Genomic DNA, 111,808 nt, shown 5'->3' with positions numbered 1-111,808 from the left:
TCTCGACGACGCGAACGTCGACGCCCTTCTGTTCCAAGCGCTGCCACGGGAGCGTCCCGGCTGGGTGCTCGAGGTCGGTTCTTACGACGGTATCGCCGGGCTCCCAGTCGATGGCGTTCGCGACGGCGTTGATGCCCGCGGTCGTGCTCTCGGTGAGCGCTATCTCGTCGTCGTCCGCGCCGACGAAGGTGGCGACGCGCTTCCTCACTCGGTCGTATGCGTCGAACGCCACCTCGTAGGGGTCGTTTCGAGTGCTCGTCTCGTACTCGTGTGACCGCAGGAACTCGTCAGCAGCTTCGACGACGTACCGCGGGCTCGGGCCGTGAGCACCGAAATTCAGGTAGACGTCTTCGTGCAGTGCGGGCGTGTCGGCGCGAAGTTCTCTGGGATTCATCTCGTTCTCGGTGAGTTAGTCACGATACTGGGCGATCAGGTCGCGGAGTGTCTGTTCGTTCTGGCCGCCTCGGAGCTGTTTCACCGGTTGCCCGTCGACGAACAGGACGAACGTGGGCGTGCTCTGGGCACCGAACTCGATGGCAGTTTCGAGGTTCGATTCGATGTCGATCGTCAGGATCGTCGCGTCTGTATCTCGTGCGAGTTCTTCGAGAACCGGCTTCATTCGTTTGCAGGTGCCACACCACTCCGTGTAGAATTCAACGAGCGCGACGTGATTGCCTTCGACGACAGTTGTGATGTCGTCGTCACCGAGCGAAACTACGCTGTCCGTCTCCGCGATCTGTGTTGCCATTACCGGTCTCTACGCACCGGATGTTTAATAGTCTTGGGACATCTGCACAATACAATCTAGCGCGGTCAATCCCCCGTCGACATCGAGCGAGAGAGCGAAGCGAATCGGACATCGCCCGCTAGTGTGACTCCCCGGTAGTATGCTCACGGCCGATTACGCCTGCAAGCCCCAGGAGGTGGCCCAGCCCGTACTGGATATCCGAATTCCGTAATCCACGAAGCAGGCCAACGGCCCCGACCTGCTCTGGCGACTTCTGCCCCGCCTCACCGACACTCTCTAGCAGTGTTTCGGTGCCATCAGGAATGTCATCGTCGGACGCCGTCTGCGCGATTTCACCGAGCGCGGCGCCGGTACCAGCTAGTGACGTGATATCGCGTCATCGGGCGCGCTCTCACCCAGCGAGAGTACATCCAGTGGTTCGTTGACGGCGTCCAAGTGGTCCATGAACTCGGCAACCGCCGCGGGGTTCTGTTCGATTGCAGACTCAAGGTCGGTTCGGATACCTGTTCCTTGGGCATAGTCAGAGCAGCCCTCGCGCAGTGGGCCATCGTTCGAGTGGCGTCCATCCGCGTTAGCAGCCTCATCAGTTAATTCACGCGTGTGTTCCGATCACGGAGCGAAGCGGCGCTTCGTCCTGCAGTTCGACAAGTCGTTCCACCGGCTGTCCGTCAGCGAACAGGACGGGCGTCGGAACGCCCCGAACAATGTACTCGGCGGCCAGTTGCTGGCTCGCGTCGGTATCGATTTTCGCACGGTTGCGCCGGTCTCGACCGCGGTCGTTTCGACGATTGGTTCGAGCATCTGGCACGGGCCACACCAATCGGCGTAGAAGTCGGCCATCACGAGGTCGTACTCAGTGGCGGTTTTGGATAGCTCGGCGCCGCCGTTGATATGGATCGGCTCGGATAGACTCTTCGAGGCGCGCTCCTCAGCACCGCCCGATTCAGCCTGATTCGAAGCTCCGACGACGTCTGTCGTCGGAACTCCTCGCTATCTTCAGCCATTAGGTGTCCGTTTGAACCGCGCCGCCCGATGTAAATTTCACAGCTCTCACAATACCGTCCGGGAGAGATCTGAGCGAACAGGGTTCAGGAACAGGACTGCAGCGACTGCTTCTCTCGGTCGTCCGAGTCCTGGCTATATCGATCTTCGAACTCCTGAATAAGCTGTCCGATGGCCGCATACCAGTCGTTGAGCGATCGCTGCATGTCGTGAGCAACTTCCTTCGGTGTCCGCGGACGATACACGTAGTAGTACCCGCCGTGCTCGTAGTTCACTTGTTCCTGTGCAACAACGTCGACCTCGAGAAGCCGAGAAATCGAGCGATACGCTGTCGATCGCTCACAATCCAGTCGGTCTGCGACGTCGTCGACGGTGAGTCCCCCCTCTGCCTGTTGTAGCAGCTGAAAGACCATCTGATCCCGCTCGTTGAGGCCGTGAATGCAACCCAGGAGGTCGAGACACCCCAGGTCGCGCTCGAGGTCCTCACGCACTGAAGTGGCCACCATGTCGGAGAATAAGATGGCAGAGAAGATTAAAGCTGTTCCCGAATAGCACAATACTACGTTGGCCGAGGGGCACTAGAGCGATTCTATTCCCATATACTGCACTCTCGCTGGAAAAGGCCCGAATTGAATTTGTCCTAAAGACCCAAGATGATACACGAATGGCGCACCCAATTGACCCGAGCCAGATCGATCCGGAAGGCATCGGCGAAGAACGGGCAACCCTGGAGATGAGCCATGAAGAGTAGTTCAGACACCCGATCGGATTGTGAGCTGAGGTTTGGCCGTCTCTTCGGCAAGCGTTTTTTGAACAGAGCCGAAGACCCGCTCTCGCACTGACGGTTCGGTCTCGCCGAGAACAACAAAGTCGAAGTCGGAAACCCGCGAGAGGACTACATCAAGCCGCTCACCTTTAAACGATTGTTCCCACTCGATTCGGTCGGGATCGATACCGAGTTCCGTAAGTCGATCTGCGAGGCCGCGGAGCATATACGCTGTTGCATCATACAGACGTTCATTGTCGTTCGTTGCGGCGTGAAAGAGAAGGAGTTCGATATCACTATCGGCAAACAGGGCCCCGAGAGTGGTGACAATCCGATCGAGATCTGCATTCGGTTTCACCAGAACAAGTCCACGTCTCGTCTCAGATGGGGGCGACGTTGTCCCCGGCAGGAGAATTGATTCACACTCGTACTTGTTCGCGGCCCCATCGATTGATTGGTTCGTATCATTTGTAAACACCAATCGGGTCTGCACTGTAACGCCCTCATCGGTAAGGCGGCTTGCCACTGCCTTAAGTCGCTGTTGAGCTTCCTCCTCGAACTGATTACGGATTTGGCTGGGGGCTGATTGATCCGGAATTGGCCAGTATCCGAGAAGGACAACCTCTGATGACTGAACGATCTGAGTGTCTATATCAGACCGGGATGTCGAATCGGACACATCAATCGGAATCAAGATCCTGGTAAGCGCTTCCGGCATAACGTACGAAGATACGCCCCCCAGCGCATATTTGTTTTTTCCCTGTCACCTCAGTGAGTTCAGTGGGTACATCATGTGGATATTCGTGCAACTGGACAGACCCGACCACGGGTCACTAGCCACGCATCAAATTCAGTACCTCATCGACCACATCAGGTTCGACAGCGACGACGTAGCTGCTCCCCGGTGTCAGGGTCGTGTCAGCACGAGCGATTCGCTCACCGTTCTCGTCGGACACGACGAGGGTCCCCTCGGGAAAGCGTACGTCCGAGAGTGCCTTCCCGGCGGCCGGAGCGCCGTCAGCAACTCGAATAAGCATGATATCGAGGGTGCCCGTCACGTCGGCAAGCGTTTGGACATCGCTACCCAGGATCTCGTTGGCCGCCACTCTCGAGCCGGCCCGTTCGGGAAAGACCACCGCGTCGACGAAGCGGGTGTAGGCCTCACCGGCTGTGCGGTCGATGCGGGCGACCGTTCGGATGTCGGGTGTCAACTCTGCAGCAGCTAAACAGACTGCGAGATTTAGCCCTGTTTCGCCCGTGAGCGCGGCAATTACGTCCGCTCGCTCAAGGCCTGCCTGTTCGATGATCTCCGGATTCGTCGCGTCACCCTGGATAACAGTCGCTATCCATTGATCGGCGATATCCGAGACAATCCGATCATCGCGTTCGATAATCGTCACATCGTGGCCGCGGTCAGCGAGTATCTCGGCTGTTTGGAAACCGACGCGTCCACCGCCAGCGATGATAATGTCGAGGTCACTAGTCATGGTTAGTCTTCAGCTTCAGGTGTTATTTCAGTGGCGGCAGCCGCCTGTTCGCGGTCCGATTGCTCTCTCACACGTTTAAGCGCGAAATACACGAGGGCTCCGAGCAGAATCCACGCCATGCTGAGTGCCAACGCCAATGGATCTGTTCGGAGCAGGTACTCCACGAGCACCCCTGTTAGAAGCAGATTGAGCGCAATACCAATCAGTGGCGGAGCCGGGTAGAACGGCATCTCGTACGGCCGGTTCATGTTCGGACGCTCCCTTCGGAGTCTGATGACGGCGACGTTGACGATAATGAACGACAGCAGGAAAAACAGGCTCGACATGTTGCCAGCACTTTGTGTCGGCAGTGCCACTGACCCGAGCATCACGACTGCGCTGGCGAGGATTGCGACGAACGGCGTCCCGTAGCGGTGGTGAATCTGGCCGATCGACGGGAGCAACTGTCCTTCACGTCCCATCGAGAACGCCACGCGTGACGACGCGATGACGACTGCGTTGAGGGCGGTGAGTGTCGAGAACACGGCCCCGAAAACAATGAGTGCACCACCGTTCTGGATAATCGGTAATCCGGTCGGCATGAACGATGTGGCTGCCGTGGCGATGCCCGCCTCGCCGGCGTCGGCGAGTCCTTGAGCCCCGAGCGTGCCGACGGCGACGGTCACAACTGCCAGATAGACGACAACCGTAACGGCGAGACTGATGAATATCGCCTTGGGGATGTTTTCACGCGGGTTCTGTACCTCCTCGGTGACGGTGGTGATGAGGTCGTACCCCTCGAAGGCGATGAAGGTTAGCCCCATCGCCGGCAGAACCGCGGCCGCCCCGCTGCTCTGTGGAAACAGCGGCTGGAATTCGGCCCCGGAGAACATCGGAGATGCGAGTCCGAACGCGACGAACACCACCAGAATGGAGACTTTGATGATGGTGAAAATCGTCTCGACACTGCCGCTGGCGGCCGTCGAGACGGCGTTGAGCGCCACCAAACCGAGTACCGCCACGAACGCCAGCAGGAAGGCCAGCGGGAGCGCCGCGTCGATGACTGGAACCGCGACAGCACCCACTTGATCCGGTGGCGGGACCACACCGTAGACGTGCAGCAATTCGAGAAAGTTCGGTGCAAAACCCAGCGCATACAGCGCCCCCGCAATCATGTAGGCAAACCAGAGCATCCAGCCCATGATGAACGAGGCGAAGTCGTCGAATATCTCTCGCACGAAGGCGTATCCACCGCCGCTTTTCGGAATCGAGGCGGCAAGTTCCGCATACGAGAGTCCTGTGAACGCTGTTACGACGCCATTCAACGCAAAGACAAGAATCGCTGCCGGACCAGCGATTTCGGCAGCCAGTCCTGTCAGCACAAAGATACCGGCCCCGATCATCGCTCCCATCCCAATCATCGTCGCGTCAAGTAACCCGAGTTCAGCCTCGGGTGATCGAGTCTGGCTCTTACTCATTGCGTCCTGTTTTTATTCGGCGTGCCATCCATCGTACGCCGTATGCACTCTTTTCGGTCCATTTGATTACCGGGGTAAGTTCTTCTATTGTAAGAACGGTAATTGGATTTCTTAAAGGCTTATGATAGCCTGTCCCCCGGCACGACAGGTCGTGTTCCCGGTCCATTAGAACCGCCGGGGCATTGAAGATGACGCGTTTTAAACAATCCCTCAATGACCCGAACAAAGCGATTCGTCATCGCCGGTGGCGGCCGTGTCGGGAAACAGACCGCCGAGAATCTCGCGGATCAGGGTCACGACGTACTGCTAATCGAGTCTGACGAGGAGCGCGTTGAGGCGTTGTCCGACGCGTACATCGGCCCTGTCATCCACGGCGACGCCACGCGCCCGTCGATTCTAAAACAGGCTGGCCTAGCTGAGGCCGACGCTATCGCTGCACTCACTGACGAACCAGGCACGAACCTCGCAATCTGTATGGAGGCCCAACAGTACGTTCCGTCGATTCGGACCATTGCAAGGGCAGAGACGGGGACGGAGCAGGAGTACGACGAGGTGGTGGATGCGACGCTGCTACCCGAGTATCTCGGTGGCGATCATGCGGCAGATATACTGACCGGCGAGGATATTCGGACGCTTGTCTATCCGACTGCCGATCTCGATATCATCGAGGTGAGCGTCTCCCCGTCGGCCCCTGTTGCGGGGCGTCGGCTCGATGAAATCGCTCTTCCGTCCGGAAGCCTGCTGATCTCGACGGCGGACCGAACGGAACTCGCAGGATCTGATACGGTTCTGGAACCCGACGAGCGCTATATCCTCGCCGTCGAGACCGACGTGGTCGATGAGGTCCTGAATCTCATGCGTGGATAACACTATCGAGATCAAAACGAAGTACAACCACGAGTGATTGGGATTCTATATATGATCGATAGGCGACTTCTGTGTGGCTCAGCCATCGCATAGCTGGTCGACCGGGAAAGCGGAATATTTTCCCGAGAGAACAGGTCGTATTGTAGCCCAGCAAACATTCTACCCCGGTGCGGGAAGTGTCGGCGCGAACTCCGGGGTTCTCGCTGCCGCCGACTGTCACGCCGGCATGAACAGCATTGGCGCTTCCATCCCGCCGACAAAGCAGCGCTCATCCAGGGCGGGATTCCAGGCCCGTGGCTGTACTTCCTCGCCGAAATTACCTCGGCCGTCGTGCTAGTCGGTATCGCCGTCCTCTTTGTGCCGGTCTTCGGGGCTGAGCGACTCGCCAGTACTGACTCTCGACACCAGCATACTCGGACTCGACGACGAGGAGTCACAACCACCCGAGGCGTCAGGCGGAGAGTCGGATATCGGGCCGAAACAGCAGGAATGAACCTCAGTCAGCGGGAACGAGCACAGGAACATGAGGTAACGGATAGAGCCCTTATCCAGCGCCGAAAGAACTTGTGAGACTTGTTCGTGTAACCTACTGAAAAAGAGTTAATTCACAGTCATTGGAAGGGCCCACATGGACATCCGACGGAATCTCTACATCGCTGCGTTCGTTGGTGCATCGTTATCATACATTTTCAACGTTCTCGCGTTCACTGGTGCATTCGATGTATTCCGTTGGTTCGTATTCGCTGTCGTTTTTCTCGGGTTTACTTATGGGTTCGAGCGGTTCATTGGATGGCAGACTGGATAGAAGAAGTATTGATTGATTCGAGTTGTCATTCCATGCTGTACACAGCCTCTGTATCGGGTCCACTGTTGCTAACGGACATGGAGTTGCCCCTGAGAAGGGGCCCGACTAGGGGACGTATTCGACCCCAATGAGGACCTGGGTCGGAGTAATATCAGCCAGCAGCGTGCGACGAAATAGGACAAAATTCGGAACCACGGTAAACATGCGATAGGTGGATACACTTCGGGCCTACCAATCACGTTTACCCGAGAAGCACTAGTCCAGCGGCAACGAGTACTGCCGCGGTTAATACCACTGAGATCAACAAACTGACCCATCCAGGTTCACCGTCTTCGGTCCATCCGCTGTAGAACACAGGCCTGTTCTGAATGAGATTGTACCCGAAAGCGAAAAGCAGCCCCCCTCCCCATGCAACAATGACTGTCAACAGCCCATCCAAAGCGACAGTTCCCACGATCATTTGGCTGAATCCGATAAGCAAAGCAATCACACCGCTGAACTGCGCATGTGTAAGACGCCGCAGGCCTGGAACGGGGGCTGATAGGTGTGGTGGATCGGTATCAACGCTCATACATCTCAGTTCGTGAAAGAGCAAGATAATAATTCGGGGGCGGTGAATACGTTCTAATATTTCAAAGTGGTCTGGCCAGACCGCCTCAGGGGCCGCTAAACAGCCGCCTTCCCACCCTCAGCACGTCGATACCAGACAGTAACGGCGGTGCCGTCTGATCGTGTCGAGACATGCAACGATATCAGCAAGCGCTGGACACGTCACCAAACAATCGCCGTACAGGTACCGGACGAGACTGGTTCCGCCGATGCCGGAGAGGGCAGCAGCCGACCGCCCGTGGAGCAGCTGTTGGCGGGTCGCAGCTGCCGACTCGCAGTCTATTTCGATTTCGGCAAGTTGGTTATCGATGCTGTCGAGACGAACCGAGTCGGTTGTTCGACGTGCGTTCGCACCAAGTGCGCTCCCGCGGCGTTCGCAGTCGTCGAGTGTGTTTCGTACCGACTGTAACGACTCGCGCTCGCGTTCGAGTGCCGGGAGCAGCGTCTCGCGTTCGTCGCGTGCCCCCTCGCTCGCGGTCAGCAGCGCCTCGTGCAACCGCGGTGTCAACCGCGTTCCCGTGGCGATCTGGGTGCCGAGTTCCGTCCCGAACTCCATCGACATATTCGCTTCCAGCGAGTCGTCGTACTCAGCTTCGAAGTGGGGCACAGCCATTATTGTCTCCTGATAGGCCTCCCGGACGGCACGCAGGCTGGTATCTGGTTTCGACTGCCGGGTACCGAGCGCTGACATCCCGCCCGCTGACGTATCGACGGTAGCTGCGGATTGTCCCGTCGGTTCAATAGACACGAGACGGGTCCGAAAGCGTCTGAAGGCCATCAATTCTGCCTCGATGCAGTCTATTTCTTTCTGAACGACAGCGAGTGCTTGCTCGATGCGCGGCTGGCTTGTTTCGGTGTCAGACACGGGATGTTCGGTTGGGCTATCGGCTGTCGTCGTATAGGCGTTTTATATGTTCGATATATACTCGTCTATTCTGCTCCGTTGGAATGCCTGATAAAACAGAAGCAACGGTATGGCAGGAGAAAGTATAATTTGGGTTGTATTTTCAGCACCCAAGTACGACAGGTGTTTTGTAATCACGGGTAGTCCCCTGGCCGGGAGCGCGATCAATGCGACGTTGTTCTCGTCGGGGCATTTCGCCGAGGGACTGCTCAGTGACGATCTGCTCCCGGTCAGACCGGGAACGCGGACGGTGACGGCATCCCCCAACAGGCGGTCCTGTTGCTCGGTGGCATCACTGCGGGATTCACGTGGTACGGAAGCCTCGGGGCCATCACCTCGTTCTATCGTTAGGTCTTATCGCCGCCAATCCGATCAATGTACTCCTGATTAGGCAGGGTGTGAAGGAGGGAATGATGACCCCCCGTGACAGAGCCTCGAACTCCTGATCGACGATAGGTGGAGGGCCCCACGACACCTCTCCCGGCGCTTGTTCGGATGCAAGACTCGCGCGCTCCATCTTGCATAGCCCTCGAATAATATATCGAACCTGTCAGACGTATGTCCACAGGACGTGGCGACAGCGCTCTGATTCCTTCACCGGTGACGGACTCGTCGAAGAGCGCCTGGCGTCGCTCTCCCGGAGATGCGTCTTTGGGGCTGATCGCTCCCGGGCTGACCCACGTGAATTGTCGAGCGTGTCTCTTCACACCAATCAGCAGGCTGGCTCAAATACGTTTTTGACCGTTCTGAAACCATTTATCGCCGAGGATGGTACCGCCACACGTGCAATGACCATAACACGCCGGCATCTCGTGAAGGTATTCGGCAGCAGTAGTGTTGGACTTGCGTCAGCCGGGTGTCTCGCTCCCGAGGGGGCTGGTTCAAACGAGACGACGACCGGCACGGAGACGCCGACTGCGACCGCTGGCTGGGCCACCGAGATTCCGGAGACGCCCCCGAACGTGTCCTGTTCGGCCGTTTCCCGACCGATGGCCGAGCCGGTTGATCGTGACGGAGCGCTTGCACCCCGTGAGTATCCCGGGCGACCGCCATCGGAACCCGCTGGCGAGGCTGCGTTGGAGTACGTCACCACGTTTGAACTGGCCTACAGGCAGAACGCTGAGATGATAGCAAACACCGACATAACGACTGACGGCGAACGCGACAGCTATCTGACCCGGTTCGACATCTCTGTCCAAGATTCGTGGGTCACCGCGGGCCCGGCTAATTCGGCCGTCGTCCGACTGCAGTACATCGGTTCCGGGACGATTCACCCTGGTATGGAATTCGATTACAGCACTCAGTACGTCACGTACTACGTTGATTCGACACGGGTCGTCCGGGCAAGAACGACGCGGCACGATTTCGATGGAGCCGACGCGTTGGACCCCAATCCCTGGGCAGACGGGAGTCCAGTGGCCTGTTTCGAAGAGTGATATCCACCTTAGCGTTCGCGCTGGGGCGACCCATATCTCAGAGGCGGTATCTTGCCGGTTTACAACATGACCTGTTCTCGTGGGGCGAATACCCTACTCTCTGAGTGAGCAAGTGCGTCGATAGCTGTGCCACACAGCGGCTACTCCTCTCCTCCTGGGGTTATCTTCTGACGCAGGTTCTCCGCTCCGTTACAATCCGCGTTGCCCCTAATTCACACGACGGATAAATAACCACATGGCTACTATTGATATTGGCAAGGACGTGTATAGAGCGCTCCAAATTCCCGGGCGAGAGCAGCAGGCAATGAAACAAGAATGCCGCGAGTAGGAATTTGAGCGGGTCCCTGCCAGAGGGTGCCTGTGAGACTGCCCGTCAACGACCGGTGTTGTGAGATTCAGCAATACATTCGTGTCAACAACGGTATCGGCGTGCTCCGGCATCGTCACGTTCGCGATACGTCCGAATCAGACGAAGGAGTGCCCGTCCATTCGGAGACCTCACGGTCATAGAAGGCATCATCACCCGGGAGGTCGTCCTCGAGTTCGGGTATGTGGGGCGTCGAATAAGTTGATTCCCGGAGAAGTTTCAATCGCATCGCCTCCTCGCAGCCGAGGATCGCTTCGATGGTGTCGTAGTCAATGCGGTCGTCGTAGTAGGTATCGGTGAGCCGACGACGAAACTCCTCGTCGTTTGCGGGGTCTTCGAGGGCATCTTTCAGTGCATCGATGAGGAACAGGGATCGCAAGACATCGAGGATCTTGACGACGCTGTCGGCACGCTCGACGAGGATGATGGCAGATAGACACCACCTGTGGCTGTGTCTGGAAACTTTATCGATGGCGACTGGATGACTAGATCGAATTTCGTCGATAATTCGTACCGATTTCAGACACCTACCAATAGTCAGTCACTCCGGGTAATTTCCGCGCTCAGTCGGTGTACCAGTAGGCCCAGAGGATCAACACGCCCTGAATCGGCAACCGGGTCCAGCGGGCCAGCGATGAGGGATCGCCGCCACCGGGCGCACCCTCGATGGTGACCATCGACACAGCCATATAGATGTTCGCGGGAAAGATCGCAACGAGCAACGCGATTGTCGCCCATGCGGCGTATGAGCGCGTTCGTGGCACCAACAGGCCGAGCCCGACGACGATTTCGGCGACGCCAGACAGATACACCAGCGCGAGCGGTGCGGGCAAGGTCGGCGGCACGATCTGGACGTACAGGTCCGGCACGACGAAATGCAAGCTCCCCGCAACGACGTATAGGAGCGCCATCACGTAGCACAACGGCTGTTTGAACTGCTTCAAGCCAACACGCATCTGTCATCGGGTACGGCCACCAGCAAAAAGCAAGTTGGGGTACGGCCTCCAGTTGGAGCTACAGACCAGTCACGACCGTCGGCACAGGAGCTTTTTCGCAGTCGATCCAAGCCCCGTTGTGGAATACGTCAACACAAATCGGGCACAGGTCCCGGCACTCGGGCTGGGAACCTATCGCCTGCGTGGCCGGACCTGTACTGAGACGGTTTCTCAGGGTCTGGAGATTGGCTATCGCCACATCGATACGGCCGAGTACTACGAGAACCAGACTGCGATCGGGCAGGCACTCGCAGACACGGCTGTCAGTAGAGACGACCTGTTCATTACGACCAAGGTCTGGCGGACAAACCTCGACTACGAGGAGACCAAGCGGGTCGCCAGAGAGAGTCGCCAAAAGCTTGGCCTCGAGGCGATCGATTTGTTGCTAATCCACTGGCCGAGTCGATCCGTCCCGATTGAGGAAACCATCGAGGCAATGAACGAACTCCAGGCTGCTGGAGAAGTTCGACATATCGGAGTAAGCAACTTCTCGGTAGACCAGCTTGCAAACGCACGTGAAGCCTCTGAGACACCGATCTGTACGAATCAGGTCGAGTACAACCCCTACACTGACCAGGCAGATCTTCTGGAGTACTGCATCGATCACGATATCATGCTGACGGCCTACAGTCCGCTGGCGAAAGGGCGCGTCAATGACGACGACACATTGGCGACGATTGGTGACCGGTACGGGAAATCGCCAGCACAGGTGACGCTCCGCTGGCTCATCCAGCAGCAACAGGTCGCCGCAATTCCGAAAGCGTCGAGCCGCCCCCATCTACAAGCCAACCTCTCGATCTTCGATTTCGAATTGACCGACGAGGAGATGACACGGATATTCGATCAGCAGGGCGGGTTGATAGAACGGGTTCGGTCGATGTTGGGACTGTAACTAGTGACCAAGCCCCGAACTCTGGCTCAGGCGTTGTCCCGTACGTTTGCGTTTGTGAGTCATCATTCTGTCTGATTCCCGAAGTGTTGGGAGACTCATATGGATTTAATACACCTCGGGGATGATTCCGCATTATGGTCGCTCAATCGACACAACGCCAGGACTCGTTTATTACGCTCCCATCGCATCCAGTCGGGTACCTCGCAATCGTGGCCACTCTTACCACTGCTGGCATCCACTTACTGCTCGGGCCACGTGTCATGGGCTTCAGTCAGACACTAGGGACCCTGTTTATTCTGAATGGCCTTGGGTTTCTTGGCGGGGTCCTCCTGTACAGTAGCCGATACTGGCGACCTGAGCTGTTTCTTGTCGCTGCGGGATACGCCATTGTCACTATTCTCGCGCTGTTTGTGTTCCAAGGTTTCAGCTTTGACGCGTTCTATATGCGGGGGAACCTGAACCCGCTGGCCGTCGCAGCGAAGGTAGCTGAGGCTATCCTCGCACTCTGTACCATCTACTTATACAGAATATCTGCTCCGTGAGCAGGCTACATCGATCATTCATCGAGAACCGCCACGGGAGGGTGAACAGTCCAACGACACACTGGTTATCTCAAGGAAATCAAAACGGTGTGCCAGGTCGGGATTACGGAGAAGCAAGGAGAAAGCCCCGCGCTTCAGGGCGGGGATGAATCCGACATCTCGGAGTTAAACCTCGCTCGTAGCTACGACTGGATATTCCACGCGAAAATGCAATCCGAGCAATTATGTAATTCAAAATATTATGCTTACGTGTGTCGAATCAGGTTGTCACCCGGACACTGAAAGCGAGTATCACCAATCACTCGCAAGTCCACGATGACCTCGATTCGCATGGCTTCGCCGCCAGCAAGCTATGGAACATCGGGCGGTGGACAATTTCTCGTGTGTGGGATGCTATCGGCCACATTCCAGACGCCGACGAACTCTGTTCGTATCTCAAGAATTACGAACGCTATGCGGACTTGCATTCTCAGTCCAGTCAACGAGTTCTCCAAGAACTCGGTGAAGCGTTCGTCTCGTGGTACAAGCAGGGCGATTCCGGCGCAAATCCGCCTGGCTACCGCAAGGGCGGTGACGAACACCCGCGCTCAACCGTGACGTGGAAGAATCAGGGCTTCAAACTGGATACCGAATACAACCGTGTTCGTCTCTCAAAGGGAACGAATATGAAGAAGTCTCGGTACGCCGCAGACTACATCCTTTGCGATTTCACGGTTCAGGCAGATAACCAGACGCTCGACGGTGTTGAGAGCGTCCAGACGGTGCGTGCTGTCTGGACTGGTGAGAAATGGGAACTGCATTTCGTCTGTGAGATGCAGATTGACACGCCCGAAACCCCAGGTGAGAAAACTGCTGGTGTTGACCTTGGTATTTGCAATACTGCGGCTGTCTCTGTCGGTGACAAAACGCTGCTGTATCCGGGCAACGCGCTGAATGAAGATGCTCACTACTTCCGTCACGAAGAATACGCTACGGAAGGTGAGAACGGCCCGAGCAACGAGGCACAGCGACTTCGGCAAAAGAAGGCACGACGACAAGAACATTTCCTGCACGCACTGTCGAAGGACATCGTAGAGCAGTGTGCAATTCACGATGTCGGAACGATAGCTGTTGGTCACCCAAAGAAAGTCCGTGATGGTTCTGATTGGGGCCGCCACGGTAACAAACGGCTACACGGTTGGGCGTTTGAAACTCTCCTGAGCCACATTGAGTATAAAGCAGAGGAACGCGGCATCGACGTAGAGCGGGTTCCCGAGGGCGCATTGAAGACCTCGAAAACGTGCTGTGAGTGTGGCACAGAAGCAGATTCTAACCGCGTTGAGCGCGGGTTGTACGTGTGTGAGAACTGTGAATTAGTCGCTAACAGCGACCTGAACGCGGCGGAGAATATGCGAGCCACGGTAACTCCGAATCCCGCTCGGGATAGGAGTAACGGCTGTTTGGCACAGCCATCGGTGCGCTTGTTCGATAAATCGACGGGGAGAGTAGCCCCACAAGAACAGGTTGTCCCGTAGACCACAATATCCCAACGGCAGTCGGGAATCCTCGCCCTTCAGGGCGGGGAGGATGTCAAGCTGTCGCGGTTGCCGTCGGTTCGTCTTCGTCCTGGAGCGTCTCGAGGAACGCTTCAGCGTCGAGCGCGGCCATGCTTCCGGTACCGGCGGACGTGATCGCTTGCCGGTAGCGGGGGTCGGCGACGTCGCCAGCAGCGAACACTCCATCGACAGCCGTCTGGGCTGTGGGCCGACCAGCAGCATCGGTCTGCGTGAAGATATAGCCACTCTCGTCCCGTTCCACGCCAGTGCCATCGAGGAACTGCGTGTTCGGCGTGTGGCCGACAGCGTAGAACACACCCCCGACCTCGACGGTCTCCCGGTCGACGTCGATCCCGGACTCGCCCTTCTCTTTGGGATACCCTTCAGGATGAAAGACGAGCGTGGCACCGGTAACGCCCTCCGTCTGCGAGCCGTGGATGGCTTCGAGTTCCGTGTTCCAGCGGAACTGGATGTCCTCGTGTTCGCGAGCACGATCAGCCATGATCTCGGACGCACGCAGCTCCTCGCGGCGGTGGACGACGGTCACTGAGTCGGCGAACTTCGCGAGGAACAGCGCTTCCTCCATCGCGCTGTCGCCGCCACCGACGACCAGGATGTCGTCGCCGCGGTGGAACGCGCCGTCACAGGTCGCACACGTCGACAGCCCGTGACCCATCAGTTCCTCCTCGTTCTCGGCGCCGACCCAGCGTGCGCTCGCACCGGTCGCGACGATCATCGACCGTGTGTAGATCGTGTCGCCAGTGGACAGCGATAGCTCTAGCGGCTGCTCGTCCAGAACCGCGTCCTCAATGCGACCGTGTTGGAACTGCGCGCCGAACTGCTTGGCCTGCTCCTTCCCGCGCTGGACGAGGTCCATGCCGCCGACACCATCGGGGAAGCCGAGGTAGTTCTCGACATCGGTCGTCAGCGTGAGCTGGCCGCCCGGCTCGTCGCCCTCGAGGACGAAGGGGTCGAGATCGGCCCGAGCAGCGTAGACCGCCGCCGAGAGACCGGCAACACCTGAACCAGCGATGACGAGATCGTGGATGTCCTCAGTCATTTATTCGGTGTAGGTCTCGATGAGCGCGCGGAGTTGGTCTTCCCCCTGGAGACCGACGATTTCCTCGACCTGTTCGCCGTCGGCGAACAGGATCAGCGTGGGAACACCCTGAACGCCGTAGGCAGCAGCGAGCTGCTGGTTGGCATCGACGTCGACTTTCGCCACAGTCGCGCTGGTCTCGGCAGCCAGCGTCTCGACGATTGGTTCGAGCATCTGGCAGGGACCACACCAGTCGGCGTAGAAGTCCGTGAGGACGACGTCGTATTCTGCGACGACGTCATTGAGCTGGGACTGCCCGTCAACGTGGAGCGGTTCGTTCGTGGTCGCGGTACCAGCGTCGGATGCAATATCAGTTGCCATCACCAGTATGTATGCACCAGCGCTAATTAAGGGTTTTGGGTAATATGTACAATACTACCCAAGAACGGCTGTCGATGGAAATATCGGTCAGAACTCTATACTGCGCGAAATTTAGCTCCTCGAGGAGAGTAGCTGAAGCCGACGTTTAGAGAAGAGAGTAAGTCAGCTTTCGGCGGCCGGGGCCGCAGTTTCGGATTGTTCGTACTTGGTTTCGAACTCCTGGATGAGCTGCCCCATCTTCGCGTACCAGTCGTTGAGCAGGCGCTGCATGTCATCGGCTATCTTGGAGGGATCCGTTGGTGAGTAGACGTGGTAGTAGCCACCCTGGTCGTAGTTGATCTGGTTTTTCTCGATGAAACCGGTCTGCAGCAACCGCTGGATGGCACGGTAGGCGGTCGAGCGCTCACGGTCGACTGCGTCGGCGATCTCGTCGACAGTCAGTGGTTCTTCGGCCTCGACGAGCGCCTGGAAGCACTCCCTGTCGAGTTCTTTGAGCCCGTGGAAGCACTCCAGCAGCCCCTCGCATTCCATGTCCCGGCGGAGTTGTTCAGACATCGAATCTGGCATCGGTATCAACGCTATGTAGGTCTCAGGCGATTAAAAGACTTTTGCGCATTTCGCACAATTTCGCGATGAGCCAAAGAGAGAGGAATATCCCGTGAACAGCTACTCGTCACTCTAGAAACCTCAACAGCGTAGACGCCCAAATCAGCCCGAATGGGCAGCGGGTTGGCGCAAAAGCAGATTAGTCTGTAACTGTAGTCCGCTGCCGACGCGTCTCACGAAGCGACGAAATCGACGTGTAGAGGATCGCGAAGGCGACGACGACAGCCGCGCCGATGACGAGCACTAACCCGAGCAGTTCGAGAGTCGGGCTTCCGATATAGGAACCGATCTCGCCGACACCAACCGCGATGGCACCGATCAAGAGCATCCCGCCGAAGTAGATCTTGATGCCGTCAGCGTCGACGACGGCAGTCGCGGCAGAGCCGATACGCGCACCGAGTGCGCTCCCGAACAGCAGCGGAACGACGATACCGAGGTTCACGCCGCCGCCCTGTCCGTAGAGGTAACTTCCCAGACCGCCGGAGAAGACGATCTCGAACAGGTCGGTGCCAACGGCGACGGGCACAGGGACACCGATCGCGTAGATCATCGCCGGCATCCGGATGAAACCGCCACCGACGCCGAGGAAGCCGGACAGAAGACCGGTCGCGAAGGCGACGGCCGTGATGACCCACACGGAGACACGAACGTCGCCGCGGAGCGTCACCATCGGCGGGATCCGAACGGTCTGCTGAATCGTCTTGGCGATTTCGGGGATCTCGTATTCGTCGAGGTCCTTGTCAGTTGCCTCGTGATCGATTCCACCGCCGCCGTCACTGTTCAAAGCGTCACGGGTCACCATCGCTCCGACACCGCCGAGCAGGAGCACGTAGGCGACACTGATGATGCCGCCAGCAAGTCCCAGCGACTCGAGGTAGTAGACGCTGGCACGCCCAGCTTCGATTCCGATCGTCGTCCCGGTGATCATGATGGCGCCGAGCTTGTAGTCGACCTGCCCGAGGTCATGGTGCTTCAGGGTCGCGATGACAGCCGTTCCGAAGACGAATGCCATCCCGCTCCCGACCGCGACGGGTGCCGGGTAGTCCAGCATTAGCAGGGCAGGGGTAACGAGGAACGACCCGCCCATGCCGAAGAACCCGAACAGGACCCCGACGACGAGGCCGAACCCAACGAACAGCGCCAGCATCTCGGGACTGGTCCCCAAGATCCCGAGCCCGTCAAGGAGACTATCGAGCATTTGCTTCACCTCCGACCAAGAGCTTCATGAGATAGGGCCCGAAGAGCCGTTCGAGGCCACCATAGCCCACGTACAGCACGATCGCTTCCAGTAGAATCGTGCCGATAAGCAAGGCTGTCTCCGGGTCCCACGTGGGAATCTCTAGTCCTGCCATCGGTTCACCCTCTGACGTTCGAATGCGGAAATTCGCTGCTTGTACATTTCTGCTCAATACCCCCTACCTGCTTCGTACCTATAACGGTTTTGGGATTACCATACAATACTATATTCCGGTAACCTCGACCAGGGTATCGATAACTTACAGGAAACATATCGACGCTGGCAGCTTCAGAAACCAGTCAGTGTACGTCCGATTACCGACTGTCCCTGCAAAATCAGACAAAACTCTGTTGTCAACGCTCGACAAACGTGTCGATATGAGGGCCCTCTGCGCGACCGACCTGTCGGCTGCAAGTGAGGCTGCAATAGAGAACGAAACCTGTCTCAAGTGCCTAGGCCGTATCGGCATCGATACGATCCATCTCGTGACAGTCGTTCCGGCGAACGTCCACTCCGGAATGCCCGGCGTGAATTTTGAGGAGCGACGCCAACAGGGGCTAGACCAGTATCAGACGGTAATAGAAGCTGCAGGGTTCGATGTCGAGACGCACGTCGTCCGGGGAACCCCCTATCGACGTATCAACGGTATCGCTGAGACCGTCCACGCCGATGTATCGGTTGTCGGCTCACGGGGTCAGAGCCCGCTGGAGAATCGCATCATCGGCTCAACCGCACGCAACCTCGCGCGGACTACTGTCGTTCCGCTATTGGTCAACCGCGTCGAGCGGGCGACCGACGACCCCGACGTTCTCCGGGAGCACCTCTTTCAGCGTATTCTCTTCGCGACGGACTTTTCTGAGAACGCCGACCGAGCATTCGACGCCTTCTCGTACCTCCGTCACGCGACCGAAGAGGCAACTCTCGTTCACGTTCGGTCGCCGAAAGACGAAGGCGTCGACGGCGACATCAGCCCACAGGAGAAGCTGGCTGAGCACGCGAGCACGCTGGAAAACTGGGGTATCGAGACACGGACCGAGGTCCGGCACGGCGATCCCGCCGACGAAATCCTCGCCGTCGAAGCGGAGGTAACGCCGTCGACGATCCTCGTCGGGTCGAAGGGACGAAGCCGTATCCGGCGGCTCCTGTTAGGGAGTGTCTCCGAGGAAGTCGTCGCACAGGCGACGGGGAACGTCTTCCTCGTTCCGCCGCCCCGGGCAGTCTGAGGGAATCGACGATCAGCACCACGGCCGCCACACTGGCGTGAAGCGTCAAAAAGCAGACAGCAAACAGTACAGCGTTCCCTCGTCGCCGCCTACAAGAGGAGGAACGCAACGCCGTACGCGAGCGCGAACGAGAGGACAAACGACCCGACCCACGCTCCCACCGTCAGAAGAATCTTCTGTGCGTCGATCGCTTCCCGGCCGCCGACCGCGGCGCCGCTCCCGATGATGGCGCTGACGACGATCTCGTTGAACGAGACCGGGACGCCCAGCAACACCGCCAGCTGTGCAATCAGGAACGACGGCACGAGCGCCGAGATGGAGCGCCGCGGCCCGAGCGACGAGTAATCCTGTGCGAGCGACTTGATCATCCGCGGTGCGCCCGTCCACGAGCCAACGAGCATCCCCAAACCGCCTCCGACGAGCACGGCGAACGTCGAAACCATCCCTATTTCGTCGAGCAGCGGCAGCAACGGCCCGACGGCGAGCCCGACCTGACTCCCGCCCGCGGAGAACGCCACGAGCGATCCGAGCGCCAGTAGCACCCGACGCAAGCCGCCGCGTTCGTCGCGGCTGATGTCCCACCAGACAACGGCCGCGACGGCCAGCGCCGCGATGCCGGTAATCCCGACCGCCGACGCGAGTCCGTCGACTGCCAGCACCCGCTGTCCGAGACCGCGAACGGTTCCTGCCGCACTCCCCTCACCCAGGAAGCTGAACTGAACGTTCACGAGGACGGCCCCGACGAGCCCGGCAAGGATGGGTATACTGTACCGCTCGGGGACGTCGGGACGCGGGAGGAGGCTCGCGATGCCGAATGCGATACCACCGCCGACGAACGGCGTCAGTACCCAGACGGCGGCGATCTGCTGGTACTTCGACCAGACCGGAATCCCGCCGAGGGCGAGGCCGACGCCGATTACAGCACCGGTCACGGTGAACGCAGTCGCAATCGGATAACCGGTCGTGATGCCGACCGCCATCAGCCCCGCGCCCAACACGAGCACGAGGATGACCCCGGCGACCGGGAGATTGATGCCGCCGACGAGGCCGCTGCCGATGGCTTCCGAGACGTTGCCGCCCTGGGTAACGGCACCGGCGTAGCCGAAGATGCCGACGAGGAACGCGGCCCGCATTGTCCCGATAGCGTTCGCACCGACCGCAGGGGCGTACGGCGTCGCGCCGCTTGACCCGGCACCGATGACCCATGCCATGAACAGGCTGGCGAGCGCTGCACCGGCGAAGAGGGCGATGAGAGCGGGGTCCATGTGTGAGTTAGTCTGCGCCCGTCGCGGCGGTGTCACGCGCCTGGTTGTGGCTCCGCCAGTAGCCCTGAGCGTACGCGCCGACGAACATTCCGGCGAGCGCCCAGAGGATGGTGACGTTGCCGACGCCGAGACTCGCGTACGCCGCGCCCGGGCAGATGCCGGAGAGTCCCCAACCGACGCCGAAGACGGCGCCGCCGACGAGGACGTTCCGGTCGAACGGCTTCAGCCGGCGCTCGTAGGGGTTGCCCGTGAGGGGTGCAGTGTCCCGAATCCGCGGCAACAGGGCGAATGCGATCCCGGAGACGATTGCGGCCCCGAACATCACGAACGGGAGGCCGAGGTCGTCGAACTGGAGGAAGTTCAGCACGACCTCCGGTCGCGCCATATGGCTGAACCCGAGCCCGAACCCGAAGATCAGGCCGCCGACGAAGATCAGCGGCTTGAACAGCGGATGTCTGTCCGCCATTACGGGCTCACCCCCAGCGCGGCCACGATCTGGGCCGTCCCGATCGCCACGGTCAGGAACGTCAGCACGCCGACCAGCGACGTTTTCGACGCCGAGCCGACGCCACAGACGCCGTGGCCTGACGTACAGCCCTTTCCGATCCGGGTCCCGATGCCGACCAAGATGCCACCGAGGAACAACCGCCACGGCTGGACATCGGTCATCCAGAGCGTCACACCGGCGACCTCGTACAGCTGGCCGGTCGTTCCAGGTTCGTACAGCGGGCTCGTGACCAGACCGGACTGGAACGTCGCCGCGAACGCCAGTCCACCCAGGATGATGCCGGCCGTGAACACGACGCGCCAGTCGCGCGAGCCGACGTACTGCTGGAACCGCGACTGGTCGGAGACGTACGACAGCGTCGACTCCAGAAACGTGCTCGCGCCGGCTGGGATCCCCGTTCCGAGGTAGATGACGACAGTCCCGAGCCCCACGAGCAGTCCGCCGACGGCGTACCTGCTGATCCCGTTCGGGAACAGCTCGGCAACCGTCTGGAGCAGTACTGGGTCAGTGACCATTGGCGTGGTTAGTCACCCGCGAGCGAGTCCTGGCTAGCTGCGCAGTTGTTTGGCCCGAGTTCCAGCGTGAACGCTTCTTCGTCGTCGACGGCGTTCTGCCCGAGGTTCGTCGCGATGATCTCCTCGTGGTTGGCCGGCCGCGGCGGCATGTCCGACAGGATCAGCTCGACGAAATCGTCCTCGTCCATCGTGAGCGCGTCCATCTCCTCGACGAGCTCGCCGATAGGCGCAGTGTATGTGCCGTCCTCGGCAGGTTCAGCTGCGTCGCTGAAGTGCGCGCCACCGACCAGCGTGTCCTCGGGAAGGGTCAGCACGCGCTCCTGAAGGGACTCGTAGAGCATACGTGCGGCATCCGGCGCACCCTCGTCGCCCTCTTCGAGGTCGGGGCGGGCGACGCTCTCGATAAACAGCCCGTCGCCGGTCGCGAGCAGGCTACCGTCGACGAGATAGGAGGTCATTCCGGTTGTGTGGCCGGGCGTAGAGACGGTTTCGATAGTTGCGTCGCCGACAGCGAACGTGTCGCCGTCTTCGGCCGTGGTCAACTCGTCCGCGTAGGTGACGCCCCGGTCGACGGCCGCCTCGGGAATCACGCCCTCGACGCCCTCGTCGTCGAGAGCGCGCACGCCCGAGATGTGGTCGGCGTGGATGTGCGTATCCAGCGCGTACTGCAGGTCGACGCCGAGGTCCGCGGCGTCATCGAGATAGCGGTCGGTAAACGCCCGCAACGGGTCGATGAGAGCGGCTTCGCCGTCGTCGTAGAGCAGATAGCCGAGACAGCCCGAAGAGGGCCGCTGGTACTGCAACAGCGTGCCGGCGCCGTCATAGCGCTCGACCTCGACGGCCTCGTAGATGCTCGCCCAGCCGTTCATGCCGTCCTCGAGGTGATTGACGTCGTAGCCGCGCTCCGCGAGCGTGCCCGCGACGTACTCGCTGGCACCGCCTTTCGCACACAGGACAGTCACTTCGCGGTCATCGGGGATCCGCTCGAGGACGCCTTCGTCGATGTCGTCCTCGAGGAACTCGAAGTACGGGATGTTGATCGACATGACGTTGTCGCCGTCGATGCGCCACTCGTCGTAGTCCGATTGCATACGCGCGTCGAGGAGCGTGACGTCCTCGCCGGCGTCGATACGGTCTTTCAGCGATTCCGGATCGACGGAGTCCACGTCGACGTCCGGAGTCGGAAAGTCATCGGCGTTCATGTTGTGCAGTCGCTTCTACCGGATGGACGTACAAAAGCATTTGCATAGTAATCCCCAAAGCAAACAATACTGTCGGGGAAATTGATTGGGCCAAACCGGCATTAAACCCACTAGCCACCCGTATTAGTGGTTTTGAGTGCATATGAGCTATGGAAAGTAGTTTGGAGTGTGTACAAGAATCGACAATCTTTTAGTTGGGCAGAGGGTATTGTGCGGTAGCTCCAATACAACTCAACGGAGCAGATAACCAATGAACGCTGAATTTGACATCGCGGAGACGCTCGACGTGAAAGGCGCATCGTGTCCCATGCCAGTGGTGAAGACGAAAGGCGCGATCGACGACCTCGCCGAGGGAGACGTCCTCGAAGTGCTGGCGACGGACTCCGGAAGCATGAGTGACATCGACGGGTGGGCTGGCGGCACCGAGGGCGTCGAGCTCGTCGAGCAGGAGGAGGGCGACGACGTGTACAAACACTACGTCCGCAAGACAGAGTAACGATGAGCACGGACACTCCCGACGCCCCATCCGACGACGCGCCCTCGCGTGCGGAGCTGGCCGCCCGCGTCGACGAACTGGAAGACGCACTCTCCGAGGCCACGAGCGAGGACGACACGAAGAAGATGAGCATCATCGCGACGAAGGGGACGTTGGACATGGCGTACCCGCCGCTCATCCTCGCCAGCACCGCCGCTGCGTTCGGGTACGAGGTGACCGTCTTCCACACGTTCTGGGGGCTGGATATTCTCCACGAGGAGCGCTCGAAAAACCTCAAACTGAGCTCCGTCGGCAACCCGAACATGCCCGTACCGAACGCCATCGCGGCGCTCCCGGGCATGGATCGCATGACGACGAAGATGATGGAAAAGAAAATCGCGGACAACGACACCGCCACCATCGAGGAGCTGCTGGAGACGAGCCTCGACATGGGCGTGGAGTTCCAGGCCTGCCAGATGACCATCGACCTGATGGACTACGACGAGGCTGACTTCTACGACGGGGTCACCACCGGCGTCGGCGCGGCGACCGCGCTGCAGGACATGGCCGACGCCGACATCCAGCTCCTGGTTTGAACGGTCAATCGCGTCCAAAGTAGTTGTGGCGGGCAGCTATTCTGTTTCTCTTTCAGCGCGCTCACGGCCGACTGCGCCGGCAAGCGCCAGCAAGTAACCGAGCCCGTATTGGACGTCCGGGTCGCGCAGCCCGCGAAGCAGACCAACGGGACCGACCGGCTCGGCCGGTTCGCGCTCCGCTTCACCGAGGCCCGCCAGTAGCGTCTCCATACCGTCGCGGGTGTCGTCGTCCGCAGCCGTCTGTGCGACTTCGCCGAGCGCGGCACCGGTGCCTGCGAGCGAGGTGACCATCTCGTCGTCGAGCGCAGCGGTTGCCAGCGATCCGACTTCAGCGAGCTCGGCTAGTTCGTCGAGCGTGCCGCTTCGCTGGAGCACGAGCAGGGTTTCGAGCGCGTCCTGCAACTCGTCGCCGTTCTCACCGACGGTCTCGGCCAGGGCGACGGTCTCGTCGGTCGCAAGCCCGTCTGCAGACTCGGCAAGGGTCGAGCCGGTGGCCGAGAGCTCACGCACCATCTCATCGGAGAGCGCACTCTCGCCGAGCGAGAGCACGTCCAGCAGCTCGTTGACGGCGTCGAGGTGTTCGACGAACTCCGCGACGGCCTCGGGGTTCTGCTGGATTGCCGCTTCGAGGTCGGTCTGCTCGGAGACCTGTTCCCCGGACATGGTCAGAGCAACCCCCGTGCGGTGAGCCAGTAGGACTCGTTGTACGCCAGCTTCGACCAGTGGAGTTTCTCAGAGGGCGGCGCTGGCGACGGCTGGTTCTCGTAGTCGAACTCGACGAACGACGCCGCGTCCATCCCCGTCTCGATGAAACACAGCGTCTTCCCGTCGTAGGTCGCTGTCGCCGGACGACCGCGGATTTGACTGGCGAGGCGCTGGCCGACGACACCGGCCTGATAGTGGGCGACGCTGCCCGCGTTCGGGACGCCGGTATCGGCGGTGTCGCCGAGCGCGTAGACGTTATCGGCGGCCTCGGCTTCGAGCGTGTGCTTGTCGACGTCGACCCAGCCATTGTCGCCGAGCCCCGCCTCTTCGATGAGGTCGATACCGCCGTGGGGCGGAATCGTCACGAGGAGGTCGTAGTCGAGGTCGGTCCCCTCCATCGAGGTGAGCGTCTCCGAATCCGGGTCGACTTCCTCGGCGTTGAAGAACGTCTCGACCTCGATGCCGCGTTCGTCCATAATCGGTCGGGCCCATTCGGCGATGTGAGGGTTGCCGTGGACGCGCTGGATGGGGTACGTGTAGGTGATGTCGACGTCCTCGCGGAGCCCGCGCTCGCGGAACCAGTCGTCGGCCATGAAGACGAATTCGAGTGGTGCCGCCGGGCACATATGCGGTGAGCCGATGACGCTCAACACGAGGTGCCCCTCGGTGAACTCCAGCAGTTCGTCACGGAGGGCGGTCGAGCCCGATTCGCTGTAGTAGTCGTGCCCGCCTTCCGCGAGGCCGGGGATCTGTTCGGGCTCTAGCGTGGACCCGGTCGCCAACACGAGGTAATCGTAGCTGACTGACGGAGCGGTGCCGTTGAACCGCAGTCGCTGGGCTTCGGTGTCGATTGCGGTCACGCGGTCGATTCGAAGGTCGACGGCGTCGTCGACGAGCTCGTCGAGCGGTCGCCGACCGTCTGCCGGTTCGCGTTGTCCGAACGGCACGTACAGCCAGACCGGCTTGTACACGTGGTCGGGCCCGTCGTTGATCAGCGTGATTCGGACGTCGCCGGCGTCGAGTTCGGCGTCCAGTCGGTCGGCGAGGTCGTTCGCGAGGACGGTCCCACCGGTCCCGCCACCGACGATGACGACGTGCTCGGTCATGATTTCTCCACGTAGAACGCGTTGTGGTCGTCGAGTTCCTCGACAGCGAGCAGTTCGTTGCCGGCCTCTTCGGCCCACTCCGGAACGTCCGTGAGCGACTGTTCAGCGTCGCTCAGGAGCCGAACCACGTCACCGGATTCGACATCCCGGATCGTTCCGATGAGGTCCATCAGCGGACCAGGACAGGCTGCGCCTCGAGCGTCAACGGTTTCGTCGGGTTCGATGTCAGTCATGGGAATCTCACAGAAGATAGTTGGGACTCACCCGTATTAGTATTGCACGATGATTCCAAGATCGTGAAAACAGGTGAATTCGGCGCAGTGGTGCGAGAGTATCGCGCGTACAGCGAGTACAGAACCGCTGGGAGCCCGACGCGATATCTACCGGGTGAACACGAGCGCGTAGTGGTACGGCGGCAGTTCGACCTGCCGATCAAGCGTGAGTTCCGACGCCGAGAGCACCGCATCCTCGGTTGCCGCTGGCGTCATCCGAAGCGTCGTCGGTGGCCCCCGCGGTTCGTCGGCTACAGTCGTGGTCTCGCGGGGGCGGTCGTGCCAGTTCACGACGAGTAGGCTCCCGCCTGGCTCAATCGCGCGAAAGGCCTGCCGAATAAAGCCGGACTGATCGTCGACACCGTGCAACGTGTTTGCCACCACGAGCGTGTCGACGCGGGCAGGGAGCGCCGATGGTAGGTTCCGGGCATCGCCGTGGATCGGAACGACGTTCTCGATCCCCTGTTGGTCGGCGCGGTGTTCGAGTTCGTCGAGGAGATCCGCATCCAGATCGAGCGCGTACACCGGCCTGGGTTCGGCGATTCGGGCGGACGGGAGCGCAAAGTACCCGCTGCCACAGCCGACCTCGGCGACCGACTCGCCGGATTCAACACCAAGTGTCCGGAGCGTCGCGCCGGGCGTTGGCCAGAGTTTGCTCCACCAGTCCCAGTCGGGCTGGCCGGTGTTCCGGAACCGGTCCATTCCTATCGGGAACCCGACGTGTCGATACCCAGTAGCCGGTACAAGAGACAAACCCGGACGAGGCCGGTTACAAGGAGGACGACACCCAGCAGTGTCGCGACGGCACCGATTGTGGTCCCGAGACCCAGCAGACCACCGAGCGTCGCCAGTCCAACGACTGCCAGCCCGAGGCCAACAGCTATTCGAGTCAGTCTATCCGATGGCCCAATATTGTTCTCCATATCCATAAGTACGCAATACAGACACCTAAGTCTTACTCGATGGACGGTGACCACCGGAGCGGTCGCGCCAGGAAAACCACGCCTCGGCGGACTGTTACGGTGCTGTCTGTGACGCCCACACTGCCGGCAGTCTCGTGTAGACGGCTGCATTGTCGACGAGCACATCGACCGGGACGTACTCGTCGGGGGCGTGGACGGTATCGGTCCCGAACGCAAACTCGACGGTCGGGATGCCCGCGTTCCGGAGCGTCTTGGCATCGCCGCCGCCCGTGGCACTCCGTCGGAAGACGCGTTCACCTGTGACGTCCGCTGCCGTCGACGTGACAGCTTCGACGAGCGGGCTGTCGGCCCCCTCAGCGGTCCCGACGCTCCAGGCGACGTCGGTGATCGTAATCCCCTCGCAGTCGGCGACACAGGACCGGATCTCCGAGAGCACGTCGGGCGTCTCAACCCCGGCGGTCAGTCGGATGTCGATTTCGGCGCGGGCGGACTGCGGGACGCTGTTTATCGCATCGCCGCCTTCGAGAACGCCGAGGTTGATAGAGGGGTACCGGAACAGATCACGAGCGACATCCTCGCCCAGTGACGGGGCGTAGTATGCGACCGACTCGTCGATAATCGGCTCCACGTCGGGATCTATCTCGAGTCGCCTGGAGCCAAAGCGGTCCCGCAGCGTCTCGACAGCATCGTAGAGTCGGTCGACCGCGTTGATGCCCAGCATCGGCCGGGAACCGTGGGCCCCCTCACCGCTCGCTTCGAGTGTCAACCAGATGCTGCCCCGGTCAGCAACGGTGACGGAGTGACGGCCCGACTCGCAGGTCGGCTCGCCGATTACGCACGCGTCGGCGTCGAGCTGTTCCGCCTCAAGCAGCGCAGTCAGGCCGGCGTCCCCGCCCACTTCCTCGTCACTCACGAAGGCAAACAGGAGCGTGACAGGCGGCTCAGCGTCGGCGGCGGCGAAAGCCTGGATAGCGAGCAGCATCGACGCCACGGCACCTTTCATATCGGTCGCGCCGCGACCGTACACGCGGTCGTCGACGCGCTCGCCGAGCGGATCGTGAGTCCACGCGTCGGCCTCGAAGGGAACCGTATCAAGGTGTCCGTTGTACAGCAGCGTTCGGTCCGACTCACCGCGAATCCCAACGAGAAGGTTCGGCTTCGCCGGGTCGACTGCGAACCGCTCGACATCGACCGGAAGCGGGTCGAGGACTCCCTCGATTTCGGTCACAATCTCACGCGTATCCCCGGGCGGGTTCGACGTGTCGATCGCCAGGAGATCGAGGGCGAGTGTGATCAGTTCCTCACGGTAATCTCGAACGAAGGCGGGGGGAGTAGCGTTGCTCATGCGTGGTCACTGCCGTCGACGATGTTTGCTGCCGTCAAGACCATTTTCGGGTGATCGACGATCAACGACATATCGGCCATATCTCGTAATTGGATCAGTACACGCAAAAGCATTTCGCGGAGAATACAATACTGTGGGCTATTGATCGACAGGACGCGAGCGCTAAACGTCGTACACGAACGTCCGGAAGGTGCCAAATGAACCGCTACGAGTTCCTTAGCTTGTGAGAGGGGGTTGGTTCCCGTTTCGCCCAGGATAAGCTTGCTACCCGCCCGAATCAAGCATACTCTTCGATTACGGAACGCAGTTGCGCTTCGTCCTGCATCCCGACGAGTCGCTCGACCGGCTCCCCGTCAGCGAACAGGAGCAGCGTCGGAACCCCCCGGACGCCGTACTCCGCGGCGAGTTGCTGGTTCGCGTCGACATCGACTTTTGCCACTGTCGCAGCGGTTTCAGCGGCGGTCGTTTCGACGACGGGTTCGAGCATCTGGCATGGCCCACACCAGTCTGCGTAGAAATCGACCAGAAGGACATCGTGCTCGGCGGCTGTGTCGGTCAGCTCTGGCTTGCCATCGACCGAAATCGGCTCGGAAGCACGCGCTGGTTCTGATCCATCGTTACTTCCCGCTTCGCCTGTGTTACGGAGCTCATTCAGTTTTTTGCGTCTGATCTCCTCTAGTTCGTCGTCAGTCATCGCTCTCTTGTTCAAGCCGGACGGACTTAATTATTTTGTACATATAATACAATACTGTCTCGCGCGGAAAGTTGTTTATGAGTGGACCGTTGACAGCCGAGAATTCTCGTTTTCAGCGTTACTGCCACGCCGCCCGAAACGTGTAACGAGGCAGCCCAAAGTCGCATATTAGCCCCTGTGAAGATATTTCCTGGCGTGAATGGCTTCGGCAGGTGTCCGTGTTCGATGCACGTGACAGTGCCCGCTGTCGACATCGTTGACTGGCCACTGAAGAACCACTCTGACCACGAGAGCCTACGCAATCGGTCGAGTGTCGGTTGCTGCTACGGCCGTAGTACCAGTGAACAGCGAGCCTTCCGGCTGGATAGGTGACCAGAGGCCCCTCTGACCACACGACAGTGTATCCGAAGAGCCTTTGTTCTGTAGGCACAATACAATACACGAATGGTACTCCCCATCGACCCAAGTCAGATCGACCCTGATGACATCGGCGAACAACAGACGACGCTCGAAATGAGTCACGAAGACGCAATAGAACACGTCCGAGACGTGTTCACTGACGCCGGATTCGGTGTCCCCGTCGAGTTCTCGCCCTCCGAAATGCTCAACGAGAAGGTCGACGCGGGTCGTGACCCCTACTACGTGCTGGGGGCCTGCAACCCCGAAGTCGCTGACCGCGCTCTCGATGCGACAGACAACAAAATCGGGGCGCTCATGGCCTGTAACGTCGTCATCTGGGAAGAAGAACCCGGCCGACAGCGCGTCTATCACGTCTCGATTATGCGTATCGCCCGCCTCGTCGGGATGGCACCCGACAACGAGGAGATGGGGGACATCGTCGCCGACACCGGCGAAATCGTCGACGAGGCGTTCCGGAACCTCTAACATGGGGTATCACACGTTTGACGCCGGCCGAGCCGACAAGCTCGAAGACGCACAGCAACGGTACCGCTCCCTCTCCGCGGAAGAGCTCCGCTGGGCGCTATCACCCGACAGTGACGAGACGGTCGCGGACCTCGGGAGCGGGACCGGGTTCTACACCGACGACATCGCACCGGACGTTGATCACGTGTACGCCGTCGATATCCAGGACGCGATGCACGACTACTACCGAGAGAAAGGCGTCCCTGACAACGTCGACCTCGTGACGAGCGGGGTCGACGACCTCCCGTTCGATACCAGCAGTCTCGACGGGGTGTTCTCGACGATGACCTACCACGAGTTCGCTAGCGACGGGGCGCTGAACGAGGTCGCACGAGTGCTCAAGTCAGGCGGGACGTTCGCCATCGCCGATTGGGCGGCTTCCGGCAGTGGTAGCAACGGCCCGCCCGTCGACGAACGGTTTTCCGCTGGCGAGGCCACGGACGCGCTCCGCCAGCACGGTTTCACGATCGAGTTCGAGGCGGTGCGACCGGAGACGTTCCTGCTCGTTGCGAGTGCCGGGTGAGAGCGTCGCTGCCCACACTAGTTTTCCACGGCTGTCCGCGACCATCGTTAACAGCATCGCCTTCAGTCTTGTTCTCGGGCAATCTAGCCATATATACGGACGTATTTCCCTATTATATCTACATATAGAGCGACTATATACTTATATTTGATTAGTATATAAATACATAGTGTTTCAGTATATTTAATCCCCATGTAATATTTTCAATAGGGCCACATACACTCAGAAATGGGCTTTTTTGCACCCTTTCTGTTCTCGGAGCGCGTCACGGGAGTTCTGTCAGGCCTGCTCCGGGTGACCCTTCGTGTACCGCTGGACCGCGATGTCGGTCACCGCTGTACCTCCCTGATGACGACCTCCTGAATGCCGTCGCGGAGTGTCGTCCGTTCGAGCTGTCGGAGTTCCTCGGCGCTCGCATCGACTGTCGCAACGTGGTTCCCCGCGAGTTCGCCGGCCTGACTCTTGAAACAGGTCGGTCCGCAGGGGAGCAGTATTTCCGCGTCGTTTCGATAGCCCGGATAGAGCAAGAGGTCGCCACGCGACGGGTACGTCGTGTGGTTCTCTCGGGGAAGTTCCGGAAGGTCGACCTCGTCGATGTTGATCCACGTTGCGATGCCGCTCCAGCGGACGTGCATCAACTCCGAGCGCAGCGGCAGCATTTCCCTGAGGGCTGCGACGGTTTCGGGGGCTCGCTGTTCGTGTAGCTCAGCTGTAAGCGTCGTCTCGTCGGTCTGAATCTCTATCATTCGTACGTGTGGTGTTGCTCAGTGTTCGATGCAAGCAGTGCGAGACACTCCGCGAGGACCCGCGTCGCCACGGCACAGTCCGACCAGTCTGCCCATTCCTTGGGTGAGTGAGAATAGCCGCCCGTAGACGGCGCGAACAACAACGCTGCGTCGGTCACATTGGCGACCTGCATCGTGTCGTGGCCCGCGCCGGAGTGGAGCGTGAGCGTCTCGACTCCGTGCCGGGAGGCCGCTGTCTCCACGGTGTCCCGAACGCGCTCTGAGAGTCGTGTCGGCGGGATTTCGTACGGGATGTCGAGCGACGTTTCGACGCCGTGCTCGTGTTCCAGATCGTCCAGGGACGTCTCGACAGCTCGGACCTGACGGTCGATCTCCAATTGGTCGACGGACCGGAGGTCGAGACGCATCGATACGTTCCCCGGAACGACGTTGACGACGTTCGGTTCGGGGTTGAGGCGGCCGACCGTACCGACCGCCGTTCCCGTCCCCGTGGTGGCGATTTCGGTCGCCGTCTCCTCGACATTGAGGACGAACTCGCTCGCCGCAACCAACGCGTCCCGACGCGCGTGCATCCCCGTCGTCCCGGAGTGGGCGGCCCGCCCGTCTATACTGACGTGTCCCCGCGTCGTACCAGTGATGTCGGTAACGATACCCAGGGGAACGCCCGCCTCTTCGAGGTGCCCACCCTGTTCGATGTGGAGCTCGAGCCAGGCGTGCCACTCGCTCGCGTCGAGACGGCCGGTTCCGCGGAAACCGGCTTCCTCCAGCGCTGTGCCCAGAGAGACGCGGCCGTCGGAGAGGTCTAGAGCGTCCTCGACCGACAACTCCCCGGCGGCGACCGAGGAGCCGAGGACGCCGTCGGCAAACCGCGTCCCCTCTTCGCCGGTGAACGAGACGACCTCCAGCGGCCGCTCGACGGCGACGCCGCTGTCTCGAACGGCTCGGACCGCTTCGAGCGCGGCGTAGACTCCGAGGAGTCCGTCGAAGATGCCGCCTCTGGGGACAGAGTCAAGGTGGCTTCCCGCCACGACCGGTGCGGCATTCGGGTCACCCGCAGACGGGGTCCACCGGCCGGCGATGTTCCCGACAGCGTCGACCCGAACGTCGAGCCCGACCGATTCCATCCGTTCGACGAGGTACTCTCTCGCCCGCACGTTGGCATCGTCCGCCGGAAGTGCGGTCCGGCCGAGCCCGGTTTCGGCGTCGACGCTGCCGAAGTCGCCGGTCCGTTCGATATCCGTCCGGAGCGAATCGGCGTCGATGTCAATGGTGGCGTCCACTATACCATCCCTCCCTGCGGATCCCATGTCGGAACGTCGCGGGCGAGGAACTCCCCGCACGGGTCCCCGATGACACCGTCGTCGTCGGCGACGCGGTGCCCCCTGAGGTAGGTTTCGAGGACTTTCCCGGTGACTTCCCGGCCCTCGTATATCGAGTAATCGGCGATAGAAGCGTTCTCCGCCGCCGAGATCTCGTATGACGCTGTCGGGTCGAACACGACGAAGTCGGCGTCGGCCCCCACAGCCAGCCGGCCCTTCTGTGGGAGACCGAACGTCTCGGCGGGGTTTCTGGACAGGACCCGGACGAGGAAGGAGTAGGGGAGTCCGCGCCGGTTGACCGCCTCGTCGTGAAACACCGGGAGCGCCGTCTGGAGGCTGTTGACGCCGAACGGACAGTCCCACCAGTTCTCGACGGCCTTCTCCGCCCGCGTCGACGCGACGTGGTCCGTGGACACGACATCGAGCGCGCCGCTCCGAAGCGATTCGAACATCGCTTCGACGTCGTCCTCGCCCCGAAGTGGAGGCGACTGGAGCGCGAGCGTTCCCTGCTTTTCGTACGCATCCGCGGTGAGCGTCGTGAAGTGTGGACACGTTTCCCCGCGAACGCGCGTTCCGTCCTCGCGTGCCGCCGCGAGTTCCTCCACGGCGGCCTGTGAGGTGGTGTGGATGCCGTAGTACTTGCAGTCGGTCTCGGTCGCCAGCGACACGGCGTCCGACAGCGCCATCGCTTCCGCGTAGTCCGGACGCGCGCCAGGGTAGTCCGTCGGGTGGCCGCGCCCGGCGCGACGCCGCTGTTCGGTCAACGCCTGACACACCGAATCGTCTTCGGTATGCAGGACCGCAACCGCGTCGAGGTCCGCAAGGCGTTCGAAGGCGAGCCGGAGGAACCCGTTGGAGACACCAACATCATACACGGTGAAGAACTTGAACGACGGGACGCCTGCCTCCACGACCGCTTCGAACTCGTCGAAGACAGAGCGGTCCTCGGCGGTCACCGTCGCGTGGAGCCCGTAGTCGACGTACGCTTCTGACGCACTATCCCGCTGGCGGTCGATAGCGTCCAGAAGCGATCCGCTCTCGGCCCACACCGAGCCGGTCGCGTCGCGTTCACGCTCGCCGGTCCACGTTTGCCACGCGAAGTTGATGACGGTGGTGACGCCACCACGGGCCGCCGCCGCCGTCCCGGTCTCATAGGTGTCGATAGAATTGAATCCGTTTATGTGGACGTGTGGGTCGACGACTCCCGGCAGGACCATGTTCCCCGACACATCCAGCGTGTGGTCCGCGTCGGGAAGGTGACGCTCGTCACCGACGGCGACGATAGTCCCGTCCTCGACGGCGAATCCCGTGTCGAGGGTTCCCTGCGCCGTGGCGAGGGTTCCTCCGACGACACGGAGGTCAGCTGCCATCGGAACCACCCGCGATAGGTGCCTGCTCACGGAGTCGGTCGAATCCGTCTGCTCCGTCTTCGTATGCGATACACCGTACGTCTCGGTCGTGTACGTCGTACTGTTCTGGATGTCTCATTGCACAGTCTTCGGTCGCGTGTGGACAGCGCGGGTGGAGCCGACAGCCCGACGGTAGGTTTCGCGCACCCGGAACTTCGCCGTCCAGCCCCTCGCTGTCCGGTTTGAGCGCCTCCTCTTGCCGGGACGTGACGGGGATAGACGACAGTAGCGACCGCGTGTAGGGATGCCGGGGGTTCTCGAAGAGCCGGTCGGTCGGCCCCTGCTCCTGTATCTCACCGAGGTACATGACGGCCGTTTCGTCCGCGAAGTTCCGCACGAGCGAAAGGTCGTGCGTGATAAAGAGGTACGTGAGGTCGAATTCCGCCTGGATGTCCTCCAGCAACGAGATTATTTTCGCCTGCACGCTCACGTCAAGCGCGCTGGTCGGTTCATCCAGCAATAGCAGGGACGGTTCGACAGCCAGTGCGCGAGCGATGTTCACGCGCTGTTTCTGGCCGCCGCTCAGTTCGTGTGGGTACTTGTACAGGTATTCGTCGTTGAGCCCGACCCGCTCCAGCATCTGCCTGACTCGTTCCTCGCGTTCCGAGCGAGGAACCCCGGTCGCTTTCAGCGGGACCAGGAGTGACTTCCGGATGGTCCGGCGCGGGTTCAGACAGGACGTCGGGTCCTGGAAGACCAGTTGTATCTCCGAGCGCATCTCGGCCAGTTGCTGTCGAATCGGGTTGGTGATATCCTGGCCGTTGAACCGGATGAGCCCCGCGGTCGTCTCGTGGATGTCGATGATGGTCTTTGCGACTGTGGACTTCCCGCTCCCGGATTCCCCAATCAGGGCGAGCGTCTCGCCTTCGTCGATGCTGAAAGAGACACCGTCGACCGCTTTCGCCGGCGGGTCAGACGAGAACAGCCCTTCGGCCGGGAAGTGTTTTTTTAAGTCTTGGACTTCGAGTACGGGGCCACTCATCGGTGTCCCTCCGCCGGCGTCCGCTCCGGCTCCGAGAGCCGCCGTTTCGTCTCTTCGAGCGTCGGCACCGGGCCCGCGTCCCCTTCAGCGTGACGTACACAGGCGGACCGGGCCGCATCGCCAAACGACACTGCCGGCGGTTCGCTGGACCGACAGCTGTCGTCGGCGTACGGACAGCGCGGGTGGAACCGACACCCGAGCGGCGGGTCCGTGTACTCCGGGACTGACCCGCCGATGCCACCAGCCATCGACTCGCCGGACAGGCGAGGGATAGACGCGATCAACCCCTGCGTGTACGGATGGCGTGGCGTATCGAATATCGCTGCCGTCGGTGCGGTTTCCGCGATGCGACCGCCGTACATAATGTAGACCCGGTCGCTCAACTGTCGAGCGACCCCGAGGTTGTGCGTAATCATCAGGATACTCATGTCCCGTTCTTCGATGAGATCTTCGAGCAACGAGAGGATTTCGTCGTGGACAGTCACGTCAAGCGCGGACCCCGGCTCATCAGCGATGAGCAAATCAGGTTCGTTCAGGAGCGCCTGCGCGATGATCGCTCGCTGTCGCATTCCGCCGGAGAGCTCCGATGGATAGCTGTCCATTACGGACTCCGGGTCGGGCATCCGGACCTCTTTGAGGAGTTCTAGCACGCGCTCGCGGGCGGCTGATCGGTCTCCCGACGAGAGTCGACGTCGGAGGTACCCGACGATGCCAGTATCTCCATGCCCGCCGAACTGTGCAGTGTCGGTGAGTTGCTCGCCGATAGTGAACACGGGGTTCAGGCTCGACAGCGGGTTCTGGAATATCACGCTAATTCGGTCCCCGTTCAGTGCCCGGCGTTCGTCGTCCGGGAGGTCACGGAGATCCTGTCCGTCGAACTCGACAGTTCCGGAAACGCGTGCTGGCGGCTCGTCGAGCAGGCCAGTGATAGCCTTAGTCGTCACGGATTTGCCACACCCGGTCTCGCCGGCGATGGTAACGACCTCGCCGTGTTCGACCGTCAGGTCGACGCCGTCGACGACGGCCGCGTAGCCGTCGAAGCCCTCGAAGCCGACAGAGAGGTCCTGAACTGAGAGCAGTGGAGCATCGTCGCTCATTGCTCTACCTCCACGTCGAAGAGGTCACGCAGGCCATCCCCGAGCATGTTGAACCCCATCACGAGGACGAAGATAGCGAACCCCGGGAAAATGCTGATCCACCACTCGGCAGGCAGATACTGGGTGCCGTTCGCGACCATCGTTCCGAGCCCCGGTCTGGGGGGCTGGACGCCGAGGCCGATGAACGACAGCGACGCACCAGTCAGGACTACGATTCCAGCGTCGAGCGTCGCTTTGACCAACAGCGGCGAGAGGCAGTTCGGCAGCAGCTCCCGGAAGAGGATGTGCGTCGTGCTCGCACCCGCAAGTTCCGCCGCCTGCACGTACTCCTCGTCCGACAGACTCCCGGCCAGTCCGCGGGCCAGCCGTGCGTACCACGTCCACCAGAGCGACGCGATAGCAAACATCGCGATCTCGAGGGTTGGTTCGAAGGCTGACGCGATAGCAAGTGCCAATACGAGCGGCGGGAGCGCGAGGAACGTGTCCGTAATCCGCATGATGATCGTATCGACCCAGCCGCCGGCGTAGCCGGCAACCAGCCCCAGCATCACGCCAACTGGGACGCCGAGCCCAAGCACTACAGCGACCAGCAGTAGTGCGATGCGGTAGCCGAAGATGACGCGGGTGAGGATGTCCCGCCCCGCGCTATCGGTCCCGAAGGGATGGTTGAGAGACGGCGGCTGATAGGCGTTCGCGAAGTCCGTGAACGACCCTACTTGCTCCGGGTACGGGGCGATATAGGGCGCGAACACGGCCAGGAGTGCGATAGCGACAACTATCATAAGTCCGACGACGCTCATCGGTTGGTTTGCGAACCGGCGGTACGAGCGATACCATAGCTCGCGGCGTGCCGGCGAGACGATACCGTCGAGTCTGGACGTATCGAACGAGAGGGTTTCGATGCTCATGCGCTTTCACCTGCCAGACCGATCCGCGGGTCGATGTAGCTCGTCAGCAGGTCGATGACGAAGTTCACCACCACGAACACGACGCCGACAAGCATCGTGACGCCGACGACGGCGTTTACGTCGGAGGTCAGGACGGACTGGACGCCGTACTTTGCGAGGCCGGGCCAGGAGTAGACGATCTCGATTATGAACGCGCCGCTGAGCAGCCACGCGTACTGGAGGCCGAGGATGGTCAGCGTCGGGACGAACGCGTTCTTCAGCGTGTACTTGTCGGTGACCAGCCACGTCGGCAGGCCGTAGCCGCGCATCGCCTCGATGTAGTCCTGGCCCTCGATGTCTATCATGCTCGAACGCGTGATACGGATGACCTGCCCCATCCCGCTAAACGACAGCGCGAGCGCCGGCAACAGGATATGCGTCCAAGCGTCGACGTGTGCCGCAATCGACCCCGACAGGAGCGTATCGACGAGCATGAATCCCGTCGTTCGGACCACTTCACCGCTGTGCGCCGAGGAGAGCCGTCCCGTGATAGGAAACCAGTTGAGGAAGTAGCCGAACACGAGCTGGAAGACGATGCCGATGAAGAAGCTCGGGACGCTCACCGTCGAGAAGGCGAAGAGCCGAGTCGCGTTGTCGAGTACCCCGCCGTGGTGTTTCGCGGCGACGATGCCGAGTGGAATGCCGAACACCACCATGAACGTGAACGCGAGCGTGATGAGTTCGAGCGTCGCGGGGAACTTCGTCAGCAGGTCGTACGCGACGGCGTTTTTCGTCTGTAGGCTCCGTCCCAGGTCACCGACGAAGAGCCGACGCATGTATTCGACGTACTGGACCGGGAGCGGCTGGTCGAGCCCCATCTCGGCGGCGAGCTCCGCCACTTGCTCCTCGCTGGCCATCGCTCCGAGCGCCATCCGCGCCGGGTTCCCCGGCAGAACCCGGGAGATGACGAAGATGAGGACCGACAGCCCGAGCAGGCTGACGGCCATCCCCGAGAGCCGACGCAGTAGCTGTCCTATGCGCGCCATTACACTCGGTGGAGGTCACGGAACGTGTACTCGAAGCCCTGCGCTGGCCGAAGCGTGAGCCCCTCGACGTCGTTCTGGAAGCCGATAGTCTTCACCGTGTGATACAGGTGCATGTCACAGTACAGGTCCGCGAGCTTGCTCTGCAGTTGCTTGTATATCTCCACGCGGGCCTGTCGGTCGGGGGTCTGTCGCGCCTCGTCGATGAGGCCATCTACCTCCGCGTTGTCGAGGTGTTCCATGCTCATCCACGTGTTTGCTGCCTCGGAGTGGAACTGGTTGTAGAACATCGAGTCCGGCGACGGGTACGTCGGGACGTAGAACACTTGACTCGTGTGTGGCGTGTCCTCGACCGTGGTCGCCATCTCAGTGATGGTCCCCCAGGTCTGGGGGTTCAATTCGACGTTGATTCCGATGTCCGCCATGTTGTCCTTGAACAACAGGCCGATGCGCTCCTGGAAGGAGTACGAGGAGGTGAACGTGTTCGTGATGGTGAGTTCCCCCTCGGAGTAACCGGCGTCAGCGAGTATCTGTCGCGCTCGCTCGGGATCGTATGACGGCTGGGGCACGTCGCTGTTGTGTGCGCCCCACGTCGGCGGGAGCGGCCCCTGTGCCTTCTTCATGTCCGGGCGTATCTCGTTGACGACCTGTTCGTAGTCGAAGCCCCAGGCCATCGCTTCACGAACGGCGGGATCGTCCGTCGGCGGCTTCTGGGTGTTGATTTTGTTGTACAGCAGCCCGAACGTCGGTATCTTCTCGACCCGCGCGTCCTCCATCTGGTCGATGGCACTGTAGGTCTGGGAGTTCTGGTACTGCCCGGTCATGTCCAGCTCCCCGTTTTTCATCAGCGTCTGGACGGTCGAGTTCTCGGTGATAATGCGCACCTCGACGGTGTCGAACGCGCCGTCGGGGAACTCCTTGAAGTAGTCGTCGTACTTGGCGAACGTAATCGAATTGCCCCGGGAGAAGTCAGCCAGCTGGTAGGCACCTGAGCCGGCGTCGTTGTTGTTGATGTACCCCTGTCCGTAGTCGCCGCGTTCACCGTACTCACCGTCTTCGAGATTGTCCATGATGGCGTCCCTGTCCACGACGAATACGAGGACCATGATGGGGAGAAACGGCGCGTACGAGCGGTTGAGCTCGAATGACACCGTCTGCTCGTCCTCGACCACGATGTTCTCCTTGTCGAGGACGCCGCTCAGCAGCGACGCGTACCCCTGGTTGAGGTCGAGGAACCGCTCGGTCGTGAACTTCACGTCCTCGGCGGTTACCGAGTTCCCACTGTGGAAGGTCACGTCGTCACGCAGGGTGAACGTGTACGTCTTGCTGTCCGAGGACACCGACCAGTCCGACGCGAGATGCGGCTGAATCTCCCCCTCGCTGTCGGGGAACACGAGCGGGTCGTAGAGGTTCACCAGCGCCATCGCCTGCACGTAGTCGGTCCCCTTCGCGGGGTCTATCGTCCCGAGGCGTTGGGAGATGTTCGCCGTGAGCGTCGAGCCGCCGGTGCTGTCCGTCTGTGACCCGCTCTCCCCGGTTGACGTGCCACCGGAACTCGACCCTGACCCCCCCGAACAGCCGGCCAGGCCGGCAGCACCAGCCGAGCCGAGCGCGGCGAGGAACTGCCGGCGGGACCCCGCCGACGTGAAGTCGGACGCGGTTATTTTGCCACGAATCGGGTCGCTCCCACCGTTGCCGTCAGTCATTTGTGCGCTCCTTGGGACCGGAGACGACATTCGACACCGTACAGTACTGGCTGAGTATTCTGGGCGTTCACTCTCATTTTCGCGTCAGCAGAGTAGATTCACCAGCTATTGATAAGCGTTTCCCTACATACGTCATTATCGCTGCAATGCGAAATAGGTCCGTGTAGACCTTAATCACAGTGGGTATACCTTAAATTCCCGAGACGAAAGATACCGATTCAAGATGTTCGAACACCACCTCTCCCACAATCGTTTCGCCCCCGTCCACTATTTACCGAATACAGTGCTGGAAAGCACTAGTATATCTAATATATGAATATGTATGCACTGTTTTCCGGACTATTGTTCAACATATGCGAACATATAAGTCGCTCTGGTGAGACGGTGGTAATATGTCTTCCACCGGTGGTGACGACGGACCTCGAACGTTACAGACCGTCTCTCTGTCTGCCCAAGTGCTGGCGACGCTCAAAGAAATGGACGGGGCTGGTGTCACGGAACTCGCGACGGAACTCGATCTCTCGAAGAGCACTGCTCACATTCATCTGACGACGCTGGTGGAGAACGGGCTCGTCGTGAAGCGTGACGGCAGGTACGAGCTCGCACTCAAACTGTTTGCGTTCGGGGAGTACGTCCGAAGCCGGAACCCACTGTACCGCCAAGGGAAGCCCCAGGTCGACGAACTCGCCGACGATACGGGGCAGTACGTCCACATCGTCACCGAAGAGAACGGACGCGCTATCAATCTGTATCAGGTGAAAGGCGACACCAGTGTGAGCGGCGAATACCAGACAACGAAGCCCCAGCAGCGGGACCACCTGCACTACACCGCCTCCGGAAAAGCGATTCTCGCGTACCTTCCCGAGCAACGCGTCGACGAAATCATCGACCGGCATGGCTTGCCGGAGCGAACGGCGAAGACGGTAACCGACCCAGAGGCGCTGTTCGAAGAACTGGCAGCGATCCGCCAACGCGGGTACGCGTACAACGACGAGGAAGAAATCGAAGGGTTCCGTGCCATAGCGGCACCGATTCAGACACCCGGCGGGGACGTGCTGGGGTCGCTGAGCGTCTCGGGTCCTGCAAGCGTTCTGCAGGGGGACCGTTTCGAAGAAACCCTCCCGAAACAGGTCGTTAATTCCGCGAACATTATTGAAGTCAACATCAACATGAGCAACCGGTCATGAATCCGACACCCCTGTTCGAGCATCTTGAACGCCAATCCACACACTGCACGGACTGGTTTCAGCGCAGTTGGGCTGGTCTTCTCGGCGTGACACATGCACCCACTAACATATGTACATTTGTTATATTAAGATGGCGACGACAAGCCCTCTGCCCACGGGCTTAGGGCGGCATTTCCCATGAGAGGATACGTACTTGGATGTATTATCTTATAATTCCAAATTTGGATTTTTACTCTCAAATTATGGCCCTATATATTGATATTGACGGATTTTATTACTCAGATATCCCTTTTCACACACGTATTTAGCCCTTATACTAACATACCTTCGCCATATATGTTCAAACAATCAGAAAATGTTCAGCTTGCGAACAGCCGCCGCTCTGCGCGCTCGTGTTCGGCGGCCAATACGTCTATCAGGGGAGCAAACGGAGTCATCTCGTCTATTCCTCGGTCCGCGCTGTCGTCGACTGCGGCTGTCATCACCGGCTGTAGGTCATCCAGTATTCGCTGGGCATCTGTGTGGCCGAGCGAGAGGAGCCGCTGGGCCGCACCCAGCAGTCCGGTGACGAAGCCGTGACAGCACAGCAGGCAGGCCTCGCGGACGGGGACGCCAGCCAGTCCGGTCGCAACGCCGAGCACCACGGCGTAGTTGCCGGGCGCTTCGTCGGCGTCGACGCGCTCGGCGTAGCGGTCCAGCAGCGCCTCCTCACGCAGTTCCGTCTGGAGCGAGAGCAGTCGGTCCCCGGACTGCTGGGCGCTCTCGCGAAACTCCGCGGCCAGCGTCACGGCCGAAAGCCGCCGGTCGGCCCGACAGACCGCATCGAGATCACCCTCGGTCGCGGCGGCGTGTGCGGCCCGGAGTGCGACGAGTTCGGCGGGACCGACTTGCCGGCGGAGGTACGTCGACAGGAGCGCTTCGAGCTCCGCCGCGTCCTCGACCCGGTCGTCCTGAATGAACTGCTCCAGCCCGTAAGAGACGGTGTAGGTCCCGACGGGGAGGAACGAATCAGCGAGCCGGAACGATTCAAGCGCTGCGGCGTCGCTCATTGGTCACCCCCATCGATAGTACGGACGCCGTGGTCGTGGGCGTGGCCTGCGCCGCCGTGGCTGTGGCCGTCGTCGTGCATGCCGGTACCGTCGCCGTGGGTATGATCGGCCCCGTCATCGTCGAACGTCGTCGGCGGAACGTGCTCGTACCGTGTCGGCACGTCTGCCGGGAGCAGGTCGGCGACCGTATCTTCCATCCGTTCCTTCGAGTCGGTCACGGGGAACAGGGCCTCTCGCTCGCGGACCGCGAGGTTCCAGTGTTTGTTCCCGACTGCGTGACCGAGTTCCAGCGCCGCGGTCGGTGAAACATCGGCGTCGGCGAAATCGAGCACGAGGGCCTCGATTGCGGCGAGTTCGACGACGACGAGGGTGCCGTCTTCGGCTGCCAGCACGTCACCGTCCGCGAGGTCGCGGGCAACCACGATACCGAGGTCCCGGCCGTCTGTCGTCTCGGTTCGGACCCGCGAGCGTTGGCGTTCGGTGTCCGAGAGCACGACCGTAGCGTGGTCCGACGTATCGGCGGCCTCGGCGATGGCATCGTCGTCGCGGTGGCCGAGGTAGGTGTTTGCGACCAACATCAGTACTTCCTCCCGGACGGCGCGGGCGCGTCCACCAACTCCTGTCTGGCGTGGTCCCAGGCCGCGTGGAGCGTCGCCTGGACGGTCTCGGCCCGGTCGCCGAGGGCGCGGACCGCAACACCGGCCCCGCTTGGGAGCGCTGTCGCACCGGCCCGGGCTTCGCCGTCGGTAACGGCTGCATGTAACGCGTCGCTCAGTTCGGATTCGTCGTGGTCCGGCGCGAGGACGAACGTCGTCCCGTAGACGGTAAACTCGCCGAGAACGCCGGGTGCTGTGGGGTCCCCGTCCGCAGGCGTCAGGTGCGTCGCGTCCTCGAACAGGAGGCCATCAGGCCCGCTCCCGCGCACGCGGGAGAGGTACCGTTCGAACGCGAACCGTTCACCCCGGGCGAGGCGACCCGGGACGACCACGTCGCTGACCACGGCGGTCGCGCCGGGGGCTAGATCGACCGTCAGTTCCTGCAGGTATCGGGCATCGGCGTGGAGTATCGTCGGTTCGGGCACGTAATCCAGGTGGCCGCCGGCGCCGACGCTGAGGGTCGTGTCGGCGGCGGCGTAGTTGCACGTCATCGTCTGGACCTTCGTCGAACTCTGTGTCGAGACGTGCGCGACGGCCTCGTCCCCGACGGTTATCGACACGTCGTGGCGGTCGCCCTGGGCGACGCCGCCGGTCGGTGACTGGACGAAGACGGTGTCGGCGTCGGGGTGAGGGTCGTGTCCCAGCGTCCCCGAGATGTGGAACGGGACCGTGGCGTAGTCATGAACCAGGGTCGTTCCCTCAGCCGTCCGCTCGAAGCTCAGTTCGAGTACCCCGTCTTTCCCCGGTGACCCCACGGCGGCCTGTGGCACGGCCTCGGTCGCATACCCCTCGAACGCCGGATGGGGCGCGTCGGCGGCCATCAGGCGAACAGCACCCCCTCCCGGACGTGTGACAGCACCTCGTCGACGTTCGTCTCGTCCTTGCAGTTGGTGAACACGACCGGCCCGTCCCGGACCTCGTCGGCATCCCGTTCCATCACGTCGAGGTCGACGCCGACGTGGGGCGCGAGGTCGGTCTTGTTGACGACGAGCAGGTCACAGTCGACGACCCCCGGCCCGCGCTTGCGGGGGATGTCTTCCCCCTCGGCGACCGAGATGACGTACAGCGAGTAGTCGGCGAGTTCGGGGTTGAAAGTCGCCGCGAGGTTGTCGCCGCCGCTCTCGACCAGCACCAGGTCAAGTTCCGGGTGGTCAGCCAGGAACGAGTCGATCTGCTGGAGGTTCATCGACGGGTCCTCGCGGATGCCCGTATGCGGGCACGCGCCTGTTTCGACGCCGGCGACGAGATCCTCCGGGACGACCCCCGCGAAGCGTTCGCGCAGCACGTCCGCATCCTCCTGGGTGAGGATGTCGTTGGCGATGACGCCCACGTCCAGGCCCTGTTCGCGCAGCTTCGGGACGAGCGCGGTCAGCAGCGAGGTCTTTCCGGAGCCGACCGGGCCGCCGATACCGACCGTCGCCACGTCGCGGTGTGTGAGGCTCATTCGTCTGTCCCCGCCGAGTCTCCGCCATCAGTCGCCGCCTCTGCCTCTTCCACATCATCGTCGGCTGACCCGACGCTGTCGGACCGGATCGGGTCGTGAACAGTGACCAGTTTCGTCCCGTCAGGGAAGACGGGTTCGACCTGAATCATGTCGATCATCTCCGGGACGCCGTCCATCACGTCCTCGCGGCCGAGCAGTTTCGACGCGCCGGAGCGGATTTCGGCGACCGACTGGCCGTCCCGTCCGCGCTCGATGCACCAGTCGCTGATGTAGGCGACGGCTTCGGGGTGGTTCAGCGGGACGCCGCGTTCCTTGCGGCGTCGCGCGACCTCTGCGGCGGTGAAGACCGTGAGTCGTTCCTGTTCTTTGGCTGTGAGTTTCATAGCATGTACCGCTGTGCGAGTGGGAGTTCGGAAGACGGTTCGCAGGTGACGTGGTCGCCGTCGACCCAGACCTCGAAAGTCTCCGGATCGACCTCGATGTCGTCGGGGCAATAGTCGTTGTGCACCATGTCGTCCTTGCCGGGCGTGCGCGCGCCCTCGATGGGAACGACGCGGGAATCGAGGCCGTACTCCTCGCCGACGTCGGCCTCGGCGGCCGCCGGGGAGACGAACGACAGCGATAGGGCGTGTTTGGCCTTGCCGACCGCACCGGCGCGTTCGCGCTGGAGAATCGGCTCGCAGGTCATCAGCGACCCGTTGGCCTCGCCCATCTCCGAGTGGACCGGGAAGCCGCCCTTGAACGTCATCGCCGGCTTGACGCCGAAAAAGGCGGGATCCCAGAGGCAGATGTCGGCCAGTTTCCCGGGCTCCAGCGTCCCGACGTGGTCCTCGATGCCGGCGCTAATAGCGGGGTTGACCGTGTACTTCGCAATGTAGCGCTTGATGCGGTGGTTGTCCGCGCCGGTCCCCTCGTCCTCGGGGAGCGGGCCGCGCTGGGACTTCATCTTCGAGGCCGTCTGCCACGTCCGCGGGATGACTTCGGCCATCCGGCCCATCGCCTGCGAGTCGGAGGTCATCATCGAGATGGCCCCCATGTCGTGGAGCACGTCCTCGGCGGCGATGGTTTCCGCACGAACGCGGGACTCGGCGAAGGCCACGTCTTCCGGCACGTCGGGGTTGAGGTGGTGACACACCATCACCATGTCCAGATGCTCGTCGAACGTGTTGTCGGTGTAGGGCATCGAGGGATTCGTCGACGACGGCAGCATGTTCGGCTCGCCGACCATCTCCATGATGTCCGGCGCGTGGCCCCCACCCGCGCCCTCGATGTGGAACAGGTGCATGGTCCGACCGTCCACGGCACCGAAGGTGTTCTCCAGGAACCCCGCCTCGTTCAGCGTGTCGGTGTGCATGCACACCTGGACGTCTTCGTCCTCGGCGACTTCGAGGCAGGTATCGATCGTTTCGGGCGTCGACCCCCAGTCTTCGTGGAGTTTCAGCCCGCAGGCACCGGCCTCGACCTGCTCGCGGAGCGGGCCGGGGTCGGAGGCGTTGCCCTTCCCGTAGAAGCCAACGTTGACCGGCCACTCTTCGGCGGCCTGCAGGAAGCGTTTGACGTTCTCCGGGCCGGTCGTACACGTGGTCGCACCGCCGCCGTACCCGCCGCCGAACAGCGTCGTAATCCCGCCCGAGAGCGCGTGTTCGTGGAGCTGTGCGGAGTTGAAGTGGACGTGGATGTCGAGGCCGCCGGCGGTCGCAATCTTCCCCTCGGCCGGATAGACGTCCGTCGACGGGCCGACGACCATGTCGACGCCGTCCATCGTATCGGGGTTGCCGGCCTTGCCGATGCCGGCGATTTCGCCGTTCCGAATGCCGATGTCGGCGGCGACGATGCCGAGAACGGGGTCGATTATCGTCGCGTTCGTCAGCACCCAGTCGAGCGCGCCCTCCGCCTGCGTGACGCCGGGAGCCATTCCCAGGCCGTCGCGGAGCGTCTTGCCGCCGCCGAACACCGCTTCATCGCCGTGGGTCCGCAGATCCTCCTCAACCTCGGCGAACAGTTCCGTGTCGCCCAGCCGGATTTTGTCGCCTGCCGTCGGCCCATACAGTTCGGCGTAGTTCTCGCGGTCGATATCGCGTGTCATCGTTCGGACTCCGCGTCGCCGCCGTCGGTTTCGGCCCCGGTGTCCCGGAACCCGGCCGACCGCATGCGCTCGACCGCCTCGCTCGTGTCGCCGTCGACGCTCCCGTTGACCAGCCCGTTCATCCCGTGAGCGCGGCGCTTGCCGCCGATTTCGACGAGTTCGACCGTCTGCTCGTCGCCGGGCTCGAACCGGACGGCCGTCCCGGCGGGGATGTTCAGCCGCATCCCCATGGCCGCCTCGCGGTCGAACTCCAGGGCCGCGTTGGCCTCGAAGAAGTGGAAGTGCGACCCGACCTGCGAGGGTCTGTCGCCGGTGTTGCCGACCGTCACTTCGGTCGTCTCGCGACCCTCGTTCAGTGTTACAGTTCCCTCACCCGTGATGACCTCACCGGGCACAAGTCCGTTGCTCATCGCGCCACCGTCCCGAGTATTTCTGACTGTTCGTCTATCATCTGCCCCTCTCTTTGAATACACATACTAAAATGGTTGCTCTCTGCGCAAGTGACGCCTCTATATCGAGAGATGGATTAAATGCTAAAGTTTCGGCCGTAAATGAAGGGTTCCGACTCCGGAATTGTCTCCGTCTGCGGGGGAAACGTGACTCACGTCCAGTCTGCCGGCGGTCCCGGCGACCGATGGCGCTTCCGGCGCGGGCGAGAATTTGACGGCCGATTCGCGGGCTCAGCGCCCGGATTTGACTGACGGCTGACAGACGGGTCACGCTGTCGGGAAAACGCCACCGGTATCCCCGTTTTGTCGCATTGACCGGTGGCACCGCAGAATTGATGAAAAGTTCAAATTCTTCGGCCAATCCTAGTGGTTTCGATGACTATTCGTCATATCCTTTGATAACCTTATACTCTCCAGTCTATGTGGAGGAGAATATAAGATAAGAGTGGTAAACCTTATTTTCCCCCTCCCGGACGGCAACACTGTGAGCGAAATCATGGACGAACGTTCGGATATCACGAGTAAAGAACGAGAGATGACCAACGATGCTGTGGAAGACGGTAGCAACGCCGAACTGGAACTGGCGGTGGTAGCATGACCCGGTCGTCCGTCAGCCGCCGACAGTTCCTCGGTGCGAGCGGGGCCGCACTCGTCACCGGCCTCGCCGGCTGTTCCGCCGGCGAAGGCGGGACCTCGACGGATACCGCGAGCAGCGCCGATACCATCAAAATCGGCGTCCTGGAGGACCAGTCGGGGAACTTCGCCCTCGTCGGCGATCCGAAGGCCAAGGCGTCGATGCTCGCCATCGAGGAAATCAACGCCAACGGCGGTATCGACGGCAAGCAGATAGAGACGTTCCAGCGCGACCCCCAGTCGGACAACCAGCGCTACCAGGAGCTCACCCGCACGGCAATAAACGAGGAGAACGTCGACGCGCTGTGGGCCGGCTACTCCTCGGCGACCCGGGAGGCCATCCGGCCGATAATCGACCGCAACGAACAGCTGTACTTCTACACCACCCAGTACGAGGGCGGCGTCTGCGACGAGTTCACCTTCGCGGTCGGCCCGACCGCGCGCCAGCAACTCGGCATCGTCCTCCCGTACCTGGTCGAGGAGTTCGGCCCGGACATCTACACCATCGCGGCCGACTACAACTTCGGGCAACTGTCGGCCGACTGGGTGAAGGTGCTGGCGAACGAGAACGACGCGAACGTCCTCGGCGAGGAGTTCATCCCGCTGAGCGAGTCCTCCTTCGGGTCGACCATCAACCGGATTCAGGAAGCCGACCCGGACTTCGTGATGTCGATGCTCGTTGGCGCGAACCACACGTCGTTCTACGAGCAGAAGGCCTCGGCCGGGCTCGACATTCCTATCGGCACCTCGACGGCGATGGCACAGGGGTACGAGCACCGACGGCTCGACGCCCCGGCGATGGCCAACATCTACGCCGGCGTCAACTACATGGAAGAAGTGCCGACCGACAGCAACACGAGAGACGGCGGCTTCGTCGACCGGTACTTCGAGATGTACCCCGACGCGCCGTACCTCAACGAAGAGGCCGAGACCAACTACTTCTCGACGTACATGTACAAGAAGGCCGTCGAGCAGGCCGGCACCACCGAACAACCGGAGGTCATCGACGCCCTGGAATCGGGGATCGAACTCGGCACCGAGGAGGCACCTGAAGCACCGGAGGGCGAGACGATCCGTCTCGACGGTGCGACCCACCACGTCGACCACCACATGTGGATCATGCGTGCCGACGAGGAACACAACGTCGAAGCCGTCGAGAACCGCCAGATACCCGAAACGTTCCTCTCGGAGACGGCCGGCTGTAACCTCCCCGAGAACCCGGAACAGACCCAGTACACCCCGGTCGACTACTACGAGGAGGCCGAATAGGGATGGTAAACGGCATCAACCTCGCGTTACAGTTCCTCGATAGCTTCGCGTTCATCGTGCTCGCCGCGGCGGGGTTGGCCATCATCTTCGGGATCATGGGCGTCATCAACCTGGCACACGGGGAGTTCATCCTCATCGGTGCCTACACCGCGACGCTGGCAGTGACGCAATTCGGCCTCCCGCTCGTCGTGGCGATGGTCGCCGGCGGCCTGGTCACCGGCCTATTCGGGATTCTGACCGAGCGGGTCATCATCTCCGGGGCGTGGCCCAACTGGGTCAGCCAGCGGACCCTCGGCCGTGACATCATCGAGCCGCTGTACGACCGGCTGGCCGACTCGATGGTCGCCACGTTCGGGCTCAGCCTGATACTGACCCAGGGGACCCGAATCGCCTACGGCAACTCCATCGACGGCCTCTCGACGCCCTTTGGCCCCATCGAGTACGGTGCGTTCTCCTACTCGACGTACCGAATCGTCCTCGCCGGCGTCAGCATCGGGCTGCTCGTCGCCACCTACTACCTGTTCACCCGGACCGACTTCGGGATGCGCGCCCGGGCGACGATACAGGATAAGGAGACCGCACAGGCGATGGGCGTCAACACCGAGCGCATGTACATGCTGACGTTCGGCATCGGGTCGGCACTGGCGGGACTGACGGGCGCGCTCTTCGCGCCGGTCGTCACGATGCGGCCGACGCTCGGGGACCAGTTCCTCGTCGAGTCGTTCGTCGCCGTCGTGGTCGGGGGCCCGAGCGTCGTCCTCGGGACCGCGCTGTCGGGGGGCGTCCTCGGGGCGATACTGGCCGTGTTCTCGAACCTCTACGGGACGTTCATCGGCCGCATCGCGTTGCTCGTGGCCGCGCTCGTCGCGCTGCGGTTCCTCCCCGACGGCATCACCGGGTTCATCGAACAGCTACAGAAACGCAGACAGGAGAGCGAATAAATGTCGACAGACAGTGCACACGGCGAGGCGAACAGTTCGCTCCCGAGTCGGCTCCGCAGTCGGTTCGAGGGGCCGAACACCATCGGCGACTCGCGGGGGTTCTGGGTCGGCTTCCTCGTCGCCGTCGCGGCGCTTGCGGTCTACCCGCTGTTCGGCGACGGGTCCCAGCTGTCGCTGTTCATGGTACTGGCCCTGCTGGGGCTCTCGCTGTCGGTCGTCTGGGGCTACTCGGGCGTGCTGAGCTTCGGCCAGGTCGTCTTCTTCGGCATCGGGGCCTACACGTTCGGCGTCGTCTCGATCAACTTCGCGACCCCGGGCGGTATCACGGCTGCTGTCATCGCCGGCATCGTCGGCGGTGGCGTCAGCGCGGCGATACTGGGCTACTTCATGTTCTACGGCGGGGTGCGCGACGTCTACGTGACCATCATCACGCTCGTCTCGACAATCGTGCTGCACACGTTCATGGCCCAGACCGCCGGGTCCGAGTGGGCCATCGGCGAGGCGGCGCTGGGCGGCTTCAACGGGATGCCGGACATCCCCCTGTTGACCCTCGGCGTCGGCGGGGCGTCCTACCAGTTCATCTACAACCCGTTCCCGATGCGGATAATCGGCATCGGGGCGGTCGAGATCAGCCCGTTCTACTACCTCGTGCTGGCGTTGCTGGTCGGGGCGTACCTCGGGCTGCGCGCCCTGGTCAACTCGGACTACGGCCGCGTGATGGTCGCCGTCCGCGAGGACGAGGACCGAACCGAGATGTTCGGCTACAACGTGACCCGCGTCAAGTTCGTCGTGTTCACGCTCGGGGGCGCGCTGGCGGGCCTCTCCGGCGTGCTGTACGCCGCACGGAACGTCTACATCGATCCGACCGTGTTCTCGCTGCTGTTCGCGACGCTGCCGGTCATCTGGGTGAGCCTCGGCGGCCGAAAGAGCCTGCTCGGGGCTGTCGTCGCCACGCTGGGCGTCGAATACCTCCGCATCTCGATGGCCGGAGAGCTGGCGCTGGTCCTGCTGGGGTCCCTGTTGCTGGTGACGATTCTGGTGCTCCCCGGCGGGTTCGTCCCGTGGGTCCACCAGCAGATCGTCGAAGCCCGGCTCGGTCCGGGCGAGGCCGGCGGGGCTGACGCACCCGACGCGTCGAGTGAGGTGAGTGACTAATGAGTGATACTGAAACCGAATCCGACATCGATTCGCTCGGACCGAACGTCCGACAGACCGCCGCGGAACTGGCAACGGGCGACAGGACGGAGACGCTGCTGCAGACCGACGGGCTCGTGAAGCAGTTCGGCGGGTTCACCGCCACGGACGACGTGGATTTCTCCGTCGCCGAGGGGGAGCTACGTTGTCTCATCGGTCCCAACGGCGCTGGCAAGTCGACACTGCTGAACCTGATTACCGGGTCCTACGAGGCGACCGATGGCAGTATCTACTACAACGGCCACGACATCACCGATCTCGACCCACACGAGCGGGTCTCACGCGGGATCAGTATGAAATTCCAGGTCCCGTCCGTCTACGGTGACCTGAGCGTCAGAGAGAACGTCAGGCTTCCCGTTCAGCAGTTCGCCGACGGGGAGGAGCGACGGCGGCTGGTCGCCGAGGCCATCGAGGCCGCGGGGCTCACCGGTTACGAGGACGTCGATGCCGGCCAACTCTCGCACGGTCAGCAACAGCAACTGGAGATCGGGATGGCCGCCGCGCTCGAACCCGACCTCCTCCTGTTGGACGAGCCGGTCGCCGGCCTCGACGTGGCCGAGCGCGAAGCCATCGCTGAGCGGATCACCCGGCTCAACGAGGAGCAAGGCATCGCCTTCGTCGTCATCGAACACGACACCGACTTCGTCGCGAACATCGCCGAAGAAGTGACTGTGCTGCACAACGGCAAGGTGTTCCGTGAAGGGCCAATCGAGGAGATAGAGTCGGACCCCGAGGTCCAGCGGATATATCTGGGGGGTGAGTCGTGATGCTCGAACTCGATGGTGTCACCGCCGCCTACGACACGACACCGATACTGCGGGACGTGGATCTCTCCGTCGAGGAGGGGGAAATCGTCGGCGTGATGGGGAAAAACGGCGTCGGCAAGACGACGCTCCTGAAGACGGTGATGGGGCTGTTAGAGCCCAGCGAGGGGTCCATCAGCTACGACGGCACCGACGTGACCCACGCGAGCGCCGACGAGCGCGCACGGGCCGGGATCGGCTACATCCCGCAGGGCCGCGACGTGTTCCCCAAGCTAACCGTCGAGCAGAACATCAAGATGGGTGAGACCATCAGGGCGGACAGCGACGAGACGCTGTACGACCAGATATACGACTACTTCCCGGTCCTCGAAGAGCGGGCGGGCCAGGAGGCCGGCACGCTCTCGGGCGGGCAACAGCAGATGCTTGCCATCGGCCGGGCACTGGTCTCGAACCCCGATTTGCTCCTGCTTGACGAGCCGAGCGAGGGCATCCAGCCCTCCATCGTCGACCAGATAAGCCAGGACATGCAGACGATCAACGACGACCTCGGGACGACGATTCTGTTCGTCGAGCAGAACCTCGGTGTCATCCGGGAAATGGCCGACCGCTGTTACGCGATGGAGCGTGGCACAGTCGTCGACGAACTCGGCCCGTCGACGATTGCGGACGAAGACGCGATTGCGGAGTACCTCGCGGTCTGAGGCGGACGACTGTCGCTGTTTTCCGCGACGGGCGTCCGACTGCCGGTGATCGGCTGAGAGACCACGCACGGCAGTCCGTCTGCGGGCTAGGCTGTTGGCTGGCTAACTCCTTCCTACTTACACGCAAGCGATCGAATCAACACAGGTTTGAGTCCCCAATGGACAGAGGTGAACACGAATGTCCGATCGTGACTCGTGGATATCGAACCTCGGCTTCGTGCTGGCCGCCGTCGGCGGTGCGGCGGGCCTCGGGAACATCTGGCGGTTCCCGTGGCTGACCGCCGGGAACGGTGGTAGCGCGTTCCTCATCGTCTACCTGCTCGTCGTCGTCGGCATCGGCGTCCCGGGACTGCTCGCTGAGTTCGTCCTCGGACGCTGTGGCCGACAGACACCGACCGCGGCGCTTCGCTCACTCACCGGCTCCCGCTGGGGGTCGTGGCTGGGAGCGTTCAACGTCCTCACAACGCTCGTTATCCTCTCGTTCTACTCCGTCGTGGGCGGGTGGATTCTCCGCTACACGCTGGTCTCGCCGGTCGGAGCGTACTTCGGGCAGCCCCAGCAGTACTTCGGGGCAATCAGCTTCGGCCTCGAAGCGGTCGCTTTTCACCTGCTGTTCCTCGGTATCGTCGCCGCGATCGTCTTCTTCGGCGTGAGCGGCGGTATCGAACGCGTCTCGAAGGTGATGCTGCCGGGCGTCGTGATAATCCTCCTCGGCCTCGCGGCCTGGACGGCTACCCAGCCGGGCACGGCCGCCGGCTACGCGTTCTATCTCAGCTTCGACGCCGACTACCTCGCCGCCAACTTCCTGAGCGTTATCGGGCCAGCAGCGGGCCAGGCGCTGTTCACCCTCTCGCTTGGCGCTGGGGTAATGCTGACGTACGCCTCGTATCTCGACGACAACGCATCCCTTCCGCGAGACACGCTGGTCATCGCGGTCTCGAACACGTTCATCGGTGTCCTCGCCGGACTGGTCGTCATTCCGCTGCTGTTTTCCCAGGGCGTTGACCCCGGGCAGGGCGGCCCCGGTGCGCTGTTCGTCGCGCTCGCGACAGCGTTCGAGACGCTTCCGGGCGGCACACTGGTCGCGACGGCGTTTTTCGCGACCGTTTTGATGGCCGCGGTGACCAGCGGTATCAGCCTGCTCGAAACGCCGGTCGCCACCCTCGTGGATAGCTTCGGCGTCCCGCGACGCCGGGCAACAGTGGTGGTCTCGGTTCTGCTTGCGGCCACTGGGAGCGGGCTGGCACTCACAAGCTCGGTCTTTCAGTTCGTCTCCGGCACGCTCGCAGATCTAATGTTGACCGTTGGGTTGTTCGCGTTCACTGTCATCGTCGGCTGGCTGCTGCGCGGGGAAGCGCTGGCAGAGTTCCGTGCCGGAACCGACCACTTCGAATGGGTAGCCAGGCCGTGGCTCCTGACGGTCAGCTGGGTTCTCCCCGTTGTCGTGCTGTTCCTGTTGACGAACACGCTCGCGTCGCTCGCCGGGATGTCCCTGGGGCTTGGCGGCCGAGCGATTATCGCTGTCGTCGGTACCGTCGCCCTGGCTGTCGCAGTGAAGAACGGTACCTGGAGCGACCGGCTGAGTTCGCACTAGTTCCGTCTGTCCTGATCGCGGCCCTGTTCGCATCCGTCCACCAGAAAACGGGAAGACTGCCACCCAACTGCGGTTCTCAGCACGAGGTGCGCAAAGCAGGTCTCTGAAGCGGTCAAGCGCCGCTTCTGTTGACTGGATCGCATCGATGCAATGAACGCACTCTCACTGCGCAGCCTCAATGAACTGCGGCGGTGGGTGCTTACGGAGTCCAAGCTCTCGCATATGTGAGTGAAACGCAGCCCTATTGGCCCTATAGTTCGGATATATGGTCTTTCTCTGTCGAATTACATTCGTGGATATTCATATCTCTATCTAGAATAGAGAGAACACCGACAAAATTCTCTCGCTTGGCGAGAAAAGCGGGCACGGGAACAGCCACACCTCCGCTACGGGATCTGTACACTACTCTATCGTCCATTCGCACTTCGTAGTAACAACCAAGCGAGCGACAGCGCGACCGTCAGGAGAACGCCGATACAAAGCGGCTGTGATGCCCCAGCAGCGGACGGAGCCGGTCGGGACCGACTCAGTAGTTGCCCGTCGTGACAATCGGAGGTGCGTCGTGGGGGCCGTACGGCGCGTCGTCCAGATACTCCCCTGCCGGCTCGAAGTAGTCTGCGAGCGACGCGGCCGCCTCCTTGCGGAGGACCGTCGCGGGATTGTCGCCCTGGAGGTACTCAAGCGCCGTCCCGGCGGCTTCGAGATTGTATTCGGCAGCGCGCTCACGGCGTGCCGCGTAGAGTTCGACTTCGTCACGCGCGACGGCGTCCCGCTGTGCGTGGTACGCAACGGTGATGGCTGAGGCCGCTTCGTCGGCGTCGGCGACGCCCGAGTTCATCCCGCGGGCACCGAAGGGCGCAAGCAGGTGTGCTGCCTCGCCGGCCAGCAGTACGCGACGGTTCTCGTCGATGAACGTGTCGGCCATGACCTGCAAGAACTTGTAACTGGACACCCAGGAGACGTTGTCGGCGTACTGCTCGCCCATTATCTCCGACACGAACTCCTGCATCTTCTCGTCGGTGACCAGTTCGTCTGGATCGTCCCCTTCGACACACTGAATGTCCAGTCGCCAGCCGCCAGTAAACGGGACGAGCATGACGTTACGCCCGCCGGCTCTCGGATCGTCGTAGTGGAACAGCCGTTCGAGCGGCCACTGCTCGTCCTCGTCGTCGATTTCGTCGACGTCGGCGATGATGAACGAGTTCTCCGACTGGTCGCCCTCGAACTCGGCACCGATTTCGTCGCGGACTGTCGAGCCACCGCCGTCCGCCCCAACGAGATACGGCGTCTCCCACTCGCGGCCGTCGGACGTTTCGACGGTGACACCGTCCGGACTCGATTCGACTGTCTCCACCGCACAGTCCCAGTGAATCTCGATCCCCGCTTCGTCGATGGCTTCGTGCATGTAGTCTTCCGTTCGGGCCTGCGGGATACTGGTGAAGTGCGGGAATTTCCCGTCGCCACCGGGGTTGTCGTAGGTCCGACTGAACACTTCCTTGCCCCGCCAACACGTCCGCCGGGTCGGCCAGACCAGTCCGTCCTTGACGAGGTTCTCGCCCAGTCCCGGGTGAGCGCGTTCGAGCGTGTGCAGTGTCGACCCGTGGACGTAGATCGCTCGGCTCCCCGACCGATCACGATCCTCCGACTCAGCTTCGAGAATCGTCGCAGGAACGCCGCGTGCGTTCAGCGCAAGCGCCGTCGTCATCCCGACCGGACCCGCACCCGCAATCAGCACTGGCCGTTCCGCATCAGTGGTGCTCATAGTGTCTACCCTGTCGTTACGACACAACCATCATAATTATTGTGGTTGTGAGGGAGAAAACGGCTTTTCAAACCCGCTACGCACGGATATCGATGTGACTATGACCGGGCGAACACGCTGTGGAACTCGCTGTTACAGGCCCAGTTGCGTCTCAACCCAGTGATCGCGAGCGGCGAACACCATCTCCTCTTCGTCTTCAAACGTCGTCGCCTCGGCAACGAACTCGTCCCACGTCCCGTCGGGCACCAGCTCGAGTTCGGCCGCCGAACTAGCGTCCGAGGGACTGGCTGCGACCATCTCGTCGAACGAATCGAAATCTGTGAACTCCTGCATGAACACCTCGTCGAAGATGTCTGTAATCGGGATCTCTTCGTGTTTGCCGACAACGTCGTGCGGATGTGGGAGGTCATCTGCTTCGGCAGCCGCTTCTGCCAGGTCGCTTTCTTGAACCATACAGACAATGATGACTAATACCATGTAAACGTTTCTGGTACCCGCAGCGACAGCCAGAAATCTCCGTGTCCCGAGAACGGGGACAATCACTCAGTGAGGGAGACAGGCCGGTAATCTAGCGCGACGTTTCGGCCAGCACGGACGCAGCGTAAGCGCCCCGCTCGGGCGTATTGAACGTGGCGACACCGAGGTCTTCCATCCGCTGTCGGTCTTCGGCAAGGGCGTCGCTTGGGCCAGCGACGGTAAACACGACTGGCTTGTCTACCTCACTCGTGAATTGTTCGAGTTCTTCGACCGGGTATCCCAGGGAATGCTCGAAGATCTCGTATACGAGGACGATGTCGACGTTGTCGTCGCGCCCGACAGCGTCGATGACCTCGCCGAACTCTGGCATCGGGCGGCCCGTATCGACCGGGTTCTGGTCGTACGTGAACCCGAGCAGGATGTCGTCGAGCCGTTCGCGGGTTTCCTCGGTCAGCGCCGGGAAGTTGACGTTCCGTTCCTCGAGGTAGTCCGCCATCATGATTCCTGGCCCGGCCTGTGCCGTGACGAGTCCGACGTTGGGGCCCGCTGGCGTCGGACACGTCGACAGAACCCGGCTTGCATCGAGTAGTTCGGTCATCGACTCCGCCATGACAGCACCCGCGTCCGTGAGTTCCTGTTCGTAGTGGTCGCCCGCCTGAACCGGTGCGGCAGTGTGAGACTGCACGAACTCGTCGACCCGGTTCCCGGATTTGAGTGCGACCACGGGAGTACTGGCCTCGTCGATAGCCTGCACGGCCGCGTCGAATCTGTCCGTCCCTTCGATGTGAAGGGCCATCGCGCCGGTCTCCGGGTCGTCATCGACAGCTGGAATCACGTCGCCGAAGTCCGTGTTGACGCGATTCCCGAGCCCGTACATGCCCGCGGTCCCGTACCCTTCCCTATCCAGTTGGAACGTGGCGGTTACCCCGACGCCGCCGCTCTGGGCGATTACCGCCACGTCCCCGGTCTCTATATCGTCGAATCCAGGGACGAAGGAACTGAAAACGGACCGGTGTGGGATGATGTGTCCGGCCGTGTTTGGCCCGAGGATGGAAATATCGTACTCCTGTGCAGCGCGGCGGATCTGTTCCTGGAGTTGCTCGCCACGCTCGCCGGATTCGGCGAATCCGCCGGCAAAGACGACAGCACCGCCGACGCCCGCCTCCCCGCAGTCCGAGATGACATCAGGCGTCGCGGGGGCGGGGACACAGCACAGCGCGAGGTCGGCGTCGGTGTCCTCAACGGAGTCGACGAACTCGTAACCGTAGACCTCTCCCTCTCCGGAGGGGTTGACCGGATACACGGGGCCATCGAACTCCTTCGCGTTCGCCATCGCGTCGTTGCCGAGTTTCCCCGGCGTTTGTGAGGCACCGATAACTGCGATACTGTCCGGATCAAACAGGTCTGTCAGGCTCATAACTCTCTTTCTCGTGAGCATTGAATATAATTTTCGAATATCAGGGTTGGCTCAATGACTACGGGAATCCACTATGCCGGCGACTGCACCACGTCGGCTTTTTATCCATCCGTCGCGTTCGCCATCGTATGCAATTCTACGACGATATTTCGATCGGCGACGTGCGCCACTCGGATGGATACACTGTCTCGAAATCCGAGATCGTCACGTTCGGTGAGAAGTACGACCCGCAACCGTTCCATACTGACGAAGATGCTGCCGAGGACTCCGTTTTCGGCGGGCTGGTCGCCTCGGGGTGGCAGACCGCCGCGATATGCATGCGCCTCCACGTCGAGAGCAGCGAGGAAATGGCGACACTGGCGGGTGTCGGCGTCGACAACCTCCGCTGGCGTCTGCCGCTCCGGCCCGGTGACACCCTGCGATTGCGGACCGAAATCATCGACAAGCGGCGCTCCGAAAGCGACCCGAGTCGGGGGTTCGTCACCACCCGCCACGAAGGCCTGAACCAGGGTGACGAACTGGTCATCTCATACGAGGCGACGGCCATGGTCCGCCGCGAGGCCGACGAGTGATGACATAGCGGAACCTTGGCGGTACCCGTACGAAACTTCTTAAGATAGCAGGTGAATCTTGTATCCAAACATGTCCGGATCCACCCCTGAAAAGGCATCACTCGCGCCCGAACGGTCGGAGGCGCGCGACGAGACCGAACGTCTCCGCGCCGAGCGCGACCACTGGCGTCATCTCTTCGATCAACTCGTCGCGTTGTTCCCGGAACCGGTCATCGTCGTCGACGATGACGGACGGCTGACCCACTGGAACGAGGAACAGGAGGCGTTCATCGGCATCGATGCGGAGACCGCACTCGATCGCCCGGCACACGAAGTCGTCGGGACCGAAGAAGTGACCGAGACGCTGGCGGAGGAGGTCGCACGGACGGGTGACGCAATCAGGGAAACTGACATCAGGTCCGGCACGCACGACGACGGGACGGACTGGCACGTCCGGGCCACTGGCGTGCCGCTGGTCGCACCGGACGGCGACGTTGTCGGGTCTTTCGAATACGTCAGTCGCGTCACTGACCTCGTCGAACAGCGCAAGTCGATAGAACGGGTCCAACAGAAGGTCAGCGAGGAGATCGAGACATCCGTTACAGACCTCGAATCCGCGGCCGAACAGGTGACCGAAAACGCCGAGGAGATCGCCGACATCGCGGAGCAGGAAGCCAGCAACGTCGGCGACGTTGACAAGGAGATACAGACGCTGAGTGCGGCGACCGAGGAAGTCGCTTCGAGCGTCGAGACCATCAGCGCCCAGAGCGACGAGACGGAGACGCTGGCCGAGGAATCGGAAGGTGCCACTCGCGACCTCCTCGAAACTGTCGAGGCTGTCACGGACGCGAGCGAGCTGATGGCGGAAGACGCGACGGAACTGGCCGAGCGGATCGACGAGATAGACGACGTGGTCGCGACAATCGACGACCTGGCCGAGCAGATCAATATGCTGGCGCTTAACGCGTCTATCGAAGCCGCTCGGGCCGGCGAAGCGGGCGAGGGGTTCGCCGTCGTCGCCGACGAAGTGAAGAACCTCGCCGGCGAGTCCCAGGCGGAGGCTGACCGAATCGAGCAGTTGATTGATTCGGTCTCGGAGATCGCGACTGAGACGGTCGACAGCGTGGAAGCGACGACGGAGATGGTCTCGGAGATCGACGCGAAAATCCGTGAGGTAAACCGGAACCAACAGCGGATACAGGAGTCTATCACGGACATCTCTACCCAGTTGACACAGATCGCTGACGCGACCGACGACCAGTCCAAGAGCGCCGAGGAGATCGCGGCCCTGCTGGATACGACGGTCGAGGGCGTCAAACGGGTGGCCGACGAGGTGTCCGAACTGGCGGCCGCGAACCAGCGGCAGACGTCCCAGCTAGCCCAGATCCGGGAAAGCGTCGAGTCGTTGGAGCGGAACCTCGACGAAGCCATCGACGCCCGCTGACACTTACTCGTCTTCGCTCCCACAGACCAGCACCGGGCAGTGGGTCCCGAGAATCACGTCCTGTGTGACGCTCCCGAACAGGGCCTTGCCGGCCGGGGTTCGCTTGCGGCCCCCGACACAGATCTGATCGACGTCGTACTCCTCGGCGTATCTGAGAATCTCGCCCGCCGGGTCCCCGCTCGACTCCAGGAGTTCTACCGTCACACCGGCGGCCTCCAGCCGGTCTTTGGTCTCTCTGACCGCTTCGACCTGGTGGACGGAGGCCCCCTCGGGGTTGTCGTCGAACACGTGGAGTAGATAGGCCTCGGCCCCGTCCGCTGTTTTGACCATGCTTTCGACGGCGTTGATCTGTGCGCGTGCCTGTGACAGGTTGTCGTCGAGTGCTACTAGGAGACGTACCATACCCCACTGTTCGAAACGGGGCTTGTTATATCCACTGCGTGTTCTCGCCCGGTGATGTTCGCGGTACCAGTTAACTGTGTGTGGGTACTATACGTTCACATGGGTCATGAACGCGAGTGGGCCTGTACCGGGTGGGACAACAGCGAGTGTGTCGGTACCCCCTTTTGTCCCCCGCGCTGCCCGCGGTTCCGTGACCGGGACTCCGTCCAGGGCATCGTGAGACCACACAAAGCCGCCGACACAGCCGAACTCGTCGAGATGTATCTGGACCTCGATCCGGCGGACAGGACGATGGGATTACCGCCCGCCACCGAATCCAGACTCAGGACCTGGCTCGACCGGTTCATCGACGACGGGTGGAGCCTCGTCGCCGAAACGGAGTCGTCGATCGTCGGTCACACGGGCGTGACACCGGAGGACGCCTCGGAGCCCCACCTGGTCGTGTTCGTTGCCAACGACGCCCGGGGCCGCGGCATCGGCTCGGAACTGCTCCGTCACCTCATCGCCCACGCGGCTGACAGCGGGCACGACGCGCTTACGCTGACCGTCGCCGCCGACAACGACGCGGCGGTGACAGTGTATGACAACCTCGGGTTCGATGTAGTCGAACAAATGCGGGGCGAGTTCGAGATGCGCCTTTCGCTGGCGGAGCCGGTTGCGGAGCGCGTCCAACGCCCACCAGCCGAGAGAGGGATGACAATCCCCGGTTCGCACGCAGTATTCGGGCGACAATTGTTCGATGTAGTCGAACGGTTCAGCGGTGAGCGGCCACCCACGTTTTAGTTCCTGCACCGCGGTTGCGTGTGTATGCACCGGTCAACCGCGCACGGAACCCCACAGATTGCGGACGATGCGTTCGTCTCGGAGATGGCCTACGTCGTCGGCGACGTTGAGATCGGCGAGCGAGCGAGTCTCTGGCCGTTCGTCTGCCTGCGAGGCGACGGCGGGACCGTCACGGTGGGGACAGAAACGAACGTGCAGGAGTTCACGATGCTCCACGGGGCAACACTCGGGGACGAGGTGACGGTCGGCCACGGCGCAGTCGTCGATTACGCCGAGGTCCACAGCCACTCCCTGGTCGGCATGGGGAGTGCGGTGATGGGTGGAGCGACGGTCGAGTCCAACTGCATCGTGGCGGCCAACGCCGTCGTGCGGCAGGGGCAGCGTATTCCCGAGGGGCACATGGCCTACGGCGTGCCCGCCGAGACGCGCCCGCTCAGCGACGAGCAGATAGCTCAGATCGGTGCCACACACGAGAACTACGTGGAGCTAGCGGCCACGTACCGTGGAACCCCGGCTGACGCGGCCGACGACTGCTGATACTGTCGGCTGTACGCCGATGAAGCGTTTCACCACCCCGAAGTGGGAGAATATCTTGCAGGAGGGACAGCCAACAGTATCCGGTGGCCGGCGTCCCCATAACATGGGTACATGTGTTATATATTTCTGGTATGAACGAATATGTTGGATTCGATGTTGTCGAACAGCGTGTGTCAGTCCCTGTCGCCGGCTAGTTCGCAATGCTTAATTATGGAGTATCGCTTGAGCAGTGTATGGGCCAGCACTCGAAAACTGGGAAAAAAATCAAATCGGACGAAACGCTGTTCGCCCTCATCGAATGCATCAGAGAGTTCGACGGGGCCGGCGTGACAGAACTGGCAGAGGAGCTAGATATCGCCAAGAGCACCGTTCACGGCCATCTAACGAGCATGCGCGACCACGGCTTCGTCGTCAAACGCGGGTCGGAGTACCACCTCGGGCTGACGTTTTTCGACTACGGACAGTACGTCAGGGGCCAACTGGGCATCTTCCGGTCCGGGATGCAGGCAGTCGACCAACTCGAGAAGGCGACCGGCGAGATGGCGTGGCTCATCAGCCACGAGAACGGGAAAGCCATGTACATCTACGGCCGGGGCGGGCAGAACGACATCGACATCAACACCATCCTCGGGACGTGGGCGTACATGCACTGCAACTCCGGCGGAAAGGCCATCCTCGCACATCTGCCCGAGGAGGAGATACACGCTATCGTCGACGAGCACGGTCTGCCAGCCCGGACGGAGAACACCATCACCACGCGGGACGCGCTGTTCGATGAGTTAGAGCAGATCCGCGAGCAAGGCTACGCCCTCAATCGCAGCGAGGACCTCAAGGGCGTCCACGCCATCGGCATCCCGCTGATGTTCGGCGGGGAGATACAGGGCGCGCTGAGCATCGCTGGCCCCGCCCACCGACTCTCACAGGAACGCTGTGAAGGGGAAGTGCTCGACCAACTCCGGGCCGCGACCGACGAGATAGAGTTGAACCTGGCCTACCGGTGAGGCCGGCAGGAGGCGGCCCAGTATCGTCCACCCGTGACAGCGCCCGTTACAGAGCGCGACGAACAGGACGCCGACGAACGCGTAACTGAATCCCATCTGTATCCTGACGGCCCAGCGTGGTGCTACGGCAGGCGTCGGCACGGCACAGCCGGCGGCGGGGAGGAGTGCTATCGCCGCACGTCGGGGGAGTATCCCGGTACTGACGGCTCCAAGCACGACGAGCGCCGCCGCGGCGAAACAGCCGACCGCGACCCACGTGGCACCGGTCTCACTCGCGATGACGGGGACAGTCCGTTTCCCGACCGTCGCGTCGAACGCCGCGTCGAGACGGTCGATACCCACCTTGATCCCGGACAGCAGCGCCGCGACGCCCGCGGCGACTGCGAGGACGCCCGCTGTCAACCCACCGGCCTGCGCGGCGAACCCGCCACACAGCGTGATGGCGATCCCGAGCGGGTAGTCGACGGTGACCGGGACCGGATGCCTGTCGAGATACGGCGCGTGTAGCAGGGCGAGACACAGCAGTGCCAGAACAGAGGAGGCTGCGAGTAGCCCAGCAGTGAGCACCAGCGACGAGGCGAGCGCCAGCGCAACGACGACGGCGATGGCTGTCGCCCACCGATAGGCCGCCACCGAGAGCGGCGGCGTCTCCTCGCCGCGAACGTGGCCGTCCACGAACCCGTCGCGCAGATGGGCGACGAACAGCGTCGTCGCGACGGCACCTGCGTGCTGAGCCGCGATGGAGGCGCTGACGCTCGGTGCGAGTAGGGCCCCGCAGATCGACGTGGCAACGACGGGGAGCATGAACACCGGCCGGACGTGCGCGAGCAGTCCGGCGATGTATCGTGACATACTTCGAGTTCTCGATGGACCCCAATAAGCCACACTGTCGCGGTCACATCGGTGTAACCAGAACTATTAATATTGCAGTTCAATTGGTAGACGGTAACAGAACCACCATGAAACTCAGAGAGGCATTTGCCCGAACAGTACGGTGTTACCCGGAGCAACCGGCTGTGGTCACAGACGACGGACGGTCGGTCACGTACGAGACGCTCGACGAGCGCAGCACGCGATTGGCGAACGCAGTGCAGCAGCGGGTCGGCGAGCGGCGATGCGCCGTTCTCACGCTGAACGGCCTCCCGGCAGTCGAGTCGATGCTCGCCGGCAACAAGCGCGGCGTCGGGACGGTTCAACTGTCCTACCGCGCGACGGCGGCGGAACTGGAACGGATGGTGGAGACGGCGTCGGCGCGCGCGCTCGTGTTCGACGACGCCAACGTCGACGCGGCGCTTGCCCTGCTCGACAACGGTGGCTTCGAGGCAGCGATACACGCCGGAGACCGTTCGGTTGACCACGAACTGGTCGAGTCGTACGAGGCGGTCCTCGACGACGCCCCGAGAGATCTCGACTCAGCCCTGCCGGTGGGCGAAGAGTGTGGCGTCCTCTACACGAGCGGGACGACTGACACGCCAAAGGCCGTGCCGTTCGATCAGGAGCAACTCTGGTACGGTGCCATTCAGGTCATTATGGAACACGGTATCGACGAGACGGACACGGCGCTGTGTACGACGCCGTGGTACCACATGGTGACGACTGACGCCTGGCTCTACCCTCACTTCGTCGCCGGCGCGACGGTCGTGCTCCACACCTCCTTCGACCCCACGGAGGCGCTGGAACTCATCGAGGCCCACGAAGTGAGCGGGCTCCTCGCCGTCCCGACGCAGCTCAGAGCCATCAACGGCGTCCAGCGGGACGCCGGCTTCGACGTGGACTCACTGGGGTACATCCGGACGGGCGGGTCAATCGTCACCGAAGACCTCGTCGAAGCGACCAGCGAGTACCTCACCGATCAGGTGTACAACACCTACGGGATGACCGAGGCGGGCCCCGACCTGACTTTCGCCCACCCGAGTACACAGGCCGAGCACCCCGGGACTATCGGCAAATCGTCGTTCTCGTGGGAGATCCGCGTCGTCGAGACGGTGCCACTCGACGAGGACCCGGACCCCGAGGCGACCGTCGACGCCGGGGAACGCGGAGAGATCATCGCCCGCGGCCCCGGGATGTCCACCGGATACATCGACAACCCCGAGGCTGAATCGAAGACGTATTTCGACGGGTGGCTCCGTACCCGGGACGTGGCGACCGTCGACGAGGACGGCTACCTCTACATCGTCGACCGCGTAGACAACATGATCGTCAGCGGCGGCGAGAACGTCTACCCCGCCGAAGTCGAGGAAACGCTCGAAGACCACTCCGCCGTCGAGGAAGTCTGTGTCTTCGGCCTCGACGACGACCAGTGGGGGCAGGTCGTCACGGCCGTCGTCGTCACCGACGGCGACCTCTCGGCCGAGGATCTCGACACCTACTGTCTCGAGACGGACACGCTGGCCGACTTCAAGCGCCCGCGGGAGTACGCCGTCACCGCCGACCCGCTCCCGCGGACGGACACGGGGACGGTTGTCAGGAGCGATCTGGTCGACGAACACTTCGACGACCGGTAGTCGCTGCTTAGAACAGGAGGGTAAAGATCGCGATCTGAACGGGCACGAGCAGGAGTAAGGTCGCGAGCGAGCAGACACTCGCCATCTTCGTCAGCTCCATCGAGTCGACCACGTCCAGGCCGAGGATCGCGACCAGTACCGCCGATTGGTACGGGAAAAAGTACGCGTTGAGCGCGACGGCTTCCGTCATCGCCACGGGGACCAGCGGGATTCCCGCGCTGGTCGCAAACGAGACCAGGACCGGTGTGAGAACAGAGGCGACCGCGAGCCCCTCCATCACGAGTGTCAGCGCCAGCGCCACCACGACGACGACGACCAGCACCAGCGGGAGCGATGGGTCGGCCGGCAGAGTCGAGAGGAGGCGGTTCGCGGCGAGGTCGGTGAAGGCTGTCTGTCGGAGCCCCTCTGCGATTGCGAAGATCGCCCCCAGGAAAAACAGAATCGAGAAATCGGCGTCGCCGACGGCGTCGGGTCCCACGACACCGATCCGCGGGGCAAACGCCAGCAGCGTCACGACGACGGCCCCGAACAGCGGGTGGAGGCCGTGGAGGAAGTCAGTCGCCCAGATCGCGACGCCAAGGAGCAGAAAGCCGAGCATCCGGCGCTCGCGGGGCGTCGTCGAGACGCTCTCCGCCCGTTCCGGCGTCGTCACGCCGTCGTGATTACGGGGTCGGTACAACAGGTACGCGATGGCGACGATGAGCGCGACCCGACCGATACCCATCACCGGGCCGAGCCACAGCGTCCACTCGGTCCAGGTGATCGCCGGGCCGCCGCTGGACTCGACCAGCCCGGTGACGATGATGTTCGCCAGCGACCCGGTGAGGATGCCCGACGAGCCATAGAAGGTCGCAAACAGCGGCCCGAGGAAGATACCGACCGCCGCTCGCCGCTCCTCGAACAGTTCGCCCAGCGACTGGAGAATCGGCGCGAGGATGAGGACCCGGACCAGCGACGACGGGACCAGTACCGCCAGCGCGAGGCTCCCGAACGAGAGGACCACGAGCAGATACCGGTACGCCGCGACGGCGTCGGTCGCGACAGACGCCGGCATCCGGTGGAGTGCCAGCCGTTCGACCAGGTCCGCGAGCCCGCTCTGCCGGGCGGCCTCGCCGATGAGGATACCCACGACGACGAGCCACGTCGCCGGCGACTGGAACCCGGTCAGCGCGAGGCTCGTCGAGAACGTGACACCGATGAGGCCGACGCCGAGCAAGGCGGTAAACCACGGTTTGACTGGTGCTCCGATCCAGAGAGCGATACAGAACAACGTGATGGCGAGCATTCTGGCCGCGCCGGTCGAGAGCGGCGCGTACCGGAGGACGGTTCCGGCCGCGAGCACCCCGGCCGGGGCCGAGAGCCACGAGGGATCGATCCCCCGAAGGACGGTCGCCCGAATCGCGGTTTCGTCCGACATTCTGGCTACCGAATCCCACACCACCCACCACTATCAGCGTATCGGTGCCGAAAGACGCTTGCGGGGTCCGCTCCACGTTCCGAGTGAGATGCCGACAGAGATTGCCCCGGACGTGTACGATATCACCGTCAAGACGAGCCCGGACGCCCGCTATCGGGTCTACCTGTTCGACGGCGAGACGCCGACGCTCGTGGACACAGGGTTCGAGGACACCGTCGACACCCTCGCCGACGCACTGGACGACCTCGGCGTCGTCCCCGAGCGGGTACTCATTACGCACGGTGACCCGGACCACATCGGCGGCCTGGCCGGAGTCGTGGAGCGGTACAGTCCCGAGACGTGGGTGCCCGAGGGCGTCGAGACCGACGCCGCCGTCGACCACCGGTACGGCGACGGCGACAGTATCGGCCCCTTCCGTGCCGTCCACGTTCCCGGCCACACGCCCGCCCATCACGCGCTCGTCGACGAGGGGCGCGGCATCGCTGTGCTTGGTGATGCGGTGTTCGGTGCCGACACTCGCGGACTCCCGGCGGGATATTTCGTCCTCCCGACGGCGTTCTTCTCGGCGGACGTGGCCGCTGCTGACGAACACCTCGACCGGCTGCTGGACTACGAGTTCGAAACCGGACTGGTCTACCACGGGTCCAACGTTACGGAAGACGCGAGTGAGAAGTTGGCGACGTTCGTCGACTTCGCCGGCAAACCGAGCTAGTCGCCGGTGACGGCGTTCGAGAGGTCCTTGTTGGCGTGTTGACCGAGATACGCCTCGATGACCTCGTCGTCGTTCTGGATCTCGCTGGGCGTCCCTTCGGCGATGAGTCGGCCGTTGTTCAACACCATGACCCGCTCGCTAACGGTCATCAGCGCCCGCATGACGTGGTCGATGAGGAAGACCGTCTTGCCCTCGTCTTTGATGTCGCCGATGAGGTCGACGATGTCCTCGGTCTCTTCGGGGTCGAGGCCGCCAGCCACCTCGTCGAAGAGGACGAGTTCGGGGTCTGTCGCCAGCACGCGGGCGATTTCGAGGCGTTTGAGCTGGCCGACGCTCAGTTCGCCCGGTTCGGCGTACTGGAGGTCCGCGAGGTCCACGAACTCCAGCATCTCCCGGGCCCGGCCACGGACGTCGTCGAACTCACTGCCGCCGAACTCCGCACCGACAGCGACGTTCTCCAGCAGCGTCATGCTCTCGAAGGGCCGGACGATCTGGTGGGTCTTCGCGAGCCCGCGGTGACAGATTTCGTGTGAGGGGTCGCCGGTGATCTCTTCACCGTCGAAAAACACCCGCCCTTCGGTCGGTTCGTGGACGCCAGTGACGGTTCGGAACAGTGTCGACTTCCCGGCTCCGTTCGGTCCGATGAGACCGATAGCCTCGCCACGCTCTACGGTGAATGAAACGTCGTCGATTGCGACGACACCGCCGAACTTCTTTGTCAAGTTCTGTCCTTCAAGTAGCGCCATTGCCGAATGGTATCCTATCCACTCAAATAAACCTACCCCTGTTACTTCCTATCGAGGGAAAACGCTTTGAGCAAGTTCCAACAACTAGGGGCCGTGACTCTCACAGAGATGTTCGACCCGTCGGCTGTCGCAGTCGTCGGTGCCTCCGAGACCGAGGGCAAGATCGGATACGAGGCGATGGCGAACGCCATGGAGTTCGACGGGCCGGTGTACCCGGTGAATCCATCCAGCGACGGGGATCTGTTCGGTGTGCCGTTCGTCGATTCGGTGACAGACATCGACGACGACGTGGATCTCGCGCTCTGTTGTGTCCCTGGCCCGGCGACCCCCGATGTCGTAGCGGAGTGCGGGGAGGCCGGCGTCGGCGCGGTGGTCATCTACGCCGGCGGCTTCGCGGAGGCCGGGGACGAGGGCGAGCGGTTACAGCGCGCGGTCGTCGAGACGGCCGAGGAGTACGGTATCTCGTTGCTCGGGCCGAACACGAGCGGGTTCGTCGTCCCCGCGACGGACCTGCTGTGTTCGTTCGCCAGCGGCGCGGAGAAGCTTCCGGAAGGGAACACCGCCGTCATCGCCCAGAGCGGCGGCATCGCACACGTCCTCGCCTTCCAGTCCCGCAGACAGGGCCGGGGCGTGTCCGCGATGGTCGGCCTCGGCAACCGCGCCAACGTCGGGTTCACCGAGACTATCGAGTACTTCGACGGCGACGACCGGACCGACGCTATCGTCCTCCACGTGGAGGGGACCGACGACGGCCGCGGCCTCCTGGAGGCCTGTCGTGACAGCGACACGCCCGTTATCGCCTACAAGGTCGGTCAGTCCGACGTCGGCGAGTTCGCCGAATCCCACACGGGCGCGCTCACGGGCGACCACGAACTGTACACCGCCGGGTTCGCCCAGTACGGCGTGCCGACGGTGACGGCGACCGACGAACTCCTCGACGCCGCCGCGGCGCTGGGCGACTCGCCCGTGCCCGACGGCCCCAACGTCGGCGTCGTCACCGCACAGGCCGGCCCGGGGATCATCATCACCGACCGTCTCCAGCGTGCCGGTGGCCGCCTCCCGGCGCTGACCGCGGAAACCCAGGAGCGGATCGACGGGATCCTCCCGGGCGTCACCTACACCGGCAACCCGGTCGACACCGGTCGGCCGATGCCGGAGTTCGGCGACGTCGTCACGGCCGTCGCCGAGGACGCCGCCGTCGACATCGTTCTGGTGTACGAACTGTTCGAACAGTCGGTCGGCTTCCCCGTCGACGCACTCGACGGCCTCGCCGAGCGTGTCGAGAAGCCGGTCCTGTTCGCCACTGACGGTATCGAGGAGGACATGGCCGACGACAAAGCGGCGCTGGCGGCGGTAGACGTGCCGGTGTTCGAAACGCCCGAGCGGGCCGCCGACGCTGCGGCCGTCCTGGCCCGATACGGTGAGATGCAGGCAGCCGGGACCGACTCGGAGGTGGTCGCCGATGACTGACGGCCCAATCGCGGCCGCCTGCGCCGACGGGCGACGGACGCTCACCGAAGCAGAGGGCAAACGACTGCTCGCGGACGCGGGCATCGAGACGCCCCCGTTCGCGCTCTGTGGCACCGCCGAGGAGGCTGTCGAGGCGGCCGGCGACATCGGCTATCCGGTCGTCGCGAAGGTCTCCGCGCCGTCGGTCACCCACAAGAGCGAGTGGGCAGACGGCGCGGGCGTGGCCGTCGGGTTGGACTCGGCCGAGGCGGTACGCGGGGCCGCCGGACGCATCTTCGAGGCGGCGGCCGACCGGGGTGTCGAGGCCGAGGTGCTCGTCGAAGCCGCAATGGACGTCGACGCCGGGACGGAGGTCATCGTCGGCGGGCTCCGGGACCCCTCCTTCGGCCCGGTCGTGCTGACCGGACTGGGCGGGGTGTTCACCGAGGTGTTCGAGGACACCAGCCACCGCATCGCGCCCATCGACGCCGCCGAGGCGCGCGCCGCGATAGAGGAACTCCAGGCCGCGCGATTGCTGGAGGGATACCGCGGCAGCGACCCCGCCGACGTGGCCGCGCTCGCGGAGGTGGTCGCGACCGTGAGCGACCTCGTGACCGACTACCCCATCGCTGAACTCGATATCAACCCCGTGCTGGCGTCTGCCGACGGCGCTGTCGCACTGGACGCGCTCGTGGTTCTGGAAAACGAGGCGACCACCAGCACGGCGGACAGCGCCGAACTGGAGGGTCAGCGATGAGCTACGAACGCGTCTGGACGGTTCGGTTCTCCGACAGCGACCCGTTCGGCATCGCTCACTATCCCCGAATCGTCGATGCGCTTCACGAGACATCGGACATGTTTATGGAGGAGATCGGCTACCCGTTCTGGGAGATCTCCCAGGACCACGGTTTCGGCCTGCCATTGGTCGAGATTGACTTCGAGTTCGAGTCGCCGGTCGAAGCGGGCGACGAGGTGACCATCGCCCTCACGCCGGACGTCGGGACGCGGAGCGTCCGGTTCGACTACACCGCGACCTGTGACGGGACAGTCGCGTTCGAGGGGTACGAACAGCGGGTGTGTGCCGAACACGGCGGCGGGGGCGCTATCGAGGTCCCCGAGGAGTTGCGGGACGCCATGGCGGCGTACGCCGAACCGTGAGTCCCATCAGCCGAAAGTATGCTTCCATAGTAACGAAGCGTTTTTATCGATTCCCCAATGTCATATCGATATGGCGGAATTCGAGAACCCCTACGCCGAGGAAGACCCGTTCGTCGAAGCTCACTTCGACTGCCTGAACTGCGGCGGTAAACTGTGGGAGTACGCCATCCAGGGGTCGATGGTCTGTGAGGACTGTCGGTCGATGTACCAGTCGGCCGAAATCTTCGACGCACAGGCCTGACCTGGCGCTGACACCCGACGGTGACGCTCGATTCGGGTCACACAGCGGTAGCCGCGTCCCTCGAAATCACCCGACATAGCGTTGCTGGCAGCGGATTAGTTCGTCAGTCCAATACACTTATGTTGGTGCTGTGGTAACACATTGGTAGACTATGTCCCAGCAAGAGGAGCAGGATTCCCAGGAACAGGACCTGGAGGACCAGCTCGAACTGAGTACCAACACCCGGGAGATTCTCGAGCGCCACAACCTCCGTCCGCTGTGGGAAGTCGAGGACGACTTCGGCAACACCATCGACGACCTCGAAGCGGACATCTGGAAGTGGGAGGACATCCAGGCGGCTATCGACGGCGTCGAAGACGACGTTCCCATCGCCGACCTCCCGCCGGGCTTCCAGCGTCGAGTCGCCGTCCCGATCAACGCCTCGTTCGGGAACGCGATCTCGAACACGATCTACGTCGGCGTCCAGACCGTCTCGCCGGGCGAGACAGCCCCCTCACACCGCCACGGCGCGAACGCGCTGCGGTTTACAATCGACGGCAGCGAGGACATGAAGACCGTCGTCGCGGGTGAGGAGTTCCCCATGGAGGACAACGACCTCGTCACCACGCCGCAGTGGGAGTGGCACGACCACGTCAACGACTCCGACGAGACGGCGGCCTGGCTGGACGTGCTGGATCTGCCGCTGGTGCTGGACTCGCTGAACGCCCGCAACACGTTCGAGAATCACGAACTCGAACGCCAGCCGGTCACCAAGACACAGGGGTACTGGGCCTCGCAGTACGGCCGTGGCCGCCCGGACGAGGAAGCGAAGAGCGATGGTATCCCCGGCCCCTTCGAGGGAATCCGAGAGGCGACGCCGCCCTATCGCTTCAAGTGGTCGAAGATGGTCGAGTCACTGCACCAGCGGGCCGACAACGACGAGCCCGACCCCTACGACGGTTACAGCCTCTCGTATGTCAATCCCGCCACCGGCTCGCCGCCGCTGTTCCCGACGATGTCGTTCCGGGCCCAGCTGTTGCAGGAGGCGACCGACGCCCACTTCCACAACGCCACGGAAGTGTTCTTCGTCGTCGAGGGCGAGGGCGCGACGCACGTCGACGGCGAGGCACTCGAGTGGAGTGAGCGGGACATCTTCGTGGTCCCCCCGGACGCGACCCACCACCACGAACCCGACGGCGACGAGTCCATACTCCTCGGGATGACCGACCGACCGGTGTTCGAGGCGATGAACTTCTACGCGGAAGCCAGCCCCTCGTCGTAACCCGGTCGCCGACTGCTCGGTCTTTTATCGGAGTTAGGACTCGTTACGTCAGCGACCCACACAACAACGGGTATCTTTATAATCTATCATCGATATCAGCCTATACGGTATGGTTAACGACGATAGCCCAGTCACACGTCGCTCGTATCTCAAGGGAACCGCTGGTGCAGCCGCGATGGCTAGCCTCGCCGGGTGTGCCTTCGGCGGCGGCGGTGGCGGCAGTGACGATACGCTCACAATCGCCGGGACGGTCCCCGAGACGGGGGCGTTCTCCTCGCTCGGACAGGACCTGCGGCGCGGGTACGAACTCGGACAGGCCCAGATGAACGAGCAACTCGACCGCGACGTCGAGCTCATTCTTCAGGACGACGAGAGCGACGCGCAGACGCTCCGGCAGAATCTTCAGGAGATGACCAGCAACAACGACGTCAACATGATCTGGGGGAGTTTCTCCAGTCTGCTGGTCACCGCCGGGAGCGCCTTCGCGGAAAACCAGAACCTCCCGTTCCTCGGTATCGCGTTCGCCTACGAGGAACCCCACCGTAACGACAACTACGAGTGGACGTACTCGCCGTTCCCGAAGTCGCGCGACGTTGCCCGATCGACACTCGGGACCCTCGACCTCATCCCGGAGGGCGACCGACCGAACCGCATCGGGATCTGGGAGCCTAACTCCGGTTGGGGCAAAGAGCAGGCCGAATACTGGGAGAACCGACTGGGCGAGGCCGGCTACGACATCGTCCTTCGCGAGACGTTCGAAATCGGCTCACAGGACTTCTCGACGCTCATCAGTCAGTCCCAGAGCGCCGACGTCGAAGTGCTGCTTTCGAACCCGACGCCGGGCGGCGGCATCACGGCCGTCAACCAGATGCAGTCGAACAACTGGTCGCCGAAGATGCTCAAGTTCGTCCGTGGGGCCGACCCGTCGGCGTGGTGGTCGGCACTCGGCGACGCGGGCGCGTACGCGCTGATGTGCCCGGGGTGGGTCCCCGGCCTGACCGGCAACGGCAACCAGCAGCTTCGAGAGACGTACATGAGCGAGTACGAGACTGAGAGCCAGTACATGCCGGTCAACGTCGGCGGGTCCTACAACCTGACGCAGGTCGCTCTGCAGGCGGTCCAGGCCGCCGGCTCCATCGAAGCCGACGCCATCCAGAGCGCGCTTCGCAGCGAGACGTTCCAGACGGTCATCGGTGAGTTCGGCTTCGAGGACAACGGGCTCCCCGCCGAAGGCGAACTGACGGCACCGACCGGCCAGTGGTGGGACGGAGCCCAGCGCCTCGCCTACCCGAACACCGACTCCGAGCGCTCACTGGAGTTCAGGTACCCCATCCCGCCGTGGAGTGAGCGGTAACCTCTCGACAATGGTCACCGGAGAACTCGTTTCACAGTCTATTGTCAACGGGCTGCTGCTGGGCGGGATCTACGCCGTCGCCGCCCTGGGCCTGTCGCTCGTGTTCGGGATCATGGACATCGTGAATCTCGCGCACGGCCACATGCTGATGGTCGGCGCGTACGTCGCCATCCTCCTGTTCGCAGCGACGGGTATCACCCCGCTTCTCGGCATGTTCCTCGCCATCGGACTGCTGTTCGTCCTCGGTGTTGTCTTGCAGAAGGTGCTGTTGAAACACGTTGTCGGGGAGGGCATCGAACAGCCCATTATCATCCTGTTCGGGCTGGCACTGATACTGCAGAACATCGGCCAGTTGGTCCTGGGCGGCGACGCGCGGACCGCCGACCTCGGTATCCCCGGCAGCGGTATCGACCTCGGGTTCGTGTTCCTCTCCCTGCCGCGGACGGTGACGTTTGTCGTTGCAGTGCTCCTCATCGTCAGCACCTGGGCGTTCCTCCAGTACACGCGAACGGGGCAGGCTATCCGCGCGACCGCACAGAACCGGACCGCGGCCAAACACATGGGCATCGACACGGACCGCATCTACGTCATTACGCTGGGAATCGGCACAGCGCTTGCCGGCGCAGCCGGTGCGTTGCTCTCGATGCTGTTCCCGATTGACCCGTACATCGGGTGGTCATACCTCCTGAAAGCGTTCGCTGTCGTCGTGCTGGGCGGTGTCGGCAGCATCCTCGGGACTCTGGTTGGCGGCGTCGTCCTCGGTGTCTCGGAAAACCTCGGCGCGCTGTACCTCGGTGGCGGCTACCGAAACGTGGTGAGTCTGCTCATCTTCCTCGGAGTGCTGTTGCTCAAGCCCGAGGGACTGTTCGGTTCAGGAGGGGATGGCGAATGAGCCTGCTCCAGCGCCATCCCGAGCAGTCGCTGCTCGGAAACCGCCGTCTGCAGGCTATCGTTGCGGTCGCCGTTGTCGTGCTCGGACTCGTCCCGCTGACGACGACCGATTCGCTAACCGGGCTCATTCTGACGGGGTTAGTGTTCATGATGCTCGGCGTCTCGTGGAACCTGCTGGCCGGATACGCCGGACAGATTTCGCTCGGACACGCCGCGTTCTTCGGCATGGGTGCGTACGTCGCCGCGTGGCTGACGACCCCGGGTGCGGCTGGCTTTCCGGCTGCAATCCAGCTCCCGATTCTCGTCGCCGTGGTCATCGGCGGGCTGGCTGCGGCGCTGATCGCGCTCGTCATCGGCCCGGTTATCTTCCGGCTGAGCGGTCACTACTTCGCCATCGGAACACTCGCGCTGGCAGCGGTTATCGAGCTTGTGATGCTCGACCAGCGCTCGTTCACCGGTGGGTCGACAGGGTACTACGTCCAGGGTGACCTGAGCGTCGGTAGTGTGCTTTCACATGGCGATGTCATGTTTTTCCTGACGCTCGTGGCGACAGTCCTTACGATTGCGATCACGTACCGGATCGTCGAGGGTTCCGGTGGGCTCGCGATGAAAGCCATCCACGACGACGAAGCGGCCGCGAGCAGTCTCGGCGTCAACCCACTGAAGTACAAGATGTACGCCTTCGTGGTCTCGTCGTTCTTCGCGGGGCTCGCGGGAGCGCTGTACGGCCACTACACGCTGTACATCAATCCGGGATCCACGCTGGCGGTGACCTGGACCATCGACTCACTGGTCATCGTCATCCTCGGCGGGATGGGGACCTTCGCCGGGCCGATTCTCGGTGCCGGCCTGTTCCTCCTGCTCGACACCGGACTCGCAGCTATCGTCGGCAGTGTCGCGACAACCATCGAGGGGACGCTCATCATCCTGTTTATGATCTTCCTCCCACAGGGGCTGAGCGGACTCGCTGAGGACTATCTCATCTCTGACAAGGGCGGCTCAGAGGAGCCATCGGGCTCGGATGCGATTTCGAACGACGAGACGGTTGATGCTGAGCCGGGTGTGACGCCCGACGAAGAGTAACCTCAGGCCCCGAGATACGATTCTTCCACGCGTTCGTCCTCGGCTAGCTCGGCGGACGTTCCGGAAAGGGTCACCTGCCCGGTTTTGATGACGTACCCGCGGTCGGCCACGCGGAGCGCGTTGTATATGTCCTGCTCGACGAGTAACACCGTCGTTCCGTTCTCGTTGATGCGCTCGATCGCCTCGAACACGTCGTCGACCAGCACCGGCGCAAGGCCCAGGCTGGCCTCGTCCAGCAACAGCAGGTCAGGGTCGCTCATCAGCCCACGGCCGATGGCCAGCATCTGCTGTTCGCCGCCCGAGAGCGTGCCGGCGCGCTGGCTGGCCCGCTCTTCGAGCCGGGGGAATATCTCGTAGACGGTCTCGAGTCGCTCGTCCATCCCGCTGCGATCGATGTATGCCCCGAGCTCCAGGTTCTCGCGGATACTGCTATCGGTGAAGATCTCTCGCCCCTCCGGAACGTGGGCGACGCCCATCTCCACGACCTCTTCGTGGGGCATCCTGCCGATATTCTCCCCGTTGAACCGTACTTCGCCAGCCGTCGGCTGGAGATCACCACAGATCGTCTTGAGAGTGGTCGTCTTGCCGGCACCGTTGGCGCCGAGCAGTGCGACGGTCTCGCCTCGTTCGACGGAGAGACTGACATCCCAGAGGACCTGCACGTTCCCGTACGACACGTCTATCGAATCTACTTCGAGGAGCGCCATCGATTACCACATGATTTATCGCCGGTTTTCTTAAGTGTACTCCTCTGTAGCAGGCCAAAAAAAAAGCGATCCGAGTGAGGCCGAGAACCGACCGGAGGCCGCTATTCCTGTCCGCCTTTCTGGACGTCGGCCTCGGCGTAGCTGACGTCCCGTTCGGTGACGTCGACGGTCATCTCGCCGACGGACTCGATTTGGGCCTCGATGGTATCGCCGTCGGAGAGTTCGCTGACGCCTTCCGGCGTCCCGGTGGTAATGACGTCGCCGGTTTCCAAGGTCGCTCCGAGTGACGCGTACTGGACGACATCCGCGCAGGTGTACACCATATCGCCGGTGTTCTCGTACTGGCGGCGCTCGCCGTTGAGTTGCAGTTCCATCTGGAGGTCCTGTGGGTCGTCGATGTCGTCGGCTGTCGTCACGCACGGACCGATGACGGTGAACGTGTCGTAGGACTTCCGGTTCGAGCGGTCCTGGTCGCCCCGCAGCGAGATGTCCAGTAGAATCGTGTAGCCGAAGATGTGGTCCCAGGCCTCCTCGGCCGGCACGTCCTTCACATCGCCCTCCATGACGAACGCGAGTTCGATTTCGTGGTCGGTGCGCCGGTCGGAAAACGGCAGTTCGATGCCGTGGTCGGGGCCGACGACGCTGGAGGGGGCTTTCAGGAAGTAGCCCTTGTCCTTGATCGAGAACCACTCGTCGGTCGTGATGTCGCGATCCGACAGCGCCTCTTCGATGTGGTTCTCGTAGTTCAGCGGCGCGGCGATGACCTTGCCGGGGCGACCCACGGGCGACCCGACCTCTACGTCCTCGACTGCGTGGTCCGGTTCGGCGTCGGTGTACTCGCTGGCGTCGTAGTCGCCGTCGATGTACTCGACGAGGGGGTCTTCGGCGTCAATCCCGAGGCGGTCGTTCAGGGCGATGATGCCGTCGCCGTCGTCTGTGAGCAACCCGAACTGGTCGTTGTCATAGCGGACAAATCGCATACCCATGATATCGTTGGATACCATGATAAAAGATGCCTTTCTGTGTGGCGCGCAGGGACTTTGCCCTCGGGTCGCCACTCAGAAGTGCGCGTCCGTCCGCGTCAGCTCCGCGTCGGCGGCCACGTCCTCTCGGAAGTGCGTCGCGAGCGAATCGAGCGTCCAGCCGTCGGGGTCGACACCGACAGCGTCCATCGCCGGGTCCGAATAGACACCGACCCGGTTCCCACCGGCATAGAGCGTACAGCCGGTCACGTCCGCCGCCGCGTCGCTGGCGAGGTACGCGACCATCGGCGCGACCTTCTCCGGTGGCATCTCGTCCCGCGTGTACGGGCGGTGTTCCTCGGGAACAGTCTCTGTCATCCGCGTGTAGCCGTTCGGAACGAGCGCGTTGACCCGCACGTCCGAGCGGTGCATCTCGGTCGACACCGACCGGACCATCCCGAGGACGCCCGCCTTCGCCGCGGCGTAGTTGGCCTGGCCGAGATTCCCCCGGGCGGCCCCGGCGCTGATCGCCAGATACGACCGCTGGCGGTCGAAGCCGTCGCCGCCCGCCTCGCGCCAGTGTGCGCAGGCTGCTTGGAGCGGGGCGAACTGCCCAGTGAGGTTGTTTTCGATGACCGCCGTCCAGTCCTCAGGGTCGAGCGTGTAGCTCATGCCGTCCCGGAGGATGCCGGCGAAGTTGGCGACGAAGTCCAGCCGGCCCTCCGCTGCGACTGTCTCATCGATGAGGCGCTGTGCGTAGTCGAAGTCGCTCACGTCGCCGTGGTGGGCCGTCGCCGCCCCGCCTGCGTCCCGGATGTCGGCGGCGACCTGCTCGGGCACGGCCGGGTCGCTGCCGTCGCCGGCCACAGACGTGCCCAGGTCGTTCACCACGACGGTTGCGCCGTGGTCGGCGAGTTCGTGGGCCGCCGCCTCGCCGAGACCGTTGCCACCGCCGATGACGAGACAGACGGCCCCGTCCAGTGTCTCAGAACGGGAACTCACGGTCCTCGTGCTGGAGCGAGATCCACTTCTTCTCGGTCACCTCGTCGAGGAAGTCGTCGGTGTTGTAGCCGCCGACGCCGGAGGCGGCGGTGCCGCTGAAGGGCACGTGGGCCTCGTCGTTTACCGGCTGATCGTTGACGTGGACCATCCCGGTCTCCATCCGCTGTGCGATGCGCTTGCCCGCGCCCACGTCGCCCGCGTGGACGGACCCGGACAGGCCGTATTCGGTGTCGTTGGCGAGTTCGACGGCTTCGTCGACATCTGCGAACGGAATCACCGGCGCGATGGGGCCGAAGTGCTCGTTACAGGCCGCCGCCATGTCGTTGGTCACGTCCGAGAGCACCGTCGGTTCGACCACCAGCGAATCCTCGACGCCGTCTAGCTCGACCGTGCCGCCACCGGTCTCGAGCGTGGCACCGGCTTCGACGGTCTCCTCGACGTACTCCAACATCTCGTCGCGCTGGGATTCGTCGATGATGGGGCCGAGAACGACGTGCTCGTGGGCGCTGCCCGCCGGCAAGTTCTCGGCGCGTTCGGTAAGCCGCTCTACGTACTCGTCGTAGACGTCCTCGTGGACGAGGTGGCGGTTGATGGAGATACAGACCTGTCCCTGGTGGGCGAACGAGCCGAAGACGCCGGCGTCGACGGCCTGTTGGATATCGGCGTCGGCCGTGACCACGTGGGCGTTGTTCCCGCCGAGTTCCATCGCGGCTTCGGCGAGGTTCTCACCGGCCGCAGCAGCGACGCGGCGACCGACATCGGTCGAGCCGGTGAAAGCGACGACATCGCTTTCCGGGTGGCTGGCGACAGCGTCACCGATGTCCGAACCGTGGCCCGTCACGACGTTCAGCACGCCGTCGGGGAACCCGGCGTCCTCGAACAGGCGGGCGAACAGGAGCCCGCCGACGATCGGCGTGTTCGTCGCCGGCTTCAGGACGACCGTGTTGCCGGCGGCGACGGCCGGGGCGAGGGCCCGCACCGAGAGGTTCAGCGGGAAGTTCCACGGCGAGATGACCGTCACCACGCCCTGCGGTTCACGCTGGACGATGTTCTCCTTGCCGGGGATGTTCGAGGCGGCGTGTTCGCCTTTCATCCGCCGTGGCATGGTGGCCGCCTCCGCAATCTGGTCTTCCGTGAGGTGGACCGATGTCTCCCCTATCCCCGCGGCCTGGCCCGCCTCGGTCGCCAGAAGCTCGACTATCTCCTCGCTGTGCTCGTCCACTGTTTGCAGGAGGTTCTGGACGAGTTCTTCGCGTCGGGCCGGCGGGGTCTGTCCCCACTCCGTCTGCGCTTCGGCAGCCGCTTCGTAGGCAGCGTCTACGTCCGCCTCGGTTCCGCGGGGAACCTGGGTCACCGTTTCGCGTGTCGAGGGGTCATCGACAGCGATGCTGTCCCCGCTCGTGCTCTCGTCCCACTCGCCGCCGATGTAGAGCTTGTTCCAGTCAGCCTCGATGCTGTACCGTGATACGCCTTCTTGTGCCATATGCGTACATACGGCGAATCGATTATGAAGGTTTGGTCACTTCCGGCTTATCCATCGCCCGACCCCGACAGTTGTTACGGGCGCGAGGTCGAGAGCGCTGCATCGAGGGCTTCGACCGGGGTCGGTGGCTCTTCGCTGCGGCCCGCAAACGCTCCGTTGACCGTGACATCGAGGTCGCCGAGTTGTGTTCGACAGGAGGCTCCCGGTGCGACGACGCTGTCAGCGTCGCTTCCGGTCACCTGTCCAGCGAGTTCGTCGCCGATAGCCATGCTCATCGCGTGGTGTTCGGCCTCGTAACCGAAACTTCCGGCCATGCCACAGCACCCGGAATCCAGCGGGTCGACTCCGTAGCCGGCCCGCCGGAGGACGCCGACGGCGTGGTGGTCCTTCTTCGTCGCTTTCTGATGGCAGTGCCCGTGGTACGCCAGCGACCGGTCGGTGCTGCCGAACGCTATCTCGTCGTCGAGCCGGAAGGTGTCGAGGTACTCACACACCCCGTAGCTGTTGGCCGCCAGCCGCTCGACTGACTCTCCGGAGAGGAGGTCCAGATAATCAGACTGGATCATCACGGCGTCGCTCGGTTCGACGACAACCACATCCCAGCCGTCGGCAACGCGGGGAGCGAGCGCAGTCACGGCCTCGCTGGCCGTCTCACGAGTTGCGTCGACGAACCCCTTCGAGTAGGACGGGCGACCGCTGTCTGTCACGTCTGCCACCTCGACGTGGACGTCCGCGGCCTCGAGCACCCGAACCGCTGCTTTCCCAACATCGGGGTGGCTGAAGTTCGTGTAGGTGTCCGGGAACAGGACCGCTTTTCGCTCGGCCTCCCGCTCGGGGACCTGCGGGCCTCTGGCCTCGAACCAGTCCTGCAGGCTCTCGCGTTCGAAAGTCGGCAGCGAGCGCTCGCTGGCGATACCGAGGGTCTTCTCCATTACCGTTCGTGCGCCCGGGAGCTTCGGCCCCAAGTTCGACAGTGGGGCGAGCGCGCTGCCGACCCGGGCCAGGGTGTCGATGTTCGCAAACAGTCGCTCCCGCAGACTCGCGCCGTGTTCCTCGTGGTGGGCGTGTTCCACTTCGACTTTCAGTTTCGCCATGTCCACTTCGCTCGGACAGTCGTGTGCACACCCCTTACAGCCGATACAGAGGTCCATCACCTCGCTGACGAACTCGTCGTCGGTCGGATCGTCCGGCAAGTCACCGCTCATGGCTTGCCGGAGCATGTTGGCCCGGCCGCGGGTCGACGTGACCTCCTCGTCGGCCGCCCGGAAGGTGGGACACATCACCCCGCCCTCGGACTGCTGTGTCCGACAGCCGCCACAGCCGTGGCACAGCTCGACCATCCCCTGCATCCCGTTCTCGTTGTCCCATTCGAGCGCCGAGTCGAACCCGGCGTCGAACTCGTACGCCGGGTCGAACCGCAGGTTTTCGGTCAGCGACACGTCGCCACACACCTGTCCCGGATTGAGCAGCCAGTCGGGGTCGAACGCGGTCTTCAGGTCGCGAAAGGCCTCCCAGAGCTGCTCGCCGTACAGTTTCCGGTTCCACTGGGTTCGGGCCCGGCCGTCGCCGTGCTCGCCGGACACGGACCCGCCGAACTCCACGACGAGGTCAGTCACGGCATCGCCGATAGCTTCCATCGCGTCGAGGTCGGTCTGTGACTTCGTGTTGACCAGCGGACGGACGTGGAGGACGCCGGGGCCAGCGTGTGCATAGAATGACGCGAACGTGTCCTGTTCCGCGAGCACGTCCTGAAACTCGCTGACGAACTCGGGGAGGTTCTCCGGCGGGATGGCGCAGTCTTCGAGGAAACTGATGTGCTTGGCATCGCTCGTCCGCCCGAGCAGAATCGGCAGCCCGGACTTCCGGAGCTTCCAGAGCTCTTTCCGGTCAGGAGCGTCGTACGCTTCCAGAGCGTCAAAGGCGTAGTAGTCTCCGACGCGGTCCTCGCTGCCGTCTTCCGGAATCCGGTCCGCGAGGAGGTCGGCGACCTGTTCTCGGCCGTGTTCGTCGCTGTCGGTGTAGAACTCGACTAGCAGAGCGGCCCGCGTTTGATCGGGCAGCCGGTCGGCCACAGCGGCGAACTCCGTCGTGTCGGCCGCGAGATCGATGAGCACGTCGTCGATGAGTTCGACTGCGGCGGGGTCGTGCCGGAGAACGTGTTGCACGTCACTGACCGCGTCGACGACGCTGTCGTAGGTCAGCAGCGTCACCGCTTTCGTCTCCGGCGTCGGTTCGAGCGAGACAGTCGCTTCAGTGACGACCGCAAGCGTTCCCTCGCTACCGGCCAGCAGGCTGGCGAGGTTAACCACTCCGGGCTCGCCGTACTCGCCTTCGTACTCCGCGACAAGCCGGTCCAGGTTGTACCCCGAGACGTTGCGCTTCATGTCGGGATAGCGCTCGTCGATTGCATCGGCATGGCCGTCCAGTAACTCGACGACGCCGGCTGCGATCCGGGCCTCGATATCGTCGCTCTCAGCGTCAGCCCGCGAGCGGAGGTCGGCGACCGATTCCTCGCCGAACGTGGCGACAGTACCGTCCGCGAGCACTACCTCACAGGACTCGACGTAGTGGTCCGTCTTCTCGTAGACCAGCGAGTGGGCCCCAGTCGAGTTATTCCCGATAGCACCTCCGATAGCGCTGCGGTTGCCAGCCGCTGGGTCGGGTCCGAACGTCAGCCCGAACGCCGAAGCGCGGTCGTTCAGGTCGGCGAGGATAGCACCGGACTGCACTGTTGCCTCTCTCGCATCGGGGTCAACGTTACGGACTGCATCCATATGGCGCGTGAAGTCGAGCACGACAGCCTCGTTGACAGTCTGGCCGGCGAGGCTCGTTCCGCCACCCCGCGGAAGAACCGGGATCTCGCGGTCGGCACAGTAGGAGACGACCGCAGAGACATCGTCGGTCGACGTGGGAAACACGACACCGATAGGCGTCACCTCGTACGCGCTGGCATCGGTGGCGTACAACTGCCGTGTGTAGGTATCGAACCGCACTTCGCCTTCGACGCGGCTCTCTAAATCGGAGACGAGGCCGGGCCGTTCGACCTGGCCGCCGACGTAGTCGTAGTTCGCACGGCCGTCGCTCGCCTTCGGAGCGAGTTGGACACCACCGTCTGTGGCGGCGTCGCTATCGTCAGGGTGCATGTGCTACCACCTGTGTGAACCAATAACTTAACGCCGCCGTTCTCGGCACAGCGCGACGGCCTCGTGTTCCAGAGTGTGTCAACCGATAACTATCAGGTTGCCCCCTGCGCCGGTGCGACTGAGCAGTCGCAATGCGACTGGACTCATAAACTTGGTCTGCAAATAAAAGCTTATACAAGTATAAATACCGGAAATAGATATTAAAACCGCCAAATAAGTAATCGAGTGTGTCCTATTTCTCTCTCAATTTCTGGCCAATAATTATAGATTGTGACATATAAATGTGTTTTCAGATTTCGTTCTCTAGTATTCCGATATCTATCTTCTATTTCCACCAAATATCTACATATTCGGTCAGAAATGATTGGGATTGTGAATAGCGGTCCCGCTCACTACTCTCATCCCGGAAGAAAGAGATCAAAGATTGCAACGACCAGTCCGAGGAGTCCCATTCGAGCTGCGGCGACGTACCACCGTTGATCCGAGACCGACAGTCACACCCGGTCCGATGTTGATCACAGTGTCCCCATCCGGGACGCCGGAAAACACGGCACCGATAATGATTCTAATGGTTGTGAGCGTCCCGTCGGACCTTTTTGGAACCGGTTAGTGGATTTCCGTTCCATCAGCTGGTGGGGCCAACCCGTCGAAAAACGCCGAACAGGCTTCGTTGAACGCCCCCGACTGGTCCTGATTGACGAGGTGGCCGGAGTCAGGTATCGATCGGGCGGTCCCAGTCTGGACAGTTCGTGCGATTCGCTCACCCTGTCGCTTGACGAGCGGTATCTCGTGGTCGCCGTACAGGACGAGCGTCGGCGTCGAAACGTGTGAGAGCGTCGGGGCTACGCGTTCGTAGAGCGCTCGGAATATCTTCCGAAATTCGGTTGCAGAAATCGATTCGATGGCCTCCATCGACTGCTTGCGGACCGTTTCGTCAAGCGCGAGCCAGTGGCCGCCGTTGGTCATCCGAATCGAATCGAGCAACGTTTTGAATGTCAACGTCGGCCCAACAGCAGTGAGAGTCCCCGAAAGCAGTGGGAGCGGTGAGAACAACTGCTTCATTCCATGGGGGAGGTCGACCGGCGGCATCGTCTGTAACGGTCCCCCGATGACCGCGCCGCGAGCACCGGCCGGGTGTCGGTCGAGATAGGTTTGAACGACCATTCCACCGGCAGAAATCCCGGCTAAAATCGGGTGTTGCACGTTCAGCGTCGACAGCAGTTCGTCAAGATCGTCGGCGAACAGCTCAATGGAGTACTGACGTGACTCAGTCGAACCGGTCTGACCGTGGCCACGAAGATCGACCGTTATCACCCTGTAATCGTCGGCGAAGTAGTCGATCTGTGACTGCCACGACCGGTGGTCCTGCCAGCCCCCGTGGAGGCAAACGAGCGGCGGCCCGGTTCCCGTCTCTTCGTACCAGAGGGAGCCGCCTTCGATCTGAACTGTTGGCATCGAGTAGGACTGGTGTCGCCCCACGGATAAGCCTTCGACCTAGTCTGACAAGCGGAACGAGCTCCAACATATTTTACTCTTTTCATCAAAACAACAGCAAAGGTGAAAGTGTCAGGGGATAATATGTCTCCATCGCAGATAGTTTGTATGGCAATCGTACAGGCAGCCACGGGAAGCATACTCGCAGTCCAGAACGTATTCCTACAGTTTAGCGGTGACCTCATCGGTCTCGCAATACTGTTCCTCGTTCTCGCGCTAGTCGCAGGGTTACTGGGCGCGACCGGTGTCGCCGGGCTTAGTATGGACATCGCGAAGTGGCTCGTCATCATCTTCGTGATCCTCGCTGTCGTCTCCTTCGTATTCTGATCCGGCACGAGCAGTACTGTGCGGAAAGTTGTCAGGGTTCACCCGGACGAATGGACGAGAACAAGATCAAAACGATGCTGGATACAGAGAGGAATGGTCAGAGCCTTCACCGGCAAGACAACGGTATCGTTTGCGCTGGCAGTCCAAATAGTGCCCTCCACTGTCGAGTTTTTCGCACTCTGTTCGGCGATGGAAAAATCCCCTTCGTGTACTACAGCTGGATACAGGAAAAAGTAGCTACGATAGACGGCGATGAGGCACTGCCCAATCTGATGGACAAGGTGGCATGATGCAATTAAAACGCCTGAGCTGGCTGCGAACGTGGTTTCCCATTCCAATGGGCCGACGCGGGTTCGAACTCAGGCGATGGATACTGCTTGAAGGGCACCGCCTCGCAGTCACTGGGGCATTGCTTTCCGTGACGTTTGCAAGCATCGTACTCATGGGCTCGATCTGGACCTTTGAGATGCAGATGCTCCTCACCGAAACTGAGGCCGTTCAGACGATTCTCAACTCGTTTCTCAGCGGGATAATCCTCCTCGTTTCCATTGTCGTTTCCATCAATTCCATCGTGCTCTCCCACGACATCACTTCCATCGGTGCTCAGGAGAAGCGCATCGAAAGCATGATCGAGTTCCGGCGGGACATCGGCGGACTCACCGGCGATGACGCTGCACCAAGGGATCCGGATTCGTTTCTCAGGGTGATGGCGACGATAATCAAAGAGCGCGCGCACTCTCTCGAAAATGCCGGTGAGGACCTCGATGACGAGATCGGTGACTCGTTCTCCGAAGATATCACCGTGTACGTAGACTCAGTTGCTGCGACAGCGGAGGAACTCGAGTCTTCGGTTCAGCAGGTCCACGGTGGAGACCTCTATGCTCTTTGGTTGGGACTAGAGACCGATTACGGGCCGCTGATGAACAACATGCGCAATTTCACCTCCACGTACCGGAGCCATCTGAACGAAGACGAGGTAAAGGAGTTCAACGACCTGATGGAAATGTTTGAGATGTTCGCTACCGGTCGCGAGTACTTCAAAACGCTGTACTACGGTAAAGAGATATCAGAGCTCTCACGGACGCTGCTGGTTTTTTCTCTGCCATCCATCATCGTTACAATCTGGGCAATACTGGCGATCGACGCCAATCTCCTGCCCGACATCTGGGCTTTCGGCCTGTCGCCGTTGCTCCTGTTCGTTGCCCTGACGTTCACAATCGCGTTGGTTCCGTTTATCATCCTGACATCGTATATGCTCCGTGTGGCGACGGTCAGTTCTCGGGCTTCAACATCGGGGCCGTTTAGATTACGATCCTGACCGCGGGCTGTACTGACACACCTACCGATACCGGTGGATGGACCGATATGCCGTCTGGATAGCCTTATCAAACGTTGTACTGCGTAGCTGCGGTTCTACGTCACCTGCTTGGATAGCCGCAACCACGGCTTCGGGAGTGAGCCGTGGCGCCTCGATTCGAGTGAACGCGCGGCCGACTTCGAAGGGGTAGTGTGCGTCACTCCCTCCGACGACGGGGAGCGACAGTGTGTCCGCGAGCTCCCGGACACGCTCTATGTTCCCCGGATGCTTGCCGTTCACTTCGACGGCGTCGAAATCTGCACCGCTCTTGCGGACATCACTCCGGCGGAATGGATGAGCGATAATCGCGGCACTCCCCCGTTCGTGTGCCAGTGAGACGACTTCGGTCGGGGTGAGTTCCCCGGGAGTGGTCCGTCGAGGCGGATCGGGACCGACGACCAGGACGTGACCGGCCGTCGTCGAGATTTCTATACCAGGAACGAACAGCGGCTCGGTCGTCCCACTTTCGTACCCGGGCGAGTAGTCGTGATTAGTCAGCGCCACACCGTCCAGGTCGTGCCACCGGCTGGCGAGCCGTACCAGTTGCGCCCCGAGCGGATCGTAGGCGGTCGGCCTGCTCTCGAACCCGTGGAAGAACCGCGTGTGCGTGTGGAGGTCTACGGTGTACATGGAACCAGTGACAACCAGTGGGTAATCACAACGGTCTGTTTTGTCGGGTTCATTCCGGATCCGGGTCGTATCCGTCGCCCACTGCGACGGACAGCGTACCCGGGCGAACGTCGATTGTGAGTTCTCGGTGACTGATTATTTCCCCGTCTAAACTGAAGCTGATAGCCGACGGATCGTGGTTCGTGATCGTGAGCGATGACGCCTTCGACCGGATGATATGCTCGGAGTCACTGCCCAGGAGTCGCTCAGTGATCCGGTCGCTCATCAGGTCGAACGTCGAGACGTCCTTGATCACCACGATATCGAGGAGGCCGTCCTCCATATCGGCCTGCGCACCGCCCGTTGCGGTAAACCGACGACCGTTGCCGATGAGCACACAGATCGCCTCGCCGGCCCACGCTGCGGACTGGTCATCGTCGGCGGGGTCAATAGTAAGCCGGAGCGATTCGAAGTCCGACATCGACCGGAGACCGGTGACGACGTATGCCAGCACACCTAGTCGGTCTTTCATCGCGGGGGACGTCTCGCTGCTGGACTCAGCGGTCAGTCCCGCGACACAGGAGTTGACGAAGGGCCGGTCACTGGCCTGCCCGAGATCTATTCGGCGTCGATCGCCGTCCGCCAAGACACCAAACGCCGTTTCGAGATCAGTGATTCCCAACTGCTGTGCGAAGTTGTTTCCCGTGCCGAGGGGGAGAACCCCGAGGGTCACGTCGTCCAGTGCGTCCGCCTGTTCGAGACCCCCGATAACCTCGTTGATAGTCCCATCACCCCCAGCGGCGACAATCGTTTCGTATCCCGTCTCGGCGGCCGCTTTCGCCAGCGAAATGGCGTCGCCCGCCGCTTCGGTCTCTTCGATATCGTAGTCGTGTGCCGCCACCCGCTCCCGGACGGTGTCACCGTGATCACCGCTTCCGCTCCGGGGGTTGTAAATTAGAACCGTCCCAGACATCCCTAAATTACTCCTCCCACAGCGGTGGTCTGCGGTGTCCGTTGGACGTATCCTGCCTTCTATCTGCTACGGGAGTCTGCATAGCAATGGACAGGGTTTTGTAGCATTTTGTTAGGAACATTATATTCTATCTTCACAGGCCCTGGTGTTTTCAGCGGAAAATAATATCAGCTTACTGCCATTCAGACCGAACCGGGACCACAGGCCAGCGGGCGCGTCATCATCAGACAGTCGCGGCCAAATTATCGTGAACCGCCTCAGATTCAACGTATACCGAAAGCGGAGCGTCCTGTCATCACGGAAACCGAGAGTCTCCGTACAGCCCCGCAGTTGAACTGATTGGCACACTGATCGTATTGCCAGGGCCGATGAGATGTGCATTAGTTTCCAACGGCTACTGTAGGCACTTGGCCTGCCTATGCGGATACGTGCAACGTAGCAGTCCTTCCGAGTGCTCTAGCTACAGGTAGAGGGGCGTGATCAGTCTTCGCGGACTTCGGAAAGCGCTTCCCTGGGAGCGTCACAGTTCGGGCACGTCGACGGGATGCTATCTTCGAGTTCGCCCATCTCTCCGCACTCCCCACACTGCCACATCAGATACCCTTCGCCGAACTCTTGGCCCGGGATCTCCTCCTGGTCGACACCGTCACGGGCGTTCGTTTCGACCGTTTCAACTTCGAACCCATCAGTAGTGAATCCACTGACGCGACCCACTAATTGTCCGGTTTTCGTGTAGACGTATTCGCCCGGTTCGATAGCCTCGTCTGTGGTCGATAGGTTATCAGCCATACTCGACTAGTTGGTCGTATAACATATCAAACTATCGACCGTCGCTATATTGCTAGGGTATTTGCTTGCAAGTAAAGGAGGGGTTCGTATGGATTTCCGACCGCGAGACGCCGACATGAGAGGGCTCAGCTTATACCTCATCGGAACCTGTGAATCCCGTAACATTCTTCCGGATGGTCTCTGAAAGGGGTGCATGGCGAACGACCAGTCCGACAGCGATGAGACAGGCGACTCGCGGGAGATGGGCATCGACTTCGGCCGCCTTGACGACGAGCTGACATCTGAAACGTATCCAGTCGAGCGGGAAAGGCTACTCTCGGAGTACGGTGAATATGAAATAGAGACCGCCAACGGGTCACAGACGCTACGGTCGATACTGGGGGGCCAAGAGATGGAGACCGACAGCCACGAGTATGAATCAGCGGATGCGGTCCGCCAGGCCGTGCTCAACATGGTTGGCTCTGGCGCGGTCGGCCGAGAAGAATATTCTGACCGGGGCGGGACGAACCCGGAACAGGACGCCGAGGGGGAAACCCAGGACGAACAGTCACTCTGAAGCCGATCATCGACGCTGTCCAGGGGTGCATACATCGACCGAGTGATTTCACGAGACCAGAGGCCCAGGGACGCTACAATCGGTTGTGCTGATTTCATCCCAGAACTACTGGCCGCTCACGACACTTCTACCCACATCTCAGGCGGGCTTTTTGTGTTGACTCGGAGCGCTTCCATTGAGGGATTCTCCGAATCGCCCTACATTGCCATCCCGACCAGGGCATCTACCGAGTGGTACTGACATAATAAAAAACGTGGTCCATCGTTTTATGCTTTGGATAGTTCTTGCGGCCGCGGCGGCTTATATGATCGATACAACCTCTTATCAGCGGGTTAATTCTCGGATATCTGAGACAGGAAAGTAATCGCCTATGCTCGAAGCATTCGATGTATCGGGGTTGAAACGCACGTTCGGAGCGGCATCTGAAACAGATTTATCTCCGGAGATGGGGTGGCTTAACAATAGTACGTTTGTTACTCCGTATTTTGACGGGGCTTACTCTAAAATATGGTTGGAGTACTGCATTTTCTCTCAAGGAACCCGAATCCGTAGCTTGTCATGCCGCTATTCCCACAGTTCGGCTAGCGGGCCATTCAACCCTGGCAACTCGTCGGTCCCGGTGATGAGAGCTGTGCATCGTCCGAAAAAATGAACTGCAGGTCCGACCCGTCAGCCGAACTCCCAATGACCGGCGTTACAGGTACGAGTCGTCCCACTCATCGGCGCGGTGTAGGTTCCCACACTCGGCGCATTCGATGCGGTCGAGTCCATCGGCAGCGACGTCGGTACTCCCACAGTTCGAGCAGAAATACCCGTACGGGTCCGTGTGGTCCTCGCCCGCATAGGTGGGAAAGAACGGAGCGTCTCGGCCGGGGATCGTCTCGTCTTGTTCGACGGGGCGGTCAGTCCCATCAACCGTGACAGACGGAGGGACTGGTACAGATGGTTCGTTTGCGTCTTCTGTCCCGTCACCCTCAGTAAACACTGCCACTGCGAACTCCTCGTTCCCGAAGCTCATTTGATCATTTCCGTCGCTTTCGAGGCCGAAGTCTTCGAGGAACTCACCACCCTCAACAGCGTCTTCGAGAACCCGTGCAACGAGTGGCTTTTCGTCGTCTTTTCGGAGGCGGTCGAGCAGCGCGGTAGCGATACCCTCGCCCCGCGCTTCGGGGTCGACATGGAGCCAGCGGATCGTTCTCTCGGTTCCGATTGCCACATCGACGAACCCCTGTACCTCTTCAGTGTCTCCGGCCGCGTGTTCGGCGACAAGCACTGTCGCGTCCGGATCTTCAAGACGATCAGCCAGCGTCTCGTCGTCGAATTCGTTTTCGATTATCGTATCGATCTGCTGCGGACTGAGCGCGTACGATGTCCGGAACGAATCCCGTGCGAGGGTTTCGACTCTCTGACGGTCTTCGGAGTCGGCAGGACGAATCTCCATATTCGATTTATTCAACGGAAGGGGATAAGTCATCGCACTGACTGGTAATGGTCGAGATGGCATGTGCCACGTCGGCCGCGTCAGCAGATTGTTTAGGTCACCGCTTGAATCCGACCGGCCTCAACGGAACCAGCAGTATGGGTAGGGACAAGGAATCGGCCACTGTGCGGGACAGTCACGGCAGTGTTTGAACCAGCTTGGACGCGGTGCAACCGGGGCCAATCGGGATGGCTGCTCGACGTCGCTACGCCGTTGTTCGGGTCCCGACCCACGCATCCAGTGTGGTCCTGTAGAGAACGTGGCCGATATGAAACGCGAATCAGTCGTCAGGTCGATGTCGAACGCCATTTCGAGGGTGATTTTTTCACCGACTGTCGTCAGGACCGGCCGCATAATGCTGGGACAGTGTTCGGGTCTGACGCGTCTCGCTGATTATGAAGCAGCAGGCCCCTGTCGTTCAGCGGGAAACTGACTGGCAACGTGATTGATGGACACAAATAACTGCGATATACTCCGAGTAAGACTGGAGTACCCGGAATAGTTATGAAACGGGTGGATTGCGCAGTCAACGAGGGATTACGCTGTCGACAGCGTGGACCGGCCGATGTTAGCTGCTGTGAAACCACCTGTCGGACCAGTAGCGAGAATCGGCGTTACAGCGTTTATCGGCCCACAGGGATACCACCCCGATGTCGCTGGCCGTGACTACCAGCCAATTGATAGTCTACGGCGTGTCAGTCGGTCATCTCGATGATGGTAGTTCGAACGTGGCTGATGACATACGCTGCAGTTACTTAAATAGGACCAGTGTATCACGAACCGTATGGTTTCCGGCCTTCAGACGAAGAGTTCTGCGGGAAGACAAGACAGCTTTCGCAACCGCCTCAAAGAATGGTTGTTCCTCGAGGGCAACCGGTTCACTGTCGCAATCAGTATCGTCGCTATGTTCGTCGTCGCTCTGGGCGGCCTCGTCTGGACCGGGGTGGTTGCCGTCGGGGCGGACAGTTCAGTTGCGAGCGTCTTCGCAAGCGGGATTATCTCCGGGGTCGTAACGCTCGTCACCATCGCAGTCTCGATCAACCAACTTGTCCTCTCGCGAGTGTTCGGATCGCCTGGGAAGTTAAGCGATCGGCTGGACGGTTCGAGAGACCTTCGTGAGCGCGTCGAGCGGTTAGCCGACCAGCCGTCGAGCCCAAATGACCCTGCAGCGTTTCTCTCGCTGCTCTCGACGACATTGAGCGAACGCGCCACAGCAGCGCTGTCGGGGATAGAACAGTCCGCCACAGATTCGCCAGCAGAGATTGCCGATGCGCTGACCGACGTCGCCGAGTACGGGCGCAGCATCAACACCCAGGTCGAGGACGAGACACCGATCACAGACATTCTCGGCATCATAGTGGGCTCGGAGTACGCCATGAACATCGCCGCAGTGCGGCACTTGCGCAATGAGTACGGTGAGTCTCTTTCGGCGACCACACGAGCGGAGATGGAGGCATTAGATGAACTCCTCGAATCTGTCGCGGTCGTCCGACAGTTCTACAAAACGCTCGCCCTCCAGCAGGACCTTGCCATCTTGTCCCGACACCTAATTTACACTGGGTTGACTGCGCTATTTGTCTCGATCTCTATGGCGCTGGTCTATCGGACCGAGACCGTCATGATCCCTTCATCTACGCTTGTGATCCTCGTCCCGGTGGCGGTGGGCGTCGTCGTTTCCCCGATCGCGCTGTTCAGCGCATACATCCTCCGAGCGGCGACGGTCGCTTATCGGACCGTCTCAGTCGGCCCCTTCGTCCCACCCGGAGGACGCTGACCCTCCTGTTAGGGGCAGCGGCGGTATCACACATCGGATCACCAGTCACCCTGTTCAGCCAGTTCTCATGTCCGGAGCTATCTCTATGCGAGATTCAGAACAATGCCGTGAGATAGATCCTCACCGTGACAGTTCTTTAATAGTTGAGTGCCCCTCTCACACCGACTCGTTCTCGTCGCCAGCGGAATTCTGAAGCGACCACACGACAATCTCTCCGCCGCCGTCGCCATCCCGTTCCCCGACAGTTTCGAGCGTATCTGACGCGATCGATTTCGCTTCGTCGAGTTTCACGTCCGATGAGACAGTTTCGAGACGACCGAAAGCGATCTCCGCTCCCGTTCCTATCGCTATCGGTGTGGTATCGAGGACTTCTCCATCAGCTCCCACCTGGCGGAGACGAGCGGATCCATCGGAGTCATGGGTCGCGACGACAGCGGCGACGTTCGCGCTCTTGGCACAGCGTGCGGCGATTCGTGCCAACTTGTCGATCTCCACGTCTTCTCCTTGCTCGATACGCAAACGCCGAAGTTCGTTCTCCAACTGTCGGGAAAACTCCTGAATATCGCCCGTGTTTCCGACTGCGCCCGCACCGATCCCATCGAAGTCGAACACTCGTTCGATGCGCTTGCTCGTGACGGTTTCTTCAGTTACTACCCGGGAATCGCCGGCTATCACGACGCCATCTTGCGATTCGAAAGCTACTACGGTCCCCATTATCAAACATAGTTTCACTTTCCTGGTATAAGTACGTGCCGCAGGGGAAACAGTAAAATTAGAATTGTCGTGAGTATTGTGGCTAGCGGTTACTCCGTCTCGTTGATTCGGGGATCGGTTAGTTAAGCGTTTTAAAAGGCTTGAAATGTTTATGTCGGTGATTGCAGGTTCCTACCCATGGCCGGACTGTTGAGTGACACTGTGGTCCACAGCAGGTTGTGTCTGGATTCCCGTGTTTTCCGAGAGAACATCTCGGTGCGTATCATTTGTGATACCTAGTGGGCCGAGAAGTAATCAATTGGACCGAATTACAGAGACCCGGGACAAACCAACTGACTCAGACTCACTCTTCTTCCGTGCGGTCGACAGTACCATGCCGACTAGTAGAGAGACAAGTAATTGAGAGAGATAACCGAGGTTCATTCCCTGTGAGGTCAGATGAATCTTAGGTTTCTAAACAGTCAGTGCAGCGGCCAGCACCCGGTAATGATGGCCCACCACATTCAGTACAAGCGTCGAGACCTGTGTTTCGGTCATCTCGCGGGACAGGTATCGAATCTAATGCCTTTTGCAACCGTTTCCTCATGTAGTGTGTTACTGTACCCCACTATATTAAAAGTTCGGCCCTTCACCGATATTTAGTGTATAATTGAGTCTATCTCCCGCAATTCATTGTAGTACTCCGCACTTATTTCAGCTATTTGTATACGAATAGTCTAATAACTATCTGTGATACCGACCTATCGCTGGCGACGGTAGTGCGAAAAGTGTGGATGTAGATAGCCATGTTCGAGTCGAGTGGTTCGAGACACGGCGCGTCTTTACAACAAACAGGTGTGCGTATGTGTTTAACAATACACACATCATTATGCTTACCCAGTCGCGCAGTAGGTGACCTATTTTATCAGATCCCAGTACTGTTGACAGACTTGACTGAATTTGATATATTTTATATAGTCTACTAATATAGGTACTCAGCCGATACAGCAGCAGGACTTGTTTTGCGCCTCTGTCGCATCCAGTTAGTTATCTCGAAACCGTGGCCGCTCTGACCCCCGATTTTATCCACTTACCGCTTGGTTCACCTGTCATGACGGTGTTTACTTAAGCGTGAACAGTGAGGGGGAGAACCTCTTGACGGTTCATGCCTGAGATCACTCGCCGTAGCGGTAACAGAGCCGGATAGATTTGGGGGACCGCAAGCTGACCCCCGAACGGGCGATGAGGCACAATATTTTGGGTTCTTCGGCCCTTATATCACTTTCACATACTATTGCTATTATTGATAATTTTAGTATACTCTACAAATGGCTGCCACGATTGGGTGTAGAAGGCCGACCTTCGGCCTCCCAGCGGCGAAGTTCCGAATCAAGTCGCGGTCAACGAAACGGTGATCGAATCAATGACCAGTAATTCTGGCTGTACGCCGCGACGAACCTACAGACGAACGAAATTCTTTATCTGCGGCTGTTTTCTACCATCACAACCGTTTTTTATCGGATATTCCTCAACGAACTGTGCCAGAAACACGCTGTCGGAACTGCCGCCTGTCTTGTAGACGGCGCAAAACACCCTTGAATTGCACTTCAACGACAGAGCGCCGATTTCAGACAGACCCCAACTAAACACGACCGCGGTGGACTGATGTCGTACTACTCAGTATAGCCGAGGTCACGGAGATTACTCAATATCTCTTCATCTTCGACGGCAGTATCAATGGCTTCATCGATGATATCCTGACGCTGTTGAACCACTTGGAGCAGTTGTCGAGCACTTCTGAGCTTGTATCGTACTTCCGGATCGTCCACATCGTCGAAAGCACCTTCCAACAATTCGTCTATCGTGGCAAGTGTCGTTTCAGCCATAGAGGCGTAATGGGGAACAATTTACTAAATTTTGCTGGATTCACCTCCGAGGTGAACCGTGGAATCCCTGTGTGAGACGTTTTCATGCCACGGATGTGTTATTCGGCCATCTTCCGAATCGTACTCGCCAGTGCTATCGAGAGTTTGCTATCGCCGCTTAGTTGGACATTCAAGCATCCGGAAAGGACTCTCAGCGCCGGAGGATACCGTCTAGGGTTCATTCGAGTCTGCCAGCGAAGGCTTGGAAAGATCCGCCGGGCTACAGCGTTGCTTTCCATTTCGGGGGTTAGTATCTCCGCCTATCTTACCGGCAGCCTCCGTTTCGGCGAGCTGCGCCATCTGTTGCCATATCAGTTTTGAAGCTACTTTTTCCGTGTAACTGTCCCTACTGAGGGCGTCCCTCTGGCTGTTTCCAACCGACGTGTTTTATCAGGCCACCTCTTACAGTAGGTATGCGCGAACTCGTCTTCGCCCTCGAATACGAGTCGGGCTGCAACAGGGTAGCAGACGCCCTGGCCGAGCACCCCGAGGCCCGCGTCCGCTCGCTCTCGCTGCACGCTACTGCTGACCGTCTCTGGCGGGTCGACCACGCTACCGGGACCCCCGATGCGCTCGACGCCATCGAGGACGCCTTTCTCAACAGTGACTACTACGCCGACTGTCTCGCCACCGAGGACTGCGGTGCTACCCAGACCACTCGCGTCCTCGACCGAGCCGACGACACGCGTGTCCTCTACTCCGACTGGGAGCGCACCCCCGCCTGCGACTCGGTGCCCCACATCGCCTGCGATCACCTCGGCGAGGGAGTGCTGTTCGAGACGCGTCACGAAGGGCATCACTACACGTGGCGGCTCATTCATTCCGGCGAGGGCGACGTGGCTGCGTTCTTCGACGAGCTCACGGCGGCCGTCGGGGCCTGTGCTCAGATGGAGATGCTCCGCACCAGAGACACGACGGCGTCGATGAGAGAAGCTGACGGGACTCCGGGTGACCTGTCCCCGGAGCAGGAGGCTGCACTCCGGGCCGCCGTCGAACACGGCTACTACGAGTCGCCCCGAGAGGTCGATGTCGGCGAGTTGGCCGAGCATCTCGATGTCCCGCGGTCGACGCTCACCTACCGGCTGCGGCGGGCAGAGGAACAGTTGGCGAAGCGGCACGTCGCGGGCAGGCGAGTGACCGGGGAGTCGCCGGTATCACGCTGACGACTTGTTTTGGAATATTCCAACAAAGGCTTATCGAACTAACGCCCCTATCGTGAAGTAATGACAGAGAATTCGGATTCGGCAGGGCAGGCGAGTGGGAGTGGGCAGCGACGGGAGCTGACTGCCCGCCTTGCTGTCCCCGAAATGGATTGTCCCTCCTGCGCCCAGAAGGTCGATAAGAGCCTCCAGCGCATCGACGGCGTTGTCGACACCACGCTCCAACCGACCACCGGTACAGCCAGTGTCACGTACGATCCTGATCGCACCAGCGATGCCGACGTGGTCAAGGCGGTCGAGGCCGCCGGCTACGAGGTCGTTGGAGGCCCGGATTCCGACGCCGATGAACGAGCGGACTCGGGCGACAGCGTCGACATCGCGCCGCCCTCAGAGGTGTGGACGAGTCCCCGCGCGAAGAAGACGTGGATCGGCGCGGCGTTGGTCACGTTCGGTCTCCTCTTCGAGTTTCTCCTGACGGCACAGAACGTCGCGGTGGCAGGCGTCCTCGGCTCTCCGCTACACGTCGCAGACCTGCTGTTCCTGGGGGCCGTCGCCGCCAGCGGTGTCCCCGTCGTCCGAAGCGGGTACTACTCCGCGAAGAATCGGAGTCTGGATATCGACCTGCTGATGGGAACAGCCATCATCGCCGCGACCGGCATCGGCTACTTCGTCGAGGCCGCGACGCTGGCCGTCCTGTTCAGCATCGCCGAGATGCTCGAAGACTATGCGATGGACAGGGCACGGGACTCCCTGCGCGAGCTGATGGAGCTGTCGCCCGACGAGGCCACCGTCATGCGCGACGGCGAGGAAGTGACGGTGCCCGCCGACGAGGTGGAGGTGGGCGAGACCGTAGTCGTCCGCCCCGGCGACAAGATCCCGCTCGACGGGACTGTCATCGACGGCGAGAGCGCGGTCGACCAGTCACCGATCACCGGCGAGAGCGTGCCAGTCGACAAGACCGCTGGCGACGAAGTGTACGCCGGCGCGATAAACGAAGAGGGGTACCTCGAGGTGGAAGTCACGTCGACGGCGGGCGACTCGACGCTCTCGCGCATCATCGAGATGGTGCAGGGCGCACAGGCGAAAAAGACCGACACCGAGCAGTTTGTCGACCGGTTCTCGGGCTACTACACACCGGTCGTCGTCGTGCTGGCGATCCTGACCGCCGCTATCCCGCCACTAGTTATCGCTGACCCCGTGACGGTAGACGCGGCCGGGTACGGCGTCACGTTCGCCGGTGACTGGCAGACGTGGTTCATCCGCGGGCTCACGCTGCTGGTGATTGCCTGCCCCTGCGCGTTCGTCATCTCGACGCCCGTCTCGGTGGTCTCGGGTATCACCAGCGCCGCGAAGAACGGCGTCCTCATCAAGGGCGGCAACTATCTCGAAGCGATGGGCGAGGTTGACGCCGTCGCCGTCGACAAGACGGGCACGCTCACGAAGGGCGAACTCGCCGTCACTGACGTCGTCCCTGCTGGCGACACCGACGTGGCGACGCTTCTCAGTCACGCCGCCGGACTGGAGCGCTGCAGCGAGCATCCGATTGCCACGGCGATTCTCACCCACGCCACCGAGGAAGGTGTGAACGACCTGCCCGACCTGACCGGCTTCGAGAGCCTCACCGGGAAGGGCATCCGAGGGAAGATTGACGGCGAGACGTATTACGCGGGCAAGCCCGCACTCTTCGAGGAGTTGGGTTTCGACCTCCCGCGTGCTCGCCGCGAGACAGACGGTGTCCCCGGGAACGGAGCGACCGGGGGCTCCCCAGACCATCGGTCTGACGGTGGCGTCGTGGCAGAAGAGACGGCTGCGTCCAACGACGGGGCGTTCGCAGAGGACGCGCTCGCCGCACTGGAGCGGGAGGGCAAGACGGTCGTTATCATCGGGACGGGTTCGAAGCTGCTGGGTGCTATCGCCATCGCCGACGAGGTACGTCCCGCCTCGAAACGGGCTGTCCAGCGCTTACAGGAGCTCGGTGTCGAGCGCGTCGTGATGCTGACCGGTGACAACGAGGGCACCGCCCGCGCTATCGCCGAAGCGGTCGGCGTCGACGAGTACCGCGCCGAACTCCTGCCGGACGAGAAAGTCGACGCCGTCGAGGAGTTGCAGTCGGAGTACGGTGAGGTGGCGATGGTCGGCGACGGGATCAACGACGCGCCCGCACTCGCCACTGCGGAGGTCGGCATCGCGATGGGCGCTGCCGGCACCGACACCGCGCTGGAAACGGCGGACATCGCACTGATGGGCGACGACGTCGGGAAGCTCCCCTACCTGTATGAGCTGTCGCACACCGCCAACGGCGTGATCCGGCAGAACATCTGGGTGAGCCTCGGCGTGAAGTTCCTGCTCGCGCTGGGCGTCCCACTGGGGCTGGTGAGCGTCGCGCTCGCGGTCGTGGTTGGCGATATGGGGATGAGCCTCGGCGTCACCGGAAACGCGATGCGGCTGTCGCGAATCGAACCGGATCGGTAATCTGACGGTCTGCCAGCCCATCACGTTCGTCACAGGCTATTCTGCGGGCTTCTCGGCACCACGGACGTTCGCAGGCACTCCTTCCGCGGCTTTCGGACGCGTTTTGTCGGGAGCGATGTTGTTTCGATGCCGCAGCGGGTTAGAGGACGACGACAGCAAGTCCGGCGGCGGCGACGACCCCGAGAGCGACCGTCACTCGCCGGCCCAGTTCGACCGTCCCCAGTAGCCACGCGAGTCCGGCCTTCGTGAGCGTATTCGCGATAGCGCCGATAACGATCCCGGTAGTCGCTACTGCGGGCGAGATTTCACCGTCCGCTTCGAGCGCGCTCAGCGTAAGCGTGATGGCGTCGACGTCAGCGAGCCCCGAGAGGAACGCAGTCGCATAGATACCCGAATCGCCGAACCAGGTATTCGCGGACTGGGACACCAGGAGCACGACTGCGAAGACAGCGCCGAAAAACAGTGCCGGTCGGAGACGAAACGGGTTCTTGAGCTCGGTCTCGACCGCGGACTCCGTGGTCGATTGCCAGTAGACGATGCCGGCGATAAGCACGCCGACACCAGTCATCACCCCAAGCGGAACGAGGACCCGAGAGAGCAAGGCCGGGTTGACGACGGCAACCTCGACCAGCGCGCGCGGAAACATGACAATCGACGCGACGACAATCGAGAAAGACCCGATCTTGTAGAGATCGGGAGTTTCACTGATTCGCTCGGCCATCGAGACTGTCGTCGCGGTTGAAGAGACGAACCCCCCGAGGATTCCTGTGAGGGCGATCCCCCGTTTGGCCCCGACAACTCGACTCAAGATGTAGGCAACGAAGCTCAACCCGGTGACAAAGCCGACCATCAGCCAGATGAACCGTGGATTGAGACCGTACAGGACATCGAGTTCACGATCCGGCAGGATCGGCAGCACGACCAACACGACGAGGATGAATTTGAGGGAGGCACGGCGTTCCCGCTCGTCGATCCGGTCGACCAAACTGTGGATCGTCGGCTTCGCCGACAGGAGGACAGTGACGAGCCCGCCGAGAATTATCGCGAAGAGCGTCCCGCGTTCGGAAGACACTGCCAACGCACCGAGGAAGACAGTGAGCAATGCAGCAGTCACCGTCGTCAGTCCGATATCCCCCTCGGTCAGCACTTTCCCAACATACGCGACGGTTAGGGGGACTGCAATGGCGAGAACTGTGACAGGTAAGAGGGCAGGAAAGAACGCCTGTGCGGTTGCGCCGAGGAGGGCAAACAGCGGAAAAGTCCGGCTGCCCGCGAAGGTTCCCCCAGATTTTGCCTGTTCCCGTTCCAGTCCGATGAGAGCGCCAATACCGAACGCAACGAGGAGACGAAGGAAGAGCGAGTCGATGATCTCGACCATTCTCTGGGGTTTCACTCCTCCAAGTTGTCAAACTTCGGGTGTGAGAGTCGGTATCAGTCGTCCGCTGTAGTTGCTCCGGGTCCGTGCTGAGGTTTGGATCCAGGGTGTCCGAAGAACTGCGCGAGCCATTTCGGATGATCAGGCCACGGCTGTGCCGCCACTCGCATTCCGAACCTCGGTCGGATTACTGTCTGTTCTTCCGGGGAACCGCTGAGTCAGGGAGTCAAGACTCGATGCCGACGAGGTAGACGAGGAGAAAGCCGGCGGCGACGGCGAGTACGGGGATCTCGTACGGGCGGTCGTGGAACGTCAGGATCGCTGCTGCCACGATGAGCGCCCCGGCGACCACCGCGTAACCGAGATTCTGCTCCCCCGTTCTGTGTCCATCAACGGGTTCTGTACGGACGACCAGTTCGCCCCGTTCGAGCCGATACAACGTTCGGTCGACTCGGGACGGAACCCGTGCCAATGCGGGAAGTGACCGGCGCACATCCGCCCACGTTTCCTCGATGATTGCGTCGAGTTCGCTCTCGATGAGCCCCTGTTCGACGAGGAATGAACGCACAGCGGCGAGGAAGTCAAACTCCGGATCGAGCTGTCGACAGACACCTTCGCCGACGGTTCCGACCCGGATGAGTAGCATCACGTCCGGCGGAATGCGAAACGGGAAATCACGGAGCATCGTCGTTAACTCCGTAATGATCATCCGCCAGGTGATCTCCGACCGGCCCTCGAGGTTCTCGATGACGAGTTCGAGGACCCGACCGACCTCGGCGCGGTTGACGTGGGGCTCGAGGACATCGAGCGCGATGAGCGAGTCTACCAGATCGTCCACGTCACGACGGACGAGCGCCCGATAGAGCGCGATAATGTCTTCCTGGACCGTCGGTGGCAGGCGTTCGCTCATGCCGAAATCGAAGAGCAACAGACGGCCATCGTCTGTGACGGCGAGGTTGCCCGGATGGGGATCAGCGTGGAACACCCCGTCGACGAGACCCATCTCCAGGTACACATTGATGATCCGTGTCGCCATCTCGTGTTGCGTCACATCGATACCGTCGAAGGCACTGTCGTCGGTTATTTTCCGACCGGTCAGATACTCCATAGCTAGCACACGCTCCGAGCACAGGTCTTCATAGGTGTCAGGGATGACGACTCGGTCATCGTCGGCGAAGTTCTCCCTGATGTCAGCCATGATCGTCCCTTCCCGGTCGAAATCCAACTCATTCAAGATTATGTCCGCAAAGTCGTCGGCGGCGTTTTCGATCGAATACTGCTGACGTTCGCTAGCGAAAAGGGTAATCAGCGGAATCAGTCCCCGGACGACCCGAAGGTCACGCCTGATCACGGGTTTCAATCCAGGGCGTCGAACCTTCAGTGCGATTCGCTCGTTCCGATAGTCAGCAGTATAGACGTACGCGAGCGATCCCCCTGCGATCGGTTCGAGTGTCGACTGATCGAGTTCGTCGCCAAGTTCTTCGTCGATGATGTGTTTTGGATCTCCTCCTGCATCTTCGGGAACTTCGTCTTGGAGGGTTCCGAAAACGTCGGCATAGACCGGTGGGACGATGTCAGGGCGTGTCGAGAGGACCTGCCCGACTTTGATGAATGCCGGACCGAGTTCGAGCATTGTATCCCGGATCTGTTCGGCTCGTTGTCGATGTTTCTCCGCAGGGACTTGCCTTCGTGATCCAAACAGGATGAACCGCCGTCGGTCACGGAGAAACGCTAACGCAAAGGGTAGAAACCGAAAGGAAACGACCAGATACCGGCGGACTAATCCGTTCATTCTATCAAAGGGAATACTGACTGAGTAACGTCAATTGGCAGTGCATTCCCTGTTTTTGATCAAACGGCATATATAAGTGAAGGAGAGATTGTGTGGCCTCGTATAACTATCTACCTCTTTGCACCACACAGGTACGTGCGACTGTTCTTGCCACGTCAACTAATAATCGGCACTTATTCCGGGAGATAGAAATCGGATTTCGGCTGTCTGTGTGGGGACGTGTTCCTGAGTTTGGCGATCTTTGCGGGGCTCCGGTGTCGAACGATGACGACATCGTAGGCGTCGTCCGAGGCAATCGACTCTCCAACGCTACTGATGCCCGTGACGAGGTGTCCGGCGTTCTCGCTTCCGATGAATACCATCGAGGCGTCTTCTCTCTCGGCCATCTTACGGATGGCTTTCGATACAGACCCGGATGGCGCGTATCGATCCACGACTTTATGTCGGAAATCCGAACTCGGACACAGATCCGTCACTTGTTCGTGCAGTGTGGTGACAACTGTCTCCATATCGAACTCTTCGTTGGGTCCGATCCAGCCGTGTTCCCGGGCGTACTTGGCATTCCCTTTCCGGATGACACTGACAGCCAACACGTCCTCTTCGAATACGGTGCCGAACTCCGTCGCGCGAACGAGCGCCGCCTCAGCCAATTCGGATCCGTCGAACGGCACGACAAGTGTCATATGACGACTAGCGGATCAGAAGACAAGTAATACGCACGCTATTCCTACAACGCGAGAAGACGGTGAAAACGGTGATTAAGATGGAACGCAGAATCATCGTGAGTGACGACTGACTGTCAGCGAACGAGCTTTTCGTAATTACTTCTTCGGTCACTCATGACCGACAGATGATGTACAACTATTTCGATGAATACAGCCTTCCGCAAGGTGGTTATCTCGGACTGTTCGTCACATTCAGGGCAGATAAAATATATCTCTGATCATCTTCACTACTTATTGTATTTGACTATATGATCTCAGAATTTTTGAGCCAGACGGGTGCAATCCGGGATACAATGCCCGCTGTCGCAGTCTCGGGGACCCACATCCTTGCGCCACTGATCGACGGAGACAGTCTGATCGTACAGGTTCGCTGCGAAGTTGAGAAGAAAGATATCACGCTCGATACAGCGCTTGACCGTCACACTCAAATATCGAACCTCTGATATCTATCAAACATCAGCTCTCGGAACCTATGGATACTGTTCTCAACCGATTGCAAACCTGGCTCCAAAACGCCCGGATCTTCGCGTCATCCCGGAGCAGGCGGCGCTTCATCGTCCATCTATTCACTCTCGTCCTCGCGTTTGTCGTCGCGACTGTCCTCATTCGGCGTCACGCGGCTTTCCTGACGGATACGCAAGCCCTACGCGAACTCATTCGAGGATACGGCATCTGGGCGCCCGTTGTCCTCATTCTTCTCCAAACTGTCCAAGTCGTCGCTGCACCGATTCCAGGGCAGGTCCTTGCCGTCGTTGCCGGCTATCTCTTCGGCGCGTGGTGGGGAACTCTCTACAACATGATCGGCATCACTATCGGCAGTACCATCGCATTCTGGATATCCCGGCGATACGGGCGTGCCTACGTGGAAAATATCGTCCACGAAGAGGCACTCGGTCGGTTCGATGCTGTCAGCGACGATTACGGCCGCTCCGCGTTGTTTTTCTTTTTTCTAGTTCCGGGCCTGCCAGATGACGTGATCTGTTTTGCCGGCGGCCTCACCGATATTCCACTGTGGCAACTCATCGTACTCGCCGTAGTGGGACGGGCGCCGGCGTTCTTCCTCGTCAACGTCGTCGGTAATCTGCTCGGCACCGATAACGTCCCAGCCGCTGTGGGGCTCGCCGTCATTCTCGTAGTGGTTTCCGTGCTCGGATATCGAAACCGAAACCGGCTCGTCCGATTTTTCTGAGGGAAGGCGTAGCGGGTGGCCGTCGGATCAGCTCCCGTGACACGCTACTCGGTTCCGTCCCGATACCTATCATTTCGAGTCGTCGCTCGGGTCAAGCTGGGTCGTCAAAACTGGGACATCGACGGTGCGGACGGTCCGTTCCGTCGTACTGCCCAGGAGCGTGCGCTCTAGCCCAGTCCGGCCGTGCGTTCCCATCACTACGAGATCGATATCGTTCTCGTCGATGTATTCACGAATGATCTCGTGCGGAACGCCGAGCCGTATCGCTTCGACCGTAGGAATATCCGTTTCCTTGGCTCGCGCCAGTACCGGAGTTGTCGGCTTCTCGCCTGATTGTTCGAGCAGTTCGATGACTTCGTCACGATCCATATCCGTACTGATCGGACTCATCCGGACATCGACCACATAGAGAGCGTGGAGAGTTGCATCATACGTACCAGCTATGTTGATGGCGTGTTCGGCAGCCGTGCTGGCCCCCTTGCTACCGTCTGTCGGAACGAGGATCGTTTCGTACATCTGTCTTGTCCATAGAAGCCCACGTGTAATAGGCTATAAGAAGCCGTCACTCAGTTGTAATTCCGAGTGCCGTGTCACCGCGATCATCGTAGTGTTTGCGTCCAACGAGTGTATCTGGAAAATAGCTCAGTCCGTTCGTTTCGTTAGAGACCGTTGGTTCACTCCCGGAGCTTAATATCGAGCGGATCTTCGATTTCACCCATCACCGCTTCGAGGGTATCCGTCGCAGTGACCAGTCCAATAACATTCTCTTCGCCCTCAGCAGATACGAGTGCGAGTTCCTGATGCTCGTTCTGAAACTGATCGACGGCATCGCTGATGAGGGTGTCCGCCCGAAGCGTCATCGGTGGGGCAGCGACATCCTCGAACGTAATTTCACCCTGTTGAAGTTCGTCGATCTGGTCGACAACTGCGGGCACGTAGACGATACCTCTGTAATCGTCGGAGTCGCCACCAATCAGAGGAAATCGTGTGTGCGGACTCGTTCCGATCCGATCGAGGTTTTCCTGCACCGAGGCGGCTGTCGAGAGGAATATAATATCCTCGTGATCGGTCATGATCTCGCTGACGGGCTGTTCACCGACGGTGAAGGCGTTGATGATCTCTTCTTTGCGCTCTTCGGAGAGATCCCCCCTATCAAGCAGCGATCCGAGTCGGTGGCGGAGGTCCGCACGCGATTCGACACGGTCGGTTTCAGTTTCGAGCCAGGCACCGGTCATTTCGACGCCGAACAGTCGGAGCGTCCATTTGGCGACACCGTCTCCGAGCAGGATGACTGGGTAGAGTAGTTTGGCAAACCAGTAGAGCGGAGTCGCACCGTACCGAGCGACGAATTTTGTCCGCTCGACTCCGAGATACGTGGGCGTCTGCTCGCCGTGGGTCAGATGGAGCAGATTGATGATAACGAACGCGACGATGCCGCCTGCCCCGATCGACGTGAGCAGTGTCCCCTCGAACACCGGATCGATCAAGGCGGCTACCGCCGGCTCTGCGACGATGCCGACAGCGATACTGGTTGCGGAGATGCCGACCTGACAGCTCGTGAGATAGATTTCGAGATCCTGTGTCATCTCCCACGCCCGCCGGAGGCCCGAGACATCGAACTCGGACTGTGGATACTGTCGGACACGGGTCAGTGCGAACTCGATTGCAACGAAGAACCCGTTCCCGAGGATGAGCAAGAGGCCAGCACTCAGGCGAAGCGCTAGCTCCAAACCGTTCATGTGGCGGATTTCCGGTAGGATGTCCATAATGGCAGTACATTCTACTTTAGCTGGCGGATGGCTCTGTTTGCTGATTACCTCTTCTCATCGGTGACTCTGTCTGCCAGCTTCCGGAAACACTGAGCCGGGCGTAGAAGGGCTATCAGGCCATAGCCACCTGGACGGCTAGCGAATACGCGTTCAGACGAATCAGTACGGGCAGATCGTCGATACGGACATTCCGCAGCATGGACCGGTTGAGCGATGTCGTACAGAAACCAGGCGTATGCACCGCCGGAGTGGACCGACGATTCACCTCTCGTTCTGGACGCCGGCAATTTCGAAGCGAGCGCCGCCAGTTTCGCTACTGGTCACATCGATCTGCCAGTCGTGGGCTGCGACGATTTCGCTCACGATCGACAGCCCCAGCCCCGTCCCCTCGCTTGCTGTCGAGTAGCCCGATTCGAGAACTTTCTTGCGGTCTTGGACCGGGATACCGGCCCCGTTGTCAGCGATAAAGAACCCACTCCCATCGTTGATTGTCCCGACACTGATCTCCACATCAGTGCCACCGTGTTCGATAGCGTTCCGGAATAGATTCTCCAGGAGTTGCTGGAGCCGTGTGGCATCGGCGATAAACGTCCCATCGCTGTCGATGGTGAGGGTCGCTGTGTCCGATTCAACGACGGCCCAGGCGTCTTCCGCAACGGCAGAGAGGGTGACGTGTTCACGCTCGGCTATCGGTTGGCCTTGCCGGGCAAGCGCGAGCACGTCTTCGATGAGCCCCTCCATCCGGTCGAGGGCGCGGGCCGTCGCGGCAAGGTGTTCGTTGTCGTCCTCTCCCTGGAGGTAGTCAACGCGCCCCTGTGCGACGTTCAGCGGGTTTCGCAGGTCGTGCGAGACCATGCTCGCAAACTGCTCCAGTCGTTCGTTTTGCCGCTCCAATTCACGGCGGTACTCCTCGCGTTCGGTCACGTCGGTGAACGCAACCGATGTTCCGAGACGGCTCCGGTTGGTCGTGAACGGTCGGATGCCGAGGTGGTAATACTTGAACCCCCCCGCCGTTTCGAGTTCGAAGATAGTGTTCTCCTCGCCGTCGATATACTCGGCAATTTCGGGGACCACCGTCTCGATATCCTCGTTCACCTCAAGCTCCGGGAACAGCTCTTTGGACTTCGTGTTAAAATCGCGAACCCGGTACTCGTCGTCCAAGACGAGGACTGGATCGTCTTGCTGGCCGGTCAGCTGGACGGTCTGGAAATCGTCGATGAACACGAAGAGCACGCCAACGGCGAAGGCGGCCACCCCCAGCGGTTCGTACGTGATATTGATTATCGTCGGACTGACGACTGCGAGCGCATCGAGGACAATCGGCAGTCCGGTGAGCCCAATCAGTCCCAGCAAGGGTGTAGTGTCGTGGCCCACCTGCCGGAACAGCTCGAAGAGCATGAAATAGCCGATAACGGCGAGCGCATAGGCGAGCCCCATGGCGAGCCAGTGCAGTTCCTGTGAGAGGATAGACAGATGCGGGAACGGGGTGACCAACACCTCGGGTTGGAAGTATCGCTGATGGAGCGGGTTCGTGACCTTCACGAGCGAGATGATAAGGAAGACAGCAATCGCGGCCCGCCGGATCGAGGCGGATTTGTGGAGATTGCGCCCAGTGTACGCCGAGCAGAAATACAGCCACGGTCCAACGGTGCTGAGCCCGACGAGCAGACCGGCGTGGTAGAACACGAGTTTGAGTTCGACGGACGGTGCGAGGAGGAATCCGAGGTGGGCTACCGACCACCCCCCGCTTGTGACGAGCAGGGCGACCAGCCCCCGTCGGGTGCCGTCGTTGGTGATTCCACGCGCTCGGGGGAGACTTGCGAAACAGGCGAGTGCCGCAATCCCGAACAGAAGAACGTATGCTACAAAAACTGGATTGAGAGTCGGTGAAAGTTCGGACACTATACTAGTCGATTGTGGCAGGCTCTGCGAGATTAAAACTGTTGTTGCAGCCAGTAAATGACATGTGAGTGACATTGGGATTATTCTGTATCTCGGAAACCAGATCTGACAGCCCCTGGAAGCCTCGAACCGGGCGTGAAAGGGATACCACGAGCATGCGACACCGAGGGTCTCGGAAATGGGACTGCTCGTCTCAGTGGAAGCAGCGAAAGGTATCGCGCCGGTATTCGGCCGACCCACACTCTTTCACGAACGGGTTGCTGGAGCGCTCACTCGTTGTCAGTCGCCTCAAGATCGTCCAGTTCCTCGTGCTGAATCACGAATACCGGGCCCAGAAACTGCTTTGCGACTTGGTCCGCAGTCATCCCGAACAAGAAGGTCGACACTGATGGATCGGATTCCCCCATGACGATCGCGTCGTAGTTGTCTGATGCATCAACGATCATCTCCTGTGGACTGCCCCCACGGGAAATCTGGATATCAATCGCGTCTTGGGAGATTCCCTCGTCGGAGAGCCGGGTCGCAATCCCATCGAGCAGCGTCTCGACGTCTTCGTCAGTTTCGTTCTCTGCAGCGACGTGGTACAGTGTTACGTTGACTCCGATCGTCGCGAACAGCCCCGAAGCCAGGCGGACAAACCGATCGATGCTGACGATCCCGCGGACCGCGATGAGGACGTTCTCCACCGGCCTCGTTGCGTTTGGGATCAGTGCCGCGAGGCAGTCATGCTCGTCCGTCATTCGGTCGATAGTTGTCTGCCCATCGTGGGTGAACACGAGCTGGGATTCGACCGTTGCCCCCGCGTGTTCGAGTATCGCTGTGAAGTCGTTGAGGCGGCGAAGGGCTTGGTCTTCGAACTGGGATCGCGCCTGATCAGTCGCGGTCTGATCCGGCACGACGTGGTAGCCAAGCAGGACGACATGTGCGTTCGTTAGGAGTTCGGGAACACCTTCCGGAATTGATTCCCCCTCGAGAACACGTAGCGGGACCAAGATGCTGGGTCTTTCGGGCATTGTGTGAGCTTCCCGTCGAGTCTGATTAGGCAGTTGAAATATGAGCGCGCACTAATGATAAAGGCAGTGAATCGCCAGGTAGTACGAGTATGCAAACGAGCGTAATCCGGATCTGATACGCTTCTATGTCGTCAGTAGGCGCATGTGTCGAAGAATACACACACTTCCTCGTGGGTATCAGTTCAACGATAGTCCGAAACACGAAGTTCGTATTAATACCGGGGCGTCATTTGGTGGTGTTCGCCCTGTTGTTCAAAATCAATCGGCAGCCTGCTCTGGCTCTCGTGTCTTTTCGACTTGCAGCGGGTCGGCCGTCGATGTCGCGGTGACCAGGCGTAAGAACTGTCCTGCGTTCGTGAGGAGTTTGTTCTCTGCCTTCCGGAGGTGTTCTTCGTACGTCGAGCGAGCGACGGCTGTCTGATCGGCCAGGTCTCGAAGCGAGGTTTTCCGCGGTTGCTCGTAGTACCCACTTTCCAGTGCTAATTGGAGTGCTGCTAACTGCCGGTCAGTGATATTCTCGAACAGTTGATTCGCCGGAGCCAGCATACTGTGGGGGATCTGCTTCTCCGAAATCGAGGTTTTCGAGAGCAGTTCGATCTCTCTATCACCTCGCAGATCACCGAGCAGCTCTCGAATGTCTTCACTATCGAACGCGACCACCGTGTAGTGCTCCCAGCCCTGGCGGTAGATGGTCGGCGACTGATACAGACAGTTGTGCTCCTCGAATCGGTCGATGATCGACTGTTCCAGTGAACAGAGGCAGGACTGTGTGACGACGTGATAGCCGTCGTCGTCTTTCGATTCGTGCAGAACGGTGCCGAGTTGATTAATGTCGTCAAGCAACTCCTCGGTCGGCGTCTCCTCTGATGTGATTTCCAGCACTTGACAGTCGCTCAACGGCCACTCTCGGATGGTCAAGTCCGGGTGGCGCTCCGAAATCTCCCGGTATGGACACTCGTGTTTGACCCGAATCGAGGCCTCGTACAGACTCATATAAACGAGTTTGAGCTTGTCGGAATTAACAGTGCCGGTCATGTCCGGCAGCGCCTATATGCGGATATCCCTGCTATTCAGGAATACCTATGCAGGAGATATCGCCGGAAGAACTCAGCGAACAGTTACAAAATACTGACGAGGAGCCGCTCGTTCTCGATATTCGTCACGAAGAGGACTTTGCGGAGTGGCATATCCCGGGCAGTATCAACGTGGATGTCTACGACGAACTAACTGAAGACCCAGAACAGGCCAAGGAAGCCCTCTCGGAGCTTCCAGAGGACGATCAGATCGTGACGATTTGTGCCGCAGGCATCGTCTCTGAGACCGCAACGGGCGTACTCCAGGAGTTGGACTACGACGCAGTGACGCTCACCGACGGAATGAACGGCTGGAGCCGTGTCCACCGGCACGCAGAAGTGCCAGCCGACCTTGATGGCACCCTCATCCAAGTTGCACGGCCGGGGAAGGGCTGCCTCTCGCACGTCCTCATCTCGGACGGTGAAGCCGCAGTCTTCGACCCGTCGCACTATCTTGACGAGTACGAGGCGATTCTCGATGAATACGGGGCCGACCTCGTTGGTGTCTACGATACGCACGCCCACGCTGACCACGTCTCCGGCGCGGCGGAACTCGCTGACCGGCATGGCGTCCCCTACTACCTCCACCCGAAGGATGCGCTCGCCATCGATGCGACGCCGATAGAGGATGAACAGACCGTGGCGGTCGGCAGTCTCGATATCGAGGTTATCCACACACCGGGCCACAGCGAAGGGAGTGTTTCATTCGATATTGACGGCGCTGCGCTGATTACGGGCGATACGCTCTTCCACGAGAGTGTGGGACGCGTTGAACTCGGCGTTGAAGCTGGAATCGAGGACTCCGACGTTGAACAGAACGCCGCGACGCTGTACGAGAGCCTCCAGCGGCTGCTGGACAGGCCGGACGACGCGCTGATCCTGCCGGCTCACGACCCAGGCTCTCCCGAACCGCCTGTGACCGCGACCCTTGCGGACGTCAAAGACGGGAACGAGGACCTCAGCCGCGACCGCGATGAGTTCGTCGAAGAACTCGCGTCGGACGTCCCGGACCACCCGCCGAATTTCGAGCGCGTCAAGCGAACGAACGTTGGCCAAGAAGCGGTTCCTGCCGACGAGTTGGCTGAACTAGAGCTCGGTCCCAACAACTGCGCTGCTGAATGAATCCATGAGTACGGGAACTGAAATCAGACAGGGAATCCGCGAGCACCTCGGGCAGTTCTCGCTGCACGTCCTGTTAGTGTTTGCTACCGGACTGACCATCGGGTCCGAGCGGACTGTCGTCCCGGTTCTGGGCGAAGAAGTACTCGGCGTCGGATCGTTCCTCGTTATCGGATCGTTCGTCGTCTCGTTCGGGATCGTGAAGTCGATCCTCAATCTCTACGCTGGCAAATGGGGTGAGGAGTACGGCCGCAAGCCAGTCCTCGTCGCCGGGTGGGCGACGGCACTCCCGCTGCCGCTCATTCTCATCTTCGCGCCCAGTTGGGGCTGGATCACCGTCGGAAACATCCTGCTGGGAATCAACCAAGCGTTGACGTGGAGTATGGCGATCAACGCGAAAATCGACCTCGCGAGCCCCGACCAGCGCGGCCTGGCGGTCGGTATCGACGAGTCGTTCGGCTACACCGGCGTCGCCGTCGGTGCCTGGCTCACTGGCGTCATCGCCGGGCAGTGGAGCCTCCGACCCGAGCCGTTCTACTTCCTCGCCGTCGTCGTGGTACTGGCGTTCCTCATCTCGATCTTCCTGATCAAGGAGACCGTCCAGTACGCCCAGGCCGAAGGTGACGACGAGCACCACGACGCGAACCTCCCGTTCAACGAGGTGCTAAAGCGGGCAACCTACGGTGACCGGACGCTGTTTGCGGCGGCGCAAGCCGGCCACATCGAGAACTTCGTCGACACGCTGTTCTGGATCGCCGTCCCGCTCTACCTTGTAAACCAGGGGCTCGGTATCGCGGCAGTCGGCGTCGTCGTCGGCGTCCACAGTGCGATGTACTTCCTCCAGATTGTAACTGGCGGACTTGCTGACCGTATTGGTCGCCGGCCGCCTGTTGTTTGGGGAATGTTCCTCGCAGGAGCGGGCGTCCTCGGAATGGTACTCGTCGAGGGATATCTCGCGTGGGCTGTCCTGGCCGCGATCTCCGGCCTGGGTATGGCGTTGCTATACCCGAACCTGATGACTGTGCCGAGCGACGCCGCCCACCCGACGTGGCGGTCTGCAGGGATGGGTGTCTACCGGATGTGGCGTGACTCCGGCTATGCCGTCGGAGCCGTCCTGATCGGACTCTCAATGGAGTTCGTGAACGCTGAAGCGGCGTTCTATATGACTGCACTCCTGATGTTCGTCTCCGGGGCAGTCGTGTACATCTGGATGGAAGAGACCCACCCGGACTTCGGAACACACGAGCCGCCTGCACCTGCTACAGAGCAATCGGTCAAAGCGGCTGGTCAAGACTAGGTCAGCACACGTTTTCGCGGTAACGACCGCACCAGACGTTCTCCTGGCCCCGATACGCACAAGCTTATACACTACACGTCCAATCTGCCATTTGAAACCTCGGTAGGGTTATCGGTCAGCCGGCATGCATCTCGTGGTCGCCCGGTCCCTCGTCGCCTTGTGCCGTCCAGTAGCCGACGTAAACCTGTCCGAGAAACAGTAGCGTGAAGAGGGCGTTGAGATACGTCGTATAGCCGGCGGGAGCAGTCCCTCCGGCTTCTCCCTGGGGCGGAACGAGACCGAGTCCACCCCATAGGTAGTGGATCACGACGCCCGAGATGACGGCGGTGATGAAAATCGAGACGAACAGCACCGCGGCCATCCGAAGACCGTAGTACCGACGGTAGGCGTCGTCGATCGTGGGTACGATCAGGTCTGCAAAAATGAAGCTCATGACGCCGCCGAAGGCGATCCCGTTGTTCCAGAGGATGAGCGCAAACGGAACGTTCCCGACAGAGCAGACGAACGTGACGACACCGATGATGACGCCGATAACTGCGCTGGTGAGTATCCACACGAACGTGCCTTCGGCCCCGATACCGAACAGCGTCGTCCACCACGCTCGGGGGACAAAGGCACCGATCAGCCCGGCGATGAGGAAGCCGGCGACGATGTCCGTCCAGAGCATGTCCCACTCGCCGAGGGCGTTCTTCGAGGCGAGTCGCCAGCCGTCGCGGGTCAACAACCGGTCACGCCAGGTGGCACCCTCCTGACGTTGTTCTTCAAGGTAGGCCTGCTTGCACGACTCCGAGCAGAAGTATTCGGTCCCGCCGTCAGTCTCCAGCGTGAGGATATCATCGTTCGTGGGGTCGACCTCCATGCCACAGGATGGATCGCGGACGCCCTCCGACGAGCGGAGGTATTCGCGCGATGTATCGAACCACTGCTCGGGAACGATGTACTTGAAGGCCACCGCGAGGAGTCCGATGAGGATGAGGCCAGCCACGTAGTCGGCCAACACGAACTGCCACCCGAGTAGAATCCACATGACGAGGCCGAGTTCGATGACAAGATTCGTCGAAGCGAACTGGAACGCCGCGAGGCTGGCCACCGGCGACGCGCCCTTCTTGAACAGCGACTTCGTCGTTGCGACCGCTCCGAACGAACACGACGAGGACGCAGCACCGAACACCGTCCCGAGCCCGAGTTCTCTCCAGCCGTTGCCGCCGAGAACGGCCGACATCTTCTCTTCGCTGACGAACGTCTCGACGGCGCCGGCAATGGTAAATCCGAGCACCAGCGCCCACCACGTCTCCCAGAACATCTCGCCAGCGAGCCGCAGTCCCTCGACGAAGGTCTCAGCGATCAT

The 111,808-nt window shown here is 61.2% G+C and carries 111 protein-coding genes and 4 pseudogenes (1 of these 115 cut by a window edge); 43 read left to right on the top strand and 72 right to left on the bottom strand.

The genetic code is table 11. The annotated features are described in order from the left end of the window. From ACOZ4H_RS17160 to ACOZ4H_RS17140, 5 genes and pseudogenes are all read right to left on the bottom strand, one after another. On the bottom strand, positions 1-394 hold the 5' portion of the coding sequence (locus ACOZ4H_RS17160) for an aminotransferase class V-fold PLP-dependent enzyme (RefSeq protein ID WP_424330493.1). 725 nt of this gene lie to the left of the window's left edge; only the first 394 of its 1,119 coding nucleotides appear in the window; its start codon is at positions 392-394; its stop codon lies off the left edge, out of view. Positions 395-409: 15 nt separating this feature from the next. After that, positions 410-748, bottom strand: coding sequence for a thioredoxin family protein (locus ACOZ4H_RS17155; RefSeq protein ID WP_424330492.1), 339 nt, complete (start codon positions 746-748; stop codon positions 410-412). A gap of 118 nt (positions 749-866) precedes the next feature. Then, positions 867-1,249: pseudogene (locus ACOZ4H_RS17150) on the bottom strand (DUF1641 domain-containing protein). Positions 1,250-1,340: 91 nt separating this feature from the next. After that, a pseudogene (locus ACOZ4H_RS17145) lies at positions 1,341-1,752 on the bottom strand (thioredoxin family protein). Between the two features lie 84 nt (positions 1,753-1,836). Next, the gene (locus ACOZ4H_RS17140; RefSeq protein ID WP_424330491.1) at positions 1,837-2,256 is read right to left on the bottom strand and encodes a helix-turn-helix domain-containing protein; all 420 of its coding nucleotides are present in this window, start codon (positions 2,254-2,256) and stop codon (positions 1,837-1,839) included. A 158-nt stretch (positions 2,257-2,414) separates the two neighbouring features. Here ACOZ4H_RS17140 and ACOZ4H_RS17135 point away from each other — a divergent pair. Next, positions 2,415-2,498 (top strand): annotated as a pseudogene (locus ACOZ4H_RS17135) (DUF302 domain-containing protein); the annotation flags it as partial. A 4-nt stretch (positions 2,499-2,502) separates the two neighbouring features. Here the strand turns inward: ACOZ4H_RS17135 and ACOZ4H_RS17130 are convergent. The 3 genes from ACOZ4H_RS17130 to ACOZ4H_RS17120 all read right to left on the bottom strand — a co-directional run bounded on the left by ACOZ4H_RS17130 (position 2,503) and on the right by ACOZ4H_RS17120 (position 5,460). Further along, complete coding sequence (locus tag ACOZ4H_RS17130; protein ID WP_424330490.1) at positions 2,503-3,234, bottom strand: universal stress protein; 732 nt, start codon at positions 3,232-3,234, stop codon at positions 2,503-2,505. 115 nt (positions 3,235-3,349) lie between these two features. Continuing rightward, entirely contained in the window at positions 3,350-4,003 is a 654-nt protein-coding gene (locus ACOZ4H_RS17125) for an NAD-binding protein (protein ID WP_424330489.1), read from the bottom strand. A gap of 2 nt (positions 4,004-4,005) precedes the next feature. Next, the gene (locus tag ACOZ4H_RS17120; RefSeq protein ID WP_424330488.1) at positions 4,006-5,460 is read right to left on the bottom strand and encodes an APC family permease; all 1,455 of its coding nucleotides are present in this window, start codon (positions 5,458-5,460) and stop codon (positions 4,006-4,008) included. Between the two features lie 213 nt (positions 5,461-5,673). Here ACOZ4H_RS17120 and ACOZ4H_RS17115 point away from each other — a divergent pair, with 213 nt between their 5' ends. Then, entirely contained in the window at positions 5,674-6,327 is a 654-nt protein-coding gene (locus ACOZ4H_RS17115; protein ID WP_424330487.1) for a potassium channel family protein, read from the top strand. Between the two features lie 1,046 nt (positions 6,328-7,373). Here the strand turns inward: ACOZ4H_RS17115 and ACOZ4H_RS17110 are convergent. Further along, a complete protein-coding gene (locus ACOZ4H_RS17110; protein ID WP_424330486.1) occupies positions 7,374-7,703 on the bottom strand; it encodes a hypothetical protein in 330 nt (109 codons plus the stop codon). Positions 7,704-7,820: 117 nt separating this feature from the next. Then, on the bottom strand, positions 7,821-8,606 hold the full coding sequence (locus ACOZ4H_RS17105; RefSeq protein ID WP_424330485.1) for a DUF7260 family protein: 786 nt from the start codon (positions 8,604-8,606) through the stop codon (positions 7,821-7,823). A gap of 827 nt (positions 8,607-9,433) precedes the next feature. On the opposite strand from ACOZ4H_RS17105, the gene ACOZ4H_RS17100 reads away from it, so the two are divergent. After that, positions 9,434-10,081 (top strand): hypothetical protein, encoded by a 648-nt coding sequence (locus tag ACOZ4H_RS17100; RefSeq protein WP_424330484.1) that lies wholly within the window; start codon positions 9,434-9,436, stop codon positions 10,079-10,081. A gap of 59 nt (positions 10,082-10,140) precedes the next feature. Here the strand turns inward: ACOZ4H_RS17100 and ACOZ4H_RS17095 are convergent. The 3 genes and pseudogenes from ACOZ4H_RS17095 to ACOZ4H_RS17085 form a co-directional block, all read right to left on the bottom strand. Continuing rightward, positions 10,141-10,284 (bottom strand): annotated as a pseudogene (locus ACOZ4H_RS17095) (RNA-guided endonuclease TnpB family protein); the annotation flags it as partial. A 240-nt stretch (positions 10,285-10,524) separates the two neighbouring features. After that, entirely contained in the window at positions 10,525-10,827 is a 303-nt protein-coding gene (locus ACOZ4H_RS17090) for a hypothetical protein (protein ID WP_424330483.1), read from the bottom strand. A 184-nt stretch (positions 10,828-11,011) separates the two neighbouring features. Continuing rightward, complete coding sequence (locus tag ACOZ4H_RS17085; protein ID WP_424330482.1) at positions 11,012-11,404, bottom strand: DoxX family protein; 393 nt, start codon at positions 11,402-11,404, stop codon at positions 11,012-11,014. Between the two features lie 118 nt (positions 11,405-11,522). On the opposite strand from ACOZ4H_RS17085, the gene ACOZ4H_RS17080 reads away from it, so the two are divergent. The 3 genes from ACOZ4H_RS17080 (at position 11,523) to ACOZ4H_RS17070 (ending at position 14,391) form a co-directional block, all read left to right on the top strand. Continuing rightward, positions 11,523-12,335, top strand: a complete 813-nt coding sequence (locus ACOZ4H_RS17080; RefSeq protein WP_424330481.1) for an aldo/keto reductase — start codon at positions 11,523-11,525, stop codon at positions 12,333-12,335. 134 nt (positions 12,336-12,469) lie between these two features. Continuing rightward, on the top strand, positions 12,470-12,877 hold the full coding sequence (locus ACOZ4H_RS17075; protein WP_424330480.1) for a DUF7475 family protein: 408 nt from the start codon (positions 12,470-12,472) through the stop codon (positions 12,875-12,877). Positions 12,878-13,128: 251 nt separating this feature from the next. Then, positions 13,129-14,391, top strand: coding sequence for an RNA-guided endonuclease InsQ/TnpB family protein (locus tag ACOZ4H_RS17070; RefSeq protein WP_424330479.1), 1,263 nt, complete (start codon positions 13,129-13,131; stop codon positions 14,389-14,391). Between the two features lie 55 nt (positions 14,392-14,446). On the opposite strand, the gene ACOZ4H_RS17065 is transcribed toward ACOZ4H_RS17070, so the two are convergent. From ACOZ4H_RS17065 to ACOZ4H_RS17045, 5 genes are all read right to left on the bottom strand, one after another. Further along, positions 14,447-15,472 (bottom strand): NAD(P)/FAD-dependent oxidoreductase, encoded by a 1,026-nt coding sequence (locus tag ACOZ4H_RS17065; RefSeq protein ID WP_424330478.1) that lies wholly within the window; start codon positions 15,470-15,472, stop codon positions 14,447-14,449. Beyond that, complete coding sequence (gene trxA / locus ACOZ4H_RS17060) at positions 15,473-15,832, bottom strand: thioredoxin (protein ID WP_424330477.1); 360 nt, start codon at positions 15,830-15,832, stop codon at positions 15,473-15,475. Positions 15,833-15,994: 162 nt separating this feature from the next. Further along, positions 15,995-16,399: a helix-turn-helix domain-containing protein gene (locus tag ACOZ4H_RS17055; protein WP_424330476.1), complete on the bottom strand. Its 405-nt coding sequence runs from the start codon at positions 16,397-16,399 to the stop codon at positions 15,995-15,997. A 178-nt stretch (positions 16,400-16,577) separates the two neighbouring features. Further along, positions 16,578-17,636, bottom strand: a complete 1,059-nt coding sequence (locus ACOZ4H_RS17050; RefSeq protein WP_424330475.1) for a sulfite exporter TauE/SafE family protein — start codon at positions 17,634-17,636, stop codon at positions 16,578-16,580. Next, positions 17,626-17,790 (bottom strand): DUF7512 family protein, encoded by a 165-nt coding sequence (locus ACOZ4H_RS17045; protein WP_164471069.1) that lies wholly within the window; start codon positions 17,788-17,790, stop codon positions 17,626-17,628. Before ACOZ4H_RS17045 ends, ACOZ4H_RS17050 begins: the two co-directional genes overlap by 11 nt. A 262-nt stretch (positions 17,791-18,052) precedes the next feature. Here ACOZ4H_RS17045 and ACOZ4H_RS17040 point away from each other — a divergent pair, with 262 nt between their 5' ends. Continuing rightward, positions 18,053-18,898: a universal stress protein gene (locus ACOZ4H_RS17040; RefSeq protein WP_424330474.1), complete on the top strand. Its 846-nt coding sequence runs from the start codon at positions 18,053-18,055 to the stop codon at positions 18,896-18,898. A gap of 89 nt (positions 18,899-18,987) precedes the next feature. On the opposite strand, the gene ACOZ4H_RS17035 is transcribed toward ACOZ4H_RS17040, so the two are convergent. The 4 genes from ACOZ4H_RS17035 to ACOZ4H_RS17020 are packed head-to-tail and all read right to left on the bottom strand — an operon-like array spanning position 18,988 to position 22,388. Then, on the bottom strand, positions 18,988-20,163 hold the full coding sequence (locus ACOZ4H_RS17035; RefSeq protein ID WP_424330473.1) for an anion permease: 1,176 nt from the start codon (positions 20,161-20,163) through the stop codon (positions 18,988-18,990). A gap of 7 nt (positions 20,164-20,170) precedes the next feature. Further along, on the bottom strand, positions 20,171-20,629 hold the full coding sequence (locus ACOZ4H_RS17030) for a YeeE/YedE family protein (protein WP_424330472.1): 459 nt from the start codon (positions 20,627-20,629) through the stop codon (positions 20,171-20,173). Then, the gene (locus ACOZ4H_RS17025; protein ID WP_424330471.1) at positions 20,629-21,186 is read right to left on the bottom strand and encodes a YeeE/YedE family protein; all 558 of its coding nucleotides are present in this window, start codon (positions 21,184-21,186) and stop codon (positions 20,629-20,631) included. The genes ACOZ4H_RS17030 and ACOZ4H_RS17025 overlap by 1 nt, the downstream gene beginning before the upstream one ends. A gap of 8 nt (positions 21,187-21,194) precedes the next feature. Then, positions 21,195-22,388: an MBL fold metallo-hydrolase gene (locus ACOZ4H_RS17020; protein WP_424330470.1), complete on the bottom strand. Its 1,194-nt coding sequence runs from the start codon at positions 22,386-22,388 to the stop codon at positions 21,195-21,197. Between the two features lie 250 nt (positions 22,389-22,638). Here ACOZ4H_RS17020 and ACOZ4H_RS17015 point away from each other — a divergent pair, with 250 nt between their 5' ends. Together ACOZ4H_RS17015 and ACOZ4H_RS17010 are read left to right on the top strand one after the other, a co-directional pair. After that, positions 22,639-22,884 (top strand): sulfurtransferase TusA family protein, encoded by a 246-nt coding sequence (locus ACOZ4H_RS17015; protein WP_424330469.1) that lies wholly within the window; start codon positions 22,639-22,641, stop codon positions 22,882-22,884. A 2-nt stretch (positions 22,885-22,886) separates the two neighbouring features. Further along, positions 22,887-23,459, top strand: coding sequence for a DsrE/DsrF/DrsH-like family protein (locus ACOZ4H_RS17010; protein WP_424330468.1), 573 nt, complete (start codon positions 22,887-22,889; stop codon positions 23,457-23,459). A 36-nt stretch (positions 23,460-23,495) separates the two neighbouring features. Here the strand turns inward: ACOZ4H_RS17010 and ACOZ4H_RS17005 are convergent, their stop codons facing one another. From ACOZ4H_RS17005 to trxA (ACOZ4H_RS16975), 7 genes are all read right to left on the bottom strand, one after another. After that, positions 23,496-24,122 (bottom strand): DUF1641 domain-containing protein, encoded by a 627-nt coding sequence (locus ACOZ4H_RS17005; protein WP_424330467.1) that lies wholly within the window; start codon positions 24,120-24,122, stop codon positions 23,496-23,498. A 2-nt stretch (positions 24,123-24,124) separates the two neighbouring features. After that, positions 24,125-25,270, bottom strand: a complete 1,146-nt coding sequence (locus tag ACOZ4H_RS17000) for an NAD(P)/FAD-dependent oxidoreductase (RefSeq protein ID WP_424330466.1) — start codon at positions 25,268-25,270, stop codon at positions 24,125-24,127. Further along, a complete protein-coding gene (locus ACOZ4H_RS16995; protein ID WP_424330465.1) occupies positions 25,267-25,503 on the bottom strand; it encodes a sulfurtransferase TusA family protein in 237 nt (78 codons plus the stop codon). Before ACOZ4H_RS16995 ends, ACOZ4H_RS17000 begins: the two co-directional genes overlap by 4 nt. A 147-nt stretch (positions 25,504-25,650) precedes the next feature. After that, entirely contained in the window at positions 25,651-26,244 is a 594-nt protein-coding gene (locus ACOZ4H_RS16990) for a class I SAM-dependent methyltransferase (RefSeq protein WP_424330464.1), read from the bottom strand. A 2-nt stretch (positions 26,245-26,246) separates the two neighbouring features. Next, positions 26,247-26,471: a YgaP family membrane protein gene (locus tag ACOZ4H_RS16985; protein ID WP_424330463.1), complete on the bottom strand. Its 225-nt coding sequence runs from the start codon at positions 26,469-26,471 to the stop codon at positions 26,247-26,249. Between the two features lie 88 nt (positions 26,472-26,559). After that, the gene (locus tag ACOZ4H_RS16980; RefSeq protein WP_424330462.1) at positions 26,560-27,810 is read right to left on the bottom strand and encodes a M20 family metallopeptidase; all 1,251 of its coding nucleotides are present in this window, start codon (positions 27,808-27,810) and stop codon (positions 26,560-26,562) included. A gap of 277 nt (positions 27,811-28,087) precedes the next feature. Beyond that, the gene (gene trxA / locus ACOZ4H_RS16975; protein WP_424330461.1) at positions 28,088-28,504 is read right to left on the bottom strand and encodes a thioredoxin; all 417 of its coding nucleotides are present in this window, start codon (positions 28,502-28,504) and stop codon (positions 28,088-28,090) included. 444 nt (positions 28,505-28,948) lie between these two features. Between trxA (ACOZ4H_RS16975) and ACOZ4H_RS16970 the strand changes: the two genes are divergently transcribed. Both ACOZ4H_RS16970 and ACOZ4H_RS16965 read left to right on the top strand, forming a co-directional pair. After that, positions 28,949-29,389: a DUF302 domain-containing protein gene (locus ACOZ4H_RS16970; protein WP_424330460.1), complete on the top strand. Its 441-nt coding sequence runs from the start codon at positions 28,949-28,951 to the stop codon at positions 29,387-29,389. Position 29,390: 1 nt separating this feature from the next. Further along, entirely contained in the window at positions 29,391-29,951 is a 561-nt protein-coding gene (locus ACOZ4H_RS16965; RefSeq protein ID WP_424330459.1) for a class I SAM-dependent methyltransferase, read from the top strand. A 329-nt stretch (positions 29,952-30,280) separates the two neighbouring features. Here ACOZ4H_RS16965 and ACOZ4H_RS16960 read toward each other — a convergent pair whose 3' ends face one another. Genes ACOZ4H_RS16960 through ACOZ4H_RS16925 form a run of 8 tightly spaced genes read right to left on the bottom strand, consistent with a single transcriptional unit; the run spans position 30,281 to position 39,140 of the window. Continuing rightward, the gene (locus ACOZ4H_RS16960) at positions 30,281-30,697 is read right to left on the bottom strand and encodes a DUF3830 family protein (protein ID WP_424330458.1); all 417 of its coding nucleotides are present in this window, start codon (positions 30,695-30,697) and stop codon (positions 30,281-30,283) included. Continuing rightward, the gene (locus ACOZ4H_RS16955; protein ID WP_424330457.1) at positions 30,694-32,004 is read right to left on the bottom strand and encodes a hydantoinase/carbamoylase family amidase; all 1,311 of its coding nucleotides are present in this window, start codon (positions 32,002-32,004) and stop codon (positions 30,694-30,696) included. Before ACOZ4H_RS16955 ends, ACOZ4H_RS16960 begins: the two co-directional genes overlap by 4 nt. Beyond that, positions 31,977-33,386: a dihydroorotase gene (locus ACOZ4H_RS16950; protein ID WP_424330456.1), complete on the bottom strand. Its 1,410-nt coding sequence runs from the start codon at positions 33,384-33,386 to the stop codon at positions 31,977-31,979. Before ACOZ4H_RS16950 ends, ACOZ4H_RS16955 begins: the two co-directional genes overlap by 28 nt. Beyond that, positions 33,376-34,407 (bottom strand): ABC transporter ATP-binding protein, encoded by a 1,032-nt coding sequence (locus ACOZ4H_RS16945; protein ID WP_424330455.1) that lies wholly within the window; start codon positions 34,405-34,407, stop codon positions 33,376-33,378. Before ACOZ4H_RS16945 ends, ACOZ4H_RS16950 begins: the two co-directional genes overlap by 11 nt. Beyond that, a complete protein-coding gene (locus tag ACOZ4H_RS16940; protein WP_424330454.1) occupies positions 34,404-35,504 on the bottom strand; it encodes an ABC transporter ATP-binding protein in 1,101 nt (366 codons plus the stop codon). The genes ACOZ4H_RS16945 and ACOZ4H_RS16940 overlap by 4 nt, the downstream gene beginning before the upstream one ends. Beyond that, positions 35,501-36,412: an ABC transporter permease gene (locus ACOZ4H_RS16935; protein ID WP_424330453.1), complete on the bottom strand. Its 912-nt coding sequence runs from the start codon at positions 36,410-36,412 to the stop codon at positions 35,501-35,503. The genes ACOZ4H_RS16940 and ACOZ4H_RS16935 overlap by 4 nt, the downstream gene beginning before the upstream one ends. After that, the gene (locus ACOZ4H_RS16930; RefSeq protein WP_424330452.1) at positions 36,409-37,437 is read right to left on the bottom strand and encodes an ABC transporter permease; all 1,029 of its coding nucleotides are present in this window, start codon (positions 37,435-37,437) and stop codon (positions 36,409-36,411) included. Before ACOZ4H_RS16930 ends, ACOZ4H_RS16935 begins: the two co-directional genes overlap by 4 nt. Then, entirely contained in the window at positions 37,437-39,140 is a 1,704-nt protein-coding gene (locus ACOZ4H_RS16925; protein ID WP_424330451.1) for an ABC transporter substrate-binding protein, read from the bottom strand. Before ACOZ4H_RS16925 ends, ACOZ4H_RS16930 begins: the two co-directional genes overlap by 1 nt. A gap of 392 nt (positions 39,141-39,532) precedes the next feature. On the opposite strand from ACOZ4H_RS16925, the gene ACOZ4H_RS16920 reads away from it, so the two are divergent. Next, complete coding sequence (locus ACOZ4H_RS16920; RefSeq protein ID WP_424330450.1) at positions 39,533-40,327, top strand: IclR family transcriptional regulator; 795 nt, start codon at positions 39,533-39,535, stop codon at positions 40,325-40,327. A 359-nt stretch (positions 40,328-40,686) separates the two neighbouring features. Here the strand turns inward: ACOZ4H_RS16920 and ACOZ4H_RS16915 are convergent, their stop codons facing one another. The 7 genes from ACOZ4H_RS16915 to ACOZ4H_RS16885 are packed head-to-tail and all read right to left on the bottom strand — an operon-like array spanning position 40,687 to position 45,972. Continuing rightward, positions 40,687-41,376, bottom strand: coding sequence for an urease accessory protein UreF (locus tag ACOZ4H_RS16915; RefSeq protein ID WP_424330449.1), 690 nt, complete (start codon positions 41,374-41,376; stop codon positions 40,687-40,689). Then, positions 41,373-41,954: an urease accessory protein UreE gene (locus ACOZ4H_RS16910; protein WP_424330448.1), complete on the bottom strand. Its 582-nt coding sequence runs from the start codon at positions 41,952-41,954 to the stop codon at positions 41,373-41,375. The genes ACOZ4H_RS16915 and ACOZ4H_RS16910 overlap by 4 nt, the downstream gene beginning before the upstream one ends. Continuing rightward, a complete protein-coding gene (locus ACOZ4H_RS16905) occupies positions 41,954-42,853 on the bottom strand; it encodes an urease accessory protein UreD (RefSeq protein ID WP_424330447.1) in 900 nt (299 codons plus the stop codon). Before ACOZ4H_RS16905 ends, ACOZ4H_RS16910 begins: the two co-directional genes overlap by 1 nt. Then, entirely contained in the window at positions 42,853-43,476 is a 624-nt protein-coding gene (ureG, locus tag ACOZ4H_RS16900) for an urease accessory protein UreG (RefSeq protein WP_053967693.1), read from the bottom strand. Before ureG ends, ACOZ4H_RS16905 begins: the two co-directional genes overlap by 1 nt. Beyond that, complete coding sequence (locus ACOZ4H_RS16895; protein WP_424330446.1) at positions 43,473-43,859, bottom strand: urease subunit gamma; 387 nt, start codon at positions 43,857-43,859, stop codon at positions 43,473-43,475. Before ACOZ4H_RS16895 ends, ureG begins: the two co-directional genes overlap by 4 nt. After that, complete coding sequence (ureC, locus tag ACOZ4H_RS16890; protein WP_424330445.1) at positions 43,856-45,562, bottom strand: urease subunit alpha; 1,707 nt, start codon at positions 45,560-45,562, stop codon at positions 43,856-43,858. Before ureC ends, ACOZ4H_RS16895 begins: the two co-directional genes overlap by 4 nt. Further along, positions 45,559-45,972, bottom strand: coding sequence for an urease subunit beta (locus tag ACOZ4H_RS16885; protein WP_424330444.1), 414 nt, complete (start codon positions 45,970-45,972; stop codon positions 45,559-45,561). The genes ureC and ACOZ4H_RS16885 overlap by 4 nt, the downstream gene beginning before the upstream one ends. 633 nt (positions 45,973-46,605) lie before the next feature. On the opposite strand from ACOZ4H_RS16885, the gene ACOZ4H_RS16880 reads away from it, so the two are divergent. From ACOZ4H_RS16880 to ACOZ4H_RS16855, 6 genes are all read left to right on the top strand, one after another. Next, positions 46,606-47,913: an urea ABC transporter substrate-binding protein gene (locus ACOZ4H_RS16880; protein ID WP_424330443.1), complete on the top strand. Its 1,308-nt coding sequence runs from the start codon at positions 46,606-46,608 to the stop codon at positions 47,911-47,913. A 2-nt stretch (positions 47,914-47,915) separates the two neighbouring features. Then, the gene (gene urtB, locus ACOZ4H_RS16875; RefSeq protein ID WP_424330442.1) at positions 47,916-48,854 is read left to right on the top strand and encodes an urea ABC transporter, permease protein UrtB; all 939 of its coding nucleotides are present in this window, start codon (positions 47,916-47,918) and stop codon (positions 48,852-48,854) included. Continuing rightward, positions 48,855-50,009 (top strand): urea ABC transporter, permease protein UrtC, encoded by a 1,155-nt coding sequence (urtC, locus tag ACOZ4H_RS16870; protein ID WP_424330441.1) that lies wholly within the window; start codon positions 48,855-48,857, stop codon positions 50,007-50,009. Further along, a complete protein-coding gene (locus ACOZ4H_RS16865; protein ID WP_424330440.1) occupies positions 50,009-50,815 on the top strand; it encodes an ABC transporter ATP-binding protein in 807 nt (268 codons plus the stop codon). The genes urtC and ACOZ4H_RS16865 overlap by 1 nt, the downstream gene beginning before the upstream one ends. Further along, positions 50,815-51,513, top strand: coding sequence for an ABC transporter ATP-binding protein (locus ACOZ4H_RS16860; RefSeq protein ID WP_424330439.1), 699 nt, complete (start codon positions 50,815-50,817; stop codon positions 51,511-51,513). Before ACOZ4H_RS16865 ends, ACOZ4H_RS16860 begins: the two co-directional genes overlap by 1 nt. A 178-nt stretch (positions 51,514-51,691) precedes the next feature. Continuing rightward, a complete protein-coding gene (locus ACOZ4H_RS16855; RefSeq protein ID WP_424330438.1) occupies positions 51,692-53,107 on the top strand; it encodes a sodium-dependent transporter in 1,416 nt (471 codons plus the stop codon). Positions 53,108-53,633: 526 nt separating this feature from the next. On the opposite strand, the gene ACOZ4H_RS16850 is transcribed toward ACOZ4H_RS16855, so the two are convergent. From ACOZ4H_RS16850 to ACOZ4H_RS16840, 3 genes are all read right to left on the bottom strand, one after another. Then, positions 53,634-54,869: an FAD-dependent monooxygenase gene (locus ACOZ4H_RS16850; RefSeq protein WP_424330437.1), complete on the bottom strand. Its 1,236-nt coding sequence runs from the start codon at positions 54,867-54,869 to the stop codon at positions 53,634-53,636. Positions 54,870-55,001: 132 nt separating this feature from the next. Continuing rightward, positions 55,002-55,322, bottom strand: a complete 321-nt coding sequence (locus ACOZ4H_RS16845; protein ID WP_424330436.1) for a hypothetical protein — start codon at positions 55,320-55,322, stop codon at positions 55,002-55,004. Between the two features lie 115 nt (positions 55,323-55,437). Next, entirely contained in the window at positions 55,438-56,763 is a 1,326-nt protein-coding gene (locus ACOZ4H_RS16840; protein WP_424330435.1) for a CoA-binding protein, read from the bottom strand. A gap of 128 nt (positions 56,764-56,891) precedes the next feature. Between ACOZ4H_RS16840 and ACOZ4H_RS16835 the strand changes: the two genes are divergently transcribed. Both ACOZ4H_RS16835 and ACOZ4H_RS16830 read left to right on the top strand, forming a co-directional pair. Then, the gene (locus ACOZ4H_RS16835) at positions 56,892-57,335 is read left to right on the top strand and encodes a MaoC family dehydratase (protein WP_424330434.1); all 444 of its coding nucleotides are present in this window, start codon (positions 56,892-56,894) and stop codon (positions 57,333-57,335) included. Between the two features lie 70 nt (positions 57,336-57,405). Next, a complete protein-coding gene (locus ACOZ4H_RS16830) occupies positions 57,406-58,758 on the top strand; it encodes a methyl-accepting chemotaxis protein (protein WP_424330433.1) in 1,353 nt (450 codons plus the stop codon). Positions 58,759-58,761: 3 nt separating this feature from the next. On the opposite strand, the gene ACOZ4H_RS16825 is transcribed toward ACOZ4H_RS16830, so the two are convergent. Then, on the bottom strand, positions 58,762-59,160 hold the full coding sequence (locus tag ACOZ4H_RS16825; RefSeq protein WP_424330432.1) for a universal stress protein: 399 nt from the start codon (positions 59,158-59,160) through the stop codon (positions 58,762-58,764). A gap of 99 nt (positions 59,161-59,259) precedes the next feature. On the opposite strand from ACOZ4H_RS16825, the gene ACOZ4H_RS16820 reads away from it, so the two are divergent. From ACOZ4H_RS16820 to ACOZ4H_RS16810, 3 genes are all read left to right on the top strand, one after another. Next, entirely contained in the window at positions 59,260-59,943 is a 684-nt protein-coding gene (locus ACOZ4H_RS16820; RefSeq protein ID WP_424330431.1) for an N-acetyltransferase family protein, read from the top strand. 24 nt (positions 59,944-59,967) lie between these two features. Continuing rightward, positions 59,968-60,480 carry a gamma carbonic anhydrase family protein gene (locus ACOZ4H_RS16815; RefSeq protein WP_424330430.1) on the top strand — a complete coding sequence of 171 codons (513 nt, stop codon included), beginning with the start codon at positions 59,968-59,970 and terminating at the stop codon, positions 60,478-60,480. Between the two features lie 233 nt (positions 60,481-60,713). Next, positions 60,714-61,481, top strand: a complete 768-nt coding sequence (locus tag ACOZ4H_RS16810; RefSeq protein ID WP_424330429.1) for an IclR family transcriptional regulator — start codon at positions 60,714-60,716, stop codon at positions 61,479-61,481. On the opposite strand, the gene ACOZ4H_RS16805 is transcribed toward ACOZ4H_RS16810, so the two are convergent. Then, positions 61,398-62,333 (bottom strand): UbiA family prenyltransferase, encoded by a 936-nt coding sequence (locus tag ACOZ4H_RS16805; RefSeq protein ID WP_424330428.1) that lies wholly within the window; start codon positions 62,331-62,333, stop codon positions 61,398-61,400. The genes ACOZ4H_RS16810 and ACOZ4H_RS16805 overlap by 84 nt on opposite strands. 107 nt (positions 62,334-62,440) lie before the next feature. Here ACOZ4H_RS16805 and ACOZ4H_RS16800 point away from each other — a divergent pair, with 107 nt between their 5' ends. Further along, a complete protein-coding gene (locus ACOZ4H_RS16800) occupies positions 62,441-63,988 on the top strand; it encodes a class I adenylate-forming enzyme family protein (protein WP_424330427.1) in 1,548 nt (515 codons plus the stop codon). A 7-nt stretch (positions 63,989-63,995) separates the two neighbouring features. On the opposite strand, the gene ACOZ4H_RS16795 is transcribed toward ACOZ4H_RS16800, so the two are convergent. Further along, entirely contained in the window at positions 63,996-65,405 is a 1,410-nt protein-coding gene (locus ACOZ4H_RS16795; protein WP_424330426.1) for an SLC13 family permease, read from the bottom strand. Positions 65,406-65,493: 88 nt separating this feature from the next. On the opposite strand from ACOZ4H_RS16795, the gene ACOZ4H_RS16790 reads away from it, so the two are divergent. Next, a complete protein-coding gene (locus ACOZ4H_RS16790) occupies positions 65,494-66,117 on the top strand; it encodes an MBL fold metallo-hydrolase (protein ID WP_424330425.1) in 624 nt (207 codons plus the stop codon). Here the strand turns inward: ACOZ4H_RS16790 and ACOZ4H_RS16785 are convergent. Then, positions 66,114-66,863: an ABC transporter ATP-binding protein gene (locus ACOZ4H_RS16785; protein ID WP_424330424.1), complete on the bottom strand. Its 750-nt coding sequence runs from the start codon at positions 66,861-66,863 to the stop codon at positions 66,114-66,116. The genes ACOZ4H_RS16790 and ACOZ4H_RS16785 overlap by 4 nt on opposite strands. Positions 66,864-66,956: 93 nt before the next feature. Between ACOZ4H_RS16785 and ACOZ4H_RS16780 the strand changes: the two genes are divergently transcribed. From ACOZ4H_RS16780 to ACOZ4H_RS16745, 8 genes are all read left to right on the top strand, one after another. Next, entirely contained in the window at positions 66,957-68,333 is a 1,377-nt protein-coding gene (locus ACOZ4H_RS16780) for a CoA-binding protein (RefSeq protein WP_424330423.1), read from the top strand. Next, positions 68,326-69,069, top strand: coding sequence for an acetate--CoA ligase family protein (locus ACOZ4H_RS16775; protein WP_424330422.1), 744 nt, complete (start codon positions 68,326-68,328; stop codon positions 69,067-69,069). Before ACOZ4H_RS16780 ends, ACOZ4H_RS16775 begins: the two co-directional genes overlap by 8 nt. Beyond that, positions 69,066-69,470, top strand: coding sequence for an acyl-CoA thioesterase (locus ACOZ4H_RS16770; protein ID WP_424330421.1), 405 nt, complete (start codon positions 69,066-69,068; stop codon positions 69,468-69,470). The genes ACOZ4H_RS16775 and ACOZ4H_RS16770 overlap by 4 nt, the downstream gene beginning before the upstream one ends. A gap of 70 nt (positions 69,471-69,540) precedes the next feature. Then, positions 69,541-69,711: a hypothetical protein gene (locus ACOZ4H_RS16765; RefSeq protein WP_424330420.1), complete on the top strand. Its 171-nt coding sequence runs from the start codon at positions 69,541-69,543 to the stop codon at positions 69,709-69,711. Positions 69,712-69,862: 151 nt separating this feature from the next. Next, complete coding sequence (locus ACOZ4H_RS16760) at positions 69,863-70,972, top strand: cupin domain-containing protein (RefSeq protein ID WP_424330419.1); 1,110 nt, start codon at positions 69,863-69,865, stop codon at positions 70,970-70,972. Positions 70,973-71,081: 109 nt separating this feature from the next. After that, positions 71,082-72,326, top strand: coding sequence for an amino acid ABC transporter substrate-binding protein (locus ACOZ4H_RS16755; RefSeq protein WP_424330418.1), 1,245 nt, complete (start codon positions 71,082-71,084; stop codon positions 72,324-72,326). Between the two features lie 10 nt (positions 72,327-72,336). After that, positions 72,337-73,218: a branched-chain amino acid ABC transporter permease gene (locus ACOZ4H_RS16750; protein WP_424330417.1), complete on the top strand. Its 882-nt coding sequence runs from the start codon at positions 72,337-72,339 to the stop codon at positions 73,216-73,218. Then, positions 73,215-74,300, top strand: a complete 1,086-nt coding sequence (locus ACOZ4H_RS16745) for a branched-chain amino acid ABC transporter permease (protein ID WP_424330416.1) — start codon at positions 73,215-73,217, stop codon at positions 74,298-74,300. The genes ACOZ4H_RS16750 and ACOZ4H_RS16745 overlap by 4 nt, the downstream gene beginning before the upstream one ends. Positions 74,301-74,302: 2 nt before the next feature. On the opposite strand, the gene ACOZ4H_RS16740 is transcribed toward ACOZ4H_RS16745, so the two are convergent. From ACOZ4H_RS16740 to ACOZ4H_RS16715, 6 genes are all read right to left on the bottom strand, one after another. Beyond that, positions 74,303-75,007 carry an ABC transporter ATP-binding protein gene (locus tag ACOZ4H_RS16740; RefSeq protein WP_424330415.1) on the bottom strand — a complete coding sequence of 235 codons (705 nt, stop codon included), beginning with the start codon at positions 75,005-75,007 and terminating at the stop codon, positions 74,303-74,305. A gap of 101 nt (positions 75,008-75,108) precedes the next feature. Next, the gene (locus ACOZ4H_RS16735; RefSeq protein ID WP_424330414.1) at positions 75,109-75,987 is read right to left on the bottom strand and encodes a fumarylacetoacetate hydrolase family protein; all 879 of its coding nucleotides are present in this window, start codon (positions 75,985-75,987) and stop codon (positions 75,109-75,111) included. Between the two features lie 78 nt (positions 75,988-76,065). Then, positions 76,066-76,971, bottom strand: coding sequence for an SDR family oxidoreductase (locus ACOZ4H_RS16730; protein WP_424330413.1), 906 nt, complete (start codon positions 76,969-76,971; stop codon positions 76,066-76,068). Beyond that, entirely contained in the window at positions 76,955-78,454 is a 1,500-nt protein-coding gene (locus ACOZ4H_RS16725) for an aldehyde dehydrogenase family protein (RefSeq protein WP_424330412.1), read from the bottom strand. The genes ACOZ4H_RS16730 and ACOZ4H_RS16725 overlap by 17 nt, the downstream gene beginning before the upstream one ends. A gap of 74 nt (positions 78,455-78,528) precedes the next feature. Continuing rightward, complete coding sequence (locus ACOZ4H_RS16720) at positions 78,529-81,597, bottom strand: FAD-binding and (Fe-S)-binding domain-containing protein (RefSeq protein ID WP_424330411.1); 3,069 nt, start codon at positions 81,595-81,597, stop codon at positions 78,529-78,531. A 606-nt stretch (positions 81,598-82,203) separates the two neighbouring features. Beyond that, positions 82,204-83,052, bottom strand: coding sequence for an alpha/beta fold hydrolase (locus tag ACOZ4H_RS16715; protein ID WP_424330410.1), 849 nt, complete (start codon positions 83,050-83,052; stop codon positions 82,204-82,206). A 147-nt stretch (positions 83,053-83,199) separates the two neighbouring features. Between ACOZ4H_RS16715 and ACOZ4H_RS16710 the strand changes: the two genes are divergently transcribed. The 3 genes from ACOZ4H_RS16710 to ACOZ4H_RS16700 are packed head-to-tail and all read left to right on the top strand — an operon-like array spanning position 83,200 to position 84,736. Continuing rightward, entirely contained in the window at positions 83,200-83,418 is a 219-nt protein-coding gene (locus tag ACOZ4H_RS16710) for a DUF1328 family protein (RefSeq protein ID WP_424330409.1), read from the top strand. 50 nt (positions 83,419-83,468) lie between these two features. After that, the gene (locus ACOZ4H_RS16705) at positions 83,469-83,708 is read left to right on the top strand and encodes a hypothetical protein (protein ID WP_424330408.1); all 240 of its coding nucleotides are present in this window, start codon (positions 83,469-83,471) and stop codon (positions 83,706-83,708) included. A gap of 47 nt (positions 83,709-83,755) precedes the next feature. Next, entirely contained in the window at positions 83,756-84,736 is a 981-nt protein-coding gene (locus ACOZ4H_RS16700) for a hypothetical protein (protein WP_424330407.1), read from the top strand. Between the two features lie 21 nt (positions 84,737-84,757). On the opposite strand, the gene ACOZ4H_RS16695 is transcribed toward ACOZ4H_RS16700, so the two are convergent. The 3 genes from ACOZ4H_RS16695 to ACOZ4H_RS16685 form a co-directional block, all read right to left on the bottom strand. Next, entirely contained in the window at positions 84,758-85,405 is a 648-nt protein-coding gene (locus ACOZ4H_RS16695) for a PHP-associated domain-containing protein (protein ID WP_424330406.1), read from the bottom strand. 49 nt (positions 85,406-85,454) lie between these two features. Then, positions 85,455-86,357, bottom strand: coding sequence for a diacylglycerol/lipid kinase family protein (locus ACOZ4H_RS16690; protein WP_424330405.1), 903 nt, complete (start codon positions 86,355-86,357; stop codon positions 85,455-85,457). Between the two features lie 480 nt (positions 86,358-86,837). Beyond that, complete coding sequence (locus ACOZ4H_RS16685) at positions 86,838-87,146, bottom strand: DUF7130 family rubredoxin-like protein (protein WP_424330404.1); 309 nt, start codon at positions 87,144-87,146, stop codon at positions 86,838-86,840. Between the two features lie 193 nt (positions 87,147-87,339). Here ACOZ4H_RS16685 and ACOZ4H_RS16680 point away from each other — a divergent pair, with 193 nt between their 5' ends. After that, positions 87,340-87,702 (top strand): DUF5789 family protein, encoded by a 363-nt coding sequence (locus ACOZ4H_RS16680; protein ID WP_424330403.1) that lies wholly within the window; start codon positions 87,340-87,342, stop codon positions 87,700-87,702. A 694-nt stretch (positions 87,703-88,396) separates the two neighbouring features. Here the strand turns inward: ACOZ4H_RS16680 and ACOZ4H_RS16675 are convergent. Further along, on the bottom strand, positions 88,397-89,143 hold the full coding sequence (locus ACOZ4H_RS16675) for a GNAT family N-acetyltransferase (RefSeq protein WP_424330402.1): 747 nt from the start codon (positions 89,141-89,143) through the stop codon (positions 88,397-88,399). Between the two features lie 943 nt (positions 89,144-90,086). On the opposite strand from ACOZ4H_RS16675, the gene ACOZ4H_RS16670 reads away from it, so the two are divergent. Next, on the top strand, positions 90,087-90,956 hold the full coding sequence (locus ACOZ4H_RS16670) for a hypothetical protein (protein ID WP_424330401.1): 870 nt from the start codon (positions 90,087-90,089) through the stop codon (positions 90,954-90,956). A 156-nt stretch (positions 90,957-91,112) separates the two neighbouring features. On the opposite strand, the gene ACOZ4H_RS16665 is transcribed toward ACOZ4H_RS16670, so the two are convergent. Together ACOZ4H_RS16665 and ACOZ4H_RS16660 are read right to left on the bottom strand one after the other, a co-directional pair. Continuing rightward, complete coding sequence (locus ACOZ4H_RS16665) at positions 91,113-91,670, bottom strand: 20S proteasome subunit A/B (protein ID WP_424330400.1); 558 nt, start codon at positions 91,668-91,670, stop codon at positions 91,113-91,115. Between the two features lie 1,652 nt (positions 91,671-93,322). Continuing rightward, on the bottom strand, positions 93,323-93,535 hold the full coding sequence (locus tag ACOZ4H_RS16660) for a hypothetical protein (protein WP_424330399.1): 213 nt from the start codon (positions 93,533-93,535) through the stop codon (positions 93,323-93,325). 452 nt (positions 93,536-93,987) lie between these two features. Here ACOZ4H_RS16660 and ACOZ4H_RS16655 point away from each other — a divergent pair, with 452 nt between their 5' ends. Beyond that, positions 93,988-94,737, top strand: coding sequence for a helix-turn-helix domain-containing protein (locus ACOZ4H_RS16655; protein ID WP_424330398.1), 750 nt, complete (start codon positions 93,988-93,990; stop codon positions 94,735-94,737). Positions 94,738-94,797: 60 nt separating this feature from the next. Further along, positions 94,798-97,206: a heavy metal translocating P-type ATPase gene (locus ACOZ4H_RS16650; RefSeq protein WP_424330397.1), complete on the top strand. Its 2,409-nt coding sequence runs from the start codon at positions 94,798-94,800 to the stop codon at positions 97,204-97,206. Positions 97,207-97,345: 139 nt separating this feature from the next. On the opposite strand, the gene ACOZ4H_RS16645 is transcribed toward ACOZ4H_RS16650, so the two are convergent. The 3 genes from ACOZ4H_RS16645 to ACOZ4H_RS16635 all read right to left on the bottom strand — a co-directional run bounded on the left by ACOZ4H_RS16645 (position 97,346) and on the right by ACOZ4H_RS16635 (position 101,056). Beyond that, positions 97,346-98,584: an MgtC/SapB family protein gene (locus tag ACOZ4H_RS16645; protein ID WP_424330396.1), complete on the bottom strand. Its 1,239-nt coding sequence runs from the start codon at positions 98,582-98,584 to the stop codon at positions 97,346-97,348. A gap of 223 nt (positions 98,585-98,807) precedes the next feature. Then, positions 98,808-100,373, bottom strand: a complete 1,566-nt coding sequence (locus tag ACOZ4H_RS16640) for an ABC1 kinase family protein (protein ID WP_424330395.1) — start codon at positions 100,371-100,373, stop codon at positions 98,808-98,810. A gap of 173 nt (positions 100,374-100,546) precedes the next feature. Beyond that, positions 100,547-101,056: a universal stress protein gene (locus tag ACOZ4H_RS16635; RefSeq protein ID WP_424330394.1), complete on the bottom strand. Its 510-nt coding sequence runs from the start codon at positions 101,054-101,056 to the stop codon at positions 100,547-100,549. 514 nt (positions 101,057-101,570) lie between these two features. On the opposite strand from ACOZ4H_RS16635, the gene ACOZ4H_RS16630 reads away from it, so the two are divergent. Next, complete coding sequence (locus ACOZ4H_RS16630) at positions 101,571-102,287, top strand: TVP38/TMEM64 family protein (protein ID WP_424330393.1); 717 nt, start codon at positions 101,571-101,573, stop codon at positions 102,285-102,287. 69 nt (positions 102,288-102,356) lie between these two features. On the opposite strand, the gene ACOZ4H_RS16625 is transcribed toward ACOZ4H_RS16630, so the two are convergent. From ACOZ4H_RS16625 to ACOZ4H_RS16605, 5 genes are all read right to left on the bottom strand, one after another. Continuing rightward, positions 102,357-102,803 carry a universal stress protein gene (locus tag ACOZ4H_RS16625; RefSeq protein WP_424330392.1) on the bottom strand — a complete coding sequence of 149 codons (447 nt, stop codon included), beginning with the start codon at positions 102,801-102,803 and terminating at the stop codon, positions 102,357-102,359. Positions 102,804-102,961: 158 nt separating this feature from the next. Beyond that, positions 102,962-104,026, bottom strand: a complete 1,065-nt coding sequence (locus tag ACOZ4H_RS16620; protein ID WP_424330867.1) for a CNNM domain-containing protein — start codon at positions 104,024-104,026, stop codon at positions 102,962-102,964. A gap of 291 nt (positions 104,027-104,317) precedes the next feature. Continuing rightward, on the bottom strand, positions 104,318-105,958 hold the full coding sequence (locus tag ACOZ4H_RS16615) for an ATP-binding protein (protein WP_424330391.1): 1,641 nt from the start codon (positions 105,956-105,958) through the stop codon (positions 104,318-104,320). 269 nt (positions 105,959-106,227) lie between these two features. Further along, positions 106,228-106,971: a universal stress protein gene (locus ACOZ4H_RS16610; protein WP_424330390.1), complete on the bottom strand. Its 744-nt coding sequence runs from the start codon at positions 106,969-106,971 to the stop codon at positions 106,228-106,230. A gap of 258 nt (positions 106,972-107,229) precedes the next feature. Next, positions 107,230-107,964, bottom strand: a complete 735-nt coding sequence (locus ACOZ4H_RS16605) for a helix-turn-helix domain-containing protein (RefSeq protein ID WP_424330389.1) — start codon at positions 107,962-107,964, stop codon at positions 107,230-107,232. Between the two features lie 89 nt (positions 107,965-108,053). On the opposite strand from ACOZ4H_RS16605, the gene ACOZ4H_RS16600 reads away from it, so the two are divergent. Together ACOZ4H_RS16600 and ACOZ4H_RS16595 are read left to right on the top strand one after the other, a co-directional pair. Next, the gene (locus ACOZ4H_RS16600) at positions 108,054-109,166 is read left to right on the top strand and encodes an MBL fold metallo-hydrolase (protein ID WP_424330388.1); all 1,113 of its coding nucleotides are present in this window, start codon (positions 108,054-108,056) and stop codon (positions 109,164-109,166) included. Positions 109,167-109,170: 4 nt separating this feature from the next. Continuing rightward, positions 109,171-110,460, top strand: a complete 1,290-nt coding sequence (locus tag ACOZ4H_RS16595) for an MFS transporter (RefSeq protein ID WP_424330387.1) — start codon at positions 109,171-109,173, stop codon at positions 110,458-110,460. 115 nt (positions 110,461-110,575) lie between these two features. On the opposite strand, the gene ACOZ4H_RS16590 is transcribed toward ACOZ4H_RS16595, so the two are convergent. Then, on the bottom strand, positions 110,576-111,808 hold the full coding sequence (locus ACOZ4H_RS16590) for a permease (RefSeq protein ID WP_424330386.1): 1,233 nt from the start codon (positions 111,806-111,808) through the stop codon (positions 110,576-110,578).

This window comes from Haloarcula amylolytica, assembly GCF_049705545.1.
In the GTDB taxonomy this organism is placed as follows: Archaea; Halobacteriota; Halobacteria; order Halobacteriales; family Haloarculaceae; genus Haloarcula; species Haloarcula amylolytica_B.
This window is presented reverse-complemented; position numbering and strand designations above follow the sequence as displayed.

Coding starts and splice junctions, on each gene's coding strand:
- ACOZ4H_RS17155 (WP_424330492.1), bottom strand. CDS start 748: ATGGCAACACAGATCGCGGAGACGGACAGCGTAGTTTCGCTCGGTGAC.
- ACOZ4H_RS17140 (WP_424330491.1), bottom strand. CDS start 2,256: ATGGTGGCCACTTCAGTGCGTGAGGACCTCGAGCGCGACCTGGGGTGT.
- ACOZ4H_RS17130 (WP_424330490.1), bottom strand. CDS start 3,234: ATGCCGGAAGCGCTTACCAGGATCTTGATTCCGATTGATGTGTCCGAT.
- ACOZ4H_RS17125 (WP_424330489.1), bottom strand. CDS start 4,003: ATGACTAGTGACCTCGACATTATCATCGCTGGCGGTGGACGCGTCGGT.
- ACOZ4H_RS17120 (WP_424330488.1), bottom strand. CDS start 5,460: ATGAGTAAGAGCCAGACTCGATCACCCGAGGCTGAACTCGGGTTACTT.
- ACOZ4H_RS17115 (WP_424330487.1), top strand. CDS start 5,674: ATGACCCGAACAAAGCGATTCGTCATCGCCGGTGGCGGCCGTGTCGGG.
- ACOZ4H_RS17110 (WP_424330486.1), bottom strand. CDS start 7,703: ATGAGCGTTGATACCGATCCACCACACCTATCAGCCCCCGTTCCAGGC.
- ACOZ4H_RS17100 (WP_424330484.1), top strand. CDS start 9,434: ATGACCATAACACGCCGGCATCTCGTGAAGGTATTCGGCAGCAGTAGT.
- ACOZ4H_RS17085 (WP_424330482.1), bottom strand. CDS start 11,404: ATGCGTGTTGGCTTGAAGCAGTTCAAACAGCCGTTGTGCTACGTGATG.
- ACOZ4H_RS17075 (WP_424330480.1), top strand. CDS start 12,470: ATGGTCGCTCAATCGACACAACGCCAGGACTCGTTTATTACGCTCCCA.
- ACOZ4H_RS17065 (WP_424330478.1), bottom strand. CDS start 15,472: ATGACTGAGGACATCCACGATCTCGTCATCGCTGGTTCAGGTGTTGCC.
- trxA (WP_424330477.1), bottom strand. CDS start 15,832: ATGGCAACTGATATTGCATCCGACGCTGGTACCGCGACCACGAACGAA.
- ACOZ4H_RS17055 (WP_424330476.1), bottom strand. CDS start 16,399: ATGCCAGATTCGATGTCTGAACAACTCCGCCGGGACATGGAATGCGAG.
- ACOZ4H_RS17050 (WP_424330475.1), bottom strand. CDS start 17,636: ATGCTCGATAGTCTCCTTGACGGGCTCGGGATCTTGGGGACCAGTCCC.
- ACOZ4H_RS17045 (WP_164471069.1), bottom strand. CDS start 17,790: ATGGCAGGACTAGAGATTCCCACGTGGGACCCGGAGACAGCCTTGCTT.
- ACOZ4H_RS17040 (WP_424330474.1), top strand. CDS start 18,053: ATGAGGGCCCTCTGCGCGACCGACCTGTCGGCTGCAAGTGAGGCTGCA.
- ACOZ4H_RS17035 (WP_424330473.1), bottom strand. CDS start 20,163: ATGGACCCCGCTCTCATCGCCCTCTTCGCCGGTGCAGCGCTCGCCAGC.
- ACOZ4H_RS17030 (WP_424330472.1), bottom strand. CDS start 20,629: ATGGCGGACAGACATCCGCTGTTCAAGCCGCTGATCTTCGTCGGCGGC.
- ACOZ4H_RS17025 (WP_424330471.1), bottom strand. CDS start 21,186: ATGGTCACTGACCCAGTACTGCTCCAGACGGTTGCCGAGCTGTTCCCG.
- ACOZ4H_RS17020 (WP_424330470.1), bottom strand. CDS start 22,388: ATGAACGCCGATGACTTTCCGACTCCGGACGTCGACGTGGACTCCGTC.
- ACOZ4H_RS17015 (WP_424330469.1), top strand. CDS start 22,639: ATGAACGCTGAATTTGACATCGCGGAGACGCTCGACGTGAAAGGCGCA.
- ACOZ4H_RS17010 (WP_424330468.1), top strand. CDS start 22,887: ATGAGCACGGACACTCCCGACGCCCCATCCGACGACGCGCCCTCGCGT.
- ACOZ4H_RS17005 (WP_424330467.1), bottom strand. CDS start 24,122: ATGTCCGGGGAACAGGTCTCCGAGCAGACCGACCTCGAAGCGGCAATC.
- ACOZ4H_RS17000 (WP_424330466.1), bottom strand. CDS start 25,270: ATGACCGAGCACGTCGTCATCGTCGGTGGCGGGACCGGTGGGACCGTC.
- ACOZ4H_RS16995 (WP_424330465.1), bottom strand. CDS start 25,503: ATGACTGACATCGAACCCGACGAAACCGTTGACGCTCGAGGCGCAGCC.
- ACOZ4H_RS16990 (WP_424330464.1), bottom strand. CDS start 26,244: ATGGACCGGTTCCGGAACACCGGCCAGCCCGACTGGGACTGGTGGAGC.
- ACOZ4H_RS16985 (WP_424330463.1), bottom strand. CDS start 26,471: ATGGATATGGAGAACAATATTGGGCCATCGGATAGACTGACTCGAATA.
- ACOZ4H_RS16980 (WP_424330462.1), bottom strand. CDS start 27,810: ATGAGCAACGCTACTCCCCCCGCCTTCGTTCGAGATTACCGTGAGGAA.
- trxA (WP_424330461.1), bottom strand. CDS start 28,504: ATGACTGACGACGAACTAGAGGAGATCAGACGCAAAAAACTGAATGAG.
- ACOZ4H_RS16970 (WP_424330460.1), top strand. CDS start 28,949: ATGGTACTCCCCATCGACCCAAGTCAGATCGACCCTGATGACATCGGC.
- ACOZ4H_RS16965 (WP_424330459.1), top strand. CDS start 29,391: ATGGGGTATCACACGTTTGACGCCGGCCGAGCCGACAAGCTCGAAGAC.
- ACOZ4H_RS16960 (WP_424330458.1), bottom strand. CDS start 30,697: ATGATAGAGATTCAGACCGACGAGACGACGCTTACAGCTGAGCTACAC.
- ACOZ4H_RS16955 (WP_424330457.1), bottom strand. CDS start 32,004: ATGGGATCCGCAGGGAGGGATGGTATAGTGGACGCCACCATTGACATC.
- ACOZ4H_RS16950 (WP_424330456.1), bottom strand. CDS start 33,386: ATGGCAGCTGACCTCCGTGTCGTCGGAGGAACCCTCGCCACGGCGCAG.
- ACOZ4H_RS16945 (WP_424330455.1), bottom strand. CDS start 34,407: ATGAGTGGCCCCGTACTCGAAGTCCAAGACTTAAAAAAACACTTCCCG.
- ACOZ4H_RS16940 (WP_424330454.1), bottom strand. CDS start 35,504: ATGAGCGACGATGCTCCACTGCTCTCAGTTCAGGACCTCTCTGTCGGC.
- ACOZ4H_RS16935 (WP_424330453.1), bottom strand. CDS start 36,412: ATGAGCATCGAAACCCTCTCGTTCGATACGTCCAGACTCGACGGTATC.
- ACOZ4H_RS16930 (WP_424330452.1), bottom strand. CDS start 37,437: ATGGCGCGCATAGGACAGCTACTGCGTCGGCTCTCGGGGATGGCCGTC.
- ACOZ4H_RS16925 (WP_424330451.1), bottom strand. CDS start 39,140: ATGACTGACGGCAACGGTGGGAGCGACCCGATTCGTGGCAAAATAACC.
- ACOZ4H_RS16920 (WP_424330450.1), top strand. CDS start 39,533: ATGTCTTCCACCGGTGGTGACGACGGACCTCGAACGTTACAGACCGTC.
- ACOZ4H_RS16915 (WP_424330449.1), bottom strand. CDS start 41,376: ATGAGCGACGCCGCAGCGCTTGAATCGTTCCGGCTCGCTGATTCGTTC.
- ACOZ4H_RS16910 (WP_424330448.1), bottom strand. CDS start 41,954: ATGTTGGTCGCAAACACCTACCTCGGCCACCGCGACGACGATGCCATC.
- ACOZ4H_RS16905 (WP_424330447.1), bottom strand. CDS start 42,853: ATGGCCGCCGACGCGCCCCATCCGGCGTTCGAGGGGTATGCGACCGAG.
- ureG (WP_053967693.1), bottom strand. CDS start 43,476: ATGAGCCTCACACACCGCGACGTGGCGACGGTCGGTATCGGCGGCCCG.
- ACOZ4H_RS16895 (WP_424330446.1), bottom strand. CDS start 43,859: ATGAAACTCACAGCCAAAGAACAGGAACGACTCACGGTCTTCACCGCC.
- ureC (WP_424330445.1), bottom strand. CDS start 45,562: ATGACACGCGATATCGACCGCGAGAACTACGCCGAACTGTATGGGCCG.
- ACOZ4H_RS16885 (WP_424330444.1), bottom strand. CDS start 45,972: ATGAGCAACGGACTTGTGCCCGGTGAGGTCATCACGGGTGAGGGAACT.
- ACOZ4H_RS16880 (WP_424330443.1), top strand. CDS start 46,606: ATGACCCGGTCGTCCGTCAGCCGCCGACAGTTCCTCGGTGCGAGCGGG.
- urtB (WP_424330442.1), top strand. CDS start 47,916: ATGGTAAACGGCATCAACCTCGCGTTACAGTTCCTCGATAGCTTCGCG.
- urtC (WP_424330441.1), top strand. CDS start 48,855: ATGTCGACAGACAGTGCACACGGCGAGGCGAACAGTTCGCTCCCGAGT.
- ACOZ4H_RS16865 (WP_424330440.1), top strand. CDS start 50,009: ATGAGTGATACTGAAACCGAATCCGACATCGATTCGCTCGGACCGAAC.
- ACOZ4H_RS16860 (WP_424330439.1), top strand. CDS start 50,815: ATGCTCGAACTCGATGGTGTCACCGCCGCCTACGACACGACACCGATA.
- ACOZ4H_RS16855 (WP_424330438.1), top strand. CDS start 51,692: ATGTCCGATCGTGACTCGTGGATATCGAACCTCGGCTTCGTGCTGGCC.
- ACOZ4H_RS16850 (WP_424330437.1), bottom strand. CDS start 54,869: ATGAGCACCACTGATGCGGAACGGCCAGTGCTGATTGCGGGTGCGGGT.
- ACOZ4H_RS16845 (WP_424330436.1), bottom strand. CDS start 55,322: ATGGTTCAAGAAAGCGACCTGGCAGAAGCGGCTGCCGAAGCAGATGAC.
- ACOZ4H_RS16840 (WP_424330435.1), bottom strand. CDS start 56,763: ATGAGCCTGACAGACCTGTTTGATCCGGACAGTATCGCAGTTATCGGT.
- ACOZ4H_RS16835 (WP_424330434.1), top strand. CDS start 56,892: ATGCAATTCTACGACGATATTTCGATCGGCGACGTGCGCCACTCGGAT.
- ACOZ4H_RS16830 (WP_424330433.1), top strand. CDS start 57,406: ATGTCCGGATCCACCCCTGAAAAGGCATCACTCGCGCCCGAACGGTCG.
- ACOZ4H_RS16825 (WP_424330432.1), bottom strand. CDS start 59,160: ATGGTACGTCTCCTAGTAGCACTCGACGACAACCTGTCACAGGCACGC.
- ACOZ4H_RS16820 (WP_424330431.1), top strand. CDS start 59,260: ATGGGTCATGAACGCGAGTGGGCCTGTACCGGGTGGGACAACAGCGAG.
- ACOZ4H_RS16815 (WP_424330430.1), top strand. CDS start 59,968: ATGCACCGGTCAACCGCGCACGGAACCCCACAGATTGCGGACGATGCG.
- ACOZ4H_RS16810 (WP_424330429.1), top strand. CDS start 60,714: ATGGGCCAGCACTCGAAAACTGGGAAAAAAATCAAATCGGACGAAACG.
- ACOZ4H_RS16805 (WP_424330428.1), bottom strand. CDS start 62,333: ATGTCACGATACATCGCCGGACTGCTCGCGCACGTCCGGCCGGTGTTC.
- ACOZ4H_RS16800 (WP_424330427.1), top strand. CDS start 62,441: ATGAAACTCAGAGAGGCATTTGCCCGAACAGTACGGTGTTACCCGGAG.
- ACOZ4H_RS16795 (WP_424330426.1), bottom strand. CDS start 65,405: ATGTCGGACGAAACCGCGATTCGGGCGACCGTCCTTCGGGGGATCGAT.
- ACOZ4H_RS16790 (WP_424330425.1), top strand. CDS start 65,494: ATGCCGACAGAGATTGCCCCGGACGTGTACGATATCACCGTCAAGACG.
- ACOZ4H_RS16785 (WP_424330424.1), bottom strand. CDS start 66,863: ATGGCGCTACTTGAAGGACAGAACTTGACAAAGAAGTTCGGCGGTGTC.
- ACOZ4H_RS16775 (WP_424330422.1), top strand. CDS start 68,326: ATGACTGACGGCCCAATCGCGGCCGCCTGCGCCGACGGGCGACGGACG.
- ACOZ4H_RS16770 (WP_424330421.1), top strand. CDS start 69,066: ATGAGCTACGAACGCGTCTGGACGGTTCGGTTCTCCGACAGCGACCCG.
- ACOZ4H_RS16765 (WP_424330420.1), top strand. CDS start 69,541: ATGGCGGAATTCGAGAACCCCTACGCCGAGGAAGACCCGTTCGTCGAA.
- ACOZ4H_RS16760 (WP_424330419.1), top strand. CDS start 69,863: ATGTCCCAGCAAGAGGAGCAGGATTCCCAGGAACAGGACCTGGAGGAC.
- ACOZ4H_RS16755 (WP_424330418.1), top strand. CDS start 71,082: ATGGTTAACGACGATAGCCCAGTCACACGTCGCTCGTATCTCAAGGGA.
- ACOZ4H_RS16750 (WP_424330417.1), top strand. CDS start 72,337: ATGGTCACCGGAGAACTCGTTTCACAGTCTATTGTCAACGGGCTGCTG.
- ACOZ4H_RS16745 (WP_424330416.1), top strand. CDS start 73,215: ATGAGCCTGCTCCAGCGCCATCCCGAGCAGTCGCTGCTCGGAAACCGC.
- ACOZ4H_RS16740 (WP_424330415.1), bottom strand. CDS start 75,007: ATGGCGCTCCTCGAAGTAGATTCGATAGACGTGTCGTACGGGAACGTG.
- ACOZ4H_RS16735 (WP_424330414.1), bottom strand. CDS start 75,987: ATGCGATTTGTCCGCTATGACAACGACCAGTTCGGGTTGCTCACAGAC.
- ACOZ4H_RS16725 (WP_424330412.1), bottom strand. CDS start 78,454: ATGGCACAAGAAGGCGTATCACGGTACAGCATCGAGGCTGACTGGAAC.
- ACOZ4H_RS16720 (WP_424330411.1), bottom strand. CDS start 81,597: ATGCACCCTGACGATAGCGACGCCGCCACAGACGGTGGTGTCCAACTC.
- ACOZ4H_RS16715 (WP_424330410.1), bottom strand. CDS start 83,052: ATGCCAACAGTTCAGATCGAAGGCGGCTCCCTCTGGTACGAAGAGACG.
- ACOZ4H_RS16710 (WP_424330409.1), top strand. CDS start 83,200: ATGGCAATCGTACAGGCAGCCACGGGAAGCATACTCGCAGTCCAGAAC.
- ACOZ4H_RS16705 (WP_424330408.1), top strand. CDS start 83,469: ATGGACGAGAACAAGATCAAAACGATGCTGGATACAGAGAGGAATGGT.
- ACOZ4H_RS16700 (WP_424330407.1), top strand. CDS start 83,756: ATGGGCCGACGCGGGTTCGAACTCAGGCGATGGATACTGCTTGAAGGG.
- ACOZ4H_RS16695 (WP_424330406.1), bottom strand. CDS start 85,405: ATGTACACCGTAGACCTCCACACGCACACGCGGTTCTTCCACGGGTTC.
- ACOZ4H_RS16690 (WP_424330405.1), bottom strand. CDS start 86,357: ATGTCTGGGACGGTTCTAATTTACAACCCCCGGAGCGGAAGCGGTGAT.
- ACOZ4H_RS16685 (WP_424330404.1), bottom strand. CDS start 87,146: ATGGCTGATAACCTATCGACCACAGACGAGGCTATCGAACCGGGCGAA.
- ACOZ4H_RS16680 (WP_424330403.1), top strand. CDS start 87,340: ATGGCGAACGACCAGTCCGACAGCGATGAGACAGGCGACTCGCGGGAG.
- ACOZ4H_RS16675 (WP_424330402.1), bottom strand. CDS start 89,143: ATGGAGATTCGTCCTGCCGACTCCGAAGACCGTCAGAGAGTCGAAACC.
- ACOZ4H_RS16670 (WP_424330401.1), top strand. CDS start 90,087: ATGTTCGTCGTCGCTCTGGGCGGCCTCGTCTGGACCGGGGTGGTTGCC.
- ACOZ4H_RS16665 (WP_424330400.1), bottom strand. CDS start 91,670: ATGGGGACCGTAGTAGCTTTCGAATCGCAAGATGGCGTCGTGATAGCC.
- ACOZ4H_RS16660 (WP_424330399.1), bottom strand. CDS start 93,535: ATGGCTGAAACGACACTTGCCACGATAGACGAATTGTTGGAAGGTGCT.
- ACOZ4H_RS16655 (WP_424330398.1), top strand. CDS start 93,988: ATGCGCGAACTCGTCTTCGCCCTCGAATACGAGTCGGGCTGCAACAGG.
- ACOZ4H_RS16650 (WP_424330397.1), top strand. CDS start 94,798: ATGACAGAGAATTCGGATTCGGCAGGGCAGGCGAGTGGGAGTGGGCAG.
- ACOZ4H_RS16645 (WP_424330396.1), bottom strand. CDS start 98,584: ATGGTCGAGATCATCGACTCGCTCTTCCTTCGTCTCCTCGTTGCGTTC.
- ACOZ4H_RS16640 (WP_424330395.1), bottom strand. CDS start 100,373: ATGAACGGATTAGTCCGCCGGTATCTGGTCGTTTCCTTTCGGTTTCTA.
- ACOZ4H_RS16635 (WP_424330394.1), bottom strand. CDS start 101,056: ATGACACTTGTCGTGCCGTTCGACGGATCCGAATTGGCTGAGGCGGCG.
- ACOZ4H_RS16630 (WP_424330393.1), top strand. CDS start 101,571: ATGGATACTGTTCTCAACCGATTGCAAACCTGGCTCCAAAACGCCCGG.
- ACOZ4H_RS16625 (WP_424330392.1), bottom strand. CDS start 102,803: ATGTACGAAACGATCCTCGTTCCGACAGACGGTAGCAAGGGGGCCAGC.
- ACOZ4H_RS16620 (WP_424330867.1), bottom strand. CDS start 104,026: ATGAACGGTTTGGAGCTAGCGCTTCGCCTGAGTGCTGGCCTCTTGCTC.
- ACOZ4H_RS16610 (WP_424330390.1), bottom strand. CDS start 106,971: ATGCCCGAAAGACCCAGCATCTTGGTCCCGCTACGTGTTCTCGAGGGG.
- ACOZ4H_RS16605 (WP_424330389.1), bottom strand. CDS start 107,964: ATGAGTCTGTACGAGGCCTCGATTCGGGTCAAACACGAGTGTCCATAC.
- ACOZ4H_RS16600 (WP_424330388.1), top strand. CDS start 108,054: ATGCAGGAGATATCGCCGGAAGAACTCAGCGAACAGTTACAAAATACT.
- ACOZ4H_RS16595 (WP_424330387.1), top strand. CDS start 109,171: ATGAGTACGGGAACTGAAATCAGACAGGGAATCCGCGAGCACCTCGGG.
- ACOZ4H_RS16590 (WP_424330386.1), bottom strand. CDS start 111,808: ATGATCGCTGAGACCTTCGTCGAGGGACTGCGGCTCGCTGGCGAGATG.